Source organism: Streptomyces sp. NPDC048718 (assembly GCF_043198875.1).
In the GTDB taxonomy this organism is placed as follows: domain Bacteria; phylum Actinomycetota; class Actinomycetes; order Streptomycetales; family Streptomycetaceae; genus Streptomyces.
Window position 1 is genome coordinate 228,248 of sequence record NZ_JBICVG010000007.1, and the last position, 112,592, is coordinate 340,839.

Here is a 112,592-nt window from a genome sequence, read left to right on the forward strand (position 1 = left end):
GTGGGGTGGTTCGTACGGCTGCTCATGCGGTGCTCGTCTCCTGGTGGACCGGGGTGGCCGGGTCGACGGCCGGGTCGACGACCGGATCGGCGGCCGGCGCGCCGAGGACGGGACGCCGGCGCTTGAGCCGCCGCAGCGGGCCCGCGCGGTCCTCGCCCATCGCCGCCAGTGTCTCCGCGAGCACGTCCTGCGGCAGCCGGCGCAGGGCCGCCGCGCTCCGGATCCGCAATTCCCGGGCCACCCGCGGCTCGAATCGCTCGCTGTTCCCGAGGTGATGGGAAATCACCGCGCAATAGGTGCGGACCGCTTTGGGAAGAAGCAGATCCGCCTCCGGATCCGCGCTGGTCTCCTCGATGACCTGGTCGAAAGCGCGCAGGAAATCGAGTTGCCGGACATCGCCGATCTGGGTGAGCGAGGTGGCGACTCCGCGCCGGTAGAAGATTCCGGGTTCCCCGGTCACGGCGAAGGATTCCGCTTCCCGGTGCAGCCGCCAGATCCACGGCCGGTCCTCGGCCGTGCGCAGCCCGTCGGTGAAGTGCAGCAGCCCACGGTCGAGCAGCCGCCGCCGGTAGATCCCGGCCCAGGCGTACGGATAGTCCACGGCCGTGCTCCGGTCCGAGGGAAGGATCACGTCGCGCGGGCTCAGCACCTCGTCGCGCCGCCCCACCGGCACCCGCCGCACCGACCGCTTGCGGCCGGTGACCTGCACATGGTCGACGCGCAGGAAGTCGCAGTCCAGGGCGTCGAGATCGGCGACGAGACGGGCGTAGTAGCCGGAGGAGAGCCAGTCGTCCCCGTCGAGGAAGGTCAGATACGCGCCGCGGGCGGCGTCCAGGCCGGTGTTGCGGGCGGTGGCGAGACCCTTGTTGCGTGGGTGCCTGAGCAGCCGCGCGCCGGGGATCTCCTGTTCGGCACGGGCCAGGAGTTCGGTGGTCCCGTCCGTCGAACAGTCGTCGACGAGCAGGAACTCGAAGTCCTCGCGGGCGTTCGCGCGCAGGCTTCGCAGGGTGTCGGAGGCGTATGTCTGCACGTTGTGGAACGGCACGACGACGGAGAGCTTGACCACCCGGCCGACGCTAGGCGGCGCCCCGGCATTCGCCCTGACCGGAAAGGGGACGAGCGGTGAACACGAAGCGGCGGGCCTCTTAACCGCCCTTGTTCCCGACCCCTTCCCGGCCCCTTTCTGTCCGTTTCCCGCTCGGCGGATCGATGCTGTTCACCCTTTGTTGCAGCCGTGTTGGGCCGCGAATCCCGTATCCCTCCTAGCGTCCTCGACGTGTCCTCACGTACCGAACGAGCGGTGCGCGTCGCCGTTCTCGCCGATTCCGACACGCGGTGGAAATGGGGCGTGCTCACCGCACGCAGAATCACCGCGGAATTCCCGGGAAGCGCCGAGAATGCCGGAGCCCCCGGAGCCCCCGGAGCCGCCCCCGGATCGGCCCAGTCCGCCGCACCGGCCGGGCCCACCGGCTTCGTGCTGCGCGGCCGCGCCACCCCCACCACCCGCCAGCTCGCCGAGACCGGGGTCTCTCCCGTCGCGCCGCGCGAGGTGACGGGAGCGGAGTTCCTGCGCGAGGTACGCGCCGCGGCCGACCGCGGCGAGGGATACGACGTGATCGTGCTCGCCCTCGTCGGCGGCACCGTGCGCGCCCTGCTCCAGGGCATCTCCGAACTCGCCCTGGACCGCCGCCCGGTGCTCGTCACCGGCTATGTCGGCGTCGTCTACGAGAAGCTCGCCGACGGTCTGCTGCTGCGCCACGGCGCCGATGTCGTGCTCGCCAACTCCCGTCACGACGCGGACCGTTTCCGCGCCGTGTACGAGGGGGTCGGCGCCGACCCGTCGGCCGTCGTCGAGGCCGCGCTGCCGTTCCTCGGCGGAGCCCCGTACCGGCGCGAAGAGGGCCGCGACACCCTGGTGTTCGCCGCCCAGCCCTCCGTACCGGTCACCCGGGCCGAGCGGGCGTACGTACTGCGCCGGCTGATCGAGCACGCGCGGCGGCGTCCCGACCGCGAGGTGCTGCTGAAGCTGCGCTCCAAGCCGGGCGAACACACCACGCACCTGGAGGAGTTCCCGTACCAGCGGCTCGTCCGCGATCTCGACGTGCCGCCCAACTTCCGTCTGGTGTACGGGCACATGGGCGAGGTCCTCGACCGCAGCGACGTCGTGGTCACCGTCTCCTCCACGGCCGCCCTCGAAGCCCTGCACCGGCGGATCCCCACCGCGATCCTCACCGACCTCGGGGTGCGCGAGGCGCTCGGCAACCACCACTTCATCGGCTCCGGGCTGCTCACCTCCTTCGACGGACTCGACGCGGGGAACGTGCCCGAGCCCGACAAGGACTGGCTGGACCGGCAGGGCGTGGCCGCCGACGGCTCGTACGACCGCGCCTTCGACGCCGCCCGCGACCGGGTCGCACGGCTTCTCGCCGGACCCGCCCTGCCGCCGGTCGCCCCGTACTACACAAAGTCCACCGCCGGCGGCTATCTGCCCGGCATCCTCGCCCGCCACCGCCTCGACGTCACCGCGCCCGCGCCCCGCGCGAGCGGTGTGCGCCGGATCGTCCGCGAGGCGGCGCGCGGTGCCTACCGCCACGGTGTCCAGCGCGTGGCACCCGTCATCCGACGCCTGGGAGATCTGTGATGCCCGCCCCGACGAACGATCCGCCGACGAACCAGCCGGCGCCGGCGCACCAGGCCACCCCGACGGCCGCACCCGCACCGACGACCCCGGCCACCCTGCCCGTCCCCACCGTGCTCGCCGTCGTCCCCGCCCGGGGCGGCTCCAAGGGTGTCCCCGGCAAGAACCTCGCCCCGGTCGCCGGGATCGCGCTGGTCGGCCGGGCCGTCCGCGCCTGCCTCGGCGCGCCCGCCGTCACCGATGTCGTCGTCTCCACCGACGACGAGGCCATCGCGGACGCCGCCCGCGCCCATGGCGCCGAGGCCGTCCGCCGGCCCGCCGGGATCTCCGGCGACACGGCCACCAGCGAGGCCGCCGTCCTGCACGCCCTGGACACCTTCGAGGCGCTGCGTGGCCGCACCCCCGACGTCGTCCTGCTCGTCCAGTGCACCAGCCCCTTCCTCACCTCGGAGGAGATCGACCAGGTCGCGTCCGAGGTGGCCGGCGGCGGCGCCGACACCGCCTTCACCGCCGCCCCCAGCCACGGCTTCCTGTGGAAGAGCGGCGCGGATGGCGCCACCGGCGTCAACCACGACAAGGCCCACCGGCCGCGCCGCCAGGACCGCGAGGCGGAGTACCTGGAGACCGGCGCCGTCTACGCGATGGCCACCGACGGCTTCCGTGCCCACCGGCACCGCTTCTTCGGCCGCACCGCGCTCGTCGTCACCGACCCCGCCCGGGTCCTGGAGATCGACGACCCGCACGACCTCGCCCGCGCCCGCGCCCTCGCGCCGCTCCTGGACCGGCCGGCCGGTCCGGCCTTCGGCGACATCGACGCGGTCGTCCTGGACTTCGACGGCACCCAGACCGACGACCGTGTCCATATCGACGCCGACGGAAGGGAGTTCGTCTCCGTGCACCGCGGCGACGGCCTCGGCATCGCCGCCCTGCGCCGCGCCGGAATGCCGCTGCTGATCCTGTCCACCGAAGAAAACCCCGTCGTCGCCGCCCGCGCCCGCAAGCTGCGGATCCCGGTCCTGCACGGCGTGGACCGCAAGGACCTCGCCCTCAAGGACTGGTGCGACGAGCACGGCATCGACCCCGCGCGCGTGCTCTACGCCGGCAACGACGTCAACGACCTGCCCTGCTTCCGTCTCGTCGGCTGGCCCGTCGCGGTGGGCAGCGCCCACGACTCCGTACGGGCCGCCGCCCGCGCGGTCACCGATGCCCCCGGCGGCTTCGGTGCGATCCGCGAGATCGCCGCCTGGCTCCTCGGACCCGAGCTCAACACCCCCGCATAGCCGTCCACTTCTTAAGGAACCACCATCATGGGCAACTCCCGTCTGCGCACCCTCGGCGCCAAGACCGCCGGCCCCGGCCACCCCGTCTACGTCACGGGCGAGATCGGCATCAACCACAACGGCTCCCTGGACAACGCCCTCGCGCTCATCGACGTGGCCGCCGAAGCCGGCTGCGACGCCGTCAAGTTCCAAAAGCGCACCCCGGAGATCTGCACCCCGCGCGACCAGTGGGACATCGAGCGCGACACCCCCTGGGGCCGGATGACGTACATCGACTACCGCCACCGCGTCGAGTTCGGCGAGGACGAGTACCGCGCCATCGACGAGCACTGCGCGAAGCGCGGCATCGACTGGTTCGCCTCCCCGTGGGACAACGAGGCCGTCGCCTTCCTGGAGAAGTTCGACGTGCCCGCCCACAAGGTGGCCTCCGCCTCCCTCACCGACGACGAGCTGCTGCGCGAACTGCGTGCCACCGGCCGCACGGTGATCCTCTCCACCGGCATGTCCACCCCGAAGCAGATCCGGCACGCCGTCGAGGTCCTCGGAAGCTCCAACATCCTGCTCTGCCACGCCACTTCGACCTACCCGGCCAAGGCCGAAGAGCTGAACCTGCGCGTCATCCAGACGCTCCAGGACGAGTACCCCAACGTTCCGATCGGCTACTCCGGCCACGAGACCGGCCTGTCGACCACGCTCGCCGCCGTCGCCCTCGGCGCCACCTTCGTCGAGCGCCACATCACCCTCGACCGCGCGATGTGGGGCTCCGACCAGGCCGCCTCCGTCGAGCCGCAGGGCCTGGCCCGTCTCGTCCGCGACATCCGCGCGATCGAGACCGCCCTCGGCGACGGCGTGAAGAAGGTCTACGAGTCGGAGCTCGGCCCGATGAAGAAGCTCCGCCGGGTCCAGGACACCGACGCCGTATGACCGGCCGGCTGGCGTTCGTCGAGAGCCCGGTCCAGCTCCTGAACGTCCTGGAGTGGGCCCATGCCGACGCCCTCGGGCGTCCCCGCCCCCTCGCCACCGTCCCGCCGCGGCCCGCGCGCGGCGGGACGGTGGCCGGCGGGCCCCGGGAAGACGGCACCCCGGCCGGCGGGGCCGCGCGCCACGGGACCCCCGACGAAGGCGACCTCGCGGACCCCGCCCCCCGACCGTCCTCGCTCGCCCATGCCGGCCTCCATGTGGTCGTCCTCGCGCCCACCGACCCGATGTCCCGCGGCCAGCTGCGCCGGATGGCCCAGCTGGCCCGGGACGAGGGCGTCACGGTCACCTGGCAGGACGCCCGGCTGGGCAAGGGCGCGGTGGTACGGACCCTGGGGGAGCTGGCCGGGCCCCTGCGCGCCGCGGAGCGGGTGATCGTCGGGGACCCGTTCTCGCGCTACGTCCAGCTGCTGCTCACCCTCTACGGCCCCCGCCGGGTCACCGTCGTCGACGACGGCACCGCGACCATGGAGTACGCGGCCCAGCTCGCGCGCGGCGAGCGCCTGGTGCGCTGGCACCGGCGGGGCAGCCTCGGCCCGCGCGAACTGGCGCTCGCCCCCGTCACCTCACTGGCCCGCCGCAAGCTCGCGCCGGGCCGCCATCGCACGGTGGAGATCTTCACCTCGCTGCCGGTCGAGGCACCGCCCGGAACCACCGTCACCGCCAACGACTTCGCCTGGACCCGGGCCGCCTTCGGCCCGCCCCGCCTCACCCGGGGCGCCGATCTGGTCGGCACCTCCCTGGTGGAGACGGGTGTGGTCGACCCCGACGAGTATCTGCGGGCCGTGACCGTCCTCGCCCGCACCCACGGCGCCACCCGCTACTTCGCGCACCGCCGCGAGAGCACCGACAAGCTGCACCGGGTCGCCACCGAGACCGGACTCGAAGTGGTCCGCCCCGACCTCCCGCTCGAACTGATCGCCCGCCGGGGCCCGATCGGCCGTACGGTCGTCAGCTTTCCGTCGACGGTCGTGCACACGCTGCCACTGGCGCTCGCCGGTACGGGTGTGAAGGTCGCCGTCTGCGAGATAGCGCCCGAGTGGATCAGACGGAGCGCCTCGCCGAGGGCGCGCGGCTTCCTGGCCGGGGTGGCGGGCAGCGCCCCCCTGACTGAAAGGCTCGAATTCGGGTAGGCATACCCAGTGAGGATGACAGCCACGCCTGGAGAGAGCGATTTCTTTCCCCTATCGGGCTGAAGTTTTCGCGATCAAGCGGTAGTTGATCTTCCAAGGGGCATACCCTTCCCAAGGTGAACCAGTTGAAGTCCCATGAGCCCGACCCCGGTCCGGCGCCCGCGGCGCTGCCCGGGAAGCTGTCCGAAACCCTGCGCGCCGAACTGATCGAGTTCCGCAGGGACTTGCACATGCACCCCGAGCTCGGCAAGCAGGAGTTCCGTACCACCGCCGTGCTCAAGGCCCGACTGGAGGCCGCCGGGCTGCGTCCGCGCGTACTCCCCGGCGGCACCGGGCTTGTGTGCGACATCGGCGGCGTCGTCGGCACCGTGGACGGCGGCATGGACGGCGGCATGGACAGTGGCGGGGGGAGAGACGAAAACGGCGGGGACGGGAAGAACGGCGGCGGGAACGACGGGGACCACCCCGGGGGGAGCACTCCGCGCGACGGCGGCGCCGCGGCCGACGGCCTCGGCCGGGAGCGACGTCCCGTCCTGGCCATCCGCGCCGACATCGACGCGCTGCCGATCCCGGACACCAAGACCGTCCCGTACCGCTCCACCGAGCCCGGCCGCGCGCACGCCTGCGGTCACGATGTCCACACCACCGTCGCCCTGGGCGCCGGTCTGGTCCTCGCCGCGCTCGACCGCGAGGGCCGGCTGCCCGCGCCGGTCCGGCTGATCTTCCAGCCCGCCGAGGAGGTGCTGCCCGGCGGCGCCACCGACGCGGTCGAGGCGGGCGTGCTCGACGGGGTCGGCCGGATCATCGCCGTGCACTGCGACCCGAGGGTCGACGCCGGCCGGATCGGCCTGCGCCACGGCCCCATCACCTCCGCCTGCGACCGGCTCGAAGTCACCCTGTCCGGTGGCGGCGGGCACACCGCCCGCCCGCACCTGACCACCGACCTGGTGACCGCCGCCGCCCGGGTCGCGGTCGACGTGCCCGCCGTCGTCGGCCGCCGGATCGACGCCCGCTCCGGTCTCTCGGTGACCTGGGGCCGGATCGAGTCCGGTCACGCCCCGAACGTCATCCCGCAGCACGCCGAGCTGTCCGGCACCGTGCGCTGCCTCGACCTGCCGTCCTGGCGCGAGGCCCCCGACCTGGTCCACGCGGCCATCGACGAGGTCGCCGCGCTGCACCGGGCCAAGTCGACCGTCGACTACGTGCGCGGCGTCCCGCCGGTCGTCAACGACCCGGCCGTCGCCGATCTGCTGCGCGCGGCCATGACGGCCCGGCTCGGCGCGGACGCGGTCGAGGACACCGAGCAGTCGCTCGGCGGCGAGGACTTCTCCTGGTATCTGGAGCACGTCCCCGGCGCCATGGCCCGGCTCGGGGTGCGCGCCCCCGACGAGACCCGGGTGCGCGATCTGCACGCGGGCGACTTCGACGTCGACGAGTACGCCATCACGGTGGGTGTGGAATTGTTCACGGCCGCCGTCCTGCTGGACGCGACCGCCTAGCCCGCCCGGCGTCGCAAATGCGGATATTTTCGGCCATGACCGCCACCGGATGGAAAGCGTCCGGTGGCTTGGCGAGGCTTCTGAGGGCCCGACGTACCGGCTTTCACCAGGCACGATGTCGGACCGTGCCGGAATGGGTGCGGTGCGTGGTGATCTGGCTGGTTCGCGTCGATCCGATAACGACTCATGAACGGGTCTTTAACTGACATCTACGCGCGTTACGATCGCCGCGAAACCAGCGCCGGAAGAGGCGCTTTCGGTCAGTCTTGAAGGGACCCTCCTCTTGCGCCGGATCACCAGGATCGCCACCGTGGGCATCGCCTCCGCGGCGCTCGCGCTGTCCGCCACCGCGTGTGGCAAGTCGTCGTCGGACGAGAGCTCCTCGCCCTCGTCGTCCTCCGACTCCAAGGCCCTCAAGGTCGCCATCGCGTACGACATCGGCGGCCGCGGCGACCAGTCCTTCAACGATGCCGCCTTCGCGGGTCTGCAGAAGGCCGAGAAGGAGCTGGGCGCCAAGGGTGCCGAGGCCGAGCCGTCCGACGGTGAGAGCGACGCCGACAAGATCCAGCGTCTGACCTCGCTGGCGCGCAAGGGCAACAACCCGGTCATCGGTGTCGGCTTCGCCTACGCCCCGGCTGTCGCGAAGGTCGCCAAGCAGTTCCCGAAGACCACCTTCGGCATCATCGACGACACCTCGAAGACCGGCCCGAACATCGCCAACCTGGTGTTCAGCGAGGAGCAGGGCTCCTACCTGGCCGGCGTCGCCGCCGCCAAGGTCTCCAAGTCCCACACGGTCGGCTTCATCGGCGGTGTCGAGGTTCCGCTGATCAAGAAGTTCGAGGCGGGCTTCGTCCAGGGCGTCACGGACACCGACCCCAAGGCCAAGGTGCTCAAGCAGTACCTGACCCAGGCGCCGAACATGGACGGCTTCTCGAAGCCGGACCTCGGCAAGGCCGCCGCGCAGGGCCAGCTCGACAAGGGCGCCGACGTGATCTACTCCGCCGCCGGTCTCGCCGGTTCGGGTGCGATCGAGGCCACCGCCAAGGCCGGCAAGTGGGCCGTGGGCGTCGACTCGGACCAGTACCTGCAGAAGGGCCTGGCCCAGTACAAGGACCACATCCTGACCTCGGTCACCAAGGACGTCCAGGGTTCCGTCTTCAACCTGATCAAGTCGGTCAAGGACGGCAAGCCGCAGTCCGGTGAGGTCCGTGTCGGCCTCGCCGTGGACGGTGTCGGCCTGGCCGACTCGAACCCGGCGTACAAGAAGCTGGCCGATGTCATCGCCGCCGTCGAAAAGGCGAAGGCGGACATCGTCGCCGGCAAGATCACCGTCAAGACCACTCCGTGACGCTGATCGCTCCATGATCGACCGAGGGCCCGGTGACGGGGGGAACACCCGCCGTCACCGGGCCCTCGGGTCCGCCCGCCACCGCTTTTCCGGCCGCTCCGTACGGCCCCCGCGGACCCGGCGGCCGGGCCCGGTCTCATTACCGTACGGGTTTTCCATTCTCGGCAGTGCTACGCGTGTAGATGTCCCAGCGGCACGATAACTTCGCCCCGCCCTGCCCGTCCGCTCCCACTCCTTCCGGCCAAGGAGAGTGCGCCATCAACGCGTCCAGCCCCCCTGCCGTCGAACTCCACGGCATCACCAAGCGCTTCCCCGGCGTCGTCGCCAACAAGGACATCGCGATCACCGTTCGCAAGGGCACCGTTCATGCCCTCATCGGTGAGAACGGTGCCGGCAAGTCGACCCTGATGAAGATCCTCTACGGCATGCAGAAGCCGGACGAGGGCACCATCGCCGTCGACGGCGAGCAGGTCTCGTTCCACAGCCCCGGTGACGCCATCGCGCGCGGTATCGGCATGGTGCACCAGCACTTCATGCTCGCCGACAACCTCACCGTCCTGGAGAACGTCGTCCTCGGCGGCGAGAAGCTCCACGGCATCGGCGGCAAGGCCCGTCGCAAGATCCAGGAGATCTCCGACGCGTACGGCCTCGGGGTCCAGCCCGACGCCCTCGTCGAGGACCTCGGGGTCGCCGACCGGCAGCGCGTGGAGATCCTCAAGGTCCTCTACCGAGGCGCCCGCATCCTGATCCTCGATGAGCCGACCGCCGTCCTGGTCCCGCAGGAGGTCGACGCGCTCTTCGACAACCTGCGCGAACTCAAGTCCGAGGGCCTGACCGTCATCTTCATCTCGCACAAGCTGGGCGAGATCCTGAAGGTCGCCGACGACATCACCGTCATCCGGCGCGGCACCACGGTCGGCACCGCCGACCCGAAGACCGCCACCACCAAGCAGCTCGCCGAACTGATGGTCGGCTCCGAGCTGCCCTCGCCGGAGACGCGCGAGTCGACGGTGACGGACGTCCCGATGCTCCGGGTGGCCGGGCTGACCCTGACCGAGTCCGGCGTGGCCTCCGCCGCCCCGCTGACGACGGCCGCCCCCGAGGACCCGGCCGCCGTCCTTGACATCCCGGAGCCCCGGGACGCCGAGCCGCGGGACGCGCTCGCGAAGACCGCGGGCACCCCGGCCGCCCCGGTGGCCGTCGGCGCCCGCAAGCTCCTCGACGACATCTCGTTCACCATCCACAAGGGCGAGATCCTCGGCATCGCCGGTGTCGAGGGCAACGGCCAGACCGAGCTGATCGAGGCCCTGATGGGCATGAACAGCCCGGACGCCGGCGTCATCACGCTCGACGGCACCGACATCACCACGACCTCCGTGCGAAAGCGCCGCGAGGGCGGCATCGGCTACATCCCCGAGGACCGCCACCGCCACGGCCTGCTCCTGGAGTCCTCGCTCTGGGAGAACCGGATCCTCGGCCATGTCACCGAGGCCCCGAACTCCAAGCGCGGCATCCTCGACCCGAAGGCCGCCCGCGCCGACACCGAGCGGATCGTGCGCGAGTACGACGTCCGCACCCCCGGCATCGACGTGACCGCGGCCTCGCTGTCCGGCGGCAACCAGCAGAAGCTGATCGTCGGCCGCGAGATGAGCCACCACCCCAAGTTCCTGATCGCCGCCCACCCCACCCGCGGTGTGGACGTCGGCGCGCAGGCGCAGATCTGGGACGCCATCCGCGACGCCCGCGGCGAGGGCCTGGCGGTGCTGCTGATCTCGGCCGACCTGGACGAGCTGATCGGCCTGTCCGACACCCTCCGGGTCATGTACCGAGGCCGGCTCGTGGCCGACGCGGACCCCGCCACCATCACGCCCGAGGAGCTGGGCTCCGCCATGACCGGTGCCGCCACCGGTCACCTGGAGGGCAACGACCAGCAGCCCGGAGACGGTGACGCCCGATGACGAAAATCGACAAGGACAAGCTGATCATCGGGGCCGCCGGCCCCGTGCTCGCGCTCGTCTCCTCGTTCGTGCTCACCGTGCTGGTGCTGCTCGCGACGGGCCTCGACCCGATCGAGCCGATCCAGCTGATGCTGGACAACGCGGCGTACTCCGACATCCAGGTGCTGATCGTCAACCAGACGGGCATCTACTACCTGGCGTCGCTGGCCGTGGCCGTCGGCTTCCAGATGAACCTCTTCAACATCGGCGTCGACGGCCAGTACCGACTCGCCGCCATGGTGTCGGCCCTCGTCGGTGCCTCCGTGAGCCTGCCCGGCCCGCTGCACATCCTGCTGATCGTGCTCGTCGCCATGCTCACCGGTGCCTTCTGGGCCGGTATCGCGGGCATCCTCAAGACCACCCGAGGGGTCTCCGAGGTCGTTTCCACGATCATGCTGAACTCGATCACCACGGCCCTGGTGGCCTGGCTGATCCTGCCGAAGAACTTCGGCGTCCAGCCCGAGGGCTCCAACAACCTGACCACCGGCGACATCGCCGAGACCGGCTGGTTCCCCGGCATCGACATGGGCGACGGCAACGGCGTCATCTACGGCTTCACCTTCGTCGCGCTCGGGCTCGGTGTCGTCTACTGGTTCGTCCTCAACCGCTCCCGCTTCGGCTTCGACCTGCGCGCCACCGGCGCCAGCGAGTCCGCGGCCCAGGCCAGCGGCGTCGACGCCAAGAAGATGGTCCTCACCTCGATGCTGATCTCGGGCGGCCTCGCCGGTCTGTCCGGCATGCCGACGCTGCTCGGCGAGACGCACACGTACAGCCTCGACTTCCCGGTCGGCGTCGGCTTCACCGCCATCGCGATCGCCCTGCTCGGCCGTAACCACCCGGTCGGCATCCTCTTCGCGTCGCTCCTCTTCGCGTTCCTGGAAAAGGCGTCCTCGACGCTGGACACCGAGGGCTACCCGAAGGAGATCACCGAGATCATGAAGGGCATCATCGTGATCGCCGTGGTCGTCTCCTACGAGCTCGTCCGCCGTTACGGCCTCCGCCGCCAGCAGCAGAAGGTCGGCGAGCAGCTGGCCGCCGGCGCCGCCCTCACGACCGACAAGGAGGTGGCGGCATGAGCACCGGCACCGTCGCCAAGCCCAGCGCCGCCCCCGCCAAGGGTGCGCGCCGCAAGCTGACCTGGCCCTGGATCCTGCTGATCGTCGCGGCCGGTCTCGTGCTCTTCTCGCTGGTCCGCGCCGTCTCCGGGGCCGACGACCTCACCTCGGTCGGCCAGGTCTCCGGCGCCCTCCAGCTCGCCGTGCCGATCGGCCTCGCCGGTCTCGGCGGTCTGTGGTCCGAGCGCGCGGGCGTCGTCAACATCGGTCTCGAAGGCATGATGATCCTCGGCACCTGGTTCGGTGCCTGGGCCGGTTACCAGTGGGGCCCGTGGACGGGTGTCGTCGTCGGCATCCTCGGCGGCGCGCTCGGCGGTCTGCTGCACGCGATCATCACCGTCACCTTCAACGTGAACCACATCGTCTCCGGTGTGGCGATCAACATCCTGGCGCTCGGCTTCACCAAGTACCTCGCGAACTTCACGTTCGCCGAGGCCGAGGGCGGCTCCTCCAAGCAGTCCCCGCGCATCGAGCAGATCACCCAGATCACCGTCCCCGGGCTCTCGGACAAGCTGGCCGAGCTCCAGGGCAAGCACTGGTTCCTGATCTCCGACCTGGCGGGCATCCTCGGCGGACTGGTCACCAACCTGTCGCTGCTGACGATCGTCGCGATCCTGCTGATCCCGGCCACCTGGTGGGTGCTGTGGCGTACGGCCTTCGGCCTGCGGCTGCGCTCCTGCGGCGAGAACCCGGTCGCGGCCGAGTCGCTGGGCGTCAACGTCTACAAGTACAAGTACATCGCCGTGGCGATCTCCGGCGGCCTCGCGGGCCTCGGCGGCGCGTTCCTCGCGATCGTGTCCACCGGCATCTACCAGGAGGGCCAGACCGGCGGCCGCGGTTACATCGGTCTCGCCGCGATGATCTTCGGCAACTGGATGCCGGGCGGCATGGCCCTCGGCGCCGGCCTGTTCGGCTTCACCGACAGCCTCAAGCTGCGCGGCGGCGCCGAGAACGTCCACGCGCTGCTGCTGCTGGTCGCCGTCCTGCTGGTGATCGCCGCGCTGTGGCAGCTGTACAAGAAGAAGTACGTGGCGGCCGTCGTCGCCGCCGTCGTCGCGGCCGGCTTCTTCTGCTGGTACGCGTTCACCGACGAGGTCCCGAGCCAGTTCGTGGACGCCGCTCCGTACATCACCACGCTGCTCGTGCTGGCCCTGTCGGCGCAGCGGCTGCGAATGCCGAAGGCGGACGGACTGCCGTACCGGAAGGGCCAGGGCAAGTGACGGCGGGGCCGATGGACCCGTCGAAGGACCCGGCCGCCGGCGAGTCCGGGGCCGAGGCCGGGGCCGCGCCCAAGGGCGGATTGTCCGGTACGGGCCTCTCCGAGGCCGGCTGGGCGTCCCTGCGCACGGCGGCCCGCGAGGCCATGGCCCGCGCGTACGCCCCGTACTCCGGTTACCCGGTCGGCGCGGCGGCCCTGGTCGACGACGGGCGGACCGTCTCCGGCTGCAACGTGGAGAACGCCTCCTTCGGTCTCGGTCTGTGCGCCGAGTGCGGACTGGTCTCGCGGCTCCAGGCGACCGGCGGCGGCCGGCTGACGCACTTCGCGTGCGTGGACGGCCGGGGCGAGCCCCTGGTGCCGTGCGGCCGGTGCCGGCAGCTCCTGTACGAGTTCGGGGGCCCCGAATTGGTCCTGGAGACGCCCGCCGGGTTTTGCACCCTGGCGGAGATGCTGCCGCAGGCGTTCGGCCCGGACCACCTGGTGTCGGGCCACCCGGCGCAGGGCGGTCCGGTGGACGGTCCGGTGGACGGCCCGGCTGCGGACCGCCCGGCTTCGGACGACCACCCGGCTTCCCCGGCTTCGTAATTCCCTGAGGCGGCCCTTCCGGCAGGATGGAGGGGCCGCCTTCTCCTTTGCTCCCTTCTCCCTTCGCTCTATGCGCGTAGAAAGAGGCATCACCACATGGACGTCATCTCCGTCATCCGTACCAAGCGGGACAAGGGCGAGCTGAGCCCCGAGCAGATCGACTGGGTCATCGACGCCTACACCCGCGGGGAGGTCGCCGACGAGCAGATGTCCGCCCTGGCCATGGCGATCCTGCTGAACGGCATGAACCGCGACGAGATCGCCCGCTGGACCGCGGCCATGATCGCCTCCGGCGAGCGGATGGACTTCTCGTCCTCGCTGTCCCGCCCGACCGCCGACAAGCACTCCACCGGCGGCGTCGGCGACAAGATCACGCTGCCGCTCGCCCCGCTCGTCGCCGCCTGCGGCGCGGCCGTCCCGCAGCTGTCCGGCCGGGGTCTCGGCCACACCGGCGGCACCCTCGACAAGCTGGAGTCCATCCCCGGCTGGCGGGCGCTGCTGTCCAACGAGGAGATGCTGTCCGTCCTCGGCGGCACCGGCGCGGTCATCTGCGCGGCCGGCGACGGCCTGGCCCCGGCCGACAAGAAGCTCTACGCGCTGCGCGACGTCACCGGCACCGTCGAGGCCATCCCGCTGATCGCCTCCTCGATCATGTCGAAGAAGATCGCCGAGGGCACCGGCTCGCTCGTCCTGGACGTCAAGGTCGGCACCGGCGCCTTCATGAAGACCATCGAGGACGCCCGCGAGCTGGCCTCCACCATGGTCGCGCTCGGCACCGACAGCGGCGTCCGCACGGCCGCGCTGCTCACCGACATGTCCACCCCGCTCGGCCTGACCGCCGGCAACGCCCTGGAGGTCCGCGAGTCCGTCGAGGTCCTCGCGGGCGGCGGCCCGGCGGACGTCGTCGAGCTGACCCTCGCGCTCGCCCGCGAGATGCTCGACGCGGCCGGCCTGAAGGACGCCGACCCGGCGAAGGCGCTGGCCGACGGCTCCGCGATGGACGTCTGGCGCCGCATGATCGCCGCGCAGGGCGGCGACCCGGACGCGGCCCTGCCGGTCGCCCGCGAGCAGCACGTGATCATGGCCCCGGCCTCCGGTGTGCTCACCCGCCTGGACGCCTACGACATCGGCGTCGCCGCCTGGCGCCTGGGCGCCGGCCGCGCGCGCAAGGAGGACCCGGTGCAGGCGGGCGCGGGCGTCGAGATGCACGCCAAGCCGGGCGACACGGTGACCGCGGGCCAGCCGCTGCTGACGCTGCACACGGACACCCCGGAGAAGTTCGGGTACGCCCTGGAGTCCCTGGAGTCGTCCTGGGACATCGCCCCGGAGGGCACCTCCTTCACGCGGACGCCGATCGTCCTGGACCGCATCGCGTAAGGGGCGTCTTCGGGGCAGGGCCGTGAGGCGCTGAACGCCCCTGGCATGTGCCAGTGACACGTATGGGTGAACGGGATCGGTGGACCCCCACCGGTCCCGTTCGGCATGCTGGGATCGGTGACGACCGATTGAGGAGCACACCATGAGCGCACTCGCCGCCGAAGCCGGACCCGAGCAGGGCAACGGCTGGGACGACCTGGTCCATCGCTGGGAATCGATGGACTGGCCTGAGGGCTGCAAGGTGGAGATCATCGAGGGGATCATCACCGTGTCACCGTTTCCGTCAGGCCCGCACAACAACATCGCCGACGACGTCCAACGGGCGCTCTACTCGGCGATCCCCCGGGACTGGGGTGTCTACCAGACACAGCCGCTGGCTCTTCCCGAGCGCGCGGGCATGTTCGTGCCGGATGTTCTGGTGGCGCCCAAGAAGTCGGTCGGCGAGTCCCTCAAGGGCCTCCCGGCGGCTGAGGCCGAACTCGTCGTGGAGATTACCTCGCAGCGGAACGCGAACCACGACAGGATCGCGAAGCTGCAGGGCTACGCGACCGCGGGTGTGCCCCTCTACCTGCTCATCGACCGCTGGGTCGTGGGCTGTCCCACCATCACGCTCTACGGCGAGCCGAGGAACGGCCTCTACCGGGTCTTGGAGGTCGTCGAGTTCGGCGAGGAGATCCACCTCCCCGCCCCCTTCGGCCTCACCCTCGACACCTCGGAGTTCCCACTCGACTGAGCGCCCGCCGCTACGCGGCCCTCCACGCCGCCGTGTCGGTCGCCGTCCCGTACGCGTGGAACAGCCGCTCCCATGCCACGTCCGCGCTCATGCGCCCACCCCCAGCAGCTCCGGCAGCTCGCGCATGTGCGTGAAGAGGTGGGTGCCGGGGCCGGCCAGGCGGTCCGCGCGGGTGAGGCCGCCGGTGAAGCCGAAGACGTGCATGCCCGCGGCGCGGGCCGCCTGGACGCCGTACGCGCTGTCCTCGACCACCGCGCAGCGCTCGGGCGCCACGCCCATCGAGCGGGCCGCGTGCAGGAAGAGATCGGGGGCCGGCTTGCCGTGGGCGACGTCGTGGGCGCTGAAGACGCGGCCTTCGAAGCGGGGGAGGAGGCCGGTACGGGTGAGATTACGGCGTATCGAGCGGTGGCTGCCGTTGGAGGCGAGACAGAACGGTACGTCCAGGGCGTCCAGGACCTCCGTGACGCCCTCGACCGCCGTCAGCTCCGCGTCCAGCGCCTCCTCGTACAGATGCCGGAACGGACGGTCCCAGCCACGCCGCAGCCGGCGGCCGGCGCGTTCCTCGACCAGGGTGGTGAGCTGCTTGCCGGAGGTGCCGACGAACAGGTCGATGATCTCCTGCTCGCTGAACTCGGCGCCGAGGCGCGCGAACACCTCCCGGTCGACCCGGCAGTAGATCCGCTCGCTGTCCACCAGGACACCGTCGCAGTCGAAGATCACCAGGTCGGCGCGGGCGCGGTCATGAGTCATGGCGGTGAGCCTAGAGACTCCCGGCCACGGCCTGGAAGACCGCCCTCGTAGGGCGGACGGGGCAGCCCGGGGCCAGCCGGCGATGAGTTTCGGCCGCCCGGGCGGTCCACCCCTTGTGGACATGTCCGGAACTCTCGAACTACGCCTCGCCGGCCGGCCCGCGCCCGACGAGGTGCGGCGGCTCTGCGAGCTGCTCGCCGCCGCCCCGCCGACCGTCGTCGTCTGCGACCTCGCCGGGCTCACCGGTGCCGGACTCGCCGCCGTCGACGCGGTCGCCCGGCTCCGGCTCGCCGCCCGGCGGGGCGGACACCGGCTGCTGTTCCGGGGCGCCGGGCCCGAGTTGCGCGATGTCCTCGCGCTCGTCGGGCTCGGCGACCTGCTGTGACCCGCGATGGCCCCCGGCGGCCCGCCCCGTGCCCCGCGCCGGCCCGCAGTGCCCCGCTCCGGCCGCCCCGCGACCCGCGCCGGCCTGCCGGACCGGCGCGAGAGCGGACCGGCTCAGTCGGTGGCGGCCTCCAGCCGTTCCGGCAGGTCGAACAGCGGGAACCACCGCTTGGTGTCCAGGAAGAAGTCCATCCCGCCGATCTTCCCGTCGCGCAGTTCGAGCACGATCAGCGCCCACGGCGCGTAGCCGCCCTCCGGGTCCGGGTGGTAGTGCGCGAACGCCGGCTGGCCGTTCGCCACGGTCGGGACCAGCTTCGAGCCCCGGCACACCTCGCCGACGCCCAGCATCCAGCCGACGATGTCCTCGTGGCCGCGCAGCCACAGGTCGTACGGCGGCATGGACATGGTGGCGTCCTCGTGGAGGAGCGTCGTGAGCGCCTTCATGTCGTAGCCCTCGAAGGCCGCCACATAGCGTTCGAGGAGCGCCTTCTGCTCCTCGTCGAGCGGATCGGCGCCGTCCGCGGCCGTCGGCGCGTTCTCCTGGATCGTCGCGCGGGCCCGCTGGAGCGCGCTGTTGACGGAGGCGACGGTCAGGCCGAGCAGCTCGGCCACCTCGCTCGCCTTCCAGGCCAGCACCTCGCGCAGGATCAGCACCGCCCGCTGCTTCGGCGGGAGGTGCTGGAGCGCGGCGACGAACGCCAGTCGCACGGTCTCGCGCGAGACCGCCGTCTCCGCCGGGTCGGCCACCGACGGCAGCACCCGGCCGTCCGGCACCGGCTCCAGCCAGGTGATCTCGGGGCGTTCGTTGAGCCGGGCCTGCGCCACCGGCGTCGGCTCCGACAGATCCATCGGGCGGGCCCGCCGGTTGCCCGCGTTCAGCGAGTCCAGACAGACGTTGGTGGCGATCCGGTAGAGCCAGGACCGCAGGGAGGAACGTCCCTCGAAGGAGTCGAGCGAGCGCCAGGCGCGCACCATGGTGTCCTGGACCGCGTCCTCCGCCTCGAAGGCGGAACCGAGCATCCGGTAGCAGTAACCGGTCAGCTCCCGGCGGTACTTCTCCAGGTCTTCCGTCATCAGGTCCATCGGTCCACCCCGCGTGCTTGCCCTTCACCGGCGCCCGTCCGACACCGATGAAGGGAAGCTATCGCAGCGCACCGACGGACGGAGGCGCCTTTGGCCAGGTCGCGGACCGGAGCCGGCCGGGACCCGGTCCACAGTACGGTCCGGGGCGCGGCCCGCGGGCCGGTCAGGTCCCGGGCTTGCGCCCGTAGATGTAGACGTCGTCGCCGTTCTTCAGCAGATTCCAGTACGCCTTCGCGTCGCCCGGCCGCATGTTGACGCAGCCGCCCGAACCCGGCGGATTCCACATGGACTTGGTCACCGAGTGGAACGCCTGGCCGCCGTCGAAGAACTGCGCGTACGGCATCCAGACGTCGTAGAGCGTCGACCAGTGCTTGATGTTGCGCCAGTAGATCTTGCTGGAGCCGGTACGGGTCTCCGCTCCGTCCCGGCCCGTGCGCACCGGCACCGGACCGTACTTGAGCGTCTTGCCGTCCTGGATCCAGCTGAGCTGCCGGGTCAGGTCGACACAGGCGATCCGGCCCTTGTTCGTCGGGCACTTGCCGGCCTTGTTCGGGTTCTTGCCCGCGGCCCGCTGCGCGAGCATCGTCGACATGGTGCGCCAGGTCACCGGACCGGCGTAGCCCATCGCCGGGGTGATCCCGTGCGTGCGCTGGAAGCTCTGGATGGCCTTGCAGTCGGCGAGCGACTGGCGCCCGTCGGCCGTCCGGCCGAGGAACTTCTCCACCTGCTTCTGGTACGGGCCCGTCGTCACGTTGCAGGACGACGCCGCCTGTGCCGGGGCGGTGCCCACGGCCACCGTCAGCGGTACCACCAGGGACGTGACCGCGAGGCCGAGCCCGGCTCTTTTCCTCATCGTCGCGCGCGTGTTCATGATGACGCTCAACTCCCCCTTCGGTCTTCTGTGTTACGACGCTTTCGAAGGGTTGGACAGTTGCACCGGGAAGAGAACGGGTCAAGTGCGGGCCGCATGCGGCGGCGCCCGGGACCGAATCGGTCCCGGGCGCCGTGCGTGTCTTCACGCCTTCCCGTATTCACCTCTTGAACGGTTCGAAGCGTTCAAGAGTCCGAGGGCCGAGCTTGGCCGTCGTGCGTCAGGCGGTCGCCAGCCGGTGGCGCCGCTCGGCCGCCCGCGCGCTGTGCGATCCGTACAGGGTGATCGACACGACGCCGAACACCGCCACCAGACCGATCGCGACCGTCCCGGACCAGCCGCCCGAGTGGAAGGCCACCGCGCCGAGCGTGCCGCCGACGCTGCTGCCCAGGTAGTACGCCGACTGGTAGAGCGCCGAGGCCTGCGCGCGGCCCGTCTTCGCCGTACGGCTCACCGAGGACGAGGCGACCGCGTGCCCGGCGAAGAAGCCGGCCGTGATCAGGACCAGGCCCGCGAGGATCAGGGGCAGCGTGTCGGCGAGCGACAGCAGCAGACCGGACGTCGTCGCCCCGACCGCGAGATAGAGCGCGCCGCGCCGGCCCATGCGGCCGACCAGCTTGCCGGCCGCCGCCGACGAGACCGTACCGACCAGGTAGATCAGGAAGATCGAGCCGACCACGCCCTGCGGGAGCGAGAACGGGGCCTCGGTGAGCCGGTAGCCGATCACCGTGTACACGGCGCCGAACACCGTCATGAACAGCGCGCCGATCGCGTACAGCCGGACGAGCAGCGGGTCGGCCAGATGACCGCGCACGGTCCGGCCCAGTGCCTTCGGGTTCAGCGAGGCGGGCGTGAAGTGCCGCGCCGGCGGGATGAGGAAGCGGAACGCGACCGCGCAGGCCACGGCCAGCAGACCGACGGCCGCCAGACCCGCGCGCCAGCCCCACAGCTGGGCCACCCAGCCGGTGAGCAGCCGGCCGCTCATGCCGCCGATCGAGTTGCCCGCCACGAACAGGCCGATGGCCGCGATCAGAGCCTTCGGCCGCACCTCCTCGGCCAGGAACGCCATCGCCGAGGCCGGCACACCGGCCAGCGCCGCGCCCTGGAGCGCGCGCAGCACGATCAGGGACTCCAGGTTGGGGGCGAGCGGCACCAGCAGGGCGAGCGCCACCGCGACCGCCAGCGAGGCCGTCATCATCTGGCGGCGGCCGAACCGCTCGGACAGCGCGCTCAGCGGCAGCACGCACAGGGCGAGCGCGCCGGTCGCGCCGGAGACCGTCCAGGACGCGGCCGAGGCGGTGGCGCCGAACTCGGCGGAGACGGCCGGGAGCAGGGCCTGGGTGGAGTAGAGGAGGGCGAAGGTGGCCACTCCGGCGGCGAACAGCGCCAGGCTGAGGCGGCGGAAACCGGGGGCGCCGGGGGCCAGGCGGGTGTCGTCCGCCTCGCGGGCGGCGGCAGCGGCCTTGCGGGCCGCGCGGACCCGGTGTGCTTCACGGACCTCTTGGCCGTCGGCGTCGGCGTCGGTGTCGGCGTCGGTGTCGACACCGACGCCGGTGGAGGCGGCGTTCGCGTCGCGGAAATCGCGGAAATCGCGGAAATCGCGGAAATCGCGGGAATCGAGGGAATCGGGGGTGGTGCGGGAGTCGGCGACCGCGGGGTGGGCGGCCGCCTTGGTACTGGCGGAAGGCATACCCAGAACGTAGGCCGCCCGGTTTCATGCGTCCAATGCACGAACCTGCTGTAATCGTTCCTATGGTGCATGAGTACAGGTCACAGCCTCGCCTGTCATCGAACAGTAACGAAGAAGACATGGGACTGCTGCTCACGCCGCGCCTCGCGTACTTCGCCGCCGTCGCCCGCCACGAGCACGTCACCCGGGCCGCCGCCGAGATGGGCGTCCCCCAGTCCACGCTCTCGCGGGCGATGGTCCGGCTTGAGGAGGACCTCGGCGTCACCCTGTTCGCCCGCCGCGGCCGAACGGTCGCGCTCACCCCGGCCGGCCGCCGCTTCCTCGGCGGAGCCGAGCGCGCCCTCGCCGAGGTGGAGCGTGCCGCGGGCACCGTACGCGACGACGCCGACCCCACCGCCGGCCGGGTCGCCTTCGGCTTCCTGCACACCATGGGCTCCGAGACGGTGCCCGCCCTCATCCGCGCCTTCCGGGTCGACCACCCCGGCATCCGCTTCACCCTGGTCCAGAACTACGGCGAGGCCATGCTCGAACGGCTCCGGGCCGGTGAGCTGGACCTCTGCCTGACCTCGCCCGTCCCGGACGCCCCCGACCTCGTCGGCCGCCGTCTCGACGAACAGCGGCTGCGGCTCGTCGTCCCCGAGGACCACCGGCTCGCCGGCCGTAAGCGCATCCGGCTCGCCGAGGCCGCCGACGAGTTCTTCGTGACCCTCGAACCCGGCTACGGGCTGCGCCGCATCACCGACGACCTGTGCGCCCGGGCCGGCTTCACCCCGCGCGTCGCCTTCGAGGGCGAGGAGGCCGAGACGCTGCGCGGACTCGTCGCCGCGGGTCTCGGCGTCGCGCTCCTGCCGCCCCCGGCGGTGGCGCGCCCCGGTGTCGTCGAACTCGGGGTCACCTCGCCGCGCGCCGCCCGTGAGATCGGCGTCGCCTGGCTCGACGGGCACCCGGACACCCCGCCGGTCGCCGCCTTCAAGAAGTTCCTGCTGAGCAAGCGGGGAAACCTGCTGCCGGAGTAACCGAAGTAACCGGAGTGACCGGCGCGCGGTGGAGTGGCGGCGGGGCTGTGGCGGGGCGCGGGAGCGGCGTCAGGGGTTGACGTCAGCGGGCCGTGCCCGGCCCGCTCCGACGGCGCAGGGAACGGCCGAAACCCGCCGCCAGCGGCATCCGCAACCCCAGCGGCGGCGGCGCCGCCAGCGCGTCCGTCAGCGGTCGGCTGCGTGCGTGCCCGAACAGCGACGACAGGACGAAGTCGACGGCCAGCGCGTGGACTTCCGCGTGGTACTGGCGCAGGGCGTGGCCGTCCGCGTGCACCTCGAAGCGACAGGTGTCCCGGTTGGTCTTCTTCGCCCGCTCGGCGAACCGGAACGACAGCTCCGGATCCGTCCGGGCATCCCGGGTCCCGTGCACCAGGAGCACCCGCCGCCCCACCAGCTGCCGCACCGGCTCCGGCTCCGCCGCCCGGTCCTCCTCCGGCAGCCACGGCGCGAGCGCCAGCACCGCCGACACCGCGTCGTGCCCGCCCGCCCGCAGCGCCGCCCGCGCGCCCATGCCCCGGCCCGCCAGGCACACCGGGACGTCGCCGTACCGCCGTACCACCTCCGACACCGCCCATGCGGCGTCCGCCGCGAGCTGCGCGTCCGAACCGTTCCAGCCCCGGCCCCGGTAGCGGACCACATGCGCGACCAGACCGTCCGCCCGTCCCTCGCGCGCGAGCCGCCGCGCCAGCGGCAGCGCCGCCGCGTGCGCCCGCGCGGACGGTCGCCGCCCCGACGCGGCCTCCCCGTCCGGCAGCAGCAGAACCACCCCGCCGGCCCCGGTGACGGGTTGCGTCGCGCCGACGGCCCGGCCGAGCCGGGGAGTCCGGGTGCCGGCCGTTCCCACGAGTGCGTTGTGCGCCATGACGGAACATTCTCAGAAGCGGAGGTGTACGTGACCCGTACGCGCGATCACTGTTGCGTATCGTCCGCTGGTGTTCGCCCGTCGAACACCTGTTTTCGGACGGGGAATTACCCCGCCTCCGTCTGCAAGAGTTCGAAGCAGGCGATCTCCCCGATCGACTCGAAACCGCGCCGCGCGTACCACTCGATCGGCCAATCGTCCTTCAACGCGGTCAGGAAAACGGTCGGACAGCCCTCGGCCGCCGCGATCCGCAGCGCCGTGTCCAGGACCACGCCCGCGTGCCCCTGCTTCAGATACGGCCCCGCCGTGATCAGATCCTCGATCTGCGCGACACCCGACGCCGGATCCAGATACAGATCCGCCCACGACGCGACCTGCCCGAACACGTCGTGCGACGCCAGGAACCGCACATCGTCCGCACCCCGCGGCCGGGCCGCCCGGCGCTCCACCAGATTGCGGATCACCTCGTCCGAGGCGTTCGGCAGGAAATGCCGCCAGATCTCCGCCATCGGCTCGCGCAACGCCGGCAGATCGACCTCTCGGGCTCCGCCCTCGGCCGGGACGGGGCCGCGGTGGCGCATCACGACCACGGTCGAACGGGTATAGCCGGCCTCCAGCAGCGGACCCGCGCAGACGGCGGCGGTCGTGGCGTCCGGAATGGAGACGACGCGGAACGGGAGGTGGGACATCGCCTCGTCGACGAAGGCGGGGAGAGCGGCCGGGTCGGGGGAGGGGGTGCCGGTGACCAGGACGAGGTTGTTGCCGTGGGAGTGGCGGAAGGTGTCGTCGAGGGCGGCGAAGGCGCCGGGGAGGTCGAGGACGCGTTCGGCTTGGCGGCGGGTGAAGTCGGCGAGGAAGGCGTAGGCGCGTTGGAGGTCGGTCATGGGGGCAGGCTAGGCGCGGGGCGCTGCGCTGTGCTGGGGGTTTTGCGCGGGGGCGTGGGGGCGCGGTCGGGGTGCTGGTGCGGTGCGCTGGGGTTGTGGTGGGTGGTGCGCGTGGGCCGGTCCGGGGGCTCGTGTTCTGCACTGCATGATTTACGGCGCGGATGGCCTCTGCAGTGCGTGAAGCGTTACTGGTCCCGCGCCACAAATCACGCTTTACGTTCCGAACACGACCCCCTCCCCGGCCCCCGCTCCCGTCCGCGTCGTGGCGCACCGCCCCGCACCCCTCCCGCTTGGGTAGTGGGGAGTGGTGGGTGCGGCCCCTCGGGTGGGAAGGAAGGCTGGGTGGGTGGTGTCGGAGGTGGGCCGCTCCTCGGGGAGAAGAAGGGGTGGTGGGGCGGTTGTTGGGCATCGGTACGGGTGCGGTGGGGGCGTACCGACTCTTTACGTGGCACGCCGGGTGTTCTACGCGCGTAGGCGCTACAGTGCGGAAATGACGAGCCAGATCCCCACCACACCCACCGCGGGCCAGATCCGCCGTGCCCCGAAGGTTCTGCTGCACGACCACCTCGACGGCGGGCTGCGGCCCGGCACCATCGTCGAGCTCGCCCGCGCGCAGGGCTACGACGCCCTCCCCGAGACCGACCCCGACAAGCTCGGCGTCTGGTTCCGGGAAGCCGCCGACTCCGGGTCGCTGGAGCGGTATCTGGAGACCTTCGCGCACACCTGCGCCGTCATGCAGACCCGTGAGGCGCTGGTCCGGGTCGCCGCCGAGTGCGCGGTCGACCTGGCCGAGGACGGGGTCGTCTACGCCGAGGTCCGGTACGCCCCCGAGCAGCACCTGGAAGGCGGGCTGACGCTCGAAGAGGTCGTCGAGGCCGTCAACGAGGGCTTCCGGGAAGGGGAGCGGCAGGCACGGGAGCTGGGGTACCGGATCCGGGTCGGGGCGCTGCTGACCGCGATGCGGCACGCCGCTCGCGCGCTGGAGATCGCCGAGCTGGCCAACAGCTACCGGGACGCGGGCGTCGTCGGCTTCGACATCGCGGGCGCCGAGGCCGGCTACCCGCCCACCCGCCACCTGGACGCCTTCGAGTACCTGAAGCGGGAGAACAACCACTTCACCATCCACGCGGGCGAGGCCTTCGGCCTGCCGTCGATCTGGCAGGCGCTCCAGTGGTGCGGCGCCGACCGGCTCGGGCACGGTGTGCGGATCATCGACGACATCGAGGTCGCCGACGACGGCTCGGTCACCCTCGGCCGGCTCGCCGCGTACGTGCGCGACAAGCGGATCCCGCTGGAGCTGTGCCCCACCTCCAACCTCCAGACCGGCGCCGCCGACTCGTACGCCGAGCACCCGATCGGACTGCTGCGCACGCTCCACTTCCGGGCCACCGTCAACACCGATAATCGGTTGATGAGCGGCACCAGCATGAGCCGGGAATTCGAATTCCTGGTCGACGCCTTCGGGTATACGCTCGACGACATGCAGTGGTTCACGGTCAATGCGATGAAATCAGCGTTCATTCCTTTCGATGAACGACTGGGCATGATCAACGATGTCATCAAGCCCGGATATGCCGAGCTGAAGTCCGAATGGCTGTTCCAGCAGACCGCTGCCACCAGCGACTCTTCTCGCGGCATCGGCTGATCAAGGAGCGAGGGGCGGGAATCGATGCGGTCGGGCGAGCCACGCCCGGCCGCATTTCGGTGTTTGCGGGGCGGGCGTTCGATGGTTACGTTTCATAGCCACTCGCTTTTCCCGTGCATTCCCCGCTCCGCGATTCCCGAGATTACCGAGGAAGTTTTCTGATGAAGCAGTCCGCCGCCAAGAAGCTGGGTGTCGCCGTTCTGGGTGCCGCTTTCGCCGCCACCGCCGCCGGTACGGCCTCGGCCGCCCCGGTCCCGCAGCCGGCCACCCCGGACCCGCTGGCTCTGGCGTCCAAGCTCATCCCGGGCGGCCAGAGCCTGGCCCAGGCCCCGCAGCAGGCCACCCAGGCCCTCGGCCAGGCCCCGCAGCAGGCCACCGAGGCCCTCGGTCAGGGCGCGAAGACCCTGCCCGGCGCGCTCGGCCAGCAGAACCTCCAGGGCGAGGTCGGCAAGCAGACGTCGAGCCTGCCGCTGGACGGGGTCAAGTCCGGTCTCGGCAAGACCCCGCTCGGCTCGGTCGGCGGTCTCCTCGGCGGCCTGCCGCTCAAGGGCCTGCCCATCGGCGGCCTTTTCTGATCTCGCGCGCACCCCGCACGCACGAAGGGCGCCCGTCCGGTCTGACCGGACGGGCGCCCTTCCTATGGCGGGGGTGCGCCTATGGCGGGGGTCGCGAGGGGTCGGGTTACCAGGCCGAGCTCGACGTCTTCTCCTCGGGCAGCAGCACCCACAGCGCCAGGTAGAGCAGGAACTGCGGGCCCGGCAGCAGACACGAGACGAGGAAGATCAGTCGCATCGTGTTCGAGGAGATGCCGAAGCGCCGGGCCAGACCCGCGCACACTCCAGCGATCACGCGTCCGTCGCGGGGGCGGGCAAGTGCGGCCATGGTGGGCTCCTTCGTTCGGTTCCGGGTGGTCGGGATTTCCGCTTCCGGATGACTCCCATGCTGCCGCCCGGGGCCGTACGAAGCGTCGCTCTACGGGGCGATCCCGACCCTGGGAATCGTCGGGGTCGGGCCCTGAGGGGACCCGGGGCGCCCGCCCCGGGAGGAGGACGCGCCCCCGGGGTGCGCCACGGAGCGCGCGACGGTGTGCGTACGGGACGCCGGACCGGACGAGGTACGGGACCCCGGACCGTACGACCTGCCGCCGGCGTACGGCCTGCCCGGACGGCCCCGGGGCCCCGTGTGTGCCTCAGTGGAGGGTCCGCGGCGCAGCCGGGCCCGGCCGGCCGGGACCACGAGGACGTGCGCGAGCGCGACGCCCGCCGTGTTCAGGAAGACCGAGTCCACGTCCACGACCTGGCCCGGAACCGCCGTCTGGAGCAGTTCGACGGCCATGGACACCAGCGCCCCGGCCGCCGTTGTCCGGGCCAGCGAGGCCCACGGCGAGACCCGCAGCCGCCCGTCGGCCATCGGCAGCAGCACCCCGAGCGGGGCCATGAGCAGCAGTCCGTCGCCGATCCGGCGCGCCGCCTCCGCGGGGCCGAGCGCCAGGTCCGCGCGCAGTCCGGCCAGGGGGGTCAGATTCGGCGCGGTCACCCAGGCCACGTCCCGCGGCCTCAGCGCCACCCAGGCGACGATTCCCAGATGCGCGAGGAGGAGCACGAACCCCGCCACACGTACGACCGGGGCGGTCTTGCCGCCCGCATTGCCTGCATTGCCCGAACCTTGACGCTGCACGCACCCCAAGACGCGCCCCTTGGCCGAATCGGTTCCGCACAAGGTTCCGCAGGACCGTTTCGGGGGAGAGGCCACCCCCGCCCCCGGACCCCTCCCCGGTCCCTCCGGGGCAACCCTGAGACGCCTCTCAGGGTTGCCCCCAGGGCCCCTGGGGGCACGGACCGGTCTCCCAGGACCGGTTTCCCCGTACCGCTCTCCCGCACCGCGCGCCGCGCGGCCCGCTTCCCCTCAATGGCCGGGAAGCCCATGGCAGGAAGCCTCATGGCCGGGAAGCCCGGCCCACGTCCTCAGGGGCGCGAGGACGGCACCGGGGACTCCGGCCGTTCCCTCAGCTGTTCCGTACAGCGGTAGCGGCGCGGCTCGTACGGGCCCGGCCCGCCCAGCACCACCGTGTCGCCACCCGCTCCCGCCGCGCTCTGCGCGAAGGTGCACACGAGCTGCGCGAGCGCCGCCGCCGGCAGATCCTCGGGCTGACGGCTCAGCCGCAGCGTGTCCGCCGGGTCGCCCCGGCGCGGGCCGCTCACCGTCAGCGCCCCCTGGGCGGCCGACGAGAAGCCCGCCTGCCGCTCGCCCTCCGACGGCTCGGACGTCAGCTGGGCGAGTAGCGCCGCGGCCGTACGGACCGGGTCGTCACTCGCCTTCTCCTCGGGCAGCGACGAGCCGCGCTCCACCCGCTCCAGCTGGGCCCCGCACAGCAGGTACACCCGCAGCGGCACCCCGCGCGGCCCGGGCGCGATCCCCTCGGACCGCGTCCCACCCGCACCGGAGCGCGATCCCGAGTCCGCACCGGAGTCCGTACCGGAGTCCGTACCGGAGTCCGTACCGGAGCCCGCACCCGAGTCCGATCCCGAAGCCGAGCCCGCGCTCCCGCCCTCGGTCAGCGTTCCGCTTTCCGTCGTCCCGCCGGCCGCCGCCTCGCACGGCACCCGCGAGGGCGCCGCGCCCGCGTCCACCGGGATGGATGTCGTCCGGATTCCGCAGCCCGCGAGCAGGGTGGCGGCGGCCAGGGCTATGAGCCCGCTCGCCGCGCCCCGTCGTCCCGTACGGCGACGCCTCAACTCTCCTCCACCTCGCCCTGGCCACCGCGCCCGGCCCGCAGTTCCCGCGCGACTCCCGAAGCGTCCCGGGGCAGCCGCAGGACGAATACCGCGCCGTCCACCCGTCCGTCCGCGTCCGTCGAGTTGGACGCGGTGATCGAGCCGCCGTGGATCAGCGCGTTCTCCATGGCGATCGACAGACCGAGACCGCTGCCGTCCGACCTCGGCCGCGACGCGCTCGCCTTGTAGAAGCGGTCGAAGACATGCGGCAGCACCTCCTCGGGGATGCCGGGCCCGTGGTCGCGTACCGCGATCACCAGGTCCTCGCACTCCCGGAAGTCCGGCCCGGAGTCCTCGTCCACCTCGTCGTCGGGCCCGTCCGTCCGGCCGTGCCCGTCGCGTCCCTCGTAACCCTCGTAACCCTCGTATCCGTCGTGCCCGTCCGTCCGGTCGGCGCGGTCGGCGTGCGGCTCGGCGCACTCCGGCCGTTCGGAGTGCTCCGTCCGTACCGACACCCGCACCGGTGAGCCGCCGTGCTTCAGCGCGTTGCCGATCAGGTTGGCCAGGATCACGTCGAGCCGGCGCGGGTCGAGCCGGGACACGATCCCGCGCTCCGCGTCCAGCTCGACCGCGTCCAGCCAGGCCCGCGCGTCGATGCAGGCGGTGATCTGGTCGGCGATGTCCACGTCGTCGAGGACCAGCCGGGCGGTGCCCGCGTCGAAGCGGGTCACCTCCATCAGGTTCTCGACCAGGTCGTTCAGCCGGCGCGTCTCGCTGACCACCAGCGCCACGGCCGGTTCGATCATCGGGTCGAGCGTGTCCTGCTCGTCCTCCAGGACCTCGGTGACGGCCGTCAGCGCGGTCAGCGGGGTGCGCAGCTCGTGCGACATGTCGGCGACGAAGCGGCGGCTGGCCTCCTCGCGCGCGCTCATGTCCGCGACGCGTTTTTGCAGCGACTCGGCGGCGCTGTTGAACGTACGCGACAGATCCGCGAGTTCGTCGGTGCCGGAGACCCGCAGCCGGGTGTCCAGCTTGCCCTCGCCGAGCCTGCGGGCTGCCTCGCCGAGCCGGTGCACCGGCCGCAGCACCGTGGTCGCCGCGACCTGCGCGAGCAGCACCGAGCCGATCACGGCGAGACCGGTGGCGATGCCGAGCGACCAGGACAGCGAGTTGAGATCGGCCTTCTCCGCGGCGAGCGACTTGAACATGTAGCCCGTCGGCCCGCCGCCGTCGATCTTCGTGCCGCCGACCAGGTACGGCGTCGATCCGCGCTGGGTGCGCTGCCAGAAGAGGTGGTACGGGAACGCGTTGGCGTCCGTCACCGCCCGCTTGGTCCGCACCGCCGTCCGCAGCGACTGCGGCACGTCCGCCAGCGTGAACTGGTCCGGGTCGGAGGCCCCCACGATCGGCTTGCCCGCGTCCCGCTCGCCGACGAGCAGCACGCTGTAACCGGCCGTACCGCTCGCCATCTGCTCGGCGGTGCGCCGCAGTTCCTCCTGGGTGGGCCGCAGCGGCAGGGTGGCCGCCCGGTTCTGCATCTCCTGCCGGAAGCCGTTGAGGGCCGCGTCCTGGGTGCGCTTGAGGACGGCCTCGCGGTTGAGCCAGTACGCGATGCCCGACGCCGACACGGCCGCGGTGAGCGCGACCAGCGCGAAGACGACGACGAGCCGCAGCCGCAGGCTGGTGAAGCGGAGCACCGACACGATCCCCTTGCTCACGCAGGGACGTCCAGCCGGTAGCCGACACCGCGGACCGTACGGATCAGGGTCGGCGACGACGGTACGTCCTCGACCTTGGCGCGCAGCCGCTGGACGCACGCGTCGACGAGCCGTGAGTCGCCCAGGTAGTCGTGTTCCCACACCAGCCGCAGCAGCTGCTGGCGCGACAGCGCCTGCCCCGGCCGGCGGCTCAGCTCCAGGAGCAGCCGCAGCTCGGTCGGCGTGAGCTGGAGGTCCTCGCCGTTCTTGGTGACGGTCATCGCCGAGCGGTCGATCACCAGCGAGCCGAAGGTGGCGGAGTCGGTGGACTCGCGCTCCCCGCGCCGCAGCACCGCGCGGATCCGGGCGTCGAGCACCCGGCCCTGCACGGGCTTGACCACATAGTCGTCGGCACCCGACTCCAGACCCACGACGACATCGATGTCGTCGCTGCGGGCCGTGAGCAGGATGATCGGCAACTGGTCCGTGCGCCGGATCCGGCGGCACACCTCGAACCCGTCGATACCGGGCAGCATCACATCCAGCACGACCAGATCGGGCCGCTGCTCCTTCAGCAGCTGCAGGCCGTCCTCACCCGTCGCCGCGGTGGCCACACGGTGGCCCTGGCGGGACAGGGAGAGTTCGAGCGCCGTGCGGATGGCGTCGTCGTCCTCGATCAGCAACAGGAAAGGCACGGACTCATTCTGTCGCATGCGGCCGTCGGAGTTCGACCGTCCGGTCATCACGGGGTACGGACGACACCCGGATCCAGGGCGCCCTGTGACACGTCTGTGACAGTCGGGGGACACCTCCATGAAGTCGGCCGGGCAGGCTGTTCGACATCGAGACGGACCGAAACGAACTCCACACGACGGGGGGCGCGAGATGAACACCCTGCACGGCAGCAGCTCGAGCGCGGTGGCCACGCGTCTGCACGACGTCACGCGGAGCACGGAGAAGTCCGGCGGTGTGAACGGGCGGGGGTGCGTTCGCGGCGCCGGACGTCAGCGCAAGGCGCCTTACATGGTCGCCGTCGCTGACGGGGGAGCGGTGTACGGGGAGGCCACGGGGGAGCGTTCCGCCCGGGCGAAGGCGGAGGCCGCCGAGGCGGCCTTCACGGCCTACGTCCAGGAACGCCGGGCCTCCCTGTACGCCACCGCCTACCACCTGACCGGTGACCGGTTCGAGGCCGAGGACCTGCTCCAGAGCGCGCTGTTCTCCACGTACCGCGCCTGGGACCGGATCAGCGACAAGGCCGCGGTCGGCGGCTATCTGCGCCGGACGATGACCAATCTCCACATCAGCGCGTGGCGCCGGCGCAAGCTCAACGAGTATCCGACCGAGGAGCTGCCGGAGACGGTCGGCGAGACGGACGCGATGCGCGGCACCGAGCTGCGCGCCGTCCTCTGGCAGGCCCTGGCCCGGCTGCCCGAGCTGCAGCGCACGATGCTGGTGCTGCGGTACTACGAGGGCCGCACCGATCCGGAGATCGCGGACATCCTCGACATCAGTGTCGGCACGGTGAAGTCGAGCATCTGGCGGTCGCTGCGGCGGCTGCGCGAGGACGAGGTGCTCAGCTTCGGACGTGACGAGCAGGAGTCCTTCGGCGAGCTGGTCGCCTGAAGGACGTACGGGGGAAAGCAACGGGGGAAGTACGGGGGAAAACGGGTGCCGCGCGCGAGCGCGGGACACGGGGGAGCACAGCGGCGAGGGCCGGACAGGCGGGGGACCTGTCCGGCCCTTCGTCGTGTGTCGTGCCGTGGTGTCAGGGCTCAGGGCTCAGGGCCGGGTGCGGCGCCGTGGGGACGCCGCTACCCGGTCAGGACCCGGTTCGCGGTTGCTGGGACGCCGCTATGGTGCTGCCGTTACTGGGGCTACTGAGGTGCCGGTACGCGGCAGCGGCCCGCGGCGGCCGCGGCGAGCCGGCCCAGGGCCTCGTCCGGACCGCACGGGTGGGCCCCGAGCGCGGACTGCCGGGCGACGATGGCCCGCTCGGCCCGCATCAGCCGCCAGCCGCGGCGCAGCAGGAACGGCACGGACTTGCGGCCCTCGCGCAGATCGCGCGCCAGCCGGCGGCGGAAGGTCGTCGAAGGGCGGCCGCGCAGACACAGCGCGTCGGCCAGGACGCCGGCTTCCCGGCAGCGGTCCACGATGTCGGCGGCGAAGATGCCCTCCGCCACGAACAGCGCGGTGCGGCCGATGTCCAGCGACTCGTGGTCGACCCGGGAGCTGGTGGAGATGTCGTACACGGGCACGTCGGTCCGGCCGGTACGGCACAGCGCCTCGATCGCGGCGACGGCGGCGTCCGCGTCCCAGGAGGCGGGGGAGTCCCAGTCGATGTCCGAACTGCCCCCGACCAGCGGGAGCGTGGGATCGTCGCCCTCTTTGTAGAAGTCGTCGAGGCGCAGGACGGGCAGCCCGGTGCGGGCGGCGAGGGACGACTTGCCGGAGCCGGAGGGACCCGTCAGCAGAACGACCCGGGTCGGTATCGGTTGGGAACTCACGGGACACCAGTGTGAAGCATTCCCCCGTGCAGGGGACCCCCGAGGCCGCCCGTTGGTATCGAGCATCACACCTCCACTACTGTCGGTGCCCGCTCGACCACTCTTAGGATCCTGGAAGGACCCCCATGGCGCGTCACGCAGCCCCCCGGACCTCTCGCCGCAGTGCCCTGCTGAAGGCCGGACTCACCGTCACGGCGGCCGGCGCGGCCGTGTTCGGCGCGGGCGCCGCCGCACAGGCCGCCCCGGCCGCCCCCGCCGACGGGGGGATGGCCGGGGTGGGCCAGACGCTCGACACGCTGACCGGCGGTGCCGGCGGCACCGGCGCCTCCCTGGCGGGCGCGGGCAAGGGCCTGGCCTCGGTGACCAATCTCCAGCTCGACCCGCTGGCCAACACCGGTGTCGACCCGCTCGACAACGGCCTCGGCACCCAGGTCGCCGACTTCCAGCCGGTCGGCACCCAGTTGGTCACCGACCACCTCACCCGGGGCGGTGCGATCGCCGATCTGCCGCTGGCGGGGCCGCTCACGCAGTCGCTGCTGGCGTAAGGCGCCCGAGGGCCTGTGATCAGGCCCCGGACGCCCCGGACGCTCTGGACGTCTCCCGGGTGGCGCACCCCGCGCCGGGAGGCGTCCGGTTTTCGCGTTCCGGGGCGAGTACGGGTGCGGGTGCTGGTGTGGGGCGTGCGGCGAGCCACCCGCACAGGGCCGCGAGCGGGAGTTCGGCGGCCACGGCCATGGCGGCGGCGACGGCCCGTTCCGGTCCGGGGGCGGCGGTGGCGAGGTCGACGCAGGCGTCGGCGAGCAGGAGGAGCGCCGCGGCGGCCGCGGGGGCGCGGTGACGGGGGTCGAAGCGCGACAGCAGGCTTCCGGCGGAGAACAGCGCGGCGGCCTCCAGGGCGTCGAGGGCGATCCAGGCGGCGGCCTCGGCGGGCGGCAGGGTGCCGGCGAGGTAGCCGGTCCAGGGCAGCAGGGCGAGGGCCGCACCCATGAGGAGACGGCCCTGCCAACGGCGGCCGCGGCCGGGCCGGGACGTGTCGGCGGTGGCACGACCCGGCCTGACGGGAAGGGCGTTGAAGGTGGCGATGGTCATCCGGCGGTTCCTTCCGGTGCCGTGAACCCGGCCGTCGGGCTCGTGTTCCACCCTCCGGTCCGCCGCGCGCCAAGTCGGTAACGCGGCTGTCCGACTTGGGGGTGGCACTGGCTTCACCCCCGGGGCGGACGGTGACTTCATGGCGGACCGCGCCGACCGGCATCTACGGTGAGGCCATGAAGATCCCGCCCCGGGCACGGCGCGCGCTCACCCGTCTGAGGCGCGACGTGTCCTTCCTCGCGCTCGGGGCGCCGCTCCATCTGTTCGTGGGATTCCAGCTGCTCATGGAGTTCGGTCTCGGGCGGGACATCGTCGAGGGCGACGACAGCGGCGGACCGGTGGCGCTGGGGCTCATGCTGCTGGTGACGACGGCCTGTGTGCCGGTGCTGACGGCGGCTCAGGTGTGGCGCTTCCGGCGGCTGCTGGGGATCGGCATCCCGCGCCCCGGGTGGCGGCGGCTGTGGCGCCAGTTCGGATACCACGGTCTGGCCGGGGTGCTGTTCGGCTGGCTCGAACTGCTCGTGGTGGGGCTGCTGTCGGCCGGGGCGACCGCCCTCCTTGCCCCGGTGTGGATCTACGCGCTGCCCGAGCGGTGGCAGGTCGCCGGCCTCGGCTACACCGTGCGGGGGGTCTGTCTCTTCGCGGCGGGGCTGATCGTTCTGGCCGCCGCCCCGGTCGCGGCCGCGGCCCTCGTGCGCCTGGAGGTGCGGGTGGCTCCCGGGCTGCTCGGCCGGGACGCGGAGGAGGACCTGGTGCGGCGGGTCGTCGACCTCACCGAGAGCCGGGCCGGGGCGGTGGACGCTGCGGACGCCGAACGGCGGCGTATCGAGCGGGACTTGCACGACGGCGCGCAGCAGCGGCTGGTGTCGCTGGCGCTGAATCTCGGGCTGGCCAGGGCCACGCTGAAGGATCTGCCGCCAAAGGCGCGCGAGGTGATCGACGCCGCGCACCGGGAGGCCAAAGAGGCGATCGAGGAACTGAACAGTCTGGTGCGCGGACTGCACCCCGCCGTCCTCGACGAACTCGGCCTGGACGCCGCCCTGTCCGGACTGGCGGCCCGCGCGCCCCTGCCCGTACGACTGAGGGTGGACCTGTCGCGGCGGCCCGCGCCGGCGGTGGAGGCGGTCGCCTACTTCGTGGTGTCCGAGGCGCTGGCCAACGTCGCCAAGCACGCGCGGGAGGCGACCCGGGCGGAGGTGACCGTGACCCTGCTGGGCGGGATACTGCGGGTGGTGATCGCGGACGACGGACCGGGCGGGGCCGATGCCGTCAGGGGAAGCGGTCTGAGGGGGCTCGCCCAGCGCGTGCGGTCGGTCGACGGCACCTTCCGGATGAGCAGTCCCGTGGGAGGGCCGACCATGATGAACGTGGAGCTGCCGTGCCGGAACTGACAAGTACCGCCGCCGGTACGGGACATGAGGAGCCCGGAGTGCGGCGAGCGGTGATCGCCGAGGACTCCGTGCTGCTGCGGATGGGCCTGGTCAAGGTGGTGGAGATGGCCGGCTTCCAGGTGGCCGCCGAGGTGGGCGACGCCGAGGGGCTGCTCGCCGCCGTCGAGGAGCATCGGCCCGAACTGGCCCTGGTGGACGTCCGGATGCCGCCGGGCTTCACCGACGAGGGAGTACGGGCCGCGCTGTCGATCCGCCGCGGCCGGCCGTCGACCGCCCTGCTGCTGCTCTCCCAGTACGTGGAGGAGCGCTACGCGGCCGATCTGCTCGCCGCCAACACCAGGGGCGTGGGCTATCTGCTCAAGCAACGGGTCGCGGACGTCGAGGAGTTCATCGAGGCGCTGCGGCGGGTGGCGGACGGTGGCACCGCGCTCGATCCGCAGGTCGTGGCCCAGCTCCTGGTGCGGCGGGCGAGCGATCCGCTGGACCGGCTGACGGCCCGCGAGCGGGAGGTGCTCGCCCTCATGGCCGAGGGCCGCTCCAACGCGGGGATCGCGGCCCGTCTCGTGGTGAGCGAGAGCGCGGTCGCCAAGCACATCAACAACATCCTGGCCAAGCTCGACCTGCCGAAGGCGGACGCCGACCACCGCCGGGTCCTGGCGGTGCTGCGCTTCCTCGGGGTGGGCGACCCCGGTCCGGCCCGGTCGCACTGACCCGGTCACCGGGTCCGGCCCGAGCGCACTGACCCGGTCACCGTACGGGTCGGGCGTACGGACGCGGGTGGCCGTCCGGCCATCCCCGTCCGTACGCCCGGTGTGCCGTCAGTACGCGGAGCCGCTCGCGCCCAGCGAACCCGTCGGGTGCCAGACGGTCTTCGTCTCCAGGAACGCGGTCATGCGGTCCGTGCCCGGGGAGACGGTGAAGTCCTCCTCGGCGCGCGGGCGCAGGACGCGCTTCAGGTTGCCCGCCGCGGCGATCTCCAACTCGCGGGCCAGCTCGGCGTCCGCGCCCGTCAGGTCGAGGGCGTTGACGTCGAGGTGGGCGGCCAGATGCGGGCCCATCTCGGACGCCTTGCCGGACAGGATGTTGACGACGCCGCCCGGCAGGTCGGAGGTGGCGAGCACCTCGCCCAGCGAGAGCGCGGGCAGCGGGGCCCGCTCGGAGGCGACGACGACGGCCGTGTTGCCGGTCGCGATGACCGGGGCGATCACCGAGACGAGGCCCAGGAAGGACGACTCCTGCGGGGCCAGGACGGTGACGACACCGGTCGGCTCCGGCGTCGACAGGTTGAAGAACGGACCCGCCACCGGGTTCGCGCCACCGACGACCTGGGCGATCTTGTCGGTCCAGCCCGCGTACCAGACCCAGCGGTCCACGGCCGCGTCGACGACCGCGGCGGCCTTCGACTTCGACAGGCCCTCGGCCTCGGCGACCTCGCGGACGAACTGCTCGCGGCGGCCCTCCAGCATCTCGGCGACGCGGTAGAGGATCTGGCCGCGGTTGTACGCGGTCGCGCCCGCCCAGCCGCCGAACGCCTTGCGCGCGGCGACGACCGCGTCACGGGCGTCCTTGCGGGACGACAGCGGCGCGTTGGCGAGCCAGCCGCCCTTCGAGTCGGTCACCTCGTACACCCGGCCGCTCTCCGAACGCGGGAACTTCCCGCCCACGTACAGCTTGTAGGTCTTGAAGACGCTCAGACGGTTATCGGACATCGAGGTACGCCTCCAGGCCGTGGCGACCGCCCTCGCGGCCGAAGCCCGACTCCTTGTAACCGCCGAACGGCGAGGTCGGGTCGAACTTGTTGAACGTGTTGGCCCAGACGACGCCGGCCCGGAGCTTGTTCGCCACCGCGAGAATGCGGGAGCCCTTCTCCGTCCAGATGCCGGCGGACAGGCCGTACTGGCTGTTGTTGGCCTTGGCGACGGCCTCGTCGGGGGTACGGAAGGTCAGCACCGACAGGACCGGGCCGAAGATCTCGTCGCGGGCGATGGTGTGCGCCTGGGTGACGTGCGTGAACAGCGTCGGGGCGAACCAGTAGCCGGCCGACGGGAGTTCGCACGCGGCGCTCCAGCGCTCGGCGCCCTCCGCTTCACCCTGCTCGACGAGCCGGGTGATCCGGGCCAGCTGCTCCGCGGAGTTGATGGCGCCGATGTCGGTGTTCTTGTCGAGCGGGTCGCCCAGGCGCAGCGTGGAGAGCCGGCGCTTGAGCGCGTCGAGCAGCTCGTCGTGGATCGACTCCTGGACCAGCAGGCGCGAGCCCGCGCAGCAGACCTGGCCCTGGTTGAAGAAGATGCCGGTGACGATGCCCTCGACGGCCTGGTCGATCGGGGCGTCGTCGAAGACGATGTTGGCGCCCTTGCCGCCCAGTTCGAGGGTGAGCCGCTTGTCGGTGCCGGCGACCGTACGGGCGATCTGCTTGCCGACGGCGGTGGAGCCGGTGAAGGCGACCTTGTTCACGTCCGGGTGCGCGACGAGGGCGGCGCCCGCGTCCCCGTAACCCGGAAGGATGTTGACGACACCCTTCGGCAGCCCGGCCTGGCGGCAGATGTCCGCGAAGAAGAGGGCGGACAGCGGGGTGGTCTCGGCGGGCTTCAGGACGACGGTGTTGCCCGCCGCGAGCGCCGGGGCGATCTTCCACGCCAGCATGAGCAGCGGGAAGTTCCACGGGATGACCTGGCCGGCCACACCGAGCGGGCGCGGGTCGGAGCCGAAGCCCGCGTGGTCGAGCTTGTCGGCCCAGCCGGCGTAGTAGAAGAAGTGCGCGGCGACCAGCGGCAGGTCGGCGTCGCGGGTCTCCTTGATCGGCTTGCCGTTGTCCAGGGTCTCCAGGACGGCCAGCTCACGGCTGCGCTCCTGGATGATCCGGGCGATCCGGAAGAGGTACTTGGCGCGCTCGGCGCCGGGCAGCGCCGACCACTTCTCGAACGCCTTGCGGGCGGCCTTCACGGCCCGGTCCACGTCCTCGGCGCCCGCCTGGGCGACCTCGGAGAGGACTTCCTCGGTGGACGGGGAGACGGTCTTGAAGACCTTGCCGTCGGCCGCGTCGGTGAACTCGCCGTCGATGAAAAGCCCGTAGGAGGGCGCGATGTCGACGACCGAGCGGGACTCGGGCGCGGGCGCGTACGCGAACGGGGACGCCGAGGCCGGGGCCGCCGGAGCGGAAGCGGAAGCAGGGGAGGAGGTCATGTGATCAGTCCACCGTCACGTAATCGGGGCCGGAGTAGTGGCCGGTCGCCAGCTTCTGACGCTGCATCAGCAGGTCGTTGAGCAGGCTGGAGGCGCCGAAGCGGAACCAGTGGTTGTGCAGCCAGTCCGCGCCCGCGGTCTCGTTGACCAGGACGAGGAACTTGATCGCTTCCTTGGTGTTGCGGATGCCGCCGGCCGGCTTCACGCCGACCTGGATCCCGGTCTGCGCGCGGAAGTCCCGCACGGCCTCCAGCATCAACAGCGTGTTGGCCGGGGTGGCGTTGACCGCGACCTTGCCGGTGGACGTCTTGATGAAGTCGGCGCCCGCGAGCATGCCGATCCACGAGGCGCGGCGGATGTTGTCGTACGTGGACAGCTCGCCGGTCTCGAAGATCACCTTGAGCCGGGCGGCGTCGCCGCACTCGGCCTTGACGGCGGCGATCTGCTCGAAGACCTCCAGGTAACGGCCGGCCAGGAAGGCGCCCCGGTCGATGACCATGTCGATCTCGTCGGCGCCGGCGGCGATGGCGTCCCGGGTGTCCGCGAGCTTCACCGGGAGGGCGGCACGGCCGGCCGGGAAGGCGGTGGCGACGGAGGCGACCTTGACGTCGGAGCCCGCGAGGGCGGCCTTGGCCGTGGCCACCATGTCCGGGTAGACACAGACGGCGGCGGTCGTCGGGGACGTACGGTCGCTCGGATCGGGGTGGACGGCCTTGGCGGCGAGCGCCCGGACCTTGCCCGGGGTGTCCGCGCCTTCGAGCGTCGTCAGGTCGATCATCGAGATGGCCAGGTCGATGGCGTACGCCTTGGCCGTGGTCTTGATCGAACGGGTACCGAGAGCGGCGGCGCGCGCCTCCAGGCCGACGGCGTCGACGCCGGGCAGCCCGTGGAGGAAGCGGCGCAGCGTGCTGTCGGACGCGGTCACGTCGGCGAAAGCATGAGCTGCGGGTGCAGTGGTGGGCATGGTCACCACTTGAGCATATCTACGCGCGTAGTAGCGCGTACAGGGCCCCTCCGTCCCGGGGGTCGGGGCCGTTGTGCCGGAGGGGGCGGGGCCGCTGCGACGGCAGGGGTGGGGCCGTTGTGGCGCGGGGGACGGGAGCCTTGTGGTGACGGGGGTGGGGCGCCTGAGGAGCCCGTGGGCGAGGCCACTTCGTCCGCCCGCCGGGAAGCCTTCCCCTGCGGGGCGGAGGCGCTCGTGGCGTGAGGGGGGACACAGAGGCTGGGGCGGCGGGGGAGGGCTGAGGCAGAATCGGGCGCATGACGAGCCCGACGCCTTCCGCGCAGCCCCCCGAGTCCGACTACGCGGACCGCGCCTTCCGCTCGCCGCTGGGCATCGCGGGAGGGGTCTTTCTGGTGCTTCTCGCCGTGTTCTTCGGCGTGGACGTGATGCTGAACGGGCACGGCAACTCGCCGTGGATCGCGCTCGCCGGGCTGATCCTCGCGATCCCGCTGATCATCGCCTTCACCATCCGCCCGGTCGTCCAGGCCGGCGAGGAACGGCTGCGCGTTCGCAACCCCTTCCGCACCCTCACCCTGCCGTGGGGCGAGGTCGCCGACATCCGGGCCGGCTACTCCAGCGAGGTGTTCACCCAGGCCGGCCGCAAGTACCAGCTGTGGGCCGTCCCCGTCTCGCTGCGCCAGCGCAAGCGGGCCGCGCGCCGGGCCGCCCGCGCCTCCCAGGACGACCCGCACGGCCGTACCTCGGTCAGCGCCAGCGTCACCGACCGCGACAGCCGCGTCGCCCCCGCCGACCAGACGATCGCCGACCTGCGCGAGATGGCCGAGCGGCTCGGCGGCCGGCCGGAGGCCCAGGGCGAGGTGCAGGTGCGCTGGGCGTACGAGGTGATCGCGCCCGCCGTGGTGGGCCTGGTCCTCTGGGTGATCCTCGCGGCGATGAGCTGACGGGAGCCGACGGGAGCTGGCGGGAGCCGACGGGATCCGACGGGCTGACAAGCCGACTGGCTGATCGGCAGAGGTGGCCGATCGGCCGAGGCGGCGGGGCCGCTCGGTCCGGCGGGCCCGCCCGGTCCGATGCGAACAGGACGTGAAACGGCCACAGGGCCCCTACGGGACGAACCGTACGGGCCCTGTGGCCATTCACCGGGTTTTCCCCGGAAGTCAGAGCCCGGCGGCCTCGGCCAGGTCCCGCTTCAGCGCGGCCAGCAGCTCCGCCGCCGTCGCCCGTGCCGGGGCCAGCGCGGTCGCGTCCGCGACCGGCACCACGACCTCCAGGTAGCACTTGATCTTGGGCTCGGTGCCCGACGGACGCACGATCACCCGGGCCTTGTAGTCGCCCTCCAGGTGATAGCGCAGCCCGTCCGTCGGCGGCAGCGACTCCGTCCCCTTCGCCAGGTCCTCCGCCGTCGCCACCGTCAGACCCGCCAGCCGGACCGGCGGCTTCTCGCGCAGCGCCGCCATCGCGTTCGCGATGATCCCCAGGTCCCGCACCCGCACCGACAGCTGGTCCGTGGCGTGCAGCCCGTGCGCCACCGCCAGGTCGTCGAGCAGGTCCGTGAGCGTACGGCCCTGCTCCTTCAGCACCGACGCGAGCTCCGTGACCAGCAGCGCCGCCGTGATGCCGTCCTTGTCGCGGACGCCCTCCGGGTCGACGCAGTAGCCCAGCGCCTCCTCGTAGCCGTACCGCAAGCCCTCGACCCGCGCGATCCACTTGAAGCCGGTCAGCGTCTCCTCGTACCCGACCCCGGCCGCCTTGGCGATCCGCCCGAGCAGCGACGACGACACGATCGACTCCGCGAAGACACCCGACGCGCCCTTCGCCACCAGGTGCGCCGCGAGCAGCGCGCCCACCTCGTCGCCGCGCAGCATCCGCCAGCCGCCCTCGACACCCGCGTCCGGCACGGCCACCGCGCAGCGGTCCGCGTCCGGGTCGTTCGCGATCACCAGATCCGGGTCCACCGCCCGCGCCGCCTCGAACGCGAGGTCCATCGCGCCCGGCTCCTCCGGGTTCGGGAACGCCACCGTCGGGAACGCCGGATCCGGGTCCGCCTGCTCGGCCACCAGCGCCGGCGGCTCGAAGCCGTGCCGCGCGAACGCCGCTGTCAGGGTCTCCTTGCCGACGCCGTGCATCGCCGTGTACACGGTCCGCGCCGTGCGCGGCGAACCCGGCGTCAGCACCGCGTCCGTACGCTCCAGATACGCCGCCAGGACCTCGTCGCCCAGCGTCTCCCAGCCGCCGTCCGGCCGGGGCACGTCCGCCAGCGCCCGCACCGCGTCGATCTCCGCCGCGATCTCCGCGTCCGCCGGCGGCACGATCTGCGAACCGTCGCCCAGGTACACCTTGTAGCCGTTGTCGCGCGGCGGATTGTGGCTCGCGGTCACCTCGACACCCGCGACCGCGCCCAGATGCCTTATCGCGAACGCCAGCACCGGCGTCGGCAGCGGCCGCGGCAGCACCGCCGCGCGCAGACCGGCGCCGATCATCACCGCGGCGGTGTCCCGGGCGAAGTCCGCCGACTTGTACCGGGCGTCGTAGCCGACGACCACCAGGCCGTCGCTCTGCCCCTTCGCCTTCAGATACGCGGCGAGACCGGCGGCGGCGCGGATCACGACGGCGCGGTTCATCCGCATCGGGCCCGCGCCCAGCTCGCCGCGGAGACCGGCGGTGCCGAACTGGAGCGTGCCGGCGAAACGGTCCGCCAGCTCGGTGCGGTCCCCGCTGTCGAGGAGCGCGGCCAGCTCGTCACGGGTCTCCGGGTCGGGGTCCTCGGCGAGCCACGCCTGGGCCCGGGCGAGGAGGTCGTCCTGCGTCACGGTGGTGAGCCTTTCGGGAAATACGGGCGGGTGTCGGGTGGGGGCGGGGGTGTGGGGTCTCGTCCGGGGCGCGGGGCGGTGCGCTGGAGGTGCGTGGTGGCGGCGCGTGAGCTGGTCCGGGGGTCGCGTTCCGCACGGTGTGATGTACGGCGCGGTCGAACTTACTTCGTGCGTGAGGCGTTCTGGTTCCGCGCCACAAATCACGCTCCACGTTTCGCACGCGGTTCCCTGCCCGCCCCTGCCCCCGCTCGCGTCCGGCCCCGCCCCGCCTGGGGGTGGGGGAGGAGCGCGGGGGCTTCACTGACCGCGCCCCTGCTCCCTTACGGGATCAGGGGCGAGAGCCTTGCGGGAAAACCCGGGGCCGGATCCGGGACAGGACCCGGGTCGGATCCGGGTCGGATCCGGGTCGGAGCCGGGATCAGATCCGGGACAGGGATCAGATCCGGGACAGGACCTGGGTGAGGAGCTCGCCCATGCGGGTCGCCGAGTCGCGGCCCGCCTGGAGGACCTCCTCGTGGTTCAGCGGTTCGCCCGAGAGGCCCGCCGCCAGGTTGGTGACGAGGGAGATGCCGAGCACCTCGGCGCCCGCCTCGCGGGCCGCGATGGCCTCCAGGACGGTGGACATGCCGACCAGGTCGCCGCCCATGACGCGGACCATGTTGATCTCGGCCGGGGTCTCGTAGTGCGGCCCGGGGAACTGGACGTAGACGCCCTCTTCCAGGGTCGGGTCGATCTCCTTGCACAGCGCGCGCAGCGTCGGCGAGTACAGGTGGGTGAGGTCCACGAAGTTCGCGCCGACGATCGGGGAGGTGGCCGTCAGGTTGATGTGGTCGCTGATCAGGACCGGCTGGCCCGGGCGCATGCCCTCGCGCAGACCGCCGCAGCCGTTGGTGAGGACGACCGTCTCGCAGCCCGCGGCGACGGCGGTGCGCACGCCGTGCGCGACGGAGGCGACGCCCCGGCCCTCGTAGTAGTGGGTGCGGCCCAGGAAGACCAGGGCGCGCTTGTCGCCGATCTTGTAGGAGCGGACCTTGCCGCCGTGGCCCTCCACCGCAGGCGGCGGGAAGCCGGGCAGCTCGGTGACCGGGAACTCGGTCTCCGGCTCGCCGAGCACATCGGCGGCCGGCGCCCAGCCGGAGCCCATGACCAGGGCGACGTCGTGCTTCTCGACTCCGGTCAGCTCGCGAAGGCGCGCGGCCGCGGCGTCGGCGGCCTCGTACGGGGTGGCAGTTGCGTTCACTGGCTCTCTCGCCTCGGGGAGGGTGGTCCGAGGGGAGCCCCGGACGGATTCGATACGCGCAGCAGCCTAGCCCGAGAAACCCTACGCGCGTAGATGACCGTCCTGGGGAGCCTCGGTCCTTGTGTCGTTGTTTCCGTCAAGGTCCGGAAAAGTACCGTGATGCCGGGGTGTTCGGGGATGCCGGGGATCGTCCCCGTATGGGGAACATCCGCGCCCGGCCTGCCCCGCCGTCCTCAGCAGGGGCGCTTGCGCAGCTCCATCACATAGTCGTGCGGCGCGCCCGCCGACTCCGCCGCGTCCGCGACCTCGCCCAGATAGCGGGCCGAGGGCAGCCCGCCCTCGTACGCGTTCAGCACGTACACCCAGGCCGACTCGTCGCCGTCCAGCGTGTGGACGCGCACCCGCATCCGCCGGTAGATGTCGAGGCCGACACCCTCCCAGCGGTCCATCGACTCCTCGTCCATCGGAGCGATGTCGTACAGCGCGACGAAGACCTGGGAACGCGGCGCCTCCACGATCGTGGCGAGCGCCCCCTCCCAGCCCATCTGCTCCCCGCCGAAGGTCAGCCGCCAGCCGTTCAGCCAGCCGGTGCCGCGCAGCGGCGAGTGCGGTGCGCGGCGGCTCATCAGCCGCGCGTCGAGGTTGCCGGCGTAGGCGGCGTAGAGCGACATGGGATCGAGAGTACGGGAGGCCGCGCGGTCCGGGGCGAAGTCCGTGGTAGAGGAGGTACGGCAGGGGCGCGCGGGATGCCGGGGAGGGGCCCGCAAGGGGCCGGAGAAGGGCCGGGGGGTGGACGGGGGAGGGCCGGAGAAGCGCCGGGGAGGGGTGCGGAGGCGCCGTGGAACGGGCCCGGAGGAATCCCGATCGCCCCCGCCGAGTCGTTCGGCCGTGCGTACGGGACAATGGGCTACGCACTTGAAGCGTGCACTTGAAGCGTGCGGGACAATGGCGTACGCACTGCAGCCCAGCGGGGTGACCCCCGGCAGAACGAGAGCGCGAGGCGTAGATCCCAGTGACCCGGATCGTGATCATCGGCGGCGGACCCGGCGGATACGAGGCGGCCTTGGCGGGCGCCCAACTCGGCGCGGAGGTGACCGTCGTCGACTCCGATGGCCTCGGCGGCGCGTCCGTCCTGACCGACTGTGTCCCGTCCAAGACCCTCATCGCCACCGCCGAGGTGATGACCACCTTCGACTCCTCGTACGAGGAGCTGGGCATCATCGTCGCGGACGACACCCCGCCCCTGGAGCAGAGCGCCCGGGTCGTCGGCGTGGACCTCGGCAAGGTGAACCGGCGGGTGAAGCGCCTGGCGCTCGCCCAGTCGCACGACATCACCGCCTCCGTCACCCGCGCGGGTGCCCGGGTGCTGCGCGGTCGCGGCCGGCTGGCCGGACGGCAGGCGCTCGACGGCTCCCGTCAGGTGATCGTCACGGCCGCGGACGGCACGGAGGAGACCCTGACCGCCGACGCCGTGCTGATCGCGACGGGCGGCCACCCGCGCGAGCTGCCGGACGCCAAGCCCGACGGCGAGCGGATCTTGAACTGGACCCAGGTCTACGACCTCAAGGAGCTTCCCGAGGAGCTCATCGTGGTCGGCTCCGGTGTCACCGGTGCCGAGTTCGCCGGCGCCTACCAGGCGCTGGGCTCCCGGGTCACCCTCGTCTCCTCCCGTGACCGGGTGCTCCCGGGCGAGGACCCGGACGCGGCGGCCGTCCTGGAGGACGTGTTCCGGCGCCGCGGCATGAACGTCATGGCCCGCTCCCGCGCCGAGTCCGCCAAGCGGGTCGGCGACCGGGTCGAGGTCACCCTGTCGGACGGCCGGGTCATCTCCGGCACCCACTGCCTCATGGCGGTCGGCGCCATCCCGAACACCACCGGGATGGGCCTGGAGGAGGCCGGGGTCCGGCTGAAGGACTCCGGGCACATCTGGACCGACCGGGTCTCGCGTACCTCCGCCCCCGGCGTGTACGCGGCCGGCGACGTCACCGGCGTCTTCGCGCTCGCCTCGGTGGCGGCCATGCAGGGACGTATCGCCATGTACCACTTCCTCGGCGACGCGGTGACCCCGCTCAACCTCAAGACGGTCTCCTCCAACGTCTTCACCGACCCGGAGATCGCCACCGTCGGCTACACCCAGGCCGACGTGGACGCGGGCAAGATCGACGCCAAGGTCGTCAAGCTGCCGCTGCTGCGCAACCCCCGCGCGAAGATGCAGGGCATCCGGGACGGCTTCGTGAAGATCTTCTGCCGTCCGGGCACCGAGATCGTCGTCGGCGGTGTGGTCGTGGCCCCGCGCGCCAGTGAGCTGATCCACCCGATCTCGATCGCGGTCGACAACAATCTGACGGTCGAGCAGATCGCAAATGCTTTCACTGTGTACCCCTCCCTGTCGGGCTCGATCGCGGAAGTGGCACGGCAGTTGCAGACCCGAAAGGCGGCCGGCGAGGCGTAGCCCCGCCATCGGCCCGCCCCCGCCCGGCTCTTGCCTGCGGGAACGGTTCACCGACCCGGACAACCCCCGGCAAGCCGGGGCATAGGACGAAGCACGGCGGGGCTCCTCATAGCACAGAGGGGTCCCGCTTGTGCGTATCTTCCGCAATTCGGTGCATAGAGCTGAAAAAACGGTGACGCGCACGTTACTGTCAGTTTCGTGTTCGCTGCAGAACGTCGCCAATTGATCCTCGAAATGGTGCGCGCCAACGGAGCCGTGTCGCTCCGTGAGCTCGCCCGCGTCGTCCAGACCTCAGAAGTGACCGTACGGCGAGACGTGCGGGCCCTTGAGGCAGAAGGACTCCTCGACCGCCGACACGGTGGTGCGGTGCTCCCGGGTGGTTTCACGAGAGAATCGGGCTTCCCACAGAAGTCCCATCTCGCGACCGCCGAGAAGACCGCCATCGCCGATGTCGCCGCGACCCTCGTGGACGAGGGTGAGGCGATCGTCGTCGGCGCCGGTACCACCACCCAGGAGCTGGCCCGCCGGCTCGCCCGCGTGCCCGGTCTCACCGTCGTCACCAACTCGCTGCTCGTCGCCCAGGCCCTCGCCCACGCCAACCGGGTCGAGGTCGTCATGACCGGTGGCACCCTGCGCGGTTCCAACTACGCGCTGGTGGGCAGCGGGGCCGAGCAGTCCCTCCAGGGGCTGCGGGTCTCCCGGGCCTTCCTCTCCGGCAGTGGACTGACCGCCGAACGCGGCCTGTCCACCTCCAACATGCTCTCCGCGAGCGTGGACCGGGCCCTGGTGCAGGCCGCCGCCGAGGTGGTGGTCCTCGCCGACCACACCAAGCTCGGCGCCGACACCATGTTCCAGACCGTGCCGACGGACGTCATCACCCGGCTCGTCACCGACGAACCGCCCGCCCACGACGAACGGGCTGGCACCGAGCTCCAGGCCCTCGCCGACCAGGGCGTGCAGATCACCGTGGCCGGAGCCTCGGGGCACCCGGGCGAGTCGCACTCCCCGGCCGGCCGGCCGCGCCGGGACGTGCCGCTGCCCGGCCAGCGCGCCGCCCGGTTGCCGGGCGCGGGCGGGCCGTACCGCGGCGGGCCCGGCGGCCCGGGCGGTCACGGCGGTCTCGGTGGGCCGGGCGGCCCCGGGGGCCATGGGGGGCCCCTCGGCCCGCCGGGTCTCGGGGGCGACCTGCTCGGCGCGGAGCGGGCGATGCGGGTCGCGGACCTGCGCCGCCGGTGAACGCGGGGCCAAGTGGGTTGATTCGTAAGGTTGTTGTGTAGGGCACGGTGAGGGGATCGCGAACGGGGATCCCGATACGGAAGTGCGCGCGTACGGCCGCTTTCACGCGGCCGTTGCGTACGGCGGGCGTGTGCGTGCGTGCGCCTGTGCGGACGCGGGCGGTGCTTCCCGTGTGCGGTCCGGCGCGGGGGCCGGACGCGCCGTGCGGGGGCGTACATCGGAGGCCGCGTGTCCGTAGCCCGTATGCCCGGAGTGCGTACGCCTGAAGTGCGCGCGTCCGTACGTCCGTACGTCCGTACGTCCGTACGTCCGGACTCCGTACACCCGAAGCCCGTACACCCGCCCGTCCCGTCAGGCCCGCAGTCCCCGAACCGCCAGATCCAGCAGCCGGTCCGCCAACTCCGGGTCCTCCGGGGAGCGTTCGGCGGCCAGTGCGATCGCGTTGGTGAACTGCATCAGATCGTCGATCGCCACGTCCGCGCGCACCGCGCCCGCTGCGCGGGCCCGGGACAGCAGCACCGTGCCCGCCTCCCGCAGTGGCTCCCGGCACGAGGTCAGCGCCGAACTCCGGTCGCCTGCGGCCGACATGAGGGCGATCGACAGACCGCGGTACTCGCTCGAGTGCGCCACCAGGGCGCGCAGCCAGCGCATGAGTGCCGCGCACGGGTCGGGGTCCCCGGCCAGTTCGGCCGAGTGTCCGAGGAGCGCGTCGCGCGCGTCCTGGAAGACGGCGCCGAGCAGCGCCTCCCGGGTCGGGAAGTGCCGGTAGAGGGTGCCGATGCCGACCCCCGCACGGCGCGCGATGTCCTCCAGGGAGGCGTCGGTGCCCTGTTCGGTGAAGGCCGTCCTGGCCTGGGCGAGCAGCCGCTCGCGATTGCGGCGCGCGTCGGCACGCATCCGTGCTCCTTCCCCCGGCGGTGGGACCGGGTACCGCGAGAGGCCCGCGGCGTATGCCCGCGGGCCTCTCGTACGGTACCGGTGCGAAGGCCCGGGTCCGTTCCGGGAAGGAACGGACCCGGGCCCGTCGGCGCACGGTCTGGCCGGTGCCGGTGCGTCAGTCCTTGATCTCGCAGATCACGCCACCGGAGGTGACGGAGGCGCCGACCGCGGCGGACAGGCCCTTGACGGTGCCCGCCTTGTGCGCGTTCAGCGGCTGCTCCATCTTCATGGCCTCCAGGACGACGATCAGGTCGCCCTCCTTGACCTCGGCGCCCTCCTCGACGGCGACCTTGACGATGGTGCCCTGCATCGGGGAGGCGAGGGTGTCGCCGGACGCCGTCGGGCCCGACTTCTTCGCCGCGCGGCGCTTGGGCTTGGCGCCCGCCGCCAGGCCCGTACGCGCCAGGGACATGCCCAGCGACGACGGCAGGGAGACCTCCAGGCGCTTGCCGCCGACCTCGACGACGATGGTCTCGCGGTTGCCCTCGTCCTCCTCGGCCTCGGCGCCCGCCGGGGCGAACGGCTTGATCTCGTTGACGAACTCGGTCTCGATCCACCGGGTGTGGATGTGGAACGGCTCCGAGGTGAACGCCGGGTCGACCACGACGGCCCGGTGGAACGGGATGGCCGTGGCCATGCCCTCGACCTTGAACTCCGCGAGCGCGCGCGAGGCGCGCTGGAGCGCCTGCTCGCGGGTCGCGCCGGTGATGACGAGCTTCGCGAGCAGCGAGTCCCAGGCCGGGCCGATCACGCTGCCGGTCTCGACGCCCGCGTCCAGGCGGACACCGGGGCCGGTCGGCGGCTGGAAGAGGGAGACGGTGCCGGGCGCCGGGAGGAAGTTACGGCCCGGGTCCTCGCCGTTGATGCGGAACTCGAAGGAGTGACCGCGGATCTCCGGGTCCCCGTAACCGAGTTCCTCGCCGTCGGCGATCCGGAACATCTCGCGGACCAGGTCGATGCCGGTGACCTCCTCGGTCACCGGGTGCTCGACCTGAAGGCGGGTGTTGACCTCCAGGAAGGAGATCGTGCCGTCGAGGCCGACCAGGAACTCCACCGTGCCGGCGCCGACGTAGCCGGCCTCCTTCAGGATGGCCTTCGACGCCGCGTACAGCTGGGCGTTCTGCTCGTCCGACAGGAACGGCGCGGGCGCCTCCTCGACGAGCTTCTGGTGGCGGCGCTGGAGCGAGCAGTCACGGGTCGACACGACGACCACGTTGCCGTGGCTGTCGGCCAGGCACTGGGTCTCGACGTGTCGCGGCTTGTCCAGGTAACGCTCCACGAAGCACTCGCCGCGGCCGAACGCGGCCACCGCCTCGCGCACCGCGGAGTCGTACAGCTCCGGCACCTCGTCCAGGGTGCGGGCCACCTTCAGACCGCGGCCACCGCCACCGAAGGCGGCCTTGATCGCGATCGGCAGACCGTGCTCCTGGGCGAACGCGACGACCTCGTCGGCGCCCGAGACCGGGTCCGGCGTGCCGGCCACCAGCGGGGCGCCGGCGCGCTGCGCGATGTGCCGGGCGGCGACCTTGTCGCCCAGGTCGCGGATGGCGTGCGGCGGCGGGCCGATCCAGGTCAGTCCGGCGTCCAGCACGGCCTGCGCGAACTCGGCGTTCTCGGAAAGGAACCCGTATCCGGGGTGGATCGCGTCCGCGCCCGAGTCCTTGGCGGCCTGGAGCACCTTGGCCATGTCCAGGTAACTGGTGGCCGGGGTGTCACCGCCCAGGGCGAACGCCTCGTCAGCCGCGCGGACGTGCAACGCGTCCCGGTCCGGATCGGCGTACACGGCTACGCTCGCGATCCCGGCGTCCCGGCAAGCACGGGCGACACGGACAGCGATTTCGCCTCGGTTGGCGATGAGCACCTTGCGCACGATGGCTCCCTCCTTGAAACAAGCTGAGTTTAGGGACTGCCGACACGGCCTCTCGACCCATCCCCAGTGGTGAGCTTGCCCACACGGAGCGTGATGTGCGGCCTGCCCGAGTCGTGAATTCCCTTGTCGCACCACGGTACGCAGGGTTCCTTTACGGCACAGTAGCTCTGCGGTGTGGCGCAGGTCTCTGTTCGTGCGGCCAGTCGCGAAATGGGTTTCTTTGTGGAGTCCCTACGAATGGCTCAACCATTCTTTGCTCTCGCGCCGGAGTCCCGCTCGTGCGGGTGAACCCTTGTCCGGGGTTTTACCGGCCAGTAGCCTTCGCGATGTCGTCCGTACCGCAGGTAACGGGCCGGGGTGGGTCACGCGTCCGCCGTATGCCGTCCGTCATGTCCGTCATATGCCTGTGCGTGGGGGCGCGGGTGTGCACGGGAACGCGGCGATTCAGCGATCCAGAGATCCAGAGAACCAGGGGGTGGCCGAGGTGGCCCGCAGACCGATAGCCCTCGTCACGGCGGTGGTGCTCTTCCTCGAAGCTCCCGGCATCGTGACGATCAACGCCGTCATGGCCCGCGTCGTCAAGGGCCAGTCGATGTCCCTGGGCGGCCTCGATCCGGACCTCATGTACACCGGCACCTGGGCCCTCGGCCTCGGCTCCGGCGCGCTGCTGCTGCTCTGTGGACTCGTCCCCCTGATCGCCGCGATCCGCGACCGCCGCCCGGGCCGCGCCGGCCGCGCCCTGCTCATCGGCTGCGCCGTGGTGCACGGGCTGCTCGGCGCGGTCGCGGTCGGGCTGCTCGGCTGGCCGTCCTTCGCCTTCCTGATGCTGGTGGTCGGCCTGATCGTGCTCACGCTGGTGGCGTACGGGGAGACGGCGGCGGGGCCGGGGGCAGGGGCGCCCCAGGCACCGCCCGAGGCGCCTGAGGCGGCTGGGGCGCCGGCCGCTTTGTGAGGCGGGTGCCGCCCTTGTTGCGGGCGCCTCGGGCGGCGGCCGGGGCCTCAGGCCCAGAGGTCGGTGATCGACACGTCCAGCTTGCCGAGCAGCCTGCGCAGCAGCGGCAGGGACAGGCCGATGACATTGCCCGGATCGCCGTCGATGCCGTCGATGAACGGCGCCGAACGCCCGTCCAGCGTGAACGCGCCCGCCACGTGCAGCGGTTCGCCGCTCGCCACGTACGCGGCGATCTCAGCGTCGGTCGGCTCGCCGAAGCGGACGAGGGTGGAGGCGGTGGCCGACTCGTAACGCTTGGCCTCGGTGTCGTACACACAGTGGCCCGTCTGGAGGATGCCGACCCGGCCGCGCATCGCCGTCCAGCGGGCGGTGGCCTCGGCGGCGTCGGCCGGCTTGCCGAGCGCCTGCCCGTCCAGCTCCAGGACCGAGTCGCAGCCGATCACCAGCGCCCCGCTCGCCTCGGGCAGGGCGGCGACGTGGGCGGCCTTGGCCTCGGCGAGCGCGAGGGCCAGCTCGGCCGGGGTCGGCGCGTGCGTCTTGCTCTCGTCGACACCGCTGACGATCACCTCCGGCGCGAGCCCGGCCTGCCGGAGCAGTCCGAGCCGGGCGGGGGAGGCGGAGGCGAGCACGAGGCGGCGGCGATCAGCAGTCATGCCGAAAGCCTAGCGATCACCTCAGGGGTACGCGCCCCGCGGCGGCGCTCCGCCTGCGTGTGTGGTGCGGTGCGGCTAGCGCGCGGCGACCACGAACATGGCCACCACGATCGTGACCGCGATCAGCACACCGGCCCGCCGCAGGGCCGCGATCATGTCGCGGAGTTCCTTGGGCGGCTCGTTCTCGGGGTCGGACCAGAGCATGCCTTCGATCCTGGGGCCGAAGGGCCCGTGCGCGCCTGAGTACGGGTACTCAAGCGGACCCCATCCTTCGGGCCGTCACCCTTAGGGGTGCGCACCGCTATCCGGACAGGAGGGGTGGGGCTCCAGGTGCGGGAAGAGGGCCTTCCACTGTTCGGTGTCGACGCTCGACGGGTGGGTGGCGCACAGCCGGTCGTAGATCTTGGCGGGGTCGCGGTCGAGGAGGTAAGTGTCCTCCTCGTGGCGGGTGAAGAGACTCGTGTCCGGCGCCACGAGTAGATACGGGATCTTCCCGGGCAGCAGCCAAGCGTCGTCTGCGTCCAACTCGGCGACCGCGGGCGTCTTCCAGGTGCCGTCCTCGGCGACGTCCCAGACGCGGTACGGGGAAGAGGTCAGGACCCGCTTCGCGTCGGGATCCGGCACGACCGTGTCGATCGGACGGTCGAACCGCATCGTGTGGAGAGGTTCCCGGGGCTTTTGGATGTCCCAGAGCTGGACGGTGCCGTCCCGGAACATGGTGGCCATGAGTCGGTCACTGACCTGGGTATAGCCGCCCGGCGCCGAAGGGAGCTCCCGGAGGCCCCGCGGCCGGCGTATGTCTTTCATGTCCCACATCCTGACGTTCTGGCCGCCGAGATCCGTGAACAGCAGCCGCAGGGCGGGGATGTAGAGCAGCTGACCATCGGCCACGTTCCGCAGGGGTGTGGGCAGGCGGTTCGGCCGTGCCGGGTTCGTGAGGTCCCACAGCCGCAGATTGACGGGCAAGCCGAAGGCGTCGTCCTCCAGGGTCGCGAGCGTGGTCGGGCCCATGAAGAACAGGCTCTGGTAGTGGGAGGACGGCAGGGTCGCGATCGTCGCGCGCCGCTTCGGCCGCAGCGGGTCGCGCAGGTCCCAGACCCCGGTCTCCGGGGCCGTGGAGTTGCCGGTGACCAGCAGATTCCCGTCACGGGACACGGCGGTCCGGACATTCTCCGGGGCTTGGACCCGGATCTCGGCGCCGGGCACCGGTGGTCCGGTCCCGCCGAGATCCCACACCCGGAAGAAGTGATCCCCGCTGCCCTCGGTCCGGCGGTGCGCGAGCAGCATCGGCCGGTCCCGGCCGGGCAGGAAGTACTTCGCCTCCCAGGGGCGGGGCACGGTGAAACGCAGGGCCGGCCCTTTCCCGCGGGCGGTGTCCACCGCGCTGAGATCCCATATGCGGGCCACGGAGCCCGCTTGAGGGCTGCGGAGGGTCTCGTTGGTGAGGACGAAGCGGCCGTCGGGTGTGTACGGCTCGGCCCCTGGCTCACCGTCTGCCACGAGCCCTCTGAGGCCGAACGCGGGCGGCTGCTCGGGCCACAGCCGCACAGTGCCGGCGGTGTCGCCCACCGCGAGGCGGCTGCCGTCGGGGCTGTAGGCCACAGCCTGGGAGGGGTCCTGGCCCTGCACGGAGGGGCGCTCGGCGTTCTGGGACCACAGTTCCGGCCCGTCCCGTTCGTCGACCGCCCGGATCCATGCCTCCCTCCCGACGCCGCCCCGGGCCGCCGCGAGCAGCTTGCCGTCCGGGCGGAAGCTCAGGGAGGGCAGGGTGCCGCCGCTCCACCGCTTGTCGGCCGGGTCTCCCGGGACCGGGGCGAGCCGGCGGCCGTCGCGCTCGACCGTCCACCAGGCCATGGCGCCCGCGCCGCCGGTCGCGATCAGCAGGTCCCGCTTCGGGTGGAACGCCAGTGCGAGGACGGAGTGGGCGGGGGCGCGGGCCAACTCGACCGGACCGGTGGGTCCGGCCGGGTCGCGGACGTCCCACAGCCGGACCTCGGCGGTCGGGCCCGTTCCCTTGTCGTCCGGGTCGGTTCCACTGCCCGTGGCCAGGAACCGCCCGTCACGGTTGAACTCCACGGCCCAGAGCGTGGCGTTGCCGAGCCCACGGTCGAGCAGCGGGCGTGGCCGGGACGGTTCGGACACGTCCCACAGATGTAGCCGGCCGCTTTCGCCGCCCGCCGCGAGCGTCCGTCCGTCGGGGCTGAAGGCGAGGCTGAACGACTGGTTCTCCGGGAGCGGGACGGCGGCGGCCACGCTCGGGCGGGCGGGGTCGGAGACGTTCCACAACATCAGCTTGGCGGGGCTCAGCGCGGCGAGGAGCGGGAGGCGGGGATGGAAGGCGATCGGTGCCGAGCCTTGGAGGTCGAGCTTCGCGAAGCGCTTCGGCGCGTCCGGCCGCGAGGCGTCCCACAGCCGGATCGCGCCGCCCCTCTGGCTGGTCGCGAGGAGTGTGCCGGTTCTTCCGTACGCGACGTCGAGCACCGGCTTGTGCACGTCGCTGAGGAGGTTCGTCGGAGTGACGGTGGTGTACGCGCGGTAGAGGCTGGATCGGGTCCGGGTGGTGTCGGCGGTCCGGTACGCGGCCAGGCTCAGCCGCAGCGCGGTCTGTGGGTCACGCTCACGCATATTGTCGGCCTGCGTGGCGAGTTCGCCCGCGACGGCGATGGCCTCACGGGACTGGGCCTCCTGCCGGGCGCTGTTCGCGCGGAAGCCGAGGAGGGTGGCGGTGACGGCCAGTGCGGTGACGAGGGCGAAGGCGCCGAGGAAGACGGACCGCTTGCGGCGCTCGACGCGGCGGCTCACCTGGAGGAACTCCCGTTCCACCGGCCGGAGTCGGGTGACCGGTGCCTCGGGGCCCGACAAGAGGGTGCGTGCCGTGGCGAGTTGCTCGCCGCCGTACAGGCCGCTGCTCTGCCGGCCCGCCTCGGCCCAGGAGTCGGCCGCGTCGCCCAGGCGGCGCAGGACATGGAGCCGGACCCGGTCGTCGCGGATCCACTCGCGCAGCCGGGGCCATCCGTAGAGCAGCGAGTCGTGGCACAGCTGGGCCTCGCCCCGGTCGAGGACGACCAGCCGGGCGTCGGCGAGCCGGTCGAGGAGCGCGCGGTCGGTGAGGGAGTGGTCGGGGAGGGGTGGGGTGGGCTCCGGAGGCGCCTGCGGATCTTCGGTCCGCTCGGGTTCCGGCTCGGGTTCCGGCTCGGGCTCCGGGATCGGGAGGCGGCGGCGGGCCGCGCGGCCTTCCGTGTCCACCAACGTCACCATGCGCAGGACGAGTTCACGCAGGCGCGCCCGCCCCGGCTCGTCGAGGGCGTCGTACAGCTCGTCCGCGACCCGGGCCACCGAACCCCGGATGCCGCCGGACGCCTCGTATCCGGCAAAGGTCAGCAGGGTGCCGCGCCGCCGTGCCCAGGTCTGCTGGAGGGCGTGCGCGAGGAACGGCAGGGCCACCGTGCCCCGTTCGGCCACCGACTCCCGGCTCAGCTCGTGCAGCAGATGGTCCGCGAGGCCGGTCTCCAGGCGCAGGCCCGCGTGGGCGGCGGGCCGTTCGATGACGGCGCGTAACTCCTCGTCGGACATCGCTGGGACGGTGAACTGCCCCTCCCGTACGATCCGGGCGAGCCGGGGATCGCGCAGGCACGGACCGTAGAAGTCGGCCCGCAGACCCAGCACCAGACGCGGCGCGCCGTCCGGGCGGGCGCCGGAGACGGCCCGGATGAAGAGTTCGCGCTCCTCGGGGTCGTCGCAGTCCGTGAAGATCTCCTCCAGCTGGTCCACGACCAGGACATCGGGTCCCGAGCCCGTGAACCGGCCGGCACCCAGCTCCTGTTCGACCTCGGCGAACGGCCGCTCCACCGCCCGCGACCACAGATCGGCCAGGGCGTGGAACGGCCGCGCACCAGGCCCAGGCAGCAGTAAGACCCGGCCCGTGCCGCGTTCTTGGAGGCCCGCCACGAGCCCGGCCCGCAGCAGCGACGACTTGCCCGCGCCGGAGGCGCCGACCAGGACGACGGGCCCGTCTCCGCTCTCCACCTGGTCGAGGAGCCGGGCGGTCAGCTCTTCCCGGCCGAAGAAGAGCGGGCGCTGCTCCGGCAGGAACGGCCGCATGCCGGGGTACGGGCACGGGCCCCCGGCCGCTTCCTCGGCCACCCCCGCCGCCTCCGCGCCCTCCGTCCCCGAGTCGGCGGTGGTGGCGAGGTATCCGGCGTTGCGGGTGAGCACCAGATCGGCCGCCAGGCCCACCCCGTCGGCGTACGGGCGCGCCGGACCGCCCTGGAAGCGCCGGTCGAGCAGCCGGTAGACGTCGAGCAGGGTGAGCCACCGCGGCCCGCTCGGATCGCCCTTCTCCAGGATCCCGATCAACTCGCCGCCGAACAGCGTGTACGGCTCGCCGGCGGGTGCGAAGGAGGCGGAGTAGCCCGTCGAGGAGGCGAGCAGGAAGCTGCCGGGAGGGCGGGCCGTGGGGTACGGGTCGCGGTGGGCGTCGCTCGGTACGGTGGCGGCACGGCCCGAAAAGCAGCAGTCGAGGACCACGACGGCGCTCGCCGCCGCGTCGCCCAGGAGATCGCGGACCTCGGTGTACGGGACGGCGGAGATCGTGTCGTCCGCGCGGGCGGTGCCCGCCGTGGCCAGATACAGCCGTCCGCGCGGGCCGAGCAGTCCGTGGCCGCTGAAGAAGAACAGCACCGTGCCGCCTCCGGCCCGCTCGACCGCCGCCCGGACGGCGGTCAGCACCTCCGCCGGGCCCTCGGGGTCGACGACCTCGGTCACCCGGTCCGCCATGCCGCACCGTTCGCGCAGCACCCGGGCGAGGGCGCGGGCGGTGGACGCGGCGCTGGGCAGGTCCGCGAGGCGGGAGGCCGCCTCGCCCGCGCCCTGCCGCCCCGTGCCGACCACGACGGCGTGACAGTCCGCTCCGGCGAGATCCCCCCACGGCTCGGGCACGGGTCAGCCTCTTTCCGATCCGGCTGCCGGATGCCCGCCGGCGTTCCCGTCGTTGGGTTCCTGAGATCCCCGCGACTCCGGGGGCCCCTGCGACTCCCGCGTCTCCTGAGGCGGTGCCTCCAAGGCCCGCGCCAGCCGCTGCGCCAGTTCCCCGCCGGCCTCGTAGGTCAGCCCGCGCACCCCTTCCGAGGCGACGGTGATCTGTGTCCCGTCCGGCCGGGTGATCGTCACGGTCTGGGTGCCCCGCCGGGTCCGCAGCCAGGCCACCACCCCGGCGGCCAGCGTCACCGTGAGCCCGCCGGGCTGGAGCAGCAGCGCCACCAGCTCACCGAGCGCGCCCATCGCGCCCGGCTCCGGCTCGGCGGCCCGCACGGGCTCGATCCGGGGCCGCAGTTCGGGGTCGCCGCGCAGCCACTCCCGCAGATCGAGCGCGGCGCCGTCGGCCGCCGCTCCCTCGGGCCCGGTGACCTCCAGGGTGACCCTCACACGCCCTCCGCGACTCGTCGGCTCGTCCGCCTTGACACGGTGCACCGGTACTCCGGGGCGTGGCGGCTGCCCCCGGATCCGCGAGAGTACGCCCGTAACTCCCGTGATTCCATGCAGATTTCAGGTCTCTTGGAGGGCGGGCGGACAGGCCGGCGGGCAGGCTGGGAACGCCGTCAGGGCCGGACCCCGGGCGGGGTCCGGCCCTGACGTCTCACGGATGCGGCTTCGTCAGGCGGGCCAGTAGGACCGCGCCCAGGTGCGAGGGCCCGGCCGGTGCCGTACGCCCGCGGCGACGCGTGCCGGGTCCGACCAGCCCTCGGGTCCCTTCGGGCCGCCGTCCGCGGCGGCTGCCGCCGCCGTGGCCGCGGCCCGGGCCTGGACCACCGCCAGTGCGGCGGCCAGCTCCTCCGGCGTCGGGTTGCCTCGTACCACCTTGATCATCGTGCTGTCCCTCCCGGAGGTCAGGCTTGAGCGGGATTGGAGCGGAATTACAGCGGGATGTTGCCGTGCTTCTTCGGGGGAAGGGATTCCCGCTTCGTGCGCAGCTGACGCAGCCCCTTGACGATCTGGACACGGGTGTCGGACGGCAGGATCACCCCGTCGATGTAGCCGCGCTCGGCCGCGATGTACGGGTTGAGCAGGGCGTCCTCGTACTCCTGGATGAGCCGGGTGCGCACCGCCTCGACGTCCTCGCCGTTCGTCTCCGCCTCGGCGAGCGTGCGCCGGTGCAGGATGTTGACCGCGCCCTGCGCGCCCATGACGGCGATCTGCGCGGTGGGCCAGGCCAGGTTGAGGTCGGCGCCCAGGTGCTTGGAGCCCATGACGTCGTACGCGCCGCCGAATGCCTTGCGGGTGATGACGGTGATCAGCGGGACCGTCGCCTCGGCGTACGCGTAGATCAGCTTCGCGCCGCGCCGGATGATGCCGCCGTACTCCTGGTCCACGCCCGGCAGGAAGCCGGGGACGTCGACGAAGGTGAGCACCGGGATGTTGAACGCGTCGCAGGTGCGCACGAACCGCGCGGCCTTCTCGCTCGCGTCGATGTCGAGGCAACCGGCGAACTGCATCGGCTGGTTGGCGACCACGCCCACCGGGAAGCCCTCGACCCGGCCGAAGCCGGTGAGGATGTTCGGCGCGAACAGGGCCTGGGTCTCCAGGAATTCGCCGTCGTCGAGCACGTGCTCGATGACGGTGTGCATGTCGTACGGCTGGTTCGCGGAGTCCGGGATCAGCGTGTCCAGCTCGCGGTCCTCGTCCGTCGCCTCGGTCTCGGCGGTCTCGGGGAAGGCGGGCGGCTCGGAAAGGTTGTTCGAAGGAAGGTACGAGAGAAGGGATTTGACGTACTCGATCGCGTCCTTCTCGTCGCCCGCCATGTGGTGCGCCACACCGGAGGTGGTGTTGTGCGTACGGGCGCCGCCCAGCTCCTCGAAGCCGACGTCCTCGCCGGTCACCGTCTTGATGACGTCGGGACCGGTGATGAACATGTGCGAGGTCTGGTCGACCATCACCGTGAAGTCGGTGATCGCGGGCGAGTAGACCGCGCCGCCCGCGCAGGGGCCGACGACCAGCGAGATCTGCGGGATGACCCCGGAGGCATGGGTGTTGCGGCGGAAGATCTCGCCGTACATGCCGAGGGCGCTGACGCCCTCCTGGATCCGCGCGCCGCCGGAGTCGTTGATGCCGATGACCGGGCAGCCGGTCTTCAGCGCGAAGTCCATCACCTTGATGATCTTCTGGCCGAAGACCTCGCCGAGGGCGCCGCCGAAGACCGTGAAGTCCTGGGAGAAGACGGCGACGGGACGGCCGTCGACGGTGCCGTAGCCGGTGACGACACCGTCGCCGTACGGCTGGTTCTTCTCCAGGCCGAAGTTGGTCGAACGGTGCCGGGCCAGCTCGTCCAGTTCGACGAAGGAACCCTCGTCGAGAAGCAGCGCGACACGCTCGCGCGCCGTCAGCTTCCCTTTCGCGTGCTGCTTTTCCACGGCGCGCGCGGAACCCGCGTGCGTGGCCTCGCCGGTCCGGCGCTGCAAGTCCGCGATCTTGCCCGCGGTCGTGTGAATGTCGATCTCGTGCTGCTCTGCCGGCTCGGACATCGGGATGCGGCTCCCTGCCTGGTCACGGGGGTACGTGGACTGCTGGTGGAACGGAGGGGAAAAACGTCCATAAACCAACGAAGAAACCCCCGGAAAACGGTGAAGTGACTTCGAATGGGCTACTGCTGGGCTACTGCCCCGTAGCGTATCGGCGCCTTTACGGTTCGGCAGTGCGGCGTTTGCCACACCTACGCTGACTTGCATGACGACCTCCCATGACTCCGCCGGACGCTGGTCCGACCTCGAACGCCCCCCGCTCAATCCCACCGCCCTGCGCCGCGGCCTCGTCCTGCCCGGCGGCGGTCTGTGGACCTCGCTCGACGTGGTCGAGTCCACCGGCTCCACCAACAGCGACCTGGTCGCCCGCGCCGGCGAACTCCCCGAGGGAGCGGTGCTCGTCGCCGAGGCGCAGACCGCCGCGCGCGGCCGGCTCGACCGGGGCTGGACCGCCCCGCCCCGCTCCGGGCTCTTCGTCTCCGTCCTGCTCAAGCCCGAGGTGCCGATGCCCCGCTGGGGCTGGCTGCCGCTGCTCACCGGCGTGGCCGTCGCCACCGGTCTCGGCCGCGCCGCCGGCGTCGACCTGTCCCTCAAGTGGCCCAACGACGTGCTCGTGCGCGTCGACGGCGAGGAACGCAAGACGGGCGGCATCCTCGCCGAGGGCGCCGGCGGCCACGGTGTGGTGGTCGGTTTCGGCCTCAATGTGAGCCTGCGCGCCGACGAGCTGCCCGTCCCCACCGCCGGATCCCTGCTCCTCGGCAACGCCGTCTCCACCGACCGCGACACCCTGCTGCGGTCCGTCCTGCGCTCGCTGGAGACCTGGTACGACGCGTGGCAGCGGTCCGGCGGCGACCCCGTCGCGTCCGGGCTCCAGGCGGCGTACACGGAGAAGTGCGCGACCCTCGGCCGCCGGGTGCGGGTGCAGCTGCCCGGCGAGCGGATGCTGGAGGGCGACGCGGTGGCGGTCGACGCGGACGGGCGGATCGTCGTGGAGACGGAGGGCGGCGGCACGGAGGCCGTCGCGGCGGGCGACATCGTGCACCTGCGGGCGGTGGGCTGACACCTGTGGGTGGTGGGTCGGTACCTGCGGGCGGTGGGCTGAGCGGGACCCGTGAGGGGCTGAGCGGGACTGGTGAAGCGGGACCCGTAAGGGGTGGGGGAGGCGGGGCCCGAGGCCGGAGCGGGCCGGGCCCCGGGCCTGGCGCGGCCGCCCCGCGGACCGGGTCCGGGGAGGGCCGTGGCCAAAGCTTTCCCAGCTCCACGCGTGCGTACGGCGTGCGACGGCCTGAGCGGTGGCGCACTGCGGCATATGCCAGGTTCACGTGCATGGACGGCGTCCCCGGCGCCCACGCGCGCGTGGAGCCATACCTGCCTCTTCCGTGCGGTGCGCGACCGGTTCCCGCGTGAGCCAGCCCACACCTGTCGTATCGTGGGGGCGATTCGCGGCAGCGTGCTGCACGCGGCGCGACGCACGCGACAGAACGGCAGGACAGTGGGCAGGGAACGGGCAGGAGGCGGCCGGTGACCGTCGACGACGCGAACAACGGCGGCGGGACGGAACCAGCCGGTCCACCGGGCCCACCGGCCTACCCCACGCCGCACCATGTCGTCGACCACACGGTGGAGCCGACCGACGACCCCCTCGCCATCCGCCTCGAACAGCTCATCCTCGGCGCCGACCGCCGCTACACGCCCTTCCAGGCCGCCCGTACCGCCGGTGTCTCCATGGAGCTGGCCTCCCGTTTCTGGCGCGCCATGGGCTTCGCCGACATCGGCCAGGCCAAGGCGCTCACCGAGGCCGACGTCCTCGCGCTGCGCCGCCTCGCCGGTCTGGTCGAGGCCGGGCTGCTCAGCGAGCCGATGGCCATCCAGGTCGCCCGCTCCACCGGCCAGACCACCGCCCGGCTGGCCGAATGGCAGATCGATTCCTTCCTGGAGGGGCTGACCGAGCCGCCCGAGCCCGGGATGACCCGCACCGAGGTCACGTATCCCCTGGTCGAACTACTCCTGCCCGAGCTGGAGGAGTTCCTGATCTACGTATGGCGGCGCCAGCTCGCCGCCGCCACCGGCCGGGTCGTGCAGGCCGCCGACGACGAGGAGATGGTCGACCGCCGGCTCGCGGTCGGCTTCGCGGACCTCGTCGGCTTCACCCGGCTCACCCGCCGCCTGGAGGAGGAGGAGCTCGGCGAGCTGGTCGAGGCCTTCGAGACCACCTGCGCCGACCTGGTCGCCGCGCACGGCGGCCGGCTCATCAAGACCCTCGGCGACGAGGTCCTCTACTGCGCCGACGACGCGGGCACCGCCGCCGAGATCGGGCTGCGGCTCATCGAGACCCTCGGCCACGACGAGACGATGCCCGCGCTGCGAGTCGGCATCGCGTTCGGCACGGTCACGACCCGGATGGGCGATGTCTTCGGTACGACGGTGAACCTGGCCAGCCGGCTCACCTCGATAGCCCCGAAGGACGCCGTGCTCGTCGACAGCGCCCTCGCCGAGGAGCTGACCCGCACCGGCGACGCTCCCGTCTCGGAGACGCGGGCGGCGGAGGAGGCCGCGCGCGCCGAGAAGGAGGGCGGACCCGTTCCCTCGTACCGCTTCGCGCTCCGGCCGATGTGGCAGCGCCCCGTGCGCGGACTCGGGGTCGTGGAACCCTGGCTGCTGAGCCGCCGCCCGACCTAAGATCTCCGGTGAAGATCCGTTAACAACCGTTAACAGGGCTGAGCTGGGCTGGGAGGGCGTGCGGTCATGGCGGAAGAGCTGGGGCAGTCGGGACGGTCGGAGCAGTCGGAGCAGTCGGAGCAGTCGGGGCAGCCGAGCGAGGTGCGCTTCGGCGAGTTCGTCGCGGTACGGCGGGAAGGCGACGGCCACGTCGCCGAGCTGGTCCTGGACCGGCCGAAGGCGATGAACGCCGTCTCCTCGGAGATGGCCCGCTCCATCGGCGCCGCCTGCGCCGCGCTCGCCGCCGACCCGAACGTCCGGGTCACCGTGCTGACCTCCTCGAACGACCGAGCCTTCTGCGTCGGCGCCGACCTCAAGGAGCGCAACTCCTTCACTGACGCCGACCTGGTCCGGCAGCGGCCCGTCGCCCGCGCCGCGTACACCGGCGTCCTGGAACTGCCCATGCCGACCGTGGCCGCCGTGCACGGCTTCGCCCTCGGCGGCGGGTACGAGCTGGCGCTGTCCTGCGACGTGATCGTGGGCGACGCGAGCACCGTCGTCGGGCTGCCCGAGGTGTCGGTTGGCGTGATCCCCGGCGGCGGCGGTACGCAGCTGCTGCCGCGCCGGGTGGGCGCGGCCCGCGCCGCCGAGCTGGTCTTCACGGCCCGCCGGGTGGAGGCTGCCGAGGCGCGCGAGCTGGGCCTGGTGGACGTGCTGGCCGAGGACGCGCGCGAGGCCGCCCTGGAGCTGGCCGGGCGGATCGCGGGCAACTCGCCGGTGGGTCTGCGGGCCGCGAAGAAGGCCATGCGCCTCGGCCAGGGCCTGGACCTGCGGGCGGGCCTGGAGGTCGAGGACGCGGCCTGGCGGTCGGTGGCCTTCTCCGGGGACCGGGCGGAGGGCGTGGCGGCGTTCAACGAGAAGCGGAAGCCGCAGTGGCCCGGCGTCTGACCGGTGTCCGATCTGCGCCTGAGCGGCCTCTGAGCGGCCTCTGATCGGCCTCTGGTCGGTTGATGACTGGCATATGACCGGAGTACGGCCGGCGGGCGGTGACGTTCCAGTCGTCGTCGCCCGCGCGGGCCCGGCCGGATGCCGGTCAGTACCGCACGACCCACCAGCTGCCGTTGCCGAAGACGTCCTCGCACTGGTAGTCGTGCTCCTCGTCCTGCTCGGCGTACCGCTCGGCGGCGGGCTCGCAGGTCTCCTCGTCCGGGTAGCCGCTGCCGGTGCTGCCGCCGTCCCACAGGCAGGTGCGGGGCTCGCCGACGTGGGTGGGCGGCGAGCCCGGGAGACAGTCCTGGGCGGCGGCCGTGAGGTCGGTGGACGGGAAGGCGAAGGCGGCGAGAGCGGCGGCGGCGGTCACCGCGAGCAGGGTCCGCTTCATGGATGACACCTCTCAGGGGGCGTGAGTGCGGGCGCGGCGCCGCAGGTCCGAAGGGGCTGGGGCCCTGGGGGCCCGGGGGAGTCGCCTCCCCTCGGCGGGAGCGCCGGAATGGGCATCGGCGCGGGCGGGGCCCGGCTTGAGCGCCCGCCCGGGGGTGCCGTCTCCCCTCCGGTGTGACTTTTCGTGACGCCCCGGAAGGGAAAACGAATCAAACGTCCCTAAGCTGGAGGAATGGGTGAGGACGTGCGACTCCGGGCCGTCGTGGCGCTGGCACAGGCGATGTCGGCGGCGCACACTCCGCGCGAGTTCTGGCTGGCCGGCGCGCAGGGCGCGTGCGACGCGCTGGGCGGCGACTTCGCCGCGCTGTCCGTCTGGCAGCGGGACAGGGGCCGGCTGAAGGTCCTGGTGAACGCGGGGGCGCGGGCGCCGGGCGAGGAGGAGTTCCCGGACTCCGAGACGTATCCCGTGCACCACTTCCCGGAGATCACCGAGTTCCTGCACGAGCAGTGGGCGGGCGGCGGCGCCCCGGACGCCTGGGTCGAGACGGCCGACGACCGGGTGCCGACCGCCCGGGTCGCCGGCCTGCGGCGGCGCGGGCGCGGCAGTTGCGTGGTCGCGCCGGTCGTGCTGCACGGCAGGGCCTGGGGCGAGCTGTACGTGGCGAGGCCGGCCGGCGCGCCGCCCTTCGACCGGGACGACGCCGAGTTCGCGACCGTCCTCGCGGCGGTCGTCGCGGCCGGGATCGTCCAGGCCGAGCGGCTGGCGGAGGTCCGTAAGCTCGCCTTCACCGACCCGCTGACCGGCCTCGCCAACCGGCGCGCCGTCGACACCCGGCTCGACGAGGCCATCGAGCGCTACCGGGCCGACGGCTCCGTGGTGAGCCTGGTGGTCTGTGATCTGAACGGCTTGAAGAGCGTCAACGACACCCACGGGCACGCGGCCGGCGACCGCCTGCTGGAACGATTCGGCTCCGTACTCTCCCGCTGTGGCGCCATGCTGCCCGGCGCCCTCGCCGCCCGGCTCGGCGGCGACGAGTTCTGTCTGCTGACCGTCGGCCCCGGTGCGGACGAGGTGGTCGCGGTCGCTGAGGAACTGTGCGTACGGGCGGCCGAGTTGGAGACCGGTGAGGGCGTTGCCTGCGGGGTCGCGTCCACCGGAGACCCGATCGGCCCGCTGAAGTCCGCCCGCCGTCTGTTCCGTCTCGCCGACGCGGCCCAGTACCAGGCGAAGGCCGCCCGCTCCAGCAAGCCCGTGGTCGCGGGCCGTGACGGCACCGTCGTCCCCCTCGCCGACGCCCCGCCGGAGACCCGCGACCGCCGCCGCTTCCGCGACGCGCCGCCGGTGCGGCCGGAGTCGTAACGCCGCCTGGCCGTCGGGTCGCCAAGGCCATCGGGTGCCCGGTGCCCGGTGCCCGGTGCCCGGTGCCCGGTGCCCGGCGCCTGGAAGGCAGGCGCGGGTACCCGGGGCGAAGATCAACGTCCTGTCACAGCTTCGTCATTCTTTCTACGCGACTGTCGAACGAGATCAACTTCGGCACTACGGTCTTGGGTTCGAATGCCGGGCTGAAAATCGACGGCTTCTGTCCGGAACGGTGATGTGGCGCAACCATGGGGGAAGGGTCCGATGGCCTGGGACGAGTGGAATCAACTCAAGGAGAATGCCGCCCAAAAGGGAAACACGGCGATGCGGCTGAACCGTGTGCCCGACAGCGACGGCCCGAGCGGACCGCCGCCCGGCGGCGACCTGGCGGTCGACCAGCAGGACCTCGCCGCCGTGGGCGACGCGGCGTACCGCCTCTTCGACCGTCTGGGCAGGCAGGGCCGTGACGCCTGGTCCGCCAGCCAGACCGCCGCGCAGGGTCTGCGGACCCAGGGGTTCGCCCTGGGCGACGCGCTCGACCATGTGCAGGAGCGCTGGGAGGCGCAGCTCAAGACGCTGCTCGACGCGTGCGCGCACGTCTCCAACCACATGGACTTCACGCAGGGCGCGCACGCCGGCGACGAGCACTACATCTACGGCACCGTCAGCAGCATCGCGACCCTGGATGCCGGCTTCACCGAGAGGACGCAGCGCTGATGGACATCGACACGTTGCGCAACGGCGACTTCGCCCAGCTCGCCGCGGCCGTCACCGCCTGGAAGGCCGTGGTGACCAACCTGGAGTCGCTGGACAAGGACGCGCGCGAGGACATGAAGGCCAAGGCCGACAAGGCCAAATGGACCGGTGTGAACGCCCAGGTCTCCCGTGAGTTCATCACCAAGACGGCGCACGAGTTCACCGACGCGCACACCGAGGCCAAGACCATCTACGACATCCTCCACGACACCCACGGCGAGTTGGTGAGCTACAAGCAGCAGCTCGACCAGGCCCTGGAGCGCGGTCGCGCGAAGAACCTCACGGTGACCCGGATTCCCGGCGGCTTCACCGTCACGATGATGGTCCACCCGGACCGCGCCGCCGCGGGCTACGACGTCCCGGACCACTCCACCCAGGACGCCGAGCAGCTCCGGGACGACGTGAAGGTCATCCTGGACCGGGCCACGGAGAGCGACTCGACGGCCGCCGCCGTCCTGCGCGCCATCGTCGACCAGGCGCAGACCGGTTTCTCGGGAGCGAAGTACGGCGACCGTGACTCCGCGGTCGAGGCGATGCGCAAGGCCGACGAGGCGGCCAAGCTCATCAAGGAGAAGGGCGACACGATGTCGCCCGAGGAGTTCCAGAAGCTGAACGGGCTGCTCGCCTCGTACAAGGACGACCCCTTGTTCCAGGAGAGGTTCGCCACCGAGGTCGGCCCGAAGAAGATGCTGGAGTTCTGGGCGGACCTGTCGAGCCCGGACTCCACCAAGGACCTGACCCGCACGCAGTTCGACTCGCTCGGCGACTTCCAGAAGAACCTGGGCTACGTCCTCGGCGGTGCCACCCAGTCCGACAGCCCGGCCATGCGGAAGTGGGAGGACGACATGCTGGCCGCGGCGGGGCAGCGGTACAAGACCGGTCACATGGGCGAGATCTACGGGTACCAGCTCATGAGCAGCCTGATGCGCACGGGTGACTACGACGACCAGTTCCTCGCGCGCTACGGCGACAACCTGGTGGCCGAGGAAAAGAAGATGAAGCACCCGGAGCACTTCTGGAACAACCAGGCGATGACGAACTTCGACGGCAAGGAGTTCGGGCGCGACCCCATGACGGGCTTCATGATGGCCCTCACCAACAGCCCGGACGCGTCGACTGCCTTCTTCAACTCCAAGGATCCGCAAGACAACGCGGAGTGGGTGCTCAAGGGCCGTGGCGGGCACGGGTACTTCGACGACTCGCCGCTGGACAAGGGTCCCAACGAGGGGCTGGACGCGACCGGCAAGGCCCTGTTCGCCGCGGTGTCGGGGGTCTCCGACCCGGAGACGAAGGGCGTGTTCCCGGAGCACTCGCCGGAGCAGCGCGAGGTCTTCAAGAACTCCCTGGGCCTCCTGGCGAGCACCGGCAACGACTTCCCGTCGGAGATGCGCGACAGCATGGCGTACGCCATCGGCAACCACGGCGACTGGGCCCACGAGGTGATGAGCGACCCGGTCGGGCACCAGAAGGAAGCCGGCGAGCTCATGGAGGTCAGCAAGCAGATCTCGCGCAACAGGGAGGACTATCAGATCCTCACCGAAGGCATGCACCAGACGCTCGTGACCGACATCCTCACGGAGAAGGATCACCCCGAGGACAGCCTGGACCGCGCCGGACGGTCGGTCGGCTTCCTGGAGGAGGCCCGTTACCAGGCCAGGAACGACGAGAAGGACGGCGACCTCACCGACGCCTCGTGGAAGAAGGCGTGGAAGTACCACATTGTGGGTGGTGTCCTGAACGCGGCGGGCGGCCCCTGGGGCGACACCCTGCAGCGTGGTGTGGATGTGATCACCTCCGCGCAGCTGGAGGACGAGCAGGGCCGGATCAACAAGGCGGCCACCGACGACCACACCAAGACGTACCAGAACCGCAGCGGGGAACTGAGGGGCCTCGCGGACCTCTGGTACAAGGAGAACACCGCCTGGGCCGAGGACCCGCGGCACGAGGGCTACTCCAAGAACCACGGCGTCTACTCGCAGATCGAGGGCGCGGCCAACGACGGCAACAAGAAGGCCGAAGGGGTGTCGGGCGACCAGTGATGAACGCATCGCTTCGCCGCGCGTCCGGCGCGGCTCTCACGGCGTGCCTCGCCGTGTCCCTGGCGGGGTGCGGCACCGGCCGGGGCTACGAGGTCCCCAAGGAGTTGTGCGGGGTCGGCGTCGACCAGACGCTGTTGGACCCCTTCCTCGTCGACGGCGACAAGCTGGAGACCACCGGCGGCTCCCTGATCGCTCCCAAGGGTGGGGCGACCTGGGGGAAGTGCCAGATCAGCGTGGATGAGAGGGTGCTTCTCTACCTGAACGTCGAGAAGGTCGACAAGCTCTACGACCCGATGGCGAAGCAGGATGAGTTCCGCTTCACCAACCGGGAAAAGATGGACGGTCTTCCGTTCAAGGGCCTTGGGGCGCTGGGAGATTCCAGCGCCATGGTCAGTACGGGCTGTGCCGCTCCCGGAGCGGCTCCCGACGCCGATCATCTCGTCGTGTTCGTGGACGCGTCCGTGAAGCCCGCCGGTGACGCCGGCGAACGCCGCGCGTACATCAAGAACTACACCCTGGACTTCGCGTCGAAGGTGAAGAAGGTGCTCGGCTGTACGGTCTGACCCGGCCGCCTCCTCTTCCTCCTCCTTCGCGTACCGACTCTCCCGCGTACTGATTCTCCGTAATCCCGTATCCCGCAGCGCCCGGACGGCCGACTGTCCGGGCGACTCGGCCGGGCCGCCGCGCTCGGGCTCATCGGGCTCGCGTTTCTCGGCGTAGGACAGGTCTTCGGTACGGCCACGGCCCTCGCCCTCGAACGGGTTCCCCAGGCGGCCGGAACCGGCTCGGCCGTCCTCGGCACCCTTCAGAGCCTCCTGGGCGGCATCGCCGCACCTCTCGTCGGCCTGGGCGGCGCGCACACGGCGATGCCGCTGTTCGCGGGCATGTCGCTGTGCTCGCTTCTCGCCGTACTCGCGCTGCCGCTCACCGGGGTGCGTCCGGGTCCTCAGGCGGGAGCCGGGACGGGAGCGGGAGCGGGCGCGGGGTGGGAGGCGCACAGGGCGCAGAAGGTCTCGTCCCCGACCGGCCGGAACAGCATCGGTTGGACATGCCGTTCGCTCGCGCACTCTCGGGCGCCCAACAGCCGGGCTGACACGTGCCGTTCGGCGGGGGCGGGTGGGGACTCAGGAGGGGCGGGAGGCGGGACTTCGCGCAGCAGATAGCGGACGAGGCCGCCGGGCCGGTGTACGGGGGTGCCGTCCTTGGGCAGGCCGCGCCGTACGTGCTCGCGGACGACGGAGGTGCCGTGTCCGGCTGCCAGCCAGGCGGCGGCGAGACGGGCGAGTTCGTTCCGCATGCCCGGCGGGATGTGCCGCAGGGCGGGGGAGAGGGCGGGCAGCGAACGGATGAACTCACGGGCTTCCGCAGGCACTTCGGGGTCGGGGTGGGGGTTGGGGCGGGGTGCGGGCTCCGGCCTGGGAGGCGGCTCCGGCTCCGGCTCGGGATCCGACCCGTGCCCGGGATCCGGCTCGTACCCGGGTGCGTGCCCGGGATCCGGCTCGTACCCGGGCTCGGGCTCGGGCGGATGGATGGAGGTGTCTTCGCCAAGGTCTTTCTTTGGATGACCGTCGGTGAGCCGACCCGTCGGTTCACCGACGGCCGGAATTCCGGCACTCGGTACGGACTCTGGCCAGCGGGTCGGTACGGGCGTCCGCGCGAGGAGCTTGGCCGCCTCCTCCGCGCTCAACGGCTCGTTGGTCACGACCTGTTGAGTCGTCCACTGCCCGCCAGGCCCCTGGACTCGCCGCTCGTGGAGGTACCCCTCCGCCTTCAGCTGCCGCTTCGCCCGCGTGAACGCGCATCCCCCGATGTGGGCCCGCTCAGCCGTTCGGGACAAGGTCTCCCGCGTGTCCGGGGGCAGGGAGAGTTGCCAGGTGAGGATCCGAACGGCGTCGGAACCGAGGCGCGGATGACGGATGATCGCGTGCGCCAACTGGGAGAAGGCGCGCGTGGGCGCGATAAAGTGCCGGTACATCACGGTGGAAAGCTTCTTCCGCTCGTGCTTGAGGCCCTCGTGGATGGTTGCCGCCATCGCGGGGGCCGATTTACGGGCACAGTACCGCACGCAGAGTGCCTGTTAAGACACGCTGTGTAAATAGGATTCTGCTATCGGCGGGCCCGTCATGTCCGCCCCGGTGGCCGGTGGACAGCTGGAATATGCACGTGGGGAGCCGGGTTGCACCGGGAATGCGCCGCGACCTCGAACCGTCCGACGGTCTCCACCCTTTGCTGGCGGACCGGTTCAGCCCCTACCGGTTCGATCCGTCGGTCGCCGTCGACGACCGCACCCTCGGCCTGCTGCTGGAGGCCGCGCGATGGGCGCCTTCTGCCGGGAACTCCCAACCGTGGGGCTTCTTCACATGCCGCCCCGGTGAACCGGATCATGAGCGGGTGGTCCGCCACCTCGCCCCCAGCTCGGCCCGCTGGGCGACGGGCGCGGGCCTGCTCGTCGTCACGCTTACGCGCCGCCAGGTGGACGAAAGCGGCCTGACCTACTCGGAGTTCGCGGACTACGACCTCGGCCAGAGCGTCGCCCACATGACCGTCCAGGCCCAGGCGATGGGCCTGGCGGCTCACCAGTTCCGCGCCTTCGATTTGGAGGGCCTCACCGAGGAACTCGGCCCGGCCCCGGGCTGGTTCATCATCTCCGTGATCGCCCTGGGAAAGGCGGCCGACTCCCCGCCGGAGCACCGCCCCCGCCGCCCGATCGCCGACCTCCTCACCGCCCCCTGGCCCCCCGCCCCCTCCTCCTGACCGCGTCTCCGCCGGACCACTTGCCCTCTCTCCTCACCTCAGCGAGCCGTGAGTCCGCTCAGAGCTCGCCGAGGTCAGGGCGACCACGAGGGCGATGGTCGCGACGGCATCGGCGAGCGCCGCGAGCCGCCGCGTCGCTTCGCGTCGGGTCATCGGACGGCCGTGACGTTGTCCAGCGCCGTCGACCAGGCGATGCCGTCCGCAGGCTGGATGTGCGCGATACGGATGAGCCGGCCGCCGTGCTGCTCCTGGACGACGGCGGCGAGGATTCCCTCGCCCCGGCTGGCGATGTCCCGCACGAGGTGGTGGAGGAGGGGATGGTCTTGTGGGCCCTCGGCGGCGGTCCGGGTCATCCCTCGGGCCCCTCTGGTGTCTCGGTCTCCTCGGGCCCCGACACCTCGGGCCCCGGCGTCTCGGGCCACCGGTCGAGGAAGCGCTGCCAGCCGGCCTCGGCGCGGGCGCGTAGCGCGGGGCTCGGACCGGTCGACGGGTTGGTGGGCCCGAGGCGCTGCCCCTCCAGATCCGCCGAGGTGAGAGCGAGCGTCGTGTCGTGCGTCGCGCCGTCGTCGAAGTGGATCACGGCGGGCACCGAGAGCACGGGGAAGTGCGGGGTGTGCGACGCGTCCCGAGGAGGCCGCAGCGTGGCATGGGTGATGCTCGGGGGCACCGGACGCAACGTCGAGCCGTCGGCCGGCGCCGACCACTCGGGTCCGCCTCCGGGCGCCCGCAGGTGATAGGTGGTGGCCGGTCCGTCACCCGGCTGGGCCACCACGACCCCGACGCGGTCGTCGCGTCCGGCATCGGTGACGAGGCAGCCCAGTTGCAGCGTGGGCGGGTCGGCCGCCCCTGCCCTGCTTCCCGAGGGAGAGAACTGGGGGGGAAGGTTGTGCGGTCATGCTCCGACGTTAGGAGCGGCGAAGCCCTCGATTATGAGCAGGAGGAATACGACCCCTATCGATCCAGGTGAAAGCGGTCGGACATGCGGCGCAACGACTCGCGCGTGGCCGCTCGTTCGGCGTGGACGATGCTGCGGAGCGTGGAGCGGGCCATGGGATGGTTCCGGACCAGCTGGGGGGCGATGCGCTCGGCGGTCTCCAGCTCCCCGAGAGCCTTGCCCCGGGAGCCGTCCCAAAGCCAGGCGCGGGCCATGTCCATGTGATGGTGGCCCCGGCGGGAGTTGGGCAGCGAGTCGACCAACTCCGGGCTGGTGCGGCGGTTTATCTCCAGAGCCTTGCCCTGAAGTCCCATCTCCAGCGCGACGGCGATCGCGTGGATGTGTACGTTTCCTGCGGAGAACGTCAGCGAGTGCCGGTCGTACAGGGGCGGACCCGCGTAGGCGTCCATGCGCGCGGCGGCATCGCGCGCGTGGCCGATCCGGTCCTCCGCCTCGGCGGCCCGGCCCGCTCGCGCGGCCGAGACCGCCGCCCGGAGCTGGAGTGTGCCCCAGGCTCGTACCGCCAGTGGCTCGCCGCGCTCGTACTCCTGCTGCACCGAGGCGATCGCCTGGTCGGAGAGTGCCATGGCGTCCGCCCAGTCGGCGGTGGTCCACATGTCCCACACCCGCATCCAGTCCGCCACGGCCGGCAGGACCGGGTCCCCGGACAGGCGGGCCGACCACGCGGCCCGTTCACAGGCCATCGCCACCAGTTCCGGATGGCCGAGGGAGTGGGCGGCGGTGTGGGCGAACTTGCAGCAGATCGCGTAGACGGCGTACGCCTCCTCTCGCTCGTGCCCCTCTGATGCCTCGGCCAGGGCCCGTGCCTCGCGGAAGAGGTCCGGGAGGACGCGGAGGATCGCGACGCTGGACGCGGCGTCCCGGAGCCGGTGCAGCCGTGTCACCTCACGCCACAACTGCGCCGCCGGACGAGGGCTCCCGTCGAAGACGGGGGCGAGATCGTAGCGGCGCAGCTCCCGCAGGATCGACGAAGCGGCGGTCTGCCATTGATTGTTCTCGGGGGAGCCGGCGTAGGGCCTGCCGATCAGGTCGTTCGGGTGGACGTGCAGTTCCGAGGCGACCTGGTTGAGGAGCCCGACCCGGTCCAGCTCGATCACGCCGCGTTCCATCTTCGACACCCAGCCCTGTGACTTCCCCAGGGCAGCGGCGAGGTCGGCCTGCGGCATCCCGAGTCGTAGCCGCGCCCTGCGGACGCGCCGGCCGATCTCCTCGGCTTCCTCCAGCATCAGGACACCTCCCAGCCATCGGGCAGTCGGACGCGATCGTCATATGCCCGCACAGAGTTCGTCATCAGCACGGTACCCAGTGGGCCGCGAGGCCGAGACCGACGCGGGGGCCGGCGAGCGCCCGGTGCCCCTGCCTGCGCGGCGGCCGGCAGACGGATCAAGTCGACTAGTGACATGGGGCTCTTCAGTCCGTAGGGTGCTGAATATGGATATGCAGACTGTCGTCCTTGGGACGTCCGGCACCACCCCGCAGGACGTCGTCGCCGTCGCCCGCCACGGTGCGCGCGTCGAGCTGTCATCCGACGCCGTCGCGGCGCTCGCCGCCGCCCGTGCCACCGTGGACGCGCTCGCCGCCAAGCCCGAGCCGGTCTACGGCGTCTCCACCGGGTTCGGTGCCCTGGCCACCCGTCACATCGGCCACGAACTGCGCGCCCAGCTGCAGCGCAACATCGTCCGCTCGCACGCCGCCGGCATGGGCCCGCGCGTCGAGCGCGAGGTCGTCCGCGCGCTGATGTTCCTGCGGCTGAAGACCGTCGCCTCGGGCCACACGGGTGTACGGCCCGAGGTCGCCCAGACCATGGCCGACGTCCTCAACGCCGGGATCACCCCGGTCGTCCACGAGTACGGCTCCCTCGGCTGCTCCGGCGACCTCGCCCCGCTCTCCCACTGCGCGCTCGCGCTCATGGGCGAGGGGGACGCCGAGGGCCCGGACGGCGTGGTCGCGCCCGCCGGCGAACTCCTGGCGGCAGCCGGCATCGAGCCCGTCGCGCTCAAGGAGAAGGAGGGCCTCGCCCTCCTCAACGGAACCGACGGCATGCTCGGCATGCTGATCATGGCCCTCGCCGACCTCGACACCCTCTACAAGTCGGCCGACGTCACCGCCGCCCTCTCCCTCGAAGCGCTCCTCGGCACCGACAAGGTCCTCGAACCCGAGCTGCACGCCATCCGCCCGCACCCCGGCCAGGCCGCTTCCGCCGCCAACATGCTCGCCGTGCTCAAGGGCTCCGAGCTGACCGGCCACTACCAGAGCGGCGAGGCCCCGCGCGTCCAGGACGCCTACTCGGTGCGCTGTGCCCCGCAGGTCGCCGGCGCCGGCCGCGACACCCTGGCGCACGCCCGGATGGTCGCCCAGTACGAGCTGGCCGCCGCCGTCGACAACCCGGTGGTGCTCGCCAACGGCGAGGTCCGCTCCAACGGCAACTTCCACGGCGCCCCCGTCGCGTACGTCCTCGACTTTCTCGCGATCGCCGCCGCCGACCTCGCCTCCATCGCCGAGCGTCGCACCGACCGGCTGCTCGACAAGAACCGTTCGCACGGCCTGCCGCCGTTCCTCGCCGACGACGCCGGCGTCGACTCCGGTCTGATGATCGCCCAGTACACGCAGGCCGCCCTGGTCAGCGAGATGAAGCGGCTCGCCGTCCCGGCTTCCGTCGACTCCATCCCGTCCTCCGCGATGCAGGAGGACCACGTCTCCATGGGCTGGTCCGCCGCCCGCAAGCTGCGCACCACGATCGACAACCTCACCCGGGTCCTTGCCGTCGAGCTGTACGCGGCCACGCGCGGCATCGAACTCCGCCACGGCCTGAGCCCGGCGCCCGCCTCCGCCGCCGCCATCGCGGCCCTGCGCGCGGCCGGCGTCGAGGGCCCCGGCCCGGACCGCTTCCTCGCGCCCGACCTGGCCGCCACCGACGCGTTCGTCCGTGCGGGCCGGCTGGTCGCCGCGGTCGAGCCGGTGACGGGGCCGCTGGCGTGACCCGGCACTCGTAAACCCGTAAACCCGTAACCCCTGACCCTGATTCGTCACCTGTGGTCCTCTGGCCTCACTCCTGGGGGTGACAGGGAGGTGACATGGGGGGGAAGTGAGGGCCGTCCCGTACGGGGCGGCCCTTCGCCGTGCTCGCGGCGCACGCGGTACGGGGCTCACGCCCGGCGGGGGCCGCCATGGGTCAGGTGCGGGGGCCGCCGAAGCGCCGTGTCGCCAGGGTGACGGAACCGGCGCCCACACCCAGCAGGATCGTTCCGGCGAGGACGTACGGCGTGATGTCGGTGCCGATGGCGCGCGAAAGCCGCTCAGGCTCCTCGGCCGTGCCCGTGCCCGTGCCCGTGTCCGCGTTCTCGTCATCGTCGACGTCGGCCGCACCAGCCGTGCCGGCCGAACCCGACATGCTCGTCAGGTCCGCCATGTCCGCCACGGACGAGCCGGAGTCGTCCACCGGGCTCTGTTCGCCCGCGGTCTTCGCGGACGGTACGAACCACAGCGCGCAGAGCAGTGTCCCCGCCGCTACGGCGGTGAGCAGCGGGCGTCGTGCGACGGACACGATTTTTCGATCCCCCTTGCGGAAACCCGGAATTGACGGGTACTTCGATGCTAATGAACGCAGCGGGTCGCGCGAAATCCGAGCCGCCCCGGCGCTCTACGCTCCGGCTATGAGTACTTCCGAGACATCACGCTATGTACGGCTTCGCGTCGATCTCGTAGTGGAGATCGAAGGCCCCGAAGCCCTGTCCGAGGCCGCCGTCGGCCGGATCGACGCCGACCCGTCGCTGCCGGCGGAGGACCGCACGCAGACCAGGGCCGCCGTCGACGAGGACGCCGCCGAGGCGCTCGCGTACCTGGTGGACCCCTTCGACCTGGTCGGGACGGTGCCCGGGGTCGAACTCGTCCAGGCGTCCTGGAGCAGCGAGGAGGTCGCGTACGACCCCGCGGAGGGGATGTGGGACCCCGACGACGAGTACGACGAGGGCGACGCGTACGAAGCCGGCTACGACGAGGACGAGGCAGACGGCGCGTACGACGAGGACGAGCGCGACGAGGTCGAAGAGGAGGGTGAGGCGGCAGAGGCGGCAGAGGCGGCGGACGGCGAGAGCCGGACGGGGCGGCGCGCCTGACCCCCTCCTGTGGGCCTCCCGCCCCCCGCCCCCCGCCCCGCCCCCGCTCCCGCCTCCCCCCTCCGCCCCGCGCCGGGCGGCGGGCAGGGGCTGAGCGGGACGGCCACGGATCGGCCACGGCCCGGCCACAGACCGGCCACACCCGTGTGAGAGGGGCCACCCGGGGAACCGAAGGCTCCGGAATTGCGTGATGATCAGTGGTGTTCCCCACAAACCCCCCGGTAATGGGTCCGCGGGGGCTCGCAGGGGTGTTTCAGTAGGTAGTGGCAGGTTGAGGCGACGATGGAGAAGCGTGTGATGACGGACGGCAAGCGTCGCAAGGGCCTGGCGGCTGCGGCCGCGGTCCTCGGTGGCGTTCTGATGCTCTCGGCGTGCAGCGACAAGGACGGCGGCGACACCTCGCAGAGCGCCCAGTCGCAGGCCCAGGTCGACAAGGCGGCCGCGCAGGAGACCTCCAAGGCGCAGATCACCATCGCGCCGAAGAACGGCGCCCAGAACGCGTCGATCAACAACGACGCCAAGGTCACCGTCACCAGCGGCAAGCTCACCGAGGTCACCATGACCTCCGCGGAGGGCACGGCCGTCGCCGGGCAGATATCCGCCGACGGGCTCAGCTGGAAGCCGAGCGCCGCCCTCCAGCGCGCCACCGTCTACAAGATCGCCGCGACCGCCAAGGACGCCGCCGGTCTGGCGGCGCACGAGAACTCCTCCTTCACCACCGTCTCGGCCGCCAACAGCTTCATCGGCAACTTCACGCCGGAGGACGGTTCGACCGTCGGCGTCGGCATGCCGGTCTCGATCAACTTCAACAAGGCGATCGCCGACAAGAAGGCCGTCCAGAGCGGTATCACCGTCTCCACCAGCTCCGGCCAGGAGGTCGTCGGGCACTGGTTCAACCAGACCCGCCTCGACTTCCGCCCGGAGAAGTACTGGTCCGAGGGTTCGACCGTCACCCTCAAGCTCAGCCTCGACGGCGTCGAGGGCGCCCCGGGCGTCTTCGGTGTCCAGCAGAAGACCGTCACCTTCAAGATCGGCCGTAACCAGGTCTCCACGGTCGACGTCGCCACGAGGCAGATGACCGTCACGCAGGACGGCAAGACGATCAAGACCATCCCGATCTCCGCGGGCTCTCCCGAGAACACCACCTACAACGGCGAGATGGTGATCTCCGAGAAGTTCAAGGAGACCCGGATGAACGGCGCCACCGTCGGCTTCACCGACTCCGACGGCAAGGGCGAGTACGACATCAAGGACGTGCCGCACGCCATGCGCCTGTCCACCTCCGGCACCTTCATCCACGGCAACTACTGGGGTTCGCGCTCCATCTTCGGCAGTGCGAACACCAGCCATGGCTGTGTGGGTCTCGCCGACGCCAAGGGCGCGAACGACCCGAACCAGATGGGTGCCTGGTTCTTCGACCACTCGATCGTCGGCGACATCGTCATCGTGAAGAACTCCAAGGACAAGACGATCGCCCCCGACAACGGCCTCAACGGCTGGAACATGGACTGGGCGACGTGGAAGGCCGGCTCGGCCGTCTGAACCTCCTGACGGGCCGCGCGGACCGTGCGGCCCTATGGGCCTCCTGAGCTGAGGCCCGAGCCTCTCCAACAGGCATATGCCGGGGCATGACTTCCGGGGTAATCGACCCCGCGGGACATGCCCCGGCATGCTTTTCATATGACCGCATACGCGATTGCCCGTCTGTATCCGACGACCGCCCCGAACAAGGACGTCCTCGACTACATCGAGGGCATCCAGGGCACCCTCGACCCCTTCGGCGGCCGGTTCCTCATCCACGGCGCGCCCCGGCGCGAGACCATCGAGGGCGAGTGGCCCGGCGATGTCGTCATGATCTCCTTCCCGGACTACGCCGCGGCGCGCGCCTGGTACGCCTCCGAGCCCTACCAGGCGCTCATCCCGCTGCGCGCCCGGCATATGCCCGGCGACATCATCCTGATCGACGGCGTCCCGGACGGTTACGAGCCGGCGGCGACGGCGGCGAAGCTGCGCGCGGCGTCGCGCTGAGCGGATCCGTGCCGGGCCGAGGCGGGCCGGGCCGAGGCGAGTTCGCGTGAGCCGGGCCGGGGTGGGCCGCGTACGTCCGACCTCGCCTCTTCGCCAGGCCGTCAGGCCGTCAGGCCGTGGGTGGGACCGGGGCCGGGGTCCAGGCCGCCACCAGGGCGAGCAGTCCGGGGAACCGGGCGTTCAGGTCGGCTACGCGTACGTGGCTGCGGCGTTCGAGCCCGTACTGACGCTGCCGGGTGATCCCCGCCTCGCGCAGCGCCTTGAAATGGTGCGTCAGCGACGACTTGGGCCGGTCGAGCCCGAACCAGCCGCAGGTGTGGTCGAAGTCCTCCGATTCCAGGAGGAGTTTGCGGACGATCGTCAGCCGCAGCGGGTCGCTGAGCGCGCCGAGGACCGTCTCCAGGCGCAGCTCGTCGAGCGCGGGCTCCGGGAGTGGTTCGGGCAGGCCGGACGGCTCGGGGAGCACCTTGACGGCGGGGGGTGTGGACATGAGTGGCTCCTCGGATTCATGGCGCGCGATGTGTCGCTGTGGCGCGCCGCTGTGGCGGGTCGCTCGGGGCGCGATGGCCGATTCTCAGTACGAGTTCGATCGTACTGCATGCTAAGTTCGACTCCACTCGTACTGCTGCCGGTGTGTCCGGCGGCGAGCCGTCGGGAGGAGTCGGCATGTCCGGAACCAGGAGCGCGTTAGCCCGGGGACTCCGAGAGGCCCAGGGCGTCCGAGAGGCGCGCAGGACGCAGGAGCGCCGAGGTGGCAGTCCCCATCCCGCCAGCCCCGCCAGCCCCGCCGGCCCCGCCAGCCCCGCCGGCCCCGCCGGCCTCGCCAGCCCCGCCGTCCCGGCGCCGCTGCGCTGGATCTGGCTGGCCGCGTGGCCGGTCACGGCCGTCTTCGTCCTCTCGAACGCGGCCACCCCGCTGTACGTGCTGTGGCAGCGCGACATCGGGTTCTCCAAGGGCACCCTGACCGTGGTGTTCGCCTTCTACATCGTCGGCCTCATCGGCTCGCTGCTGGTCTCCGGCGTCGTGTCCGACCGGATCGGCCGCAAACCTGTCCTGCTGCCCGCGCTGGCGCTCGCCCTCACCGCCTGCCTGGTCTTCGCGACCGCCGGCAGCGTGGCCGCGCTGATCGTGGCCCGGCTCTGCACCGGCATCGCGGTCGGGGCCGTCGTCTCGGCCGGCATGGCGGCGGTGACCGACGTCGCCGGGCCCGAGCGGCGGCGGATCGCGGCGCTCCTCGCCTCCTGCGCGATGGTCTTCGGGGCCGGGCTCGGCCCGCTGCTCTCCGGGCTGCTCTCGGAGGTGGCGCCCGCGCCGACGGTCACCGTGTTCGTCGTCGAGGCGGTGCTCCTGCTCAGCGCGGTGCTCTGCGTGCTGCGCATGCCGCTGCACCGCCCCGCGACGAGGGCGGGCGGGGGCGCGTGGGTGCGGGTCCCCGGCGTACCGAAGGACGCACGCCGTCAGCTCGCCCTCGGCATCGCGGTCTTCGCGCCCGGGATCACGGCCACGTCCTTCGTGCTCTCGCTCGGCCCGTCCCTGCTGTCCGGGCTGCTCGGCACCACGAACCGGACCGTCGCGGGCGCCATGGCGTTCGCCATGTTCCTCACCGCGACCGGCGTCCAGTTCGCCGTCCAGCGGCGAAGCCGCCGCACCATCCTGGTGGCCGGCGCGCTGAGCACCACCCTGGGCATGGTTCTGCTGATCACCGCCGTCCACACCTCGGCGGTCGCGCTGCTCGTCCTCGCCGCACTGCTGGCCGGCGCCGGCCAGGGCATGGGACAGCTCGGCGGCCTGTCCCTGCTCAACAGCGGCGTCCCGGCGCGGCGCCTCGCCGAGGCCAATGCCGCCCTCAACGTGGGCGGGTATCTCCTCGCCGGCGTCCTGCCCGTCTCGGCCGGCTACCTCAGCGACGCGGTGGGCCTGACGAACGGCGCCACGCTCTTCGGCGCCGTCCTCGCGGGCCTCGCCGTCGTCGGCGGCCTGGTGGTGCTCACCACCCGCCGCCAGGTGACGGACCCGGCGGCCTGAGACGGCAGGCCGGACGCGACCGGACACGGCCCGACGCAGCCGGACACGGCCCGACGCAGCCGGACACGGCCCGACGCAGCCGGACACGGCCGGACAAGTGGAAGCGGGTGCCAGGGGCCGGCGGTGGGATCAGCCGTCGGCCTTCGCCACACCGATCGGGCAGGACACACCCGTCCCGCCGATGCCGCAGTAGCCCGCCGGGTTCTTGTCGAGGTACTGCTGGTGGTACGCCTCGGCCGGGTAGAAGGCGTGGGCGTCGGCGGGCTCGATCGTGGTGGTGATCGCGCCGTGGCCGGCGGCGGTCAGGACGCCCTGGTAGGAGTCGCGGGAGGCCTCGGCCGCAGCGGCCTGGGCGGGGGAGTGGGTGAAGACGGCCGAGCGGTACTGGGTGCCGACGTCATTGCCCTGACGGTAGCCCTGGGTCGGGTCGTGGGACTCCCAGAACAGCTTCAGCAGGCGCTCGTACGACACCACGGACGGGTCGAAGACGACCCGGACGACCTCGGTGTGACCGGTGAGGCCCGAGCAGACCTCCTCGTACAGCGGGTACGCGGTGAATCCGCCCTGGTAGCCGGCGAGGGTCGTGTGGACGCCCTCCGTCTGCCAGAACTTCCGCTCGGCGCCCCAGAAACAGCCCAGGGCGAAGTCCGCCACCTCCAGGCCTTCCGGATACGGGCCGAGCAGCCGGGTACCGAGGACGGTGTGGCGCTCGGGGACGGGGAACGCGAGCCCGGCGCGCCCGGGCAGGGCCTGGTCGGCGGTGGGGAGGACGGGGGTGGGGCGGGACAGGAACATAGGGCATCTCTCCTCGGCGGTGGCGGCGCGAAAGGAACAACGTGCCCCGCACCCGGAGGATTCCCCGCGACCTGCCCGGCCGCCCCCGCCGCGCCCCCGCCTCATCAGCCCTCGGTGCTCAGCCCGCAGCGCCCCGGCCCGTCGGCCGCAGCGCCCCCGCCCGTCGGCCGCAGCGCCCCCGCCGCAGCGCCCCCGCCGCAGCGCCCTCGCCCCGTCAGCCGCGCAGCGCCGCCGGACTCCCGCCGTCCGACTCGTACTCCGCGACCACCAGATTCCGGCGCGCCGTGTACGCCGCCGCCGGGTCCTCCTCCAGCGTCCACGGCAGCGCGCCCACGTACCCGTCCACCCGCACGAACAGCGCCATCGCCTCGGCCCAGCGCTCCGCGCCCATCAGGAAGGGCACCAGCAGATGGCGTACGTGCGCCAGCATCGGGTCGTCCGGCCGGGCCGAGTGGACCGCGTACATCGCACCCTCGACGGCCTTGGTGACCACGGCGGTGCGGTAGAAGTCGACGCCGACCACGATCTCCGGCCGGTTCTCGAAGACCGCGAACAGCGGCAGCGCGGCGAGCAGCGATCCGTGCGGGGCGCGCGCGGCGGCCGTGGTCGCGAACCGGTCCGCGTCGGCGCGCGAACCGTGCCACTTCTCGCACCAGTACAGCAACGCCGCCAGATGCGCCCCCATGTGCGCCGGAGCGCGGTCGATGACCTGCGCCCACAGCCGGTCGAACTCCTCGCCGGAGTAGCCGAGTCCGCGCGCCACAGCGAGCTGCGAGACGTACGGGACGACATCCTCCGGCGTCAGCGCCGCCGCCCGCCGGCACTCGCTGCGCGCCTCGTCCAGGATGACCTGGAAGTCCTTGCTGCCGGTCGACGCCGTCCGGAACGCCTGCTGCACCAGGAACTCCGCGTACACCTGCGCGCCGCCCGGGTCCTCCGGAGCCTCGGCGTGCCACGAGCGCAGCCACGCGCCGCCGACGCCCGGCCGCTCCGCCAGTTCGAGGGACGCCGCGCCGGCGAAGGACTGGACCCGCTGCCAGCGAACCTCACCTTCCCGCGCCGTGCCCTTGAGCAGCTGCGAGGCGGCCCGCCAGTCCTGCGTCGCCCGGACGACATCGAGGACGTCGAGAAGATCCCGGTCCGGCCCCGGCAGCCGTACGTCCTGATCCTCCTGGCGCAGGAACCCGTACGCCTCCGGATCCGCCGCGTCGGGCGAGCCCGGGGCCACCTGCCGGATGACGCCGCGGCCACGCCCGCGCCCGCGACGCAGGGCGAAGGGGCCCAGAACACCGACGATCATCGCGACCGCGATCAGGAACCAGAGAATCTCCATGCGTCCATTGTTCCGTACGAAGGGTGAGACTCCCGGCGGCCCGGGGCCCCGCACGGCTACGCTCCTTCACCATGAGCGACCAGCACAGTCACCAGAGTTTCGAGACCCGCGCCATCCATGCGGGCAACACCGCCGACCCGCTGACCGGCGCGGTCGTCCCGCCCATCTACCAGGTGTCCACCTACAAGCAGGACGGCGTGGGCGGACTGCGCGGCGGCTACGAGTACAGCCGCAGCGCCAACCCGACCCGTACCGCCCTGGAGGAGAACCTCGCGGCCCTCGAAGGCGGCCACCGCGGCCTCGCCTTCGCCTCCGGCCTCGCCGCCGAGGACTGCCTCCTGCGCACCCTGCTGTCCCCGGGCGACCACGTGGTCATTCCCAACGACGCGTACGGCGGCACGTTCCGTCTCTTCGCGAAGGTGGTGCAGCGCTGGGGTGTCGACTTCTCCGTCGCCGACACCTCCGACCTCGCGTCCGTGCGCGCGGCCCTCACCGACCGCACCAAGCTGATCTGGGTCGAGACGCCCTCCAACCCGCTGCTCGGCATCACCGACATCGAGGCCGTGGCGGGCGTGGCCGCCGAGGCCGGGGTGAAGCTCGTCGTCGACAACACCTTCGCCTCCCCGTACCTCCAGCAGCCGCTCGCGCTCGGCGCGGACGTCGTCGTGCACTCCCTCACCAAGTACATGGGCGGCCACTCCGACGTCGTCGGCGGTGCCCTGGTGACGGCCGACGTGGCACTCGGCGAGGAGCTCGCCTACCACCAGAACGCGATGGGTGCCGTGGCCGGCCCCTTCGACTCCTGGATCGTGCTGCGCGGCATCAAGACGCTCGCGGTGCGCATGGACCGGCACAGCGAGAACGCGACCAAGGTCGCCGAGATGCTGACCCGGCACCCGAAGGTCACGCAGGTCCTCTACCCGGGTCTCGCCGAGCACCCCGGGCACGAGATCGCGGCCAAGCAGATGCGTTCCTTCGGCGGCATGATCTCCTTCCGCGTCGAGGGCGGCGAGGAGGCGGCGGTGCAGGTCTGCAACCGCGCCAAGCTGTTCACCCTGGGCGAGTCCCTGGGCGGCGTCGAGTCGCTGATCGAGCACCCGGGCCGGATGACGCACGCGAGCGCGGCCGGTTCGGCCCTGGAGGTCCCGGCGGACCTCGTCCGGCTGTCGGTCGGCATCGAGAACGTCGACGACCTGCTGGCGGACCTGCGCGAGGCGCTGGGCTAGTCCCGGTCCCTGGCGGGTCAGCCGGCCGGCCGGCGGGTCGGCCGGTCATGGTGCGGGCTCCTCGGCTTCGGCCGGGGACCCGCACCGTACGTACGGCTGGAACGACGTACCGGATGGCATATGACCGTCGTGCGGGCCGTACGAGGCCGCACGACGGTCATATGCCAGGCGTACGGCGGTCGTGCAGCGGTTGTACGGCAGAGGGCCACGGCCGGCCGGTCTGTCATATGCCGTCCGATGTCAACAGGCGGAAGCCGTCAGGCACTGTCAGGCACAGCCATGTGCTGTCATATGCCGTCGAGCGGAGGCGTCGTCCCCGCCGGCGGCACCTCCCAGGGGTGCGCCACCGACGCCCAGACGACGAACGCGACGACCGCCACCGCGATCAGCCCCCACCAGATCCGCCGCACCACCCGGTCCCGCCGCAGCAGCCGGATCCCGCGGGTCACGGCCCGGCCGCCGAGGTCGCCGGGGACATGCGGGTGGGAGCCGTCCAGCATCCGGCGGACCTCGTCCTCCTTGCGTTCGTGGCGGTTCACGAGGCCGCCCGCAGCCGGCTCACGGAGCGGGCGCAGACCGCTCGGATCCGTTCCTCGGGCAGCCCGAGCAGTGCCGCCGTCTGCTCCTCGGCGACCCCCTCGTGCAGCCGCAGGACCACGACGAGACGTTCCTGCGGGGCGAGCGCCGACAGCACCCCGCCCCGGCCGCGGTGATGGCGCCAGGCGGCGCGGGCGAAACGGGTGGCGAGATCGGCGCGGGTCACGTTGTACGGGTCCTCGCCGCGCAGCCGGTCCCAGCGGGCGTAGGTGTGCGCCAGCGCGGCGGTCAGGAGCTCCTGGGCCAGCGGATTGTCCTGGGCGGGCTCGGTGGTCAGCAGGGTCGCGGCCTGCAACAGCCGACCGGCCGCCCCGGCCACGAACCCGCTGAACTCCCGGGTGCGGGCGGCGTTCTCGGCGCCCGGTTCCAGCCCGGGGGCCGGCATCGGCCCGGATCCCGGCCGGGCACCCGCGCCCGTACCCCTGTCCGCGCCTCTACCCGCACCCGTGCCCGTACCCGCACCCGTCCCCGCGACGCTCCTGAGGAGGGCCCGGGCCGAGCGCTGCCCACCCTTGGCCCCGGCCTTGGACCCGCCTTTGTTCCGGCCCCCGTTGCCGCTCCGGCCGCCGCCGCCGCGGCTGCCGAATCGGTCCCTGTTCGACTCGCGCACATCCTCATCTGAGGACAGTGCCGCGCCTGGGTCAAGACGTCGGTACGGACTGCGTGTCGGGAGCCTGGAGCAGAGCGCCCGACTGCCGTGCGGACAAAGCCGAGTTGAAGCGGGTGAGCAGGGTGCAGAACGACTCCCGCTCGTCCGCCGACCAGCCCTCCGTGACCTCCGCCATCAGCTGGCGGCGCGAGTCGCGGACCTCCTCCAGACGGGTTCGGCCGCGCGCCGACAGTTCGAGCACCACGGCACGCCCGTCCTCGGGGTGCGAGGCCCGCTTGACCAGGCCCGTGTCGACGAGCGGGGCGACCTGGCGCGTGACCGTCGAGGAGTCGATGCCCATGCCGGCGGCGAGCGCCTTCACCCCCATCGGGCCTTCCAGGTCGAGCCGGTTGAGCAGCAGATACGCGGCGCGGTCCATCGAGGTGCGCAGCTGGCCGGTGCCCGCGAGGCGGGTCTGCTCGGCCCTCCGGGCGAAGACGGCCACTTGGTGCTGGAGGGCGTCGAGGAGGCCGGGGTCGAGCGCTGTCGTCATGTCCGGAGACGAGGGCATGGCTGTGAGGGCTCTCTCGTTCGGAGGGCTGTTGGTGGGGGACAGAGTACGCGGACCGGATCAGATGCGTACCGGGCCTGCATGAAACGGTGTGAACGGGGTAGGGCGCCCGCCCGGCCGACAGGCCGGGACGCCGCTGGACTGCGAGACTGCGGCCATGAGCTTCGGCACGTCCGACCTCCCCGGATCCGGGGACGAGCGCTCCGGCGGCCGGCCCGGGGAGCCAAGGGGGGCACGGCGGCCGGACGCCGGTCCGGACGCCGGTCGGGGGTCCGATCGGGGCACCGGCCCGGGGGTGGTTTCCGGGCGAGGAGCGGGCGCGGCACCGGACCGGGCGTCGGCCGCCGGGGCGGACTTCGCGGTGCCGGACTCCGTGGTCCTGGACGACGTACTCAGGGCCCGCAAGACGCTCGCCGGAGTGGCCCGTACGACCCCGATGGAAGGGGGCCGTCACCTGTCCGAGCTGGTGGCGGGGCCGGTGCACCTCAAGTGCGAGAACCTCCAGCGGACCGGCTCGTTCAAGGTGCGCGGCGCGTACACGCGGATCGCGGGGCTGCGGCCCGGGCAGCGGGCGGCCGGGGTGGTGGCGGCCTCGGCCGGCAACCACGCGCAGGGGGTGGCGCTCGCCTCGGGGCTGCTCGGGGTGCCCGCGACGGTCTTCATGCCGCTGGGCGCGCCCCTGCCGAAGGTGGCCGCCACGCGCGCGTACGGGGCGGACGTACGGCTGACGGGGCACGTCGTCGACGAGGCGCTCGCCGAGGCCGAGGCGTACGCGCGCGAGACAGGGGCGGTCCTCGTCCACCCCTTCGACCACCCCGACGTCGTCGCCGGGCAGGGCACGGTCGGCCTGGAGATCCTGGAGCAGTGCCCGGAGGTGCGCACGATCGTGGTCGGCGTCGGGGGTGGCGGGCTGGTGGCCGGCATCGCGCTCGCCGTGAAGTCGCTGCGCCCCGACGTACGGGTGATCGGCGTCCAGGCGGAGGGCGCGGCGGCCTATCCGCCTTCCCTGGCGGCCGGGCATCCGGTCGCGGTCGAGGCGCCGGTGACGATGGCCGACGGGATCAGGGTGGGGCGGCCCGGCGACGTGCCGTTCGCCCTGGTGCGGAAGTACGTGGACGAGATCCGCACCGTCTCCGAGGACGCGATCTCCTCGGCGCTGCTGCTCTGTCTGGAGCGGGCGAAGCTGGTGGTGGAGCCTGCCGGGGCGAGCCCGGTGGCGGCGCTGCTGGCCGATCCGGCGGCGTTCCGGGGGCGGGGGCCGGTGGTGGCGGTGCTGTCGGGCGGCAACGTCGACCCGCTGCTGCTGCAACGCGTGCTGCGGCACGGCATGGCCGCCGCGGGGCGCTACATGAGCCTGAGGCTGCGGGTCACGGACCGCCCGGGCGCGCTCGCGACCCTGCTCGCGGTGCTGACGGTCGCGGACGCGAACGTGCTGGACGTGAGTCACGTACGGACCGATCCCCGCCTGGGCCTGACGGAGGCCGAGGTGGAACTGCACCTGGAGACGAAGGGGCCCGAGCACTGCGAGGAGGTCACGGCGGCGCTGCGGGACGCGGGGTATCCGGTGATGGCCTGAGGGGGCCGGCTGGGGCCCCGAGAGGGCTTGTGTGTCGCGATGTATCGCGATAATGTGAGGTCTGGAGTCGAGTCGTGGCTCCGCTGGGCGGTGTGGGCAGCGGGGAAGCCGGAAGGGTGGGAGGGCGGGAGGCGGACGCCGTCCCCGGAGCGGAGGGACGCACCAGCCGACTGCCCGTTTCCGGCAGGGAAGCGCCGCGCTGTCTGCCTGGGGCCCGCATGACAGGGCCGGTTTCCGGCGGAGGAGGATGCACCGGGAGGCCGGGGCGCCCGGCCTTTTTTTGGGGGGTGGGTGTGAGATGACCGGGCCAAGGGAAGTGACGGCTGTCCGGGCCGGGGTGAGGCGGGTCTGGGGACTGCTGCTGATCGCGGTGTCCCTGTTCTTGGCGTCAGGCTGCGTCCTCGCCTTCACCGACTGGCTGCCCGCCGACGTCGCACGCTACGAGGAGTACCGCGCGGCCGAGCGCTGCGCGGCCGGCTCAGCGCCGGACGCGTGGCGGGAGAACTGTCTGCGGGACGTCGAGTTCGGCGTCGTGGACACGGTGGTCGAGCGCGGGGGCAAGAACAGCAAGTACCGGGCGACCGTCGACAGCGCGCGGTTCCAGGGCGAGCTGGCCTTCGGCGATCCGGGACCTCTCCTGGACACGCTTCGTGCCGGCGACAAGGTCGTCGGCACGGTCTGGCGCGGCGATGTCGTCGCGCTCACCAAGGACGGGGTCCGGCAGAAGACCTCCGACGAGCCGCGCGACGAGCCCCAGATGATCGCCGCCGGGGGCGCGAGCCTCGGCCTGTTCGCGATGGTCTGCCTCGTCTTCGGCGCGGTACGCCTCGTGGCGCCGCACCGTCTCGGGCGCTTCACTTGGAGCGGGTCCGGCAAGGTGCTGTTCTTCACCAACCTGGGGGCCACCTTCGGCGTGGGGCTGCCCGCGGTGTGGTGCGGCATTCCCTGGCAGCTCGTGGCGCCGGTGATCGTGGCAGTCGTGCTGGTCGTGCTGGTCGTGGGCGTCCTGCGGCCGGCGCTCCGCCGGGAGGCCGCCGCCCGATGACCGCCCGGTGGGCCACGGCCGCCGCTTCGGCGCCCCACCGCTTCGGCGCCCCACCGCTTCGGCGCGCCCGCCGGTCCGGAGGCCCGAGGCGACGACGGCCGGACCGGATCACGGCAGATAGCCGGAGACGATCAGGCCGTCGAAGGGCTGGAAGAGGGCCCCGCCGCTGATCACGGCCTCGGAGCGGGTCAGGGACAGCGCGTCGACGTCGGCGGGGAGCGGGGCGTTACGGGTGCGGGGCACCGGCTCCGCCTGTCCGGAGACCGGGAAGGACTGCGTCACCTGCCTGCCGGAGGCCAGCACCCGGTCGCCCGCGAAGAAGGCCGCGTCCATCGTCTCCGCCGGGGTGCCCTGCGCGCGCCGCAGTTCACGGCCGCTCGCCAGGTCGTACGTGAACAGGGTGCGGCGGTCGTGGCCGCCCACCACCGCCACCGTGCCGTCCGCGTTCACCGTCGGACCGCCACTGACCGGGACACCGGCGGCGAGGGTGCGCCTCGGCTTGAGCATGTCGGCGTCGAGCACGGGAATGCCGCCGTCCTGGGAGGTGCGGCAGAGCACCGCGTCCCGGTGTACGACCATCGTGGCGCACTCGACACCCCGCGCGCCCCGGGCGGTCTCCTCGCCGGTCGCCGCGTCGAGCGCCACCGGCACCACACCGCTGACCGTCACGTACAGGTGCCCCCGGGCGGCGACCACCTGCTCGGGGATCCCGCCGAGCTCCCGCCGCCACAGCTCCTTGCCGCCGCCCTTGCCGTCCAGCCGCACCGCCGTCGCCAGGCCCCGGCTCTCGTCGGCGCGGTGGAGATAACTGGTGTAGAGGACCCCGTCCAGCAGGTCGGAGCCCTTCGGCGCCCACTCGGGGCCGGGCGCCGGGACCTTGCCGCGTTCCTTGCCGTCGTCGGCCCCGTACGCCGTCACCCCGGCCCGGCCGGTGACGTACACGGTGTCGCCGACGACCGCCGGATGGCCCGCCGACGACGGCACCCCGAAGTCCTCCGGCGCGATCCGGGGCGCCACCGACCAGACCTTGGTGCCGTCCGACGCCCGCAGCCCGAGCGCCGCGCCGCCGCCCCCGGTGCACACGAGCGTCTTCGGCGTGAGGGCGCAGGCGTTCATCCCCGGGTCCGTTTTCGTCGCCCACGGCGACCAGCCGGCCGGCCGGGCCGCGCGGTCCGTGCCCGCCTTCCCGAAGTCGCCCGTGTGCCCCTCCCCGCCGTACGGCAGGACCACATGGTCCAAGACCTTCGGCGCGGCGGCGGACCCGGACCCCGGCCTGGGGTTTCCGGCGCCGGCCGACGGCCCCTTCGCCCCCGCATCGGCAGGATCCTCCTGCCGGCCGAGCAGCACCGCGCCCGACGTCGCGAGCACCGCCACCGCGACCGCGCCCGCCGTGATCGCGCCCCAGGGCCGCCGCCGCGCCACGGGCTCGGGTGCCTGTGCCTGTGCCGGACGCGCGCCCACCGCCGTGGGGGAGTACGGCACCGAGGGCCCCAGGGTCGGCAGATCCGCCACGCCCGCACCCGACGCGGCCGCCTCCCCGGCGAGCCGGGCCGCCTCCCCGTACTCCGCGAGCAGCGACAGCACCCCGCCGGGCCACGGAAAGCCGCCGGGCCCCGCCCCAGCCCCGGGGCCCGGCGGCTCCGACCGCTCCAGCAACCCCACCAGCTCCGCCGCCGAGGGCCGCTCCGCCGGGTCGAGCCGCAGGCAGCCTGTCACCAGCGGACGTACCTCCTCCGGCACCCCCGACAGATCGGCCTCGGCGCGGCTGATCCGGAAGACCACCGCCGCCATCTCGTCGTCGTGGAACGGCCCCCGCCCGCTCGCCGCGAACGCGAGCACCGCCCCCAGACAGAACACGTCCGACGCGGGCACCACCGCCCGGTTGCCCACCAGGTGCTCCGGCGACATGAAGCCCGGCGAGCCGACGATCAGCCCCGTCGACGTCAGCGCCGTCGCCTCGAAGGCCTGCGCGATGCCGAAGTCGATCAGCTTCGGCCCGCCCGCGCCGAGCAGGACGTTCGCCGGCTTGAGGTCCCGGTGCAGCACCTGCGCCCCGTGGACGGCGTCGAGCGCCCGAGCGAGCGCCGCCCCGAGCGCCCGTACGGCCGCGACGGGCAGCGCACCGGCCCGGGTGACGGCCTCGGCGAGCGAGGGCCCTGGCACGTACTCCGTCGCCAGCCACGGTGCCGCCGCGTCGGCGTCCGCGTCGACGAGCCGGGCCGCGTACGGGCTGTCCACCGCCCGCGCCGCCGTGATCTCGCGCCGGAACCGGGTCCGGAAGTCGCCGTCGACCTCCAGGTCCTCGCGGACGGTCTTCACCGCGACCATGCGGTACGGATCGGCCGTGGGCGCGTCCGCCCGGCAGGCCAGATGGACCTCGCCCATGCCGCCGGCGCCGAGCCGGGCCAGGAGCCGGTAGGGGCCGACGAGCCGGGGCGGCCCGGCGGGCAGTGCTTCGAGCACGGTCAACGCGCCTTTCCATGGAGAGGAGACCGGAGAGAGGGCCGAGGACAGAGCCGGGACCGGGGAGCAACCAGGGATGCCGGCGGGCCAAGGGGCCAAGGGGCCGAGGGGCCGAGGGCAGAGCCGGGGCCGGGCCGGGGCGAGGGCTACCGGGGGAGTTCCATGGAGGTCACGACCCCCTGGTCGTACACCAGATAGCCGATCCCGCCGACCGGCAGCACCTCCGGGCCGCGCAGCATCTCGGCGTAGTCCAGCGCGCTCGGCTCCCCGGCCCGCGCGCCCGGCGCCCCCGGGACGGGTACGGTGCGCAGTCCGGTGGGCTTCCCGTCCTTGCCGAGCCGCACCGTGTACAGCGACGAGTAGTCCGCGTACACCACCTGATCGCCCGCGAGCAGCGGCTGCGAGAAGACCTGCGCGAGCCCGCCCGGTGCGGTCGTGCCCGCGGTCGTGCGCGCGGTCGTGCCCGCGGTCGTGGCCGCGTAGGAACCCAGCTCCTTGCCGTCGCGCGCGTCGAAGACCTTCAGCGTGCCCTTCTCGTCGTCGAACCCGGCCGCCGTCCGCTCGGTGAGCACGGCCGGGCGCAGCTTCGCGACCGGCGCCGGCAGGCTCGCTTGGGTCGCGAGCGAGGAAGCGTCGAGGAGATGGGCCTTCTCCGGTACGTCGCGCGCGTGCGAGATCTCGGCACAGTACGCGCGCGTGCCGAGGACCTTGATCGTCTCGCAGTCACGGGCGTCCGCGTCGACCTGGCCGCGGACGGCACCGGTCTTCGCGTCGTACGCGATCAGCCCGCCGTCGCTGAGCGCGTACACCGTGCCCGCCGCGTAGGCGACGGGCTCGAAGCCCTTGTACTGCGAGCGCGAGAGATCGTCGTTGGTGAGCTGCTTCTCCCACAGCTTCCGGCCGTCGGCGAGCGCGTACGCGGTGAGGCCGGTCCGGCTCATATCGCGTGTCCCGGGAGCCGGGGTGACGACGAAGACCGCGTCGTCGGCGACGATCGGGCGGCTGGCCTCGACCGTCCGGTCCCAGCCCGGCTTCTCCCACCGGACCGTGCCGCCGCGCGCGTCCCGCACCTGGACCCGGCCGCCGGAGGTCAGGACGACGAGCCCGTCGTGGACGACCGGCCGCGCGGTCGCTCCGGCGATGAAGACGCCGCCGGTGGGCGAGATGAAACTGCGGTTGGCCTGGTCGTCCTCGACCAGGTCGGCCTGCCACAGCGGCTTTCCGTTCGCCGGGTCCAGCGCCTCGTACCGCCCGTCCGTCGTCCGGCACACCAGCGCCTTCTCGTTCGCCGAGCAGCCGAACGCCGGCGCCGACAGCTTTGCGCGCCACGGCTTCCAGCCGGCCGGCCGCTGGGTGGCGTTCTGCGGGACGACCCCGGAGGCGTCCATCAGCCCCCGGTCGTCGACGCCCGGCACGCGCGGCCCGGCGGCGGGGGCCGGGGAGGCGGGGGCGGCCCGGTCCGGTCCGCTCTCCGGCCGCGCCTTGGGCCACAGCAGATACGCGCCGAGCCCGCCGCCGACGACCGCCAGGGCCACCACGGCCGCGAGCAGCGCCCGGCGCCGCCGGCGGGGAGGCTGCCCGGCCGCGGGAACGGCGGGCGCGCCGGTGGGCCCCATCGTCGGCGCGGCATGCGGGTCCGGTGTGGCGTACGGGTCGAGTACGGGGGCGTGGCCGGGGGTGGTGGAGGGCGCGGCGGCGGGTCCGGTGGCGGGCACCTCCAGGAGCGGGCCGCCCGCCGCGACGAGCTGCGCCAGTTCCTTCCCGTACGCGCCGATGTGCTCCCGTACGGCCTCCGGCCAGGCCGGCATCCGCCCGCCGTCGCCACCGAGCAGCTCCACCAGCCGCTCGGGATCCGGCCGGTCCGCCGGATCGAGGGACAGACAGGCGGCGACGATTGCGCGCAGCTCCTCCGGTACCCGCTCCAGATCCGCCTCGGCCTGCGAGACGCGATAGAGGACAGCCGCCAGCGGCCCGTCCCCGAAGGGATCCTCGCCGGTGGCCGCGTAACAAAGGACGGACCCCAGACAGAAGACGTCCGACGCGCCGGTCACCCGCCGCGCGCCCGCCACGTGCTCGGGCGACATGAAGGCGGGCGTGCCGACCATCATCCCGGTCGCGGTCATGGTGGTGGCGCCGGCCGCCCGCGCGATACCGAAATCGATCAGCCGCGGCCCGTCCACGGCGAGCATCACATTGCCCGGCTTGAGGTCGCGGTGCAGCACCCCGGCCGCGTGCAGATCGGCGAGCGCGCGGGCGATCCGCGCGCCGAGCGCCCGCACCGTGGCGACCGGCAGCGGACCGCCGCGCCGGACGGCCTGGGAGAGGCTCGGGCCGGGGACGTACGCGGTGGCCAGCCAGGGCAGCCCGGTGTCGGCGTCCCCGCCGACCGGAGCCGCGGCGTACGCGCTGCGCACCAGCCGCGCGACCTGGATCTCACGGCGGAAGCGGTCGCGGAAGGCGGGCTCGCCCGCCACGTCGCGGCGCACGGTCTTGACGGCGACGTACGTGCCGTCCGCCGCGCCCGGCCCGCCCCGGCGGCCCAGGTACACCTCGCCCATGCCGCCGGCGCCGAGCCGCGCCAGGATCTCGTACGGCCCGATCCGCCGTGGCGCACCCTCGCGCAGCGGTCCCAGCATCCGTCCGTCCCCCTGTCCCTCGCCCGGCCGACTCCTTGATCATTGCATGAGCATGCAGAGTCCCAACGGGGCCGGGGCGGGGGCCCGATGGGGACGGGCGGAGGGCCGGACGGGGGACGGGGCCAGGGGCCGGAAAGTCTGCCGGCCCCGGGTACGCGAACGGGCCGGACCCCCAGTCAGGGGATCCGGCCCGTCCGTCCGCCAGGCGGCGGGGATCAGTCGGTGTACGGCTTGGCGCTCAGGATCTTGACCATGGCCATCTTGCCGTTCGGCAGCTCGTACTCCGCGTCGTCGCCGGCCTTCTTGCCGTTGACGCCGACGCCGAGCGGGGACTGCGGCGAGTAGGTCTCGATGGTGTCGCTCGCGTACTCGCGGGAGGCGAGCAGGAAGGTCAGCGTGTCGTCCTCGTCGCCGTCGAAGGCGATCGTGACGACCATGCCGGGCTCGACGATGCCGTCGTCCGCCGGGGCCTCGCCGACCTTGGCGTTCTGCAGGAGCTGAGTGAGCTGCCGGACCCGGAGTTCCTGCTTGCCCTGCTCTTCCTTGGCCGCGTGGTACCCGCCGTTCTCGCGCAGGTCGCCCTCCTCGCGCGCAGCGGCGATCTTGGTGGCGATCTCGGTACGCGCGGGACCAGACAGGTACTCAAGCTCACCCTTGAGCTTGTTGTACGCCTCCTGGGTGAGCCAGGTGACGTTGTCGCTGGTCTGGGTCACAGGTGCTCCTCGTAGGTACTGGGAATAAAAGGTTCGATCTGTACGGAAGGCGCGCGCCGAAGCTCCTGCTTCAAGCGTGCGCCTTTCGAACGGACGAAACCACGAGCCTAACAATGAGTGGCGAAAAGCGGGAGGACATAAACCACGAGCTTTACGTCACCCCAGGTCACCGGGGTGGCCCGGCGGGGCTCTCGCCCGCTTCCTCCCTACCCACCGCTACCGGGCTGTACACCCCAGCAGCTCGGCGCTGGTCGCCTTCGCGGTCGTACGGACCGTGTAGATCTTGTCGAGCCGGGTTCCGGGCTCGTCGACGGGGACGTCCTTGCGACCGACCTCGGCGCCGTCCTTGGACTGCGAACGCAGCGTGCACACGCCCGTCACGTCCTGGTCCTTGCGGATCTCCAGGTGGACCTGGACCTCGTCGTCACTGACGATCTCGAAGCGGATCACCTGGGCGCTGATCTTGCTGTCGACGACGTAGTACCAGCCGAACCAGCCCAGCAGGGCCAGCATCAGGGCCCCGAGCACGGCGCCGGTGATCTTGAGCTTGCGGTCGGCGCGCTCGTCCGCGGAGCGACCGTAACGCCCCTCGGGCAGCGACTCTCGCACCGCGCTCATGATCGTTCCTCTCGCCGTCGGTGGCCGGAATTTTCCCACCCCCGATTCCGTCACTATAGAGACCTTCCTAAGCGACGAATCACTGAGGATCGAGTCTTGACTGAGCAGTTGCGACTGATGGCCGTGCACGCCCACCCCGACGACGAGTCGAGCAAGGGTGCCGCGACCATGGCCAAGTACGTGTCCGAGGGGGTGGAGGTCATGGTGGTGACCTGCACGGGCGGTGAGCGCGGCTCCATCCTCAATCCCAAGCTCCAGGGCGACCCCTACGTGGAGGCGAACATCCGGGAGGTGCGCCGCAAGGAGATGGACGCGGCGCGCGAGATTCTCGGCGTGGGCCAGGAATGGCTCGGTTTCGTCGACTCGGGGCTGCCGGAGGGCGACCCGCTGCCGCCGCTGCCCGAGGGCTGCTTCGCGCTGGAGGACGTGGACGCGGCCGCCGGCCGGCTCGTCCGCAAGATCCGTTCCTTCCGTCCGCAGGTGGTCACCACCTACGACGAGAACGGCGGATACCCGCACCCGGACCACATCATGACCCACAAGATCTCCATGGTGGCGTTCGACGGCGCGGCCGACACCGAGAAGTACCCGGAGGACGAGTTCGGTCCGGCATACCAGCCGCAGAAGCTCTACTACAACCAGGGCTTCAACCGTCCGCGCACCGAGGCCCTGCACACGGCGCTGCTCGACCGGGGCCTGGAGTCCCCCTACGGGGACTGGCTGAAGCGCTGGTCGGACTTCGAGCGCAAGGAGCGCACGCTCACCACCTTCGTGCCGTGCGCGGACTTCTTCGAGACCCGCGACGAGGCGCTGATCGCCCACCGCACCCAGATCGACCCGGACGGCGGATGGTTCCGGGTGCCGATGGAGATCCAGAAGGAGGTCTGGCCGACGGAGGAGTACGAGCTCAGCAAGTCGCTGGTCGACACCTCCCTCCCCGAGAGCGACCTCTTCGCGGGCATCCGCGACAATGGCTGACATGAGCGCACACCTGGTACTGACGCAGCTCGTCCCCATGGCGGCCAAGGACCTGGACCAAAGCAAGGTGACGCCCGGCGTCCTCGGGTTCGTCGTCTTCGCGGTCCTGGCCCTCGCGGTCTGGGGACTGATGAAGTCGATGAACCGCCACATGGGCAAGGTCGACTTCACCGAGGCCCCGGACCCGGCGGCGGCCGGAGCGGCGGCCGCGGGCCCGGCCTCGGGCACGGCGGGCAAGTAACCCGGCGGAACCCGGGCCCCGGCACACGCCGGGGCCCGGTTCCGCGTGTGCGGACCCTTTTGGATCTTGCACGGCGGGATCGATATCGCGCTGCACCGCCCGACGCGCCACGGCGCACCGCGGCGTGCGCCCCGCGAGGCGTCGCGTGCGAAGCGTGCGGGCGCGCGACTCCATCCCCGTGCGCCGGTGGTGATACGGCTCCGACCTGCGACGTTTCACTCGAACGGTCGACCGTCGAGTCTTCGTCCGGTGGCGTTCATCTGCTGAATACCGCGTCCGAGTGACGCCGCAGAACCAATCCTTCTCGGGACAGTTGATCAGGGCGCTTCGGTCCACGAAGCAGTCAGTCACGCTTCGGTCCACGAAGCAGTTTCCGGGCCACCGAGCTCAAGAAGGAAGATCTCGTGATCAAGAAGGTTCTTGCAACTGCTGCTGTCGCGGCCACCGTCGTCGGCATGTCCGCGACCACGGCGCTGGCGGCCGGTGACGACGGTGGGTCCGCCAACCTCGTCGGCAACACGTCGCACCAGTCCATCGGTGCCAACTCCACCGGCGGCTACATGAGCCCGAACTTCGGTCTCGTCAACGGCGGCTTCCTCGACTGCTTCGATGTTCAGAAGCTGGAGGCCGACGTCCCGCTCGGCGTCATCGCCATCCCGGTCGGCGTCCAGGACGTCCTCGGCAACCCGGTCTCGGGCCAGACCTGCACCCAGGACTCCGTGCAGCAGAAGGGCGACGACGCCCTGTCGCACATCCTGGGCGAGGTCCTCGCGGAGAACGGCAACATCGGCTGATCCTCACGGACCCGCTGAAGCGGCCCCGGCCCTCGCCCCTCACGGCGGCGAGCCGGGGCCGCTCGCTGTTCCCACCCATGCGCTCCTGCTGCCGCGCCCCCGCTGACCACTGCCGGAGCCCCGTTCACCGGCTAGGGCACCGTCCTCCGGCGGTCCGTGGAGAATCGGGGACGACGGAGGCGCCGCGAAGCCGTTGTCGTCAGATGACGTCGAGGTCGGCCGTGACGGAGAAGGGCACGGTGGCCTTGATCGTGCCGGTGAACATCTCGCCGTCCCTGTAGGCCTCTGTGGCCGGGTCGAGCACATAGGTGTAGACGATGGGCACGCCTGTGGCGGCCTGTTCGACCCGCCAGTAGAAGGGGATACCGGCCTTGGCGTACTGGTCCACCTTCACGATCCGGTCCGTCGTCTCCGAGCCGGGTGACACGACCTCGACGACCAAGAGGATGTGCTCGGGGCGGGTAGGGGTGACGTCGAGGGTCTCCGCCCGGTAGACGATGACGTCCGGGCGGCGGTTGGTGAGGGGAACGTCCTGCAGTCGCACGTCGAAGTCCGTGTCGGCGTTCCAGTCCGGGCCTGCCGCCGCGTCCAGTACGTTGGCCAGGATTCGGGCCAGCCGGTTGTGCCGCTTGGAGGCGCTCGGGCTCACGACTACCATCCCGTCCACGATCTCGATGCCGGCGCACTGCTCCTCGGACCAGGAGTCGTACTGCTCCGCGCTGATCTGGGAATGCATCCAGGCGGGCGCCACCGTCTCGGCGGTCATGGTGTGCCTCCTTCGAGGAGCCCTGAACAACTTTGACGCTGCTGGGCTCAGCGTACTGTCCCGTGACGTCGGGCCGCCCTGCCCGAAAAGGGCGCTTGGTGCGCTCCCCGTCGTCCGCACGGGCCCTGTGAGGGGCTGGATCGCGGAATCGGCCGGCTGGTGGCCCTGGACCCCGAGGCGTTCGCGGAGGCGAGACGGCGGGATGTGCCCGTCCTGTTGTCCGTCGGCTGCTCGGCGTGCCACTGGTATCAGTGGACTCGCGAACCCAGTAGTCGAGGGTGCTCACACGTCTCTGATGATCACGCGCTTCCCGCAGAGCTTCGACCAGTCGTCACGGTCGGAGGTCAGGACGACAGGGGGAGCTGGGACACGAAGCGCGAGCGCGGCGACGAGGGCGTCGATCGCGTACTTGTGTCCGGGTAGCCCGCCGGTGTCCTGAAGCAGCTCCACGGCGGTCAGGGAGTCCTCCTGACTGACCGGTTGCACCCGCAGTCGGGAGAGCACCCACTTCAAGCGCGCCAGATCGGTCTTCCCGTGTACGGCTTCCACAATGGTCAGCGCGGACACGAGGACGGGAACCCCAGCCTGCCGGGATGCCTCGATGCGAGCCGCCATCTTGCGGTCGTTGCGCAGGAGCAGAGAGAGCGCCTCGGAATCGAGCACCAGCGAGCGGGCCGGCTGCTCCTTCACGCGGCGCCCCGCTCGACATCCCCGGCGTGTACGTCTCCGAACAGCTCGCGACGAGCGGCTTCGATCTCCTGCTCCGTGAGCGCGCCGTGCTCCTCCTCGTGGGACGCCACGATCTCGGCAAGTCCGTCCATGGCGAGCTGGTGCCTGACGGCTTCGGTGATGTAGCTGGACAGCCCACGGCGGCCGGTACGGGAGCGGAGCTCGCTGACCAGCTCGGTGGGCATGGACACGGAGATGTTCTCGGTGGTCCCGGCGCGGGTCGGCTTCATGCCCCAAGTGTATGACAAGCTCTATTACACTGAAGGGCTTTGTCGCTTCCCAGTGAACCGGGGGCAGCCGGGGCTGAGCCAGACCCAGATGAGCTTCCTGCCCGGGGCCGATGCCTACTGCGGGGCGACCAGCTCACCCTCGCCACCGTCCAACAGGGATTACGTAAGCGATCGATGGAGGCCCCAGCCTCCTCTGCCGACGCTTACGGTGTCGCGGTCAGCGGCTTTGGGCCGGCCGGCCCGGAGCGTGCGACGATGCCGGTATGAACCGGCTGGCTGGTGTGACCTCGCCCTATCTGCTGCAGCACGCGGACAATCCGGTCGACTGGTGGCCCTGGACCCCCGAGGCGTTCGCCGAGGCGAGACGGCGGGATGTGCCCGTCCTCCTCTCCGTCGGCTACTCGGCGTGTCACTGGTGTCATGTGATGGCCGACGAGTCCTTCGCGGACGAGACCACCGCCGCGCTGATCAACGAGAACTTCGTCGCCGTCAAGGTCGACCGCGAGGAGCGGCCCGACATCGACGCCGTCTACATGGAGGCCGTGCAGGCCGCCACCGGGCAGGGCGGCTGGCCCATGACCGTGTTCCTCACCCCCGACGCCGAGCCCTTCTACTTCGGCACCTACTTCCCGCCCGAGGCCCGGCACGGGATGCCGTCGTTCACCGATGTCCTCGACGGGGTCGCCCGCGCCTGGACCGAGCGCCGCGACGAGGTCGGCGAGGTCGCCGGGAAGATCGTGAAGGACCTCGCGGAGCGTTCCCTCGCGTACGGCGGCGCCGGCGTTCCCGGCGACGCGGAGCTGGGGCAGGCTCTGCTCGGGCTCACCCGGGAGTACGACCCCCGCAGCGGCGGTTTCGGCGGCGCGCCCAAGTTCCCGCCGTCGATGGTGCTGGAGTTCCTGCTGCGCCACCACGCCCGCACCGGCGCCGAAGGCGCCCTCCAGATGGCCTCCGACACCTGCGAGGCGATGGCCCGCGGCGGCATCTACGACCAGCTCGGCGGCGGCTTCGCCCGCTACGCCGTGGGCCGTGACTGGACGGTGCCGCACTTCGAGAAGATGCTGTACGACAACGCGCTGCTGTGCCGCGTGTACGCGCACCTGTGGCGGACGACCGGCAGCGAACTGGCCCGCCGCGTCGCGCTGGAGACCGCCGACTTCATGGTGCGCGAACTGCGCACCCCCGAGGGTGGTTTCGCCTCCGCGCTCGACGCCGACTCCGACGACGGCACCGGCCGGCACGCCGAGGGCGCGTTCTACGTGTGGACGCCCGAGCAGCTCACGGCCGTCCTCGGCGAGGACGACGGCGCCTACGCCGCCCGCTACTTCGGGGTCACCCCCGAGGGCACCTTCGAGCAGGGCAGCTCCGTGCTCCAGCTCCCGCAGGACGCGGGCGTCGCCGACGCCGCGCGGATCGCCGGCATCCGGGAACGGCTGCTCGCCGCACGCGACGAGCGCCCGCGGCCAGGCCGCGACGACAAGATCGTCGCCGCCTGGAACGGTCTCGCCGTCGCCGCGCTCGCCGAGACCGGCGCCCTGCTCGACCGCCCCGACCTGGTCGAACGCGCGACCGAGGCCGCCGATCTGCTGGTCCGGCTGCACCTCGGCGACGGCGCCCGGCTCACCCGTACCTCCAAGGACGGCCGCGCGGGCACCAACGCCGGGGTCCTGGAGGACTACGGCGACGTCGCCGAGGGCTTCCTGGCGCTCGCGTCCGTGACGGGCGAGGGCGTGTGGCTGGAGTTCGCCGGGCTGCTGCTCGACATCGTCCTCGACCAGTTCCGGGGCGAGGGCGGCGCGCTGTACGACACCGCCCACGACGCCGAGCGGCTGATCCGCCGTCCCCAGGACCCCACCGACAACGCCACCCCGTCCGGCTGGACCGCCGCGGCCGGCGCGCTCCTCACCTACGCGGCGCACACTGGATCCGCCCCGCACCGCGCCGCCGCCGAGGAGGCCCTGGGCGTGGTCAAGGCGCTCGGGCCGCGCGCGCCCCGGTTCATCGGCTGGGGTCTCGCCGTCGCCGAGGCGCTGCGCGACGGGCCGCGCGAGATCGCCCTCGTCGGCGACCCCGGCGGCGAGGACTTCGCCGCCCTGCGCCGTACCGCCCTGCTGGCCGGTGCCCCCGGCGCGGTCCTCGCCGCGGGGCGGCCCGGCGGCGAGGAGTTCCCGCTGCTCGCCGACCGTCCGCTCCTCGACGGCCGGGCCACCGCCTACGTCTGCCGGCACTTCGTGTGCGACGCGCCGGTGACCGGCCCGGGGGAGCTGGCGCACCGGCTCGCGTAGGGCAGAGGGGTTCCAGGGGCCTCATGGGCCTCGGGGGTCCCAGAGGCCCATGAGATCCAGGGGGCGAGTGGTAGGGGGTGCGGCGCTACGCGCACACCAGCGTGCCGCCCCCGACCGGGCGGTACTCGCCGAGGCCCTGCGGGATGTTGGCGGGGGTGGCGGCCGCGAGCTTCGGGAGGGGGCGGTCGGCGCGCAGGGCCGCGAAGACCTGGGCGGCCTGCCGCTCGTCCCAGGCGAGGGTCGAGCCGACGCCCTCGATGTCGGGGTTGAAGCCGCTGATGGGCACGACCGCGAACTCGGTACGGGCCGGCGGCAGGTTCTTCAACCGGCCCGCCAGCTGGACGAGTTCGACCGCCGTGATTCCGCGCTCGCCCTGGTTCGTGCCGCCGCGCAGGGTCGTGGCGAAGGCGCGCAGCGCGTCGGGGCTGTTCAACAGCCCGCGGCGCACGGTGTGATGCAGGTTGGCGAGGAACTTCTGCTGTTTCTGGATGCGCCCGAAGTCCATCTTGCCGTCCGCGCGCCGTGACCGGACGTACTGGAGGGCCGCGCCGCCGCGCAGCGCCGTGGTGCCAGGGGCCAGATCGATGCCGGTCACCGGGTCCTTGAGGCGGTTCGGGGTGCAGACGGGGACACCCCCCTTGACGGCGTCGACCGTGTCCATGAAGCGGCGGAAGTCGACTTCGAGATAGCGGTCCACCGGCACCTTGGTCATCGCCTCGACGGTCCGGATGGTGAAGGCCGGACCGCCCTCCTTCCAGGCGTTGTTGATCTTCGCGGGGTGCGCGCTGTGCCGGTCGCCGGTGCCTCGGTCGACATGTCCGGCCGGGAAGCGGGCGAGGGAGTCGCGCGGCAGGCTCACCACGCTCACGCGGTCGCCCGCGGCGGAGACGTGCATCAGCATCATCACGTCGGTGCAGGCGCACTCGTGGTGGCCGAGGCGGTAGCGCTCCTTCTCGCCGTCGGTCAGCCCCGCGCGCGAGTCCAGGCCGACGACGAGCACGTTCAGTCCCTCTTTCGGGGACGGCAGACCGGGCGGCGCGGCGGCGATGGCGCCGCCCGTGCCGAGCACGAGGAGAGTCGTCGTGAGGAGGAGTAGACGCCTTTTCCGGGTGGGCGGACGGGGCGGCGGACAAGAATACGAATTGGTGTGCGAATTGATCTGAGGGTGCGTGCGTGAGGGGAGGGTGGGGAAGATCATGAGTGAAACGTTAATTCGGGCACTCTCGCACGCGGATGCGCCACGCGACATGCGCTGTTCGAATCACTCTCCCGTGACAGCTGTGCCATGATGCCCGAACCTCAGCGGAAGGAGCCGGAAATGGCGCCCGATCCCGGGAAATGGGAACGGATGGCCTTCATTCCGAAGAGCCGTGATGTGGCGGATCCCTCGGCCGCCCAGCGTGAGTCGTTCCCCCTCTACTCCTCCCTGGCCCGCCAGTGGGCGGACTCCGGGCGGGCGGTCCCCGGAGTCCCGGACCGGGAGTGGGAAAGGCTGAAGAATACCCCTATCTGGCCGCATTGACGGGGGAATTCGACCAGTCAAATGGGTGAACGGGCAGGTCGCGGCGTGGCGTCTTTCCTTCGCCGTGGGAGTGTCCTGATGAATCATGTGGTGGGAGGCGGGGGCACTTCGTGCGCCCGCACGTCACGAGATCCGTGCATTCACTTCCGCCGCGGAAAGGATCAGACGAAATGAAGTGCAAGAAGGCCGCAGTCGTCGTCGCCGGTCTCCTGATGGCCCTGGGCACCGCCGCTCCCGCGATGGCCGACGCGGAAGCCGAGGGTGTCGCGATCGGCTCGCCGGGCGTCCTGTCGGGCAATGTCATCCAGATCCCGATCGAGCTGGAGGCCAACGTCTGTGGCGACAGCATCGACCTCATCGGCCTGCTGAACCCGGCCCTCGGAGACATCTGCATCAACGACTGACGGCCGTGCCGGAAGGAGGCCGGCCCCGGGGAGCGCCCACCGCGCTTCCCGGGGCCGGCCTCTTCCGCGTCCGCGCCCCGCCCGGACCCCTCCCTCGCAAAGGAACCCCATGCTCCAGCGGAAGCGAAGAATCCCGGGCGGATGGCCGGGGGTGCTCACCACCGCGCTCCTCGCCGTCTGTCCCCTCGCGTTGTCGCCCCCGGCCTCGGGGAGCACCACCCCCGGGCCCCCGCCCGCCCTGACGCCCGGTCCCGCCCCCGTGTCCGTCGCCCCGGTGTCCGTCGCGCCCGCGCCTGTCGGGCCCGCGCCTGCCGTACGCACCGGGCCCGTCCCGGGAGCCGCGCCCGGCGGCGTATCCACGGCGGCGCCCGTGTACGTCTCCAGGCCCGCACCCGCGCCCGCGCCGTCCACGGCGACTCCGGCGGCCCCCGCACCCGGGACGGATCCGGCCGCGGCCATGGGCGCCTTCCTGGAGTCCGGGCCGGCCGGAGTGGCCCGGCTTCGCATGCTCGGTGACTGGCTCGGCGGCCGTGAGCTGCGGGTCGCGCACACCTATCTGCCCGGCGAGGTCTGGGCCGGCATCGAGGGTCCGGTCGCCCTCCTCGCCCCGTGGGCCCGCTGGCGCGCCGAACGCGCCGACCGGCTGCTCGTCCTCAACGTCCCGATGCTGGACGGCAGCGAACTGCGCGTCCCCGACCGGGAGGTGGCCCGCCGGCTCCGGTGGGGTGCCGCCGGGGCCAACGACGAGCACTTCCGCGTTCTGGCTCGGCGGCTGGTCGCGCTGGGCGCCCCGGACGCCGAGATCGTTCTCGGCTGGGAGATGAACGGGACGACGTACACGCACCGTTGTGCCCCCGACCCGGTGGCGTGGAAGCGGTACTGGAGCCGCGTCGTGACCGTGATGCGCGGGGTGCCGGGAGCGCGGTTCCGCTTCGACTTCGCGCCGAGCCGCGGCCTGGACGCCATCCCGTGGACGGCGTGCTATCCCGGGGACGACGTCGTCGACGTCCTCGGCATGGACTCCTACGACCAGCCGGCCGGCGCGCCGTTCGACCTGCATGTGAACGAGCCGTACGGCCTCCAGACGCAGGTCGACTTCGCGGCCCTGCACCGCAAGCCGGTCGCGTACCCGGAGTGGGGCCTGTTCCGCAACGGGGACAACCCCGAGTACATGCGCCGCATGCTGGAGTGGATGACCCGCCACCGGCCCGTTTACCACACCATCACCGACTACTGCCCGCACGGCGTCTGGCAGTGCGGCGCCAACCCCCGGTCCTCGCGGGTCTTCCAGCAGATGCTGTACGAGGCCCGGCCGCAGCGACCCGCGCCCGCACCCGCACCCGTGTCCTCGGCCCCCAGGCCCGTACCCGGACCCGCGCCCGCTCGGGCCCCCGCACCTGGCGCCGGCCCTGTCATCCCCCAGGGGGCCCGACACCCATAGGAAACAAGGGAGTTCAATCCGTCCCGGCGCCCCGCAGGCCCACCCGCCGGACCGCCCGGCCCAGCCACTCCCGCTCGCGTGCCTGCCGGGCCGCCCAGCGCCGGCCGAGCGCGGCGCCCGCCCGCGCCCACAGCAGCGGGCCCGCGCCGGAACCAGCAAGCAACAGGCGCTGGTTGGGGACGGTCTCGGGGCGCCAGTGATGTTTGTACGGTTCGGTGCCGCGCAGCATGCTCAGCGTGGCCCGGCCGTTCCCGCCCGCCTCCCGGGCGCCGTGGCGCAGCAGCATCGCGGCCACGTCGACCTTGCGGTCCCGCAGCGCCGGGTCGGCCCCGTACAGATAGCCGCCCGCGAGGCGCGGCGAGACCAGTGTGAGATCCGCGCACACCACGGCGCCGTCCAGCCGGAACTCGGTCACCATCGCCTCCCCGCGCTCCACCATCGGCCGCACCGCCCGCGACAGGTGCCGGGCGAAGCGTCCGCTCGTGTGTTCGGCGGTCACCCCGCGCCCCCGCCACTGGAGCCGGTGCAGCGTCAGCAGCCGGTCGAGCGCGGCGGGGACCTCGGGGCCTGGCACCACCCGGGTGTCGATGCCGAGCGCGTCCATCTTCCGGAACTTCGCCCGCATTCGCTGCGCCTTGCCCGACGGGATCCGTTGGAGCAGATCCTCCATCGGTGCGGCGGGCAGCTCCAGGCAGTCCGAGTCGGGCAGTCGCCGGCGCGGCCCGCGCCATGCCGCGTAGATCCGCTCGGCCGCCGCCCCGGGGCGTACCTCGCGCAGATCGAGCACCGTGCCGCGCGCCGCGCGGGCGAGCGCGGCGGCCAGCGCGGGCACTGCCTCCGGGCAGTCGTCGTCGACGAGGACATCGGTGAAGTCGGTGATGGAACCCCCCAGTTGGGTCAGCGGCGACAAGGGGCCGCCCGCCCGCATCAGGGGTGCGGCGGCGACCAGGGTGCCGTCGGCGCGCCGGACCAGCACCACCCGCAGGGCACCCGGCCGGCCGTACGACAGCCACCAGGAGTACAGCCACGCGTGCGACTGGAACGGCGTCGCCGTCGCGCAACGCCCGTACAGCACACGCCACTCGGCGCCCAGGAGGCGGAACACCTCCGGGTCTCGGCACACTTCGGCCCGCATCCCGCCGGCCCTCCCCTCGCCGCCTTTCACGCCGTCTCCGGTTCCGGCTGCTGCACGGCCGCCGCCGGCGCCGGTACGGCGACCGGGTCCGAGGTCCGGGCCGACGGCGCGTCCGGGGCCGCGCCCGGGGCCGCGCCCAGTCGCCGTCCGTCACCGGCGGCGCCCCGCACCGCCGCCCGCTTCGGCCGGACGAGCAGCCCGAGACCGCCGAGCAGTCCGCCCGCGCAGGCCCCGACCAGCGCCGCGAGGCGGGGCGACGGCGACACCGGGGTGGTCGGCTTCGTCGCCCGCGCGAACTCCACCACACGTACCCCGGTGTTCGCGGCGACCCGGGTGCTGTCGAGGACGAGCGCCCGGGCCACGCTGTCCGCCATCGCCACGGCCTTCGCCGGCTTCGGTGACCGCGCCGTGATCGAGACCATCGGCGCGTCCGGCGAGGTCTCCGCCCGCACGCTGGAGCGCAGCGTCGTGACCGGGACGCCCGCCCAGCCCTGGGCGCCGCCGGTCACCGCGAGGTCCGTGGCCACCCGCCCGTACGCCTGGGCGAAGCCGAGCGCCGCCGCCGGGTCCGCCTTCTGGTCCGGCACGACGAGGACGTAACTGGTCGCGGCGTACTGCGGGGTCTTCACGACGCCATAGCCGGCGCCCGCCGCCGCGCCCGCCAGTACGGCGGCCGGCAGCACCGTCCAGCGGGCGAGGGGGAGGAGACGGGGCCGGGCGGTCGTGCCGGGGTTGCTTGGGGTGCTTGCGGTGCTTGGGGTGCCAGTCATGGGGGCAGCTCTCACTTCACGGAAGGGTGGGGGCCGCGCACGGCCCGCTGGTAGAGGGACAGCAGCTGCTCCGCGCCGCGCGCGATGGCGTAGGAGCGGACCGCCTCGGGCGGCGCCGCCCGGAGGCCTTGGCCGCCCGGCCCGCCCGGCCCGCCCGGCCCGGCCAGCCGGGATCTCGCGAACGCGCGGATGGAGCCGATGAGTTCTGGTACGGAAGGGCCGACCCGAAGGGCCCCGGGAGCCGCGCCGGGCGGCAGGTCGTCGAGCGCCGGGCAGGCCACGTACCGCACCGGCAGCCCCGCCGCCAGCGCCTCGACGACGGCCAGGCCGAACGCCTCGTCGGGGGAGGCGGACACGAACAGGTCCATCGCGGCAAGCAGCGACGGCAGATCCGGATCAGTCCGCCGCGACCCGCCCCGCTCCGGCGGATCGGGTACCGCGCCCGTCAGGATCACCCGCCCGGCCGCCCCGCACTCCTCGGCGGTCCGCAGCAGTCCGGCCCGCTGTTCGCCGTCGCCGACGAGCAGCAGCCGCGCCTCCGGCACCGCCGCGACCGCCCGGACCAGCCGGTCGAACCGTTTCCCGGGGACGAGCCGCCCCACTCCGCCGACCACGAACGCGTCCACGGGCAGCCCGAGCAGCGAGCGCGCCCGGGCCCGGGCGAGCGGGTCGAAGGCGAAGCGGGCCGGTTCGATGCCGTTCGGGACCACTCGGATACGGGACGGGGCGACGCCCCAGTCGGCGAGCCGCCGGGCCACGCTCGGCGACACCGCGACGGTGGACGTGCCGAGCCGCTCCGTCGCCAGATACAGCGCGCGGGTCCCGGCGGACAGCGGCCGGCCCTCGATCTGCGCCTCGCCCAGGGAGTGTTCGGTCGCGACGACCGACCGCACCCCGGCGAGCCGGGCGGCCGGCCGGCCGTACACGCACGCCCGGTACAGATGGGTGTGCACGAGGTCGTAACGGCCCTGCCGGATCAGCCGGGTGAGCCGGGGCAGCGCGCCGACATCGCGGTTGCCGGTCATGCCGAGATGGGTGACGGGGGTGCCGTCCGCCTCGATGCCGTCGGCGACCGGACCCGGGTTGGTGAGCGTCACCACATGTCCGCGCACCGGCAAGTGCCGGAGCAAGAGCCGGAGTTGCTGCTCGGCCCCGCCGATGCCGAGCCCGGTGATGACATGCAGGACCTTCAGATCGTCGCGGTTCGAGGCGCCAGCGCATGAGGCGTCACCGTTCACCACACCCACGGCGTCGTCGTTCACGGCATCACCATCCGTGCGAACGCGCCGTTCTGGACGGGCGGTCGGCCGACGGGCGTGCGCCGCCGCAGGGGGTGCAGCACCCGTTTCGCGGCCAGCCGCCAGGAGGTGTCCGTCTCGCCGATGTGCACCCGGGGCAGGGTGTACAGGCCGCTCAGCGGGCCCGGGTCGATCGCGCAGGCGTAGCGGTAGCCGGCCCGCCCCACCGCCCGCACGATCCGCGGATCGACCGCCCCGTACGGGTAGCAGAACCCTTCCGGCGCGCGGCCGGTGATCTCCGCGACCAGCTCCCGGCTGCGCCGGGTCTCGGTGGCGACCGTGGCGTCGTCGGCACCGGTGAGGTCGACATGGCGCAGACCGTGCGAGCCGATCTCCATGCCGGCCGCCGCCGCCCGGCGGATGCCGGCCGCGTCGAGCAGCGGCTTGCGCGGGCCGAGGGCGTCCCAGCCGTTGTCGCCGCCGAGCCGCCCGGGCAGCACGTACACGGTCGCCGTGAAGCCGTACCCGCGCAGCAGCGGCACCGCCGTGTCGAGGAAGTCCGCGTACCCGTCGTCGAAGGTGAGCCCGACCAGACCGGCCGCCCGCCCGGCGGCGGCCGCCGTGAGCAGTTCGCGCACGGACACCCCGCGCAGCCCCCGCCCGGCCAGCCAGCGCAGCTGGCGGGCGAGCCGGGTGGGCGAGACGGTCACCCGGTACGGGTCATCGGAAGGGTCGGCGACGGAGTGGTACATCGCGATCCACAGGGGCGTTCGCGGCAGTAGGCGGCGCAGCGCGGCGGGCGCGGGCATGGGGGGTCCTTCGCGGGGAGATACGGGCAAGACGGGTGACGCGCGCGGTACGGGGCACCGGCGCGCCGCGGGAAGCGCCACGGGTCTCGGCGCGGGTACGGGATCGGTCGCCGGAACGGGCGCGGGCGCGGGGGAGCGGCGGAATGTCGGGTGCCGTGGCGGCGCACGCCACGAACAGCAGGAACACCCCGGTGACCACCAGGCCCGCGACGGCGACCGCGAGCAGCGGTGGATCGACGAGCCGCGCGCACAGCCAGCCCGCGCCGGTCGCCCATGCCCCGGCGGTCGCCAGCCGCAACAGGCCCTCGCCGAGCCTCGGGACGTCGATCGGTACGGCCTGGCGGCGCGCCCCGCTCAGCAGCAGTACGGCGGTCACCGTGATGCCGAGCGCGTTGGCGCCCGCGATCCCGGCGGCGCCCCACAGATGCGCGCCGACCGCGCCCGTGACGGCGGTGGCGGAAAGCCCGTAGCCCATCGCGGCGGCCGGGTACCAGAGCGGGCGGGCGGCGGAGAAGTAGCAACGGACCAGGGCGCCGACCAGCGTCTGGCCGAGCAGCCCGAGGGCGTACACCCGCATGACCCCGGCCGTGGCCGCGGTGTCGGCGGCGTCGAACGCACCGCGCTGGAAGAGGACGTCGACGATCTGCGGCGCGGCGGCGATCACCGTCGAGGCGCCGATCAGGACCACGACCGCGGCGAGCAGCAGATCCCGTTCGACCCGGCGGCGGGCCGCCTCCGGGTCGCCGGAAGCGAGGGTGCGGGCCACCACGGGGAAGCTGACCGTGCAGAGTATGAGCGACACGGTCATCGGCATCTGCGCCACTTTCTGGGCGTAGTTGAGATGCGAGATGGCTCCGGCCGGGAGCGGCGAGGCGAGGAAGCGCTCGATCAGCACCTGGGACTGGCGGGTCAGCGCGAACACGACGACCGGGGCGATCATCCCCAGGACCAGCAGCCGCCCGTCCTCTCCCGGGGAACGGTCCGCCGGGCGGGCGTCCGCTCCACCGGCCGGTCCGCCTGCCGCTCCACCGGCCGGTCCGCCCACCGGGCCGTCCGGGCCCGGGCGCGCGGGCTTCGGGTTCGACCGGCGGTCGCGCAACTCCCGTACGAGGGAGGGTGCTTGGATCGCCACCATCAGCACCGCGCCGACCGCGACCCCGGCCGCCGCCGCCCGTACGCCGAACGGTTCGCGCAGCGCCAGGGTCGTCCCGATGATGCCGACGTTGTACGCCACGTAGATCGCGGCCGGCGGCAGGAACGAACCGTGCGCCCGCAGCGCCGCCGAGCAGTACCCGGCCAGCGCGAACGACAGCACACAGGTCGCCGTCAGCCGCGTGCAGTCCACCGCGAGCGCCGGGTCGGGCAGACCGGGCGCGAGGACGTCGACCAGCTGCGGCGCGCCCACCACGAGCAGCGCGGCGACGGCGGCGACCGTCAGGACGAGACGGGGCATCGTGTGCCGTACGAGGGCACGCACCGGGTCCGGGTACGGGGCGAGGCCCGGGGTCGCGCCCGGGGCCGACATCGACCGGCGGGCCAGCGCCCCGGCGAACGCGGGCACCAGGATCAGCGCCATCGCGTCCTCGATCAGCAGCGTCGAGGCGAACTCCGGCACCGTCCACGCCACCAGGAACGCGTCCGTCTCCGCGCCGGCACCGAAGTACCGGGCCAGGATCTGGTCGCGGACGAGCCCCAGGACCGCGCCGACCGCCGTGAGCACGGCCGTCACGAACGCCGCCCGCATCAGGAACGTCCCGGACGGCCCCCGGGCCCCGCCGCCCCGCCGGGACGTCCGCGTGCCCGCCGTGCGGGGCCCGTTCGCCTGCCGCGCTCCGTCCGCCTTCCGCGCCCCGGGCCCGGGGACGCGTGGACGCTGTCCGGCGGGCACCGGGCGCGCCACCTCCGCGTCGGTCGGCGCGTCCGGCCGCCACGGGTCGGTACGGGGGCCGCCCGGATCGCCCGGGGTGAACGGCATCCACGCGTCCCCGGGCGACGGCAGCCCGCGCTCGGTGCCGGGATCGAAGCCGGCGGCCAGCGGGGCGATCATCCGAGGGGGCATCAGAGCACCGCTCAGGCTCGGCACGCCACTCACGCCCGGTACGCCCGGTACGCCGGACCTGCCGGTCGCACCCGGCTCACCAGCGCCGGCACCCGCACCAGCGGCGTCGGCGTCCGACCAGGGATCGAGCAGGGGATCAGGCACCGCGCACCTCCGTCAGCGACCACCAGGCCGCGAGCCCGAGGACGACCGACATCAGGACCGTCGAGGGCCCGCCGATGTCCGCGTAACAGAAGTCGACGAGCTGCCAGACCAGCAGCCCCGTCGCCACCAGCGCGCAGTCGGAATCGGAACCGGACCGCCCCGCCCACGCCGACCGCCCCGCCCACGCCGACCGCCCCACCGGCCCGACCAGTCCCGCCGGCCGGCCCCGCCGCCCCGGCCACCCCCGCCGTACGCCCGCGACCAGCAGCACCGCCCAGCCGCCCGCGAGCGCGAGCAGACCGATCAGCCCCTGCTCGCTGAGCACCAGCAGATACATGTTGTGCGGGGACAGCAGCGGCTGACGCGCGTACAGCGCGCCCGCGCCCGCCGTGTCGCTGCCGGAGGACAGGGCCAGCGACGCGCGCGCGTCCCGGTAGGCGGGGAACTCCTTCAGACCGACACCGGTCAGCGGCTCCTCGCGCCAGATCCGCCCGGCCGCCGCCCACAGCGTGTACCGGTCGGTCACCGACTGGTCCGGCGCCGCCGTCACCTGGGTGATGCTCGCGACCCGCTCCTCCACCATGGCCGAGCCGACCCCGAAGCCGCCGACCAGGACGACCCCCAGCGCCGCCACGACCGCCGCCACCCGCACGGCCCGCCGCACCCCCGCGAGCAGCAGCTGGACCCCGCAGGTCAGCACCGTCGCGATCCACGCGCCCCGGCTGAACGACAGCACCAGCGGCACCCACAGCACCGCCGCGCACACCAGGGCCGCCGTCCGGGCCCGCCCGGGCCGGCCGCCGAGCGCCCGTCCCACCGCGACGACCACGCCGTACGCCACCACGGTCGCCATGCCCATCACATCGGTGGCGCCGAAGGTGCCGACCGCCCGTACGTCCTCGCCCTGGTACGAGGCGCCGGTGCCGGTCGCGTACTGCGTGACCCCCACCGCCCCCTCCGCCAGCGCGAGCGCCACCAGCGCCCACGCCAGCAGCGCGAAGTCCCGCCGGTCACGGACCGACAGCAGGACGGCCGCCGGGACGAGCACGAAGATCTGGAGGTAGCGGGCGACTCCCGGCAGGCTCGCGGCCGGATCGGCCGAGGCGACAGCCGCCAGACACACCCCGAACACCGGCAGGCCGAGGACCACCGCCGCCGTACGGGTCAGGGGCCGCGCCCCGCTCCGGATCACCCGCACCAGGCAGACGAGGACCAGCAGCCCCGACGCGGCGTCGGCGACCGCGCCGCTGCCGCCCGTGCCGCCCCGCGTCCCCTCCCCGCCACCGCCCGGGACGAGCAGCAGGGCGATCACGGCGAGGACCGGCGCGAGCCCGGCCGCGCGCCGCGCCCACTCCCGTACCTCGGCTTTCGATCCGGCCCTTGAACCTCGCCCTGCTTCGACCCCCGCCCCTACGCCTGCCCCTGCTCCTACGCCTGCCCCTGCCCCGACCCCCGCGCCGGCCACCGCCGCTGTCGTCATCGGTCAGCTTCCCGTCGGTCGCACGAGCTCGGCCGCCGTGCGCAGCAGGATGCAGACGTCCTGCCACAGCGACCAGTGGTCGATGTAGTGGTTATCGAAGCGGCAGCGGTCCTCGATCGAGGTGTCGCCGCGCAGACCGTGCACCTGGGCGAGTCCGGTGAGCCCCACCGGCATCCGGTGCCGGGCCGCGTAGCCCGCGTGGACCCGGCTGAACTGGGCGACGAAATGCGGGCGTTCGGGCCTCGGCCCGACCAGGCTCATGTCCCCGCGCAGCACGTTCCACAACTGCGGCAGCTCGTCCAGCGAGGTCTTGCGCAGAAACTGCCCGGCCGCGCTCATCCGGCGGTCGTGGGCCACGCTCCACCGGGTCGCCGCCTCCGTCTCGTCGGCCGGCAGCGTACGGAACTTGAGCAGCGTGAACAGCCGCCCATGCTGCCCCACCCGCTCCTGCCGGAACAGCACCCCGGGACCGTCCGAGAGCCGCACCGCGAGCGCGCACAGCAGCAGCACCGGCAGCGCGAGCGCCAGCGCGGGCCCCGCGACGGCCAGGTCCAGGGCCCGCTTCGCGGTGAGCCCGCGCCGCTCGGCGGGCGGCAGCAGTCGGCGGCAGCCGTACCCCCACAGATGGTCGTTCATGGCCCGCCTCGCCGCCCCCACCGGCGCCGTGTCCGCGTCCGCCGGGGTCCGGCCGACCCGCCAGGTGGCACAGCCGAAGCGCTGGAACAGCGTCACCAGAGCCTCGTCGTCGGCCAGGAACACGGCGTCGCGCACGGCGTTTTGGATGACCGCCCGGTGGATCTCCTCCGCCGAGGTCAGCACCGGCAGACCGCGCTCGCCGTCGTGCCGGGTGCCGACGATCCCGACCGGCCGGACGCCGTACTCCGGGTGCTGCGCGAGCGCCGCCGCGAACCGGCGGGCCGCCCCCGGCGCGCCGACGACCAGCGCCGCGCGAGGCCGCCCCCGCGCCGCCCGGCGGCGGCGCGCGTGCGCGAGCCCGCGTGCCACGGTCACGACGAGGACATGCGTGCCGTACGCGGCGCCGAGCCGCAGCGGGCCGATCACCAGACCGGGCGCGCACGCGGCGACCACGGCCGCCGTCCCGCACCAGGCGACCCCGGCGCGGGCCGCGAGCGCGGGCAGTTCGTCGAGGACCCCGCCACGCGCGCCCACCGGCGGCCGGTAGAGCCCGGCCGTGCCGTCGAGCAGGAAGACGAGGGCGGCCACGAGCAGCGGCACCTCCCAGCGCCGGTGCGCCGCCGACAGCATGCCCACGGCGAGGAGGACGGCCGTCGCGTCGGCCGCGACCAGGGGCGCGGCGGTCGCCCGGGGGCCGGCCGGGCGGCGCGGCGCCGGCACCGTCCGCCGCCCGGCCGCGCCGCGCGGGGCGGCGAGGGCGGACCGGTACGGGACCCGGCCCGGCACGGGCCATGCCCCCGGGGCCGAACCAGGTGACGGACCCGAGGGCGATCCCGAGGACGAGGCCGGGGACGAAGCCGGGGAGGAAGAAGGGATGCGGGTGCTTTCCGTCGTCACTGCGCCATCGGCTCTCTGTGCTCCGTGCCCCGCACTCCGGCCAGTTCGCGGTAGAGCTCCGCGACGGCCGCGCCGGTGCGCCGCACATCGAATCTGCTGAGTACGTGCTCGCGGGCCTCTCGGCCCAGCGTGTGCCGCAGCGCGGGCCGGGCCAGCAGCCGGCCGAGCGCGGCGGCGAGCGCGGCCGGGTCGCCGGGCGGGACCAGGCACGGCGCCGCGTGGCCGGGCGGCAGGCTCTCGCGCGCGCCGGCCACGTCGCCGAGCACCACGGGCCGGCCGCACGCCATCGCCTCCAGCGGCGCGAGGGCCATGCCCTCCCAGCGGGACGGCAGGACGACCAGGTCGGCGGCCCGGTACCAGGGCACGGGGTCGGCGACCGCGCCGGTGAACCGCACCGAGGGGCCGGATCCGGCGGCGGCCCGCAGCCGCGCCGCGTCCGGACCGTCCCCGACCAGCACGAGCCGCGCCCCGGGTACCGCCTCGGTCACCGCGGGCCAGGCGGCGAGCAGGACGTCCTGCCCCTTCTGCCGGCACAGCCGCCCCACGCACACGACGAGCGGCCCGGTGCCGGTGGAGTCCGTGCCGGTGGAGTCCGTGCCGGGGAAGTCCTCTCCGGAGGGGGCCAGGTGTGCCGAGTCGCCCCGCGCCGCCGTGGCCCCTGGCTCCGTGTTCCCCCGCGCCGCGGCTCCCCGCGCGTCGGGGGCGAAATGACGCGTGTCCACCCCGTTGTGGATCACCGACCAGGGGGCACGGATCCCGGCCTCCTCGCCCGTACGGCGCTCGGCCTCGCTGACACAGACCAGCCGCGCCGTCCAGCGGGCGGCGGCCCAGCGCTCCCAGCCGCGGGCCAGCGCGGCGGTGACGCCGGTGACCGCCTCGAAGGACCAGGCGTGCGGCTGATGGACCGTCGGAATCCGGCCGCGCACGGCCAGTCGGGCGCACAGCCCCGCCTTGGCGCTGTGCGCGTGGACCAGCGCGGGACGGACGGTACGGATCAGCCGGCCGAGCTCGCGGGTCTCGGCGAACAGCCGCGGGCCGGGTTCGCGGCCGGCCCGCCAGGGGTACACGACGGCGCCCGCCGCACCGGCGGCGGCGGCGAGTTCGGTGCCCGGCGGACACGCCACGGCGATCCGCAGGCCCGCCGCGCGCTGTGCGCCGACCAGGTCGGTGACGACCCGGGCGACACCGCCGTCGCCGGGCTGGACGGCGTGCAGCACGTCCGTACGTACGTCCGTACGCACGTCGTCAGTACCCGCTGTCCGGCCGAAGGCCTCCCGGGGCGCGCCGGACACGCCGTACGGGGGCGCGCCGGATCCCGGAAAAGTGACGGATGTGGAAATGATCGGCCCCATGACGCTGCGCCCCCCGCGGATCGAAGAATTCGGAGTCGTACCCCTGGGCCGGAAGAGGAACGGGAATCCGCTCCTTCCGGCACGCCGCCGCATTCACGAGACCGGGGTCCGGTACGGCGTCCACGGGAAACGCG

The 112,592-nt window shown here is 72.5% G+C and carries 102 protein-coding genes and 2 pseudogenes (1 of these 104 cut by a window edge); 47 read left to right on the top strand and 57 right to left on the bottom strand.

Annotation, left to right across the window (positions count from 1 at the left end):
• Together ACGFRB_RS15720 and ACGFRB_RS15725 are read right to left on the bottom strand one after the other, a co-directional pair.
• Positions 1-26, bottom strand: partial view of an alpha-2,8-polysialyltransferase family protein gene (locus tag ACGFRB_RS15720; RefSeq protein ID WP_393243387.1) — the beginning only. Its footprint begins 1,405 nt before the window's first position; only the first 26 of its 1,431 coding nucleotides appear in the window; it begins with the start codon at positions 24-26; its stop codon lies off the left edge, out of view.
• On the bottom strand, positions 23-1,066 hold the full coding sequence (locus ACGFRB_RS15725) for a glycosyltransferase family 2 protein (RefSeq protein WP_393243389.1): 1,044 nt from the start codon (positions 1,064-1,066) through the stop codon (positions 23-25). The genes ACGFRB_RS15720 and ACGFRB_RS15725 overlap by 4 nt, the downstream gene beginning before the upstream one ends.
• A gap of 210 nt (positions 1,067-1,276) precedes the next feature.
• On the opposite strand from ACGFRB_RS15725, the gene ACGFRB_RS15730 reads away from it, so the two are divergent.
• From ACGFRB_RS15730 to ACGFRB_RS15785, 12 genes and pseudogenes are all read left to right on the top strand, one after another.
• Positions 1,277-2,641 carry a DUF6716 putative glycosyltransferase gene (locus tag ACGFRB_RS15730; RefSeq protein WP_393243391.1) on the top strand — a complete coding sequence of 455 codons (1,365 nt, stop codon included), beginning with the start codon at positions 1,277-1,279 and terminating at the stop codon, positions 2,639-2,641.
• Positions 2,641-3,918 (top strand): cytidylyltransferase domain-containing protein, encoded by a 1,278-nt coding sequence (locus ACGFRB_RS15735; RefSeq protein ID WP_393243393.1) that lies wholly within the window; start codon positions 2,641-2,643, stop codon positions 3,916-3,918. The genes ACGFRB_RS15730 and ACGFRB_RS15735 overlap by 1 nt, the downstream gene beginning before the upstream one ends.
• A 27-nt stretch (positions 3,919-3,945) precedes the next feature.
• Entirely contained in the window at positions 3,946-4,842 is an 897-nt protein-coding gene (locus ACGFRB_RS15740) for an N-acetylneuraminate synthase family protein (RefSeq protein WP_393243395.1), read from the top strand.
• Positions 4,839-6,029 carry a hypothetical protein gene (locus tag ACGFRB_RS15745; protein WP_393243397.1) on the top strand — a complete coding sequence of 397 codons (1,191 nt, stop codon included), beginning with the start codon at positions 4,839-4,841 and terminating at the stop codon, positions 6,027-6,029. The genes ACGFRB_RS15740 and ACGFRB_RS15745 overlap by 4 nt, the downstream gene beginning before the upstream one ends.
• 116 nt (positions 6,030-6,145) lie before the next feature.
• The gene (locus tag ACGFRB_RS15750; RefSeq protein WP_393243399.1) at positions 6,146-7,528 is read left to right on the top strand and encodes an amidohydrolase; all 1,383 of its coding nucleotides are present in this window, start codon (positions 6,146-6,148) and stop codon (positions 7,526-7,528) included.
• 283 nt (positions 7,529-7,811) lie between these two features.
• Positions 7,812-8,876 carry a BMP family ABC transporter substrate-binding protein gene (locus ACGFRB_RS15755; protein ID WP_363006862.1) on the top strand — a complete coding sequence of 355 codons (1,065 nt, stop codon included), beginning with the start codon at positions 7,812-7,814 and terminating at the stop codon, positions 8,874-8,876.
• 182 nt (positions 8,877-9,058) lie between these two features.
• Positions 9,059-10,834, top strand: coding sequence for an ABC transporter ATP-binding protein (locus tag ACGFRB_RS15760; RefSeq protein WP_393243401.1), 1,776 nt, complete (start codon positions 9,059-9,061; stop codon positions 10,832-10,834).
• Positions 10,831-11,949 (top strand): ABC transporter permease, encoded by a 1,119-nt coding sequence (locus tag ACGFRB_RS15765; protein WP_363006866.1) that lies wholly within the window; start codon positions 10,831-10,833, stop codon positions 11,947-11,949. The genes ACGFRB_RS15760 and ACGFRB_RS15765 overlap by 4 nt, the downstream gene beginning before the upstream one ends.
• Positions 11,946-13,208: an ABC transporter permease gene (locus ACGFRB_RS15770; RefSeq protein WP_363006868.1), complete on the top strand. Its 1,263-nt coding sequence runs from the start codon at positions 11,946-11,948 to the stop codon at positions 13,206-13,208. Before ACGFRB_RS15765 ends, ACGFRB_RS15770 begins: the two co-directional genes overlap by 4 nt.
• An 11-nt stretch (positions 13,209-13,219) precedes the next feature.
• Positions 13,220-13,687, top strand: a pseudogene (locus tag ACGFRB_RS15775) (cytidine deaminase); the annotation flags it as partial.
• Between the two features lie 201 nt (positions 13,688-13,888).
• Entirely contained in the window at positions 13,889-15,169 is a 1,281-nt protein-coding gene (locus tag ACGFRB_RS15780; protein ID WP_393243403.1) for a thymidine phosphorylase, read from the top strand.
• Positions 15,170-15,311: 142 nt separating this feature from the next.
• Positions 15,312-15,902: a Uma2 family endonuclease gene (locus ACGFRB_RS15785; RefSeq protein ID WP_393243405.1), complete on the top strand. Its 591-nt coding sequence runs from the start codon at positions 15,312-15,314 to the stop codon at positions 15,900-15,902.
• An 87-nt stretch (positions 15,903-15,989) separates the two neighbouring features.
• Here the strand turns inward: ACGFRB_RS15785 and ACGFRB_RS15790 are convergent, their stop codons facing one another.
• Positions 15,990-16,652 (bottom strand): HAD family hydrolase, encoded by a 663-nt coding sequence (locus ACGFRB_RS15790; RefSeq protein ID WP_393243407.1) that lies wholly within the window; start codon positions 16,650-16,652, stop codon positions 15,990-15,992.
• Between the two features lie 121 nt (positions 16,653-16,773).
• Between ACGFRB_RS15790 and ACGFRB_RS15795 the strand changes: the two genes are divergently transcribed.
• The gene (locus tag ACGFRB_RS15795) at positions 16,774-17,037 is read left to right on the top strand and encodes an STAS domain-containing protein (protein WP_393243409.1); all 264 of its coding nucleotides are present in this window, start codon (positions 16,774-16,776) and stop codon (positions 17,035-17,037) included.
• A 113-nt stretch (positions 17,038-17,150) separates the two neighbouring features.
• On the opposite strand, the gene ACGFRB_RS15800 is transcribed toward ACGFRB_RS15795, so the two are convergent.
• The 3 genes from ACGFRB_RS15800 to ACGFRB_RS15810 all read right to left on the bottom strand — a co-directional run bounded on the left by ACGFRB_RS15800 (position 17,151) and on the right by ACGFRB_RS15810 (position 20,680).
• A complete protein-coding gene (locus ACGFRB_RS15800) occupies positions 17,151-18,119 on the bottom strand; it encodes a sigma-70 family RNA polymerase sigma factor (RefSeq protein WP_393243411.1) in 969 nt (322 codons plus the stop codon).
• A gap of 163 nt (positions 18,120-18,282) precedes the next feature.
• Positions 18,283-18,990 (bottom strand): L,D-transpeptidase, encoded by a 708-nt coding sequence (locus ACGFRB_RS15805; protein ID WP_393243413.1) that lies wholly within the window; start codon positions 18,988-18,990, stop codon positions 18,283-18,285.
• Between the two features lie 220 nt (positions 18,991-19,210).
• Positions 19,211-20,680: an MFS transporter gene (locus ACGFRB_RS15810; RefSeq protein WP_393243415.1), complete on the bottom strand. Its 1,470-nt coding sequence runs from the start codon at positions 20,678-20,680 to the stop codon at positions 19,211-19,213.
• 62 nt (positions 20,681-20,742) lie between these two features.
• On the opposite strand from ACGFRB_RS15810, the gene ACGFRB_RS15815 reads away from it, so the two are divergent.
• Entirely contained in the window at positions 20,743-21,696 is a 954-nt protein-coding gene (locus ACGFRB_RS15815) for a LysR family transcriptional regulator (protein WP_393243417.1), read from the top strand.
• Between the two features lie 82 nt (positions 21,697-21,778).
• On the opposite strand, the gene ACGFRB_RS15820 is transcribed toward ACGFRB_RS15815, so the two are convergent.
• Both ACGFRB_RS15820 and ACGFRB_RS15825 read right to left on the bottom strand, forming a co-directional pair.
• A complete protein-coding gene (locus ACGFRB_RS15820; RefSeq protein WP_363006884.1) occupies positions 21,779-22,579 on the bottom strand; it encodes an alpha/beta hydrolase in 801 nt (266 codons plus the stop codon).
• Positions 22,580-22,686: 107 nt separating this feature from the next.
• On the bottom strand, positions 22,687-23,463 hold the full coding sequence (locus ACGFRB_RS15825; protein WP_393243419.1) for a GNAT family N-acetyltransferase: 777 nt from the start codon (positions 23,461-23,463) through the stop codon (positions 22,687-22,689).
• A gap of 490 nt (positions 23,464-23,953) precedes the next feature.
• Between ACGFRB_RS15825 and ACGFRB_RS15830 the strand changes: the two genes are divergently transcribed.
• On the top strand, positions 23,954-25,108 hold the full coding sequence (locus ACGFRB_RS15830) for an adenosine deaminase (protein ID WP_363006887.1): 1,155 nt from the start codon (positions 23,954-23,956) through the stop codon (positions 25,106-25,108).
• 161 nt (positions 25,109-25,269) lie between these two features.
• Positions 25,270-25,683, top strand: a complete 414-nt coding sequence (locus ACGFRB_RS15835) for a hypothetical protein (RefSeq protein WP_363006889.1) — start codon at positions 25,270-25,272, stop codon at positions 25,681-25,683.
• A 106-nt stretch (positions 25,684-25,789) separates the two neighbouring features.
• Here the strand turns inward: ACGFRB_RS15835 and ACGFRB_RS15840 are convergent, their stop codons facing one another.
• From ACGFRB_RS15840 to afsQ1, 5 genes are all read right to left on the bottom strand, one after another.
• Positions 25,790-25,990, bottom strand: coding sequence for a PspC domain-containing protein (locus tag ACGFRB_RS15840; protein ID WP_363006891.1), 201 nt, complete (start codon positions 25,988-25,990; stop codon positions 25,790-25,792).
• Positions 25,991-26,080: 90 nt separating this feature from the next.
• Positions 26,081-26,722: a VanZ family protein gene (locus ACGFRB_RS15845; protein ID WP_393243422.1), complete on the bottom strand. Its 642-nt coding sequence runs from the start codon at positions 26,720-26,722 to the stop codon at positions 26,081-26,083.
• Positions 26,723-27,072: 350 nt separating this feature from the next.
• Positions 27,073-27,843 carry a hypothetical protein gene (locus ACGFRB_RS15850; protein ID WP_393243424.1) on the bottom strand — a complete coding sequence of 257 codons (771 nt, stop codon included), beginning with the start codon at positions 27,841-27,843 and terminating at the stop codon, positions 27,073-27,075.
• A complete protein-coding gene (locus ACGFRB_RS15855) occupies positions 27,840-29,540 on the bottom strand; it encodes an ATP-binding protein (RefSeq protein WP_393243426.1) in 1,701 nt (566 codons plus the stop codon). Before ACGFRB_RS15855 ends, ACGFRB_RS15850 begins: the two co-directional genes overlap by 4 nt.
• Entirely contained in the window at positions 29,537-30,214 is a 678-nt protein-coding gene (gene afsQ1, locus ACGFRB_RS15860; RefSeq protein WP_359880978.1) for a two-component system response regulator AfsQ1, read from the bottom strand. Before afsQ1 ends, ACGFRB_RS15855 begins: the two co-directional genes overlap by 4 nt.
• Before the next feature lie 190 nt (positions 30,215-30,404).
• Here afsQ1 and ACGFRB_RS15865 point away from each other — a divergent pair, with 190 nt between their 5' ends.
• Complete coding sequence (locus tag ACGFRB_RS15865) at positions 30,405-31,142, top strand: SigE family RNA polymerase sigma factor (RefSeq protein WP_393243428.1); 738 nt, start codon at positions 30,405-30,407, stop codon at positions 31,140-31,142.
• 251 nt (positions 31,143-31,393) lie between these two features.
• Here the strand turns inward: ACGFRB_RS15865 and ACGFRB_RS15870 are convergent, their stop codons facing one another.
• A complete protein-coding gene (locus ACGFRB_RS15870) occupies positions 31,394-32,089 on the bottom strand; it encodes a uridine kinase (protein ID WP_363006901.1) in 696 nt (231 codons plus the stop codon).
• 59 nt (positions 32,090-32,148) lie between these two features.
• Here ACGFRB_RS15870 and ACGFRB_RS15875 point away from each other — a divergent pair, with 59 nt between their 5' ends.
• Entirely contained in the window at positions 32,149-32,568 is a 420-nt protein-coding gene (locus ACGFRB_RS15875; protein WP_361226063.1) for a hypothetical protein, read from the top strand.
• A 19-nt stretch (positions 32,569-32,587) separates the two neighbouring features.
• Here ACGFRB_RS15875 and ACGFRB_RS15880 read toward each other — a convergent pair whose 3' ends face one another.
• Positions 32,588-33,112, bottom strand: a complete 525-nt coding sequence (locus ACGFRB_RS15880) for a hypothetical protein (protein WP_393243431.1) — start codon at positions 33,110-33,112, stop codon at positions 32,588-32,590.
• 176 nt (positions 33,113-33,288) lie between these two features.
• Between ACGFRB_RS15880 and ACGFRB_RS15885 the strand changes: the two genes are divergently transcribed.
• Positions 33,289-34,503, top strand: a complete 1,215-nt coding sequence (locus ACGFRB_RS15885; RefSeq protein WP_393243433.1) for a sensor histidine kinase — start codon at positions 33,289-33,291, stop codon at positions 34,501-34,503.
• Positions 34,504-34,553: 50 nt separating this feature from the next.
• Positions 34,554-35,213, top strand: a complete 660-nt coding sequence (locus ACGFRB_RS15890) for a response regulator transcription factor (protein WP_363007014.1) — start codon at positions 34,554-34,556, stop codon at positions 35,211-35,213.
• Between the two features lie 108 nt (positions 35,214-35,321).
• Here ACGFRB_RS15890 and ACGFRB_RS15895 read toward each other — a convergent pair whose 3' ends face one another.
• Genes ACGFRB_RS15895 through deoC form a run of 3 tightly spaced genes read right to left on the bottom strand, consistent with a single transcriptional unit; the run spans position 35,322 to position 38,650 of the window.
• Positions 35,322-36,212 (bottom strand): aldehyde dehydrogenase family protein, encoded by an 891-nt coding sequence (locus tag ACGFRB_RS15895; protein WP_363006909.1) that lies wholly within the window; start codon positions 36,210-36,212, stop codon positions 35,322-35,324.
• A complete protein-coding gene (locus ACGFRB_RS15900) occupies positions 36,202-37,686 on the bottom strand; it encodes an aldehyde dehydrogenase family protein (RefSeq protein WP_393243435.1) in 1,485 nt (494 codons plus the stop codon). The genes ACGFRB_RS15895 and ACGFRB_RS15900 overlap by 11 nt, the downstream gene beginning before the upstream one ends.
• 4 nt (positions 37,687-37,690) lie before the next feature.
• Positions 37,691-38,650: a deoxyribose-phosphate aldolase gene (gene deoC / locus ACGFRB_RS15905; RefSeq protein ID WP_393243437.1), complete on the bottom strand. Its 960-nt coding sequence runs from the start codon at positions 38,648-38,650 to the stop codon at positions 37,691-37,693.
• 296 nt (positions 38,651-38,946) lie between these two features.
• On the opposite strand from deoC, the gene ACGFRB_RS15910 reads away from it, so the two are divergent.
• A complete protein-coding gene (locus tag ACGFRB_RS15910; protein ID WP_363006913.1) occupies positions 38,947-39,591 on the top strand; it encodes a PH domain-containing protein in 645 nt (214 codons plus the stop codon).
• A 216-nt stretch (positions 39,592-39,807) separates the two neighbouring features.
• Here the strand turns inward: ACGFRB_RS15910 and ACGFRB_RS15915 are convergent, their stop codons facing one another.
• From ACGFRB_RS15915 to ACGFRB_RS15925, 3 genes are all read right to left on the bottom strand, one after another.
• A complete protein-coding gene (locus tag ACGFRB_RS15915; RefSeq protein WP_363006915.1) occupies positions 39,808-41,460 on the bottom strand; it encodes a phospho-sugar mutase in 1,653 nt (550 codons plus the stop codon).
• A gap of 436 nt (positions 41,461-41,896) precedes the next feature.
• Complete coding sequence (locus tag ACGFRB_RS15920; RefSeq protein ID WP_363006917.1) at positions 41,897-42,700, bottom strand: purine-nucleoside phosphorylase; 804 nt, start codon at positions 42,698-42,700, stop codon at positions 41,897-41,899.
• A gap of 233 nt (positions 42,701-42,933) precedes the next feature.
• Positions 42,934-43,371 (bottom strand): gamma-glutamylcyclotransferase, encoded by a 438-nt coding sequence (locus ACGFRB_RS15925; protein WP_361226089.1) that lies wholly within the window; start codon positions 43,369-43,371, stop codon positions 42,934-42,936.
• 341 nt (positions 43,372-43,712) lie between these two features.
• On the opposite strand from ACGFRB_RS15925, the gene ACGFRB_RS15930 reads away from it, so the two are divergent.
• Together ACGFRB_RS15930 and ACGFRB_RS15935 are read left to right on the top strand one after the other, a co-directional pair.
• Complete coding sequence (locus ACGFRB_RS15930; protein WP_363006919.1) at positions 43,713-45,152, top strand: NAD(P)H-quinone dehydrogenase; 1,440 nt, start codon at positions 43,713-43,715, stop codon at positions 45,150-45,152.
• A 198-nt stretch (positions 45,153-45,350) separates the two neighbouring features.
• Positions 45,351-46,388: a DeoR/GlpR family DNA-binding transcription regulator gene (locus ACGFRB_RS15935; protein WP_363006920.1), complete on the top strand. Its 1,038-nt coding sequence runs from the start codon at positions 45,351-45,353 to the stop codon at positions 46,386-46,388.
• Between the two features lie 351 nt (positions 46,389-46,739).
• Here the strand turns inward: ACGFRB_RS15935 and ACGFRB_RS15940 are convergent, their stop codons facing one another.
• Both ACGFRB_RS15940 and ACGFRB_RS15945 read right to left on the bottom strand, forming a co-directional pair.
• Positions 46,740-47,285, bottom strand: coding sequence for a helix-turn-helix domain-containing protein (locus ACGFRB_RS15940; protein ID WP_363006922.1), 546 nt, complete (start codon positions 47,283-47,285; stop codon positions 46,740-46,742).
• A 157-nt stretch (positions 47,286-47,442) separates the two neighbouring features.
• A complete protein-coding gene (locus tag ACGFRB_RS15945) occupies positions 47,443-49,197 on the bottom strand; it encodes an acetyl/propionyl/methylcrotonyl-CoA carboxylase subunit alpha (RefSeq protein WP_393243440.1) in 1,755 nt (584 codons plus the stop codon).
• 484 nt (positions 49,198-49,681) lie between these two features.
• On the opposite strand from ACGFRB_RS15945, the gene ACGFRB_RS15950 reads away from it, so the two are divergent.
• Complete coding sequence (locus ACGFRB_RS15950; RefSeq protein ID WP_393243442.1) at positions 49,682-50,149, top strand: hypothetical protein; 468 nt, start codon at positions 49,682-49,684, stop codon at positions 50,147-50,149.
• Between the two features lie 47 nt (positions 50,150-50,196).
• On the opposite strand, the gene ACGFRB_RS15955 is transcribed toward ACGFRB_RS15950, so the two are convergent.
• From ACGFRB_RS15955 to ACGFRB_RS15980, 6 genes are all read right to left on the bottom strand, one after another.
• On the bottom strand, positions 50,197-50,802 hold the full coding sequence (locus ACGFRB_RS15955; protein WP_361226107.1) for a nucleoside triphosphate pyrophosphatase: 606 nt from the start codon (positions 50,800-50,802) through the stop codon (positions 50,197-50,199).
• Positions 50,803-50,877: 75 nt separating this feature from the next.
• Positions 50,878-51,006, bottom strand: coding sequence for a morphogenic membrane protein MmpB (gene mmpB, locus ACGFRB_RS15960; protein ID WP_361226110.1), 129 nt, complete (start codon positions 51,004-51,006; stop codon positions 50,878-50,880).
• An 81-nt stretch (positions 51,007-51,087) separates the two neighbouring features.
• Positions 51,088-55,740 (bottom strand): caspase family protein, encoded by a 4,653-nt coding sequence (locus ACGFRB_RS15965; protein WP_393243445.1) that lies wholly within the window; start codon positions 55,738-55,740, stop codon positions 51,088-51,090.
• 3 nt (positions 55,741-55,743) lie between these two features.
• Positions 55,744-56,226, bottom strand: coding sequence for a hypothetical protein (locus tag ACGFRB_RS15970; RefSeq protein WP_393243447.1), 483 nt, complete (start codon positions 56,224-56,226; stop codon positions 55,744-55,746).
• Between the two features lie 228 nt (positions 56,227-56,454).
• Positions 56,455-56,667, bottom strand: coding sequence for an acyl-CoA carboxylase epsilon subunit (locus ACGFRB_RS15975; RefSeq protein WP_393243449.1), 213 nt, complete (start codon positions 56,665-56,667; stop codon positions 56,455-56,457).
• A 47-nt stretch (positions 56,668-56,714) separates the two neighbouring features.
• A complete protein-coding gene (locus ACGFRB_RS15980; protein WP_363006936.1) occupies positions 56,715-58,319 on the bottom strand; it encodes an acyl-CoA carboxylase subunit beta in 1,605 nt (534 codons plus the stop codon).
• 202 nt (positions 58,320-58,521) lie between these two features.
• Between ACGFRB_RS15980 and ACGFRB_RS15985 the strand changes: the two genes are divergently transcribed.
• From ACGFRB_RS15985 to ACGFRB_RS15995, 3 genes are all read left to right on the top strand, one after another.
• Complete coding sequence (locus ACGFRB_RS15985; RefSeq protein ID WP_361226124.1) at positions 58,522-59,376, top strand: biotin--[acetyl-CoA-carboxylase] ligase; 855 nt, start codon at positions 58,522-58,524, stop codon at positions 59,374-59,376.
• A gap of 461 nt (positions 59,377-59,837) precedes the next feature.
• Entirely contained in the window at positions 59,838-60,995 is a 1,158-nt protein-coding gene (locus ACGFRB_RS15990; protein WP_363006940.1) for an adenylate/guanylate cyclase domain-containing protein, read from the top strand.
• Positions 60,996-61,061: 66 nt separating this feature from the next.
• Positions 61,062-61,922 carry an enoyl-CoA hydratase/isomerase family protein gene (locus tag ACGFRB_RS15995; RefSeq protein WP_393243452.1) on the top strand — a complete coding sequence of 287 codons (861 nt, stop codon included), beginning with the start codon at positions 61,062-61,064 and terminating at the stop codon, positions 61,920-61,922.
• A 145-nt stretch (positions 61,923-62,067) separates the two neighbouring features.
• Here ACGFRB_RS15995 and ACGFRB_RS16000 read toward each other — a convergent pair whose 3' ends face one another.
• Positions 62,068-62,355: a hypothetical protein gene (locus ACGFRB_RS16000; protein WP_363006944.1), complete on the bottom strand. Its 288-nt coding sequence runs from the start codon at positions 62,353-62,355 to the stop codon at positions 62,068-62,070.
• 231 nt (positions 62,356-62,586) lie between these two features.
• Here ACGFRB_RS16000 and ACGFRB_RS16005 point away from each other — a divergent pair, with 231 nt between their 5' ends.
• The 4 genes from ACGFRB_RS16005 to ACGFRB_RS16020 all read left to right on the top strand — a co-directional run bounded on the left by ACGFRB_RS16005 (position 62,587) and on the right by ACGFRB_RS16020 (position 67,072).
• A complete protein-coding gene (locus ACGFRB_RS16005; protein WP_393243454.1) occupies positions 62,587-63,714 on the top strand; it encodes a diguanylate cyclase domain-containing protein in 1,128 nt (375 codons plus the stop codon).
• A gap of 264 nt (positions 63,715-63,978) precedes the next feature.
• Complete coding sequence (locus tag ACGFRB_RS16010) at positions 63,979-64,431, top strand: hypothetical protein (protein ID WP_393243661.1); 453 nt, start codon at positions 63,979-63,981, stop codon at positions 64,429-64,431.
• A complete protein-coding gene (locus ACGFRB_RS16015) occupies positions 64,431-66,509 on the top strand; it encodes a hypothetical protein (protein WP_393243456.1) in 2,079 nt (692 codons plus the stop codon). Before ACGFRB_RS16010 ends, ACGFRB_RS16015 begins: the two co-directional genes overlap by 1 nt.
• Positions 66,509-67,072: a hypothetical protein gene (locus ACGFRB_RS16020; protein WP_393243458.1), complete on the top strand. Its 564-nt coding sequence runs from the start codon at positions 66,509-66,511 to the stop codon at positions 67,070-67,072. The genes ACGFRB_RS16015 and ACGFRB_RS16020 overlap by 1 nt, the downstream gene beginning before the upstream one ends.
• 383 nt (positions 67,073-67,455) lie before the next feature.
• Here ACGFRB_RS16020 and ACGFRB_RS16025 read toward each other — a convergent pair whose 3' ends face one another.
• A complete protein-coding gene (locus tag ACGFRB_RS16025) occupies positions 67,456-68,541 on the bottom strand; it encodes a hypothetical protein (RefSeq protein WP_393243460.1) in 1,086 nt (361 codons plus the stop codon).
• Positions 68,542-68,696: 155 nt separating this feature from the next.
• Here ACGFRB_RS16025 and ACGFRB_RS16030 point away from each other — a divergent pair, with 155 nt between their 5' ends.
• Positions 68,697-69,263, top strand: a complete 567-nt coding sequence (locus tag ACGFRB_RS16030) for a nitroreductase family protein (protein ID WP_393243462.1) — start codon at positions 68,697-68,699, stop codon at positions 69,261-69,263.
• Positions 69,264-69,412: 149 nt separating this feature from the next.
• Here the strand turns inward: ACGFRB_RS16030 and ACGFRB_RS16035 are convergent, their stop codons facing one another.
• From ACGFRB_RS16035 to ACGFRB_RS16045, 3 genes are all read right to left on the bottom strand, one after another.
• Entirely contained in the window at positions 69,413-69,616 is a 204-nt protein-coding gene (locus tag ACGFRB_RS16035; RefSeq protein WP_363006964.1) for a hypothetical protein, read from the bottom strand.
• Entirely contained in the window at positions 69,613-69,930 is a 318-nt protein-coding gene (locus ACGFRB_RS16040; RefSeq protein ID WP_393243465.1) for a hypothetical protein, read from the bottom strand. The genes ACGFRB_RS16035 and ACGFRB_RS16040 overlap by 4 nt, the downstream gene beginning before the upstream one ends.
• A 284-nt stretch (positions 69,931-70,214) precedes the next feature.
• Complete coding sequence (locus ACGFRB_RS16045; protein WP_393243467.1) at positions 70,215-71,444, bottom strand: helix-turn-helix domain-containing protein; 1,230 nt, start codon at positions 71,442-71,444, stop codon at positions 70,215-70,217.
• Positions 71,445-71,655: 211 nt separating this feature from the next.
• On the opposite strand from ACGFRB_RS16045, the gene hutH reads away from it, so the two are divergent.
• Entirely contained in the window at positions 71,656-73,197 is a 1,542-nt protein-coding gene (gene hutH / locus ACGFRB_RS16050; RefSeq protein ID WP_393243663.1) for a histidine ammonia-lyase, read from the top strand.
• A 193-nt stretch (positions 73,198-73,390) separates the two neighbouring features.
• Here hutH and ACGFRB_RS16055 read toward each other — a convergent pair whose 3' ends face one another.
• Complete coding sequence (locus ACGFRB_RS16055; protein ID WP_393243469.1) at positions 73,391-73,762, bottom strand: hypothetical protein; 372 nt, start codon at positions 73,760-73,762, stop codon at positions 73,391-73,393.
• A 109-nt stretch (positions 73,763-73,871) separates the two neighbouring features.
• Here ACGFRB_RS16055 and ACGFRB_RS16060 point away from each other — a divergent pair, with 109 nt between their 5' ends.
• The 3 genes from ACGFRB_RS16060 to ACGFRB_RS16070 all read left to right on the top strand — a co-directional run bounded on the left by ACGFRB_RS16060 (position 73,872) and on the right by ACGFRB_RS16070 (position 76,361).
• Positions 73,872-74,333: a hypothetical protein gene (locus ACGFRB_RS16060; RefSeq protein ID WP_393243471.1), complete on the top strand. Its 462-nt coding sequence runs from the start codon at positions 73,872-73,874 to the stop codon at positions 74,331-74,333.
• Positions 74,334-74,615: 282 nt separating this feature from the next.
• Positions 74,616-75,875 carry an Ig-like domain-containing protein gene (locus ACGFRB_RS16065; protein WP_393243473.1) on the top strand — a complete coding sequence of 420 codons (1,260 nt, stop codon included), beginning with the start codon at positions 74,616-74,618 and terminating at the stop codon, positions 75,873-75,875.
• A 138-nt stretch (positions 75,876-76,013) separates the two neighbouring features.
• A complete protein-coding gene (locus ACGFRB_RS16070) occupies positions 76,014-76,361 on the top strand; it encodes a DUF1330 domain-containing protein (protein WP_393243475.1) in 348 nt (115 codons plus the stop codon).
• A 109-nt stretch (positions 76,362-76,470) separates the two neighbouring features.
• Here the strand turns inward: ACGFRB_RS16070 and ACGFRB_RS16075 are convergent, their stop codons facing one another.
• Entirely contained in the window at positions 76,471-76,851 is a 381-nt protein-coding gene (locus ACGFRB_RS16075) for a helix-turn-helix transcriptional regulator (protein WP_363006980.1), read from the bottom strand.
• A gap of 176 nt (positions 76,852-77,027) precedes the next feature.
• Between ACGFRB_RS16075 and ACGFRB_RS16080 the strand changes: the two genes are divergently transcribed.
• Positions 77,028-78,386, top strand: a complete 1,359-nt coding sequence (locus ACGFRB_RS16080; RefSeq protein ID WP_393243477.1) for an MFS transporter — start codon at positions 77,028-77,030, stop codon at positions 78,384-78,386.
• A gap of 129 nt (positions 78,387-78,515) precedes the next feature.
• On the opposite strand, the gene msrA is transcribed toward ACGFRB_RS16080, so the two are convergent.
• Together msrA and ACGFRB_RS16090 are read right to left on the bottom strand one after the other, a co-directional pair.
• Positions 78,516-79,181 (bottom strand): peptide-methionine (S)-S-oxide reductase MsrA, encoded by a 666-nt coding sequence (gene msrA, locus ACGFRB_RS16085; protein WP_363006984.1) that lies wholly within the window; start codon positions 79,179-79,181, stop codon positions 78,516-78,518.
• 214 nt (positions 79,182-79,395) lie between these two features.
• Entirely contained in the window at positions 79,396-80,514 is a 1,119-nt protein-coding gene (locus tag ACGFRB_RS16090) for a hypothetical protein (protein ID WP_393243479.1), read from the bottom strand.
• Positions 80,515-80,585: 71 nt separating this feature from the next.
• Between ACGFRB_RS16090 and ACGFRB_RS16095 the strand changes: the two genes are divergently transcribed.
• Positions 80,586-81,740 (top strand): cystathionine gamma-synthase, encoded by a 1,155-nt coding sequence (locus ACGFRB_RS16095; RefSeq protein WP_363006988.1) that lies wholly within the window; start codon positions 80,586-80,588, stop codon positions 81,738-81,740.
• A 287-nt stretch (positions 81,741-82,027) separates the two neighbouring features.
• Here ACGFRB_RS16095 and ACGFRB_RS16100 read toward each other — a convergent pair whose 3' ends face one another.
• The 3 genes from ACGFRB_RS16100 to ACGFRB_RS16110 all read right to left on the bottom strand — a co-directional run bounded on the left by ACGFRB_RS16100 (position 82,028) and on the right by ACGFRB_RS16110 (position 83,497).
• On the bottom strand, positions 82,028-82,279 hold the full coding sequence (locus tag ACGFRB_RS16100; protein WP_363006990.1) for a hypothetical protein: 252 nt from the start codon (positions 82,277-82,279) through the stop codon (positions 82,028-82,030).
• Positions 82,276-82,722 (bottom strand): sigma factor-like helix-turn-helix DNA-binding protein, encoded by a 447-nt coding sequence (locus ACGFRB_RS16105; RefSeq protein WP_393243482.1) that lies wholly within the window; start codon positions 82,720-82,722, stop codon positions 82,276-82,278. Before ACGFRB_RS16105 ends, ACGFRB_RS16100 begins: the two co-directional genes overlap by 4 nt.
• Before the next feature lie 256 nt (positions 82,723-82,978).
• A complete protein-coding gene (locus tag ACGFRB_RS16110) occupies positions 82,979-83,497 on the bottom strand; it encodes a MarR family winged helix-turn-helix transcriptional regulator (RefSeq protein WP_393243484.1) in 519 nt (172 codons plus the stop codon).
• A gap of 361 nt (positions 83,498-83,858) precedes the next feature.
• Between ACGFRB_RS16110 and ilvA the strand changes: the two genes are divergently transcribed.
• Both ilvA and ACGFRB_RS16120 read left to right on the top strand, forming a co-directional pair.
• Positions 83,859-85,073, top strand: coding sequence for a threonine ammonia-lyase (gene ilvA, locus ACGFRB_RS16115; RefSeq protein ID WP_393243486.1), 1,215 nt, complete (start codon positions 83,859-83,861; stop codon positions 85,071-85,073).
• Positions 85,074-85,371: 298 nt separating this feature from the next.
• Positions 85,372-86,118, top strand: coding sequence for a hypothetical protein (locus ACGFRB_RS16120; RefSeq protein ID WP_393243488.1), 747 nt, complete (start codon positions 85,372-85,374; stop codon positions 86,116-86,118).
• Between the two features lie 108 nt (positions 86,119-86,226).
• Here ACGFRB_RS16120 and ACGFRB_RS16125 read toward each other — a convergent pair whose 3' ends face one another.
• The 4 genes from ACGFRB_RS16125 to ACGFRB_RS16140 all read right to left on the bottom strand — a co-directional run bounded on the left by ACGFRB_RS16125 (position 86,227) and on the right by ACGFRB_RS16140 (position 92,548).
• A complete protein-coding gene (locus tag ACGFRB_RS16125) occupies positions 86,227-88,581 on the bottom strand; it encodes a protein kinase (RefSeq protein ID WP_393243665.1) in 2,355 nt (784 codons plus the stop codon).
• Between the two features lie 146 nt (positions 88,582-88,727).
• A complete protein-coding gene (locus tag ACGFRB_RS16130) occupies positions 88,728-91,217 on the bottom strand; it encodes a serine/threonine-protein kinase (RefSeq protein ID WP_393243490.1) in 2,490 nt (829 codons plus the stop codon).
• 215 nt (positions 91,218-91,432) lie between these two features.
• Positions 91,433-91,930: a transcription elongation factor GreA gene (gene greA, locus ACGFRB_RS16135; RefSeq protein ID WP_363012540.1), complete on the bottom strand. Its 498-nt coding sequence runs from the start codon at positions 91,928-91,930 to the stop codon at positions 91,433-91,435.
• A gap of 216 nt (positions 91,931-92,146) precedes the next feature.
• On the bottom strand, positions 92,147-92,548 hold the full coding sequence (locus ACGFRB_RS16140) for a DUF4307 domain-containing protein (protein ID WP_363012541.1): 402 nt from the start codon (positions 92,546-92,548) through the stop codon (positions 92,147-92,149).
• A gap of 96 nt (positions 92,549-92,644) precedes the next feature.
• Here ACGFRB_RS16140 and mca point away from each other — a divergent pair, with 96 nt between their 5' ends.
• The 3 genes from mca to ACGFRB_RS16155 all read left to right on the top strand — a co-directional run bounded on the left by mca (position 92,645) and on the right by ACGFRB_RS16155 (position 94,561).
• Positions 92,645-93,526, top strand: a complete 882-nt coding sequence (gene mca, locus ACGFRB_RS16145) for a mycothiol conjugate amidase Mca (RefSeq protein ID WP_363012542.1) — start codon at positions 92,645-92,647, stop codon at positions 93,524-93,526.
• A complete protein-coding gene (locus tag ACGFRB_RS16150; RefSeq protein WP_363012543.1) occupies positions 93,519-93,767 on the top strand; it encodes a hypothetical protein in 249 nt (82 codons plus the stop codon). The genes mca and ACGFRB_RS16150 overlap by 8 nt, the downstream gene beginning before the upstream one ends.
• Positions 93,768-94,171: 404 nt before the next feature.
• Entirely contained in the window at positions 94,172-94,561 is a 390-nt protein-coding gene (locus ACGFRB_RS16155; RefSeq protein ID WP_393243493.1) for a rodlin, read from the top strand.
• A gap of 199 nt (positions 94,562-94,760) precedes the next feature.
• Here the strand turns inward: ACGFRB_RS16155 and ACGFRB_RS16160 are convergent, their stop codons facing one another.
• Positions 94,761-95,327: a Uma2 family endonuclease gene (locus ACGFRB_RS16160; RefSeq protein ID WP_393243495.1), complete on the bottom strand. Its 567-nt coding sequence runs from the start codon at positions 95,325-95,327 to the stop codon at positions 94,761-94,763.
• 127 nt (positions 95,328-95,454) lie between these two features.
• Between ACGFRB_RS16160 and ACGFRB_RS16165 the strand changes: the two are divergent.
• A pseudogene (locus ACGFRB_RS16165) lies at positions 95,455-95,573 on the top strand (DUF255 domain-containing protein); the annotation flags it as partial.
• 36 nt (positions 95,574-95,609) lie between these two features.
• Here the strand turns inward: ACGFRB_RS16165 and ACGFRB_RS16170 are convergent.
• Together ACGFRB_RS16170 and ACGFRB_RS16175 are read right to left on the bottom strand one after the other, a co-directional pair.
• Positions 95,610-96,017, bottom strand: coding sequence for a type II toxin-antitoxin system VapC family toxin (locus tag ACGFRB_RS16170; protein ID WP_393243497.1), 408 nt, complete (start codon positions 96,015-96,017; stop codon positions 95,610-95,612).
• A complete protein-coding gene (locus tag ACGFRB_RS16175; protein WP_393243499.1) occupies positions 96,014-96,286 on the bottom strand; it encodes a hypothetical protein in 273 nt (90 codons plus the stop codon). Before ACGFRB_RS16175 ends, ACGFRB_RS16170 begins: the two co-directional genes overlap by 4 nt.
• A 263-nt stretch (positions 96,287-96,549) precedes the next feature.
• Between ACGFRB_RS16175 and ACGFRB_RS16180 the strand changes: the two genes are divergently transcribed.
• Positions 96,550-98,571: a thioredoxin domain-containing protein gene (locus ACGFRB_RS16180; RefSeq protein ID WP_393243501.1), complete on the top strand. Its 2,022-nt coding sequence runs from the start codon at positions 96,550-96,552 to the stop codon at positions 98,569-98,571.
• 85 nt (positions 98,572-98,656) lie between these two features.
• On the opposite strand, the gene ACGFRB_RS16185 is transcribed toward ACGFRB_RS16180, so the two are convergent.
• On the bottom strand, positions 98,657-99,640 hold the full coding sequence (locus ACGFRB_RS16185) for an LCP family protein (RefSeq protein ID WP_393243503.1): 984 nt from the start codon (positions 99,638-99,640) through the stop codon (positions 98,657-98,659).
• Between the two features lie 623 nt (positions 99,641-100,263).
• On the opposite strand from ACGFRB_RS16185, the gene ACGFRB_RS16190 reads away from it, so the two are divergent.
• Both ACGFRB_RS16190 and ACGFRB_RS16195 read left to right on the top strand, forming a co-directional pair.
• Complete coding sequence (locus ACGFRB_RS16190) at positions 100,264-100,497, top strand: chaplin (RefSeq protein ID WP_393243505.1); 234 nt, start codon at positions 100,264-100,266, stop codon at positions 100,495-100,497.
• Positions 100,498-100,867: 370 nt separating this feature from the next.
• Positions 100,868-101,938, top strand: coding sequence for a glycoside hydrolase family 26 protein (locus ACGFRB_RS16195; protein ID WP_393243507.1), 1,071 nt, complete (start codon positions 100,868-100,870; stop codon positions 101,936-101,938).
• Positions 101,939-101,951: 13 nt separating this feature from the next.
• On the opposite strand, the gene ACGFRB_RS16200 is transcribed toward ACGFRB_RS16195, so the two are convergent.
• The 8 genes from ACGFRB_RS16200 to ACGFRB_RS16235 all read right to left on the bottom strand — a co-directional run bounded on the left by ACGFRB_RS16200 (position 101,952) and on the right by ACGFRB_RS16235 (position 112,347).
• Positions 101,952-103,073 (bottom strand): GNAT family N-acetyltransferase, encoded by a 1,122-nt coding sequence (locus tag ACGFRB_RS16200; protein ID WP_393243509.1) that lies wholly within the window; start codon positions 103,071-103,073, stop codon positions 101,952-101,954.
• A 26-nt stretch (positions 103,074-103,099) separates the two neighbouring features.
• Complete coding sequence (locus ACGFRB_RS16205) at positions 103,100-103,843, bottom strand: lipopolysaccharide biosynthesis protein (RefSeq protein ID WP_393243511.1); 744 nt, start codon at positions 103,841-103,843, stop codon at positions 103,100-103,102.
• Between the two features lie 11 nt (positions 103,844-103,854).
• Positions 103,855-105,036: a glycosyltransferase gene (locus ACGFRB_RS16210; protein ID WP_393243667.1), complete on the bottom strand. Its 1,182-nt coding sequence runs from the start codon at positions 105,034-105,036 to the stop codon at positions 103,855-103,857.
• 65 nt (positions 105,037-105,101) lie between these two features.
• Positions 105,102-105,890: a polysaccharide deacetylase family protein gene (locus ACGFRB_RS16215; RefSeq protein ID WP_393243513.1), complete on the bottom strand. Its 789-nt coding sequence runs from the start codon at positions 105,888-105,890 to the stop codon at positions 105,102-105,104.
• Positions 105,802-107,865, bottom strand: a complete 2,064-nt coding sequence (gene murJ, locus ACGFRB_RS16220) for a murein biosynthesis integral membrane protein MurJ (protein ID WP_393243669.1) — start codon at positions 107,863-107,865, stop codon at positions 105,802-105,804. Before murJ ends, ACGFRB_RS16215 begins: the two co-directional genes overlap by 89 nt.
• Positions 107,866-108,085: 220 nt before the next feature.
• A complete protein-coding gene (locus ACGFRB_RS16225; protein WP_393243515.1) occupies positions 108,086-109,405 on the bottom strand; it encodes an O-antigen ligase family protein in 1,320 nt (439 codons plus the stop codon).
• Positions 109,406-109,576: 171 nt separating this feature from the next.
• The gene (locus tag ACGFRB_RS16230) at positions 109,577-111,106 is read right to left on the bottom strand and encodes an exopolysaccharide biosynthesis polyprenyl glycosylphosphotransferase (protein WP_393243517.1); all 1,530 of its coding nucleotides are present in this window, start codon (positions 111,104-111,106) and stop codon (positions 109,577-109,579) included.
• On the bottom strand, positions 111,103-112,347 hold the full coding sequence (locus ACGFRB_RS16235; protein ID WP_393243519.1) for a glycosyltransferase family 4 protein: 1,245 nt from the start codon (positions 112,345-112,347) through the stop codon (positions 111,103-111,105). The genes ACGFRB_RS16230 and ACGFRB_RS16235 overlap by 4 nt, the downstream gene beginning before the upstream one ends.
• Between the last annotated feature and the right edge of the window lie 245 nt (positions 112,348-112,592).

What these genes read in the sequence shown, in the direction of transcription:
- ACGFRB_RS15815 (WP_393243417.1), top strand. Translation starts at nt 20,743, where the DNA reads ATGGTGCATGAGTACAGGTCACAGCCTCGCCTGTCATCGAACAGTAAC.
- ACGFRB_RS15745 (WP_393243397.1), top strand. Translation starts at nt 4,839, where the DNA reads ATGACCGGCCGGCTGGCGTTCGTCGAGAGCCCGGTCCAGCTCCTGAAC.
- ACGFRB_RS15885 (WP_393243433.1), top strand. Translation starts at nt 33,289, where the DNA reads ATGAAGATCCCGCCCCGGGCACGGCGCGCGCTCACCCGTCTGAGGCGC.
- ACGFRB_RS15805 (WP_393243413.1), bottom strand. Translation starts at nt 18,990, where the DNA reads ATGAACACGCGCGCGACGATGAGGAAAAGAGCCGGGCTCGGCCTCGCG.
- ACGFRB_RS15870 (WP_363006901.1), bottom strand. Translation starts at nt 32,089, where the DNA reads ATGCTCGATACCAACGGGCGGCCTCGGGGGTCCCCTGCACGGGGGAAT.
- ACGFRB_RS15835 (WP_363006889.1), top strand. Translation starts at nt 25,270, where the DNA reads ATGAAGCAGTCCGCCGCCAAGAAGCTGGGTGTCGCCGTTCTGGGTGCC.
- ACGFRB_RS16190 (WP_393243505.1), top strand. Translation starts at nt 100,264, where the DNA reads ATGAAGTGCAAGAAGGCCGCAGTCGTCGTCGCCGGTCTCCTGATGGCC.
- deoC (WP_393243437.1), bottom strand. Translation starts at nt 38,650, where the DNA reads ATGCCCACCACTGCACCCGCAGCTCATGCTTTCGCCGACGTGACCGCG.
- ACGFRB_RS15795 (WP_393243409.1), top strand. Translation starts at nt 16,774, where the DNA reads ATGTCCGGAACTCTCGAACTACGCCTCGCCGGCCGGCCCGCGCCCGAC.
- ACGFRB_RS16045 (WP_393243467.1), bottom strand. Translation starts at nt 71,444, where the DNA reads ATGCTGGAGGAAGCCGAGGAGATCGGCCGGCGCGTCCGCAGGGCGCGG.
- ACGFRB_RS15995 (WP_393243452.1), top strand. Translation starts at nt 61,062, where the DNA reads ATGGCGGAAGAGCTGGGGCAGTCGGGACGGTCGGAGCAGTCGGAGCAG.
- ACGFRB_RS16010 (WP_393243661.1), top strand. Translation starts at nt 63,979, where the DNA reads ATGGCCTGGGACGAGTGGAATCAACTCAAGGAGAATGCCGCCCAAAAG.
- ACGFRB_RS15880 (WP_393243431.1), bottom strand. Translation starts at nt 33,112, where the DNA reads ATGACCATCGCCACCTTCAACGCCCTTCCCGTCAGGCCGGGTCGTGCC.
- ACGFRB_RS16030 (WP_393243462.1), top strand. Translation starts at nt 68,697, where the DNA reads ATGCGCCGCGACCTCGAACCGTCCGACGGTCTCCACCCTTTGCTGGCG.
- ACGFRB_RS16105 (WP_393243482.1), bottom strand. Translation starts at nt 82,722, where the DNA reads ATGCCGGCCCCCGGGCTGGAACCGGGCGCCGAGAACGCCGCCCGCACC.
- ACGFRB_RS15985 (WP_361226124.1), top strand. Translation starts at nt 58,522, where the DNA reads ATGACGACCTCCCATGACTCCGCCGGACGCTGGTCCGACCTCGAACGC.
- ACGFRB_RS15740 (WP_393243395.1), top strand. Translation starts at nt 3,946, where the DNA reads ATGGGCAACTCCCGTCTGCGCACCCTCGGCGCCAAGACCGCCGGCCCC.
- ACGFRB_RS16075 (WP_363006980.1), bottom strand. Translation starts at nt 76,851, where the DNA reads ATGTCCACACCCCCCGCCGTCAAGGTGCTCCCCGAGCCGTCCGGCCTG.
- murJ (WP_393243669.1), bottom strand. Translation starts at nt 107,865, where the DNA reads ATGCCGTTCACCCCGGGCGATCCGGGCGGCCCCCGTACCGACCCGTGG.
- ACGFRB_RS16110 (WP_393243484.1), bottom strand. Translation starts at nt 83,497, where the DNA reads ATGCCCTCGTCTCCGGACATGACGACAGCGCTCGACCCCGGCCTCCTC.
- ACGFRB_RS15785 (WP_393243405.1), top strand. Translation starts at nt 15,312, where the DNA reads ATGAGCGCACTCGCCGCCGAAGCCGGACCCGAGCAGGGCAACGGCTGG.
- ACGFRB_RS16065 (WP_393243473.1), top strand. Translation starts at nt 74,616, where the DNA reads ATGGAGAAGCGTGTGATGACGGACGGCAAGCGTCGCAAGGGCCTGGCG.
- ACGFRB_RS15800 (WP_393243411.1), bottom strand. Translation starts at nt 18,119, where the DNA reads ATGGACCTGATGACGGAAGACCTGGAGAAGTACCGCCGGGAGCTGACC.
- ACGFRB_RS15760 (WP_393243401.1), top strand. Translation starts at nt 9,059, where the DNA reads ATGTCCCAGCGGCACGATAACTTCGCCCCGCCCTGCCCGTCCGCTCCC.
- ACGFRB_RS15825 (WP_393243419.1), bottom strand. Translation starts at nt 23,463, where the DNA reads ATGACCGACCTCCAACGCGCCTACGCCTTCCTCGCCGACTTCACCCGC.
- ACGFRB_RS16205 (WP_393243511.1), bottom strand. Translation starts at nt 103,843, where the DNA reads ATGACTGGCACCCCAAGCACCGCAAGCACCCCAAGCAACCCCGGCACG.
- ACGFRB_RS15735 (WP_393243393.1), top strand. Translation starts at nt 2,641, where the DNA reads ATGCCCGCCCCGACGAACGATCCGCCGACGAACCAGCCGGCGCCGGCG.
- ACGFRB_RS16005 (WP_393243454.1), top strand. Translation starts at nt 62,587, where the DNA reads ATGGGTGAGGACGTGCGACTCCGGGCCGTCGTGGCGCTGGCACAGGCG.
- ACGFRB_RS16130 (WP_393243490.1), bottom strand. Translation starts at nt 91,217, where the DNA reads ATGCTGGGACCGCTGCGCGAGGGTGCGCCACGGCGGATCGGGCCGTAC.
- ACGFRB_RS15975 (WP_393243449.1), bottom strand. Translation starts at nt 56,667, where the DNA reads ATGATCAAGGTGGTACGAGGCAACCCGACGCCGGAGGAGCTGGCCGCC.
- ACGFRB_RS15820 (WP_363006884.1), bottom strand. Translation starts at nt 22,579, where the DNA reads ATGGCGCACAACGCACTCGTGGGAACGGCCGGCACCCGGACTCCCCGG.
- ACGFRB_RS16025 (WP_393243460.1), bottom strand. Translation starts at nt 68,541, where the DNA reads ATGGCGGCAACCATCCACGAGGGCCTCAAGCACGAGCGGAAGAAGCTT.
- ACGFRB_RS16015 (WP_393243456.1), top strand. Translation starts at nt 64,431, where the DNA reads ATGGACATCGACACGTTGCGCAACGGCGACTTCGCCCAGCTCGCCGCG.
- ACGFRB_RS16095 (WP_363006988.1), top strand. Translation starts at nt 80,586, where the DNA reads ATGAGCGACCAGCACAGTCACCAGAGTTTCGAGACCCGCGCCATCCAT.
- ACGFRB_RS16175 (WP_393243499.1), bottom strand. Translation starts at nt 96,286, where the DNA reads ATGAAGCCGACCCGCGCCGGGACCACCGAGAACATCTCCGTGTCCATG.
- ACGFRB_RS15790 (WP_393243407.1), bottom strand. Translation starts at nt 16,652, where the DNA reads ATGACTCATGACCGCGCCCGCGCCGACCTGGTGATCTTCGACTGCGAC.
- ACGFRB_RS15780 (WP_393243403.1), top strand. Translation starts at nt 13,889, where the DNA reads ATGGACGTCATCTCCGTCATCCGTACCAAGCGGGACAAGGGCGAGCTG.
- ACGFRB_RS16150 (WP_363012543.1), top strand. Translation starts at nt 93,519, where the DNA reads ATGGCTGACATGAGCGCACACCTGGTACTGACGCAGCTCGTCCCCATG.
- ACGFRB_RS15895 (WP_363006909.1), bottom strand. Translation starts at nt 36,212, where the DNA reads ATGTCCGATAACCGTCTGAGCGTCTTCAAGACCTACAAGCTGTACGTG.
- ACGFRB_RS15875 (WP_361226063.1), top strand. Translation starts at nt 32,149, where the DNA reads ATGGCGCGTCACGCAGCCCCCCGGACCTCTCGCCGCAGTGCCCTGCTG.
- mmpB (WP_361226110.1), bottom strand. Translation starts at nt 51,006, where the DNA reads ATGCTCTGGTCCGACCCCGAGAACGAGCCGCCCAAGGAACTCCGCGAC.
- ACGFRB_RS15830 (WP_363006887.1), top strand. Translation starts at nt 23,954, where the DNA reads ATGACGAGCCAGATCCCCACCACACCCACCGCGGGCCAGATCCGCCGT.
- ACGFRB_RS16060 (WP_393243471.1), top strand. Translation starts at nt 73,872, where the DNA reads ATGAGTACTTCCGAGACATCACGCTATGTACGGCTTCGCGTCGATCTC.
- ACGFRB_RS15765 (WP_363006866.1), top strand. Translation starts at nt 10,831, where the DNA reads ATGACGAAAATCGACAAGGACAAGCTGATCATCGGGGCCGCCGGCCCC.
- ACGFRB_RS16140 (WP_363012541.1), bottom strand. Translation starts at nt 92,548, where the DNA reads ATGAGCGCGGTGCGAGAGTCGCTGCCCGAGGGGCGTTACGGTCGCTCC.
- ACGFRB_RS16090 (WP_393243479.1), bottom strand. Translation starts at nt 80,514, where the DNA reads ATGGAGATTCTCTGGTTCCTGATCGCGGTCGCGATGATCGTCGGTGTT.
- ACGFRB_RS16000 (WP_363006944.1), bottom strand. Translation starts at nt 62,355, where the DNA reads ATGAAGCGGACCCTGCTCGCGGTGACCGCCGCCGCCGCTCTCGCCGCC.
- ACGFRB_RS15840 (WP_363006891.1), bottom strand. Translation starts at nt 25,990, where the DNA reads ATGGCCGCACTTGCCCGCCCCCGCGACGGACGCGTGATCGCTGGAGTG.
- ACGFRB_RS16160 (WP_393243495.1), bottom strand. Translation starts at nt 95,327, where the DNA reads ATGACCGCCGAGACGGTGGCGCCCGCCTGGATGCATTCCCAGATCAGC.
- hutH (WP_393243663.1), top strand. Translation starts at nt 71,656, where the DNA reads ATGCAGACTGTCGTCCTTGGGACGTCCGGCACCACCCCGCAGGACGTC.
- ACGFRB_RS16070 (WP_393243475.1), top strand. Translation starts at nt 76,014, where the DNA reads ATGACCGCATACGCGATTGCCCGTCTGTATCCGACGACCGCCCCGAAC.
- ACGFRB_RS16035 (WP_363006964.1), bottom strand. Translation starts at nt 69,616, where the DNA reads ATGACCCGGACCGCCGCCGAGGGCCCACAAGACCATCCCCTCCTCCAC.
- msrA (WP_363006984.1), bottom strand. Translation starts at nt 79,181, where the DNA reads ATGTTCCTGTCCCGCCCCACCCCCGTCCTCCCCACCGCCGACCAGGCC.
- ACGFRB_RS15910 (WP_363006913.1), top strand. Translation starts at nt 38,947, where the DNA reads ATGACGAGCCCGACGCCTTCCGCGCAGCCCCCCGAGTCCGACTACGCG.
- ACGFRB_RS15770 (WP_363006868.1), top strand. Translation starts at nt 11,946, where the DNA reads ATGAGCACCGGCACCGTCGCCAAGCCCAGCGCCGCCCCCGCCAAGGGT.
- ACGFRB_RS15925 (WP_361226089.1), bottom strand. Translation starts at nt 43,371, where the DNA reads ATGTCGCTCTACGCCGCCTACGCCGGCAACCTCGACGCGCGGCTGATG.
- ACGFRB_RS15940 (WP_363006922.1), bottom strand. Translation starts at nt 47,285, where the DNA reads ATGCGTGCCGACGCGCGCCGCAATCGCGAGCGGCTGCTCGCCCAGGCC.
- ACGFRB_RS15865 (WP_393243428.1), top strand. Translation starts at nt 30,405, where the DNA reads ATGAACACCCTGCACGGCAGCAGCTCGAGCGCGGTGGCCACGCGTCTG.
- ACGFRB_RS15980 (WP_363006936.1), bottom strand. Translation starts at nt 58,319, where the DNA reads ATGTCCGAGCCGGCAGAGCAGCACGAGATCGACATTCACACGACCGCG.
- ACGFRB_RS16120 (WP_393243488.1), top strand. Translation starts at nt 85,372, where the DNA reads ATGACCGGGCCAAGGGAAGTGACGGCTGTCCGGGCCGGGGTGAGGCGG.
- ACGFRB_RS16215 (WP_393243513.1), bottom strand. Translation starts at nt 105,890, where the DNA reads ATGCCCGCGCCCGCCGCGCTGCGCCGCCTACTGCCGCGAACGCCCCTG.
- ACGFRB_RS16180 (WP_393243501.1), top strand. Translation starts at nt 96,550, where the DNA reads ATGAACCGGCTGGCTGGTGTGACCTCGCCCTATCTGCTGCAGCACGCG.
- ACGFRB_RS15900 (WP_393243435.1), bottom strand. Translation starts at nt 37,686, where the DNA reads ATGACCTCCTCCCCTGCTTCCGCTTCCGCTCCGGCGGCCCCGGCCTCG.
- ACGFRB_RS15810 (WP_393243415.1), bottom strand. Translation starts at nt 20,680, where the DNA reads ATGCCTTCCGCCAGTACCAAGGCGGCCGCCCACCCCGCGGTCGCCGAC.
- ACGFRB_RS16080 (WP_393243477.1), top strand. Translation starts at nt 77,028, where the DNA reads ATGTCCGGAACCAGGAGCGCGTTAGCCCGGGGACTCCGAGAGGCCCAG.
- ACGFRB_RS15955 (WP_361226107.1), bottom strand. Translation starts at nt 50,802, where the DNA reads ATGACTGCTGATCGCCGCCGCCTCGTGCTCGCCTCCGCCTCCCCCGCC.
- ACGFRB_RS16200 (WP_393243509.1), bottom strand. Translation starts at nt 103,073, where the DNA reads ATGCGGGCCGAAGTGTGCCGAGACCCGGAGGTGTTCCGCCTCCTGGGC.
- ACGFRB_RS16020 (WP_393243458.1), top strand. Translation starts at nt 66,509, where the DNA reads ATGAACGCATCGCTTCGCCGCGCGTCCGGCGCGGCTCTCACGGCGTGC.